At 60.8% G+C, this 115,343-nt stretch carries 89 protein-coding genes and 10 pseudogenes (2 of these 99 cut by a window edge); 50 read left to right on the forward strand and 49 right to left on the reverse strand.

The genetic code is table 11. The features are described from left to right. The 9 genes and pseudogenes from ACA067_RS15605 to ACA067_RS15645 form a co-directional block, all read left to right on the forward strand. Window positions 1-277 carry the 3' portion of a DUF2934 domain-containing protein gene (locus ACA067_RS15605; protein ID WP_497462586.1) on the forward strand. 77 nt of this gene lie to the left of the window's left edge, so the window shows 277 of its 354 coding nt (coding positions 78-354); its start codon lies beyond the left edge, outside the window; the stop codon is at window positions 275-277. A gap of 114 nt (window positions 278-391) precedes the next feature. Further along, a complete protein-coding gene (glgX, locus tag ACA067_RS15610; RefSeq protein ID WP_497462587.1) occupies window positions 392-2,554 on the forward strand; it encodes a glycogen debranching protein GlgX in 2,163 nt (720 codons plus the stop codon). 1 nt (window position 2,555) lies between these two features. Continuing rightward, window positions 2,556-3,545 carry an acyl-CoA dehydrogenase family protein gene (locus ACA067_RS15615; RefSeq protein ID WP_497462588.1) on the forward strand — a complete coding sequence of 330 codons (990 nt, stop codon included), beginning with the start codon at window positions 2,556-2,558 and terminating at the stop codon, window positions 3,543-3,545. After that, the gene (locus ACA067_RS15620; protein ID WP_497462589.1) at window positions 3,542-4,300 is read left to right on the forward strand and encodes a PIG-L deacetylase family protein; all 759 of its coding nucleotides are present in this window, start codon (window positions 3,542-3,544) and stop codon (window positions 4,298-4,300) included. The genes ACA067_RS15615 and ACA067_RS15620 overlap by 4 nt, the downstream gene beginning before the upstream one ends. After that, complete coding sequence (locus ACA067_RS15625; protein ID WP_497462590.1) at window positions 4,297-4,896, forward strand: SAM-dependent methyltransferase; 600 nt, start codon at window positions 4,297-4,299, stop codon at window positions 4,894-4,896. The genes ACA067_RS15620 and ACA067_RS15625 overlap by 4 nt, the downstream gene beginning before the upstream one ends. A 247-nt stretch (window positions 4,897-5,143) precedes the next feature. Next, window positions 5,144-5,902: a PIG-L deacetylase family protein gene (locus ACA067_RS15630; protein WP_497462591.1), complete on the forward strand. Its 759-nt coding sequence runs from the start codon at window positions 5,144-5,146 to the stop codon at window positions 5,900-5,902. Window positions 5,903-6,110: 208 nt separating this feature from the next. Next, a complete protein-coding gene (locus ACA067_RS15635) occupies window positions 6,111-6,911 on the forward strand; it encodes an endonuclease/exonuclease/phosphatase family protein (RefSeq protein ID WP_497462592.1) in 801 nt (266 codons plus the stop codon). 85 nt (window positions 6,912-6,996) lie between these two features. Beyond that, a pseudogene (locus ACA067_RS15640) lies at window positions 6,997-8,235 on the forward strand (autotransporter outer membrane beta-barrel domain-containing protein); the annotation flags it as partial. Between the two features lie 316 nt (window positions 8,236-8,551). Further along, on the forward strand, window positions 8,552-9,616 hold the full coding sequence (locus tag ACA067_RS15645) for an autotransporter domain-containing protein (protein ID WP_497462593.1): 1,065 nt from the start codon (window positions 8,552-8,554) through the stop codon (window positions 9,614-9,616). Window positions 9,617-9,750: 134 nt separating this feature from the next. Here ACA067_RS15645 and glgB read toward each other — a convergent pair whose 3' ends face one another. From glgB to ACA067_RS15660, 3 genes are all read right to left on the reverse strand, one after another. Then, on the reverse strand, window positions 9,751-11,982 hold the full coding sequence (gene glgB, locus ACA067_RS15650) for a 1,4-alpha-glucan branching protein GlgB (protein ID WP_497462594.1): 2,232 nt from the start codon (window positions 11,980-11,982) through the stop codon (window positions 9,751-9,753). Between the two features lie 2 nt (window positions 11,983-11,984). Then, entirely contained in the window at window positions 11,985-15,326 is a 3,342-nt protein-coding gene (gene treS, locus ACA067_RS15655) for a maltose alpha-D-glucosyltransferase (RefSeq protein ID WP_497462595.1), read from the reverse strand. Between the two features lie 158 nt (window positions 15,327-15,484). Further along, a complete protein-coding gene (locus tag ACA067_RS15660; protein WP_497462596.1) occupies window positions 15,485-17,479 on the reverse strand; it encodes an alpha-1,4-glucan--maltose-1-phosphate maltosyltransferase in 1,995 nt (664 codons plus the stop codon). Between the two features lie 217 nt (window positions 17,480-17,696). Here ACA067_RS15660 and ACA067_RS15665 point away from each other — a divergent pair, with 217 nt between their 5' ends. Further along, window positions 17,697-17,855: a hypothetical protein gene (locus ACA067_RS15665; protein ID WP_497462597.1), complete on the forward strand. Its 159-nt coding sequence runs from the start codon at window positions 17,697-17,699 to the stop codon at window positions 17,853-17,855. Between the two features lie 19 nt (window positions 17,856-17,874). Here the strand turns inward: ACA067_RS15665 and ACA067_RS15670 are convergent, their stop codons facing one another. Further along, window positions 17,875-18,378, reverse strand: coding sequence for an MgtC/SapB family protein (locus tag ACA067_RS15670; protein ID WP_497462598.1), 504 nt, complete (start codon window positions 18,376-18,378; stop codon window positions 17,875-17,877). 130 nt (window positions 18,379-18,508) lie between these two features. On the opposite strand from ACA067_RS15670, the gene ACA067_RS15675 reads away from it, so the two are divergent. The 3 genes from ACA067_RS15675 to mapR all read left to right on the forward strand — a co-directional run bounded on the left by ACA067_RS15675 (window position 18,509) and on the right by mapR (window position 21,953). Beyond that, window positions 18,509-18,742: a DUF3203 family protein gene (locus ACA067_RS15675; RefSeq protein ID WP_497462599.1), complete on the forward strand. Its 234-nt coding sequence runs from the start codon at window positions 18,509-18,511 to the stop codon at window positions 18,740-18,742. 195 nt (window positions 18,743-18,937) lie between these two features. Further along, window positions 18,938-20,383 carry a cytochrome c oxidase accessory protein CcoG gene (gene ccoG, locus ACA067_RS15680; RefSeq protein WP_497462600.1) on the forward strand — a complete coding sequence of 482 codons (1,446 nt, stop codon included), beginning with the start codon at window positions 18,938-18,940 and terminating at the stop codon, window positions 20,381-20,383. Window positions 20,384-20,543: 160 nt separating this feature from the next. Next, window positions 20,544-21,953: a GntR family transcriptional regulator MpaR gene (mapR, locus tag ACA067_RS15685; protein ID WP_497462601.1), complete on the forward strand. Its 1,410-nt coding sequence runs from the start codon at window positions 20,544-20,546 to the stop codon at window positions 21,951-21,953. Between the two features lie 153 nt (window positions 21,954-22,106). Here mapR and ACA067_RS15690 read toward each other — a convergent pair whose 3' ends face one another. The 7 genes from ACA067_RS15690 to tpx form a co-directional block, all read right to left on the reverse strand. After that, the gene (locus ACA067_RS15690; protein ID WP_128870762.1) at window positions 22,107-22,853 is read right to left on the reverse strand and encodes an SDR family oxidoreductase; all 747 of its coding nucleotides are present in this window, start codon (window positions 22,851-22,853) and stop codon (window positions 22,107-22,109) included. A 117-nt stretch (window positions 22,854-22,970) separates the two neighbouring features. Then, window positions 22,971-25,052, reverse strand: coding sequence for a putative bifunctional diguanylate cyclase/phosphodiesterase (locus tag ACA067_RS15695; RefSeq protein ID WP_497462602.1), 2,082 nt, complete (start codon window positions 25,050-25,052; stop codon window positions 22,971-22,973). Window positions 25,053-25,309: 257 nt separating this feature from the next. Next, a complete protein-coding gene (locus tag ACA067_RS15700) occupies window positions 25,310-26,791 on the reverse strand; it encodes an efflux transporter outer membrane subunit (RefSeq protein WP_497462603.1) in 1,482 nt (493 codons plus the stop codon). Further along, window positions 26,788-29,895: an efflux RND transporter permease subunit gene (locus tag ACA067_RS15705; protein WP_497462604.1), complete on the reverse strand. Its 3,108-nt coding sequence runs from the start codon at window positions 29,893-29,895 to the stop codon at window positions 26,788-26,790. Before ACA067_RS15705 ends, ACA067_RS15700 begins: the two co-directional genes overlap by 4 nt. Beyond that, entirely contained in the window at window positions 29,892-32,996 is a 3,105-nt protein-coding gene (locus ACA067_RS15710; RefSeq protein WP_497462605.1) for an MdtB/MuxB family multidrug efflux RND transporter permease subunit, read from the reverse strand. Before ACA067_RS15710 ends, ACA067_RS15705 begins: the two co-directional genes overlap by 4 nt. After that, a complete protein-coding gene (locus ACA067_RS15715; RefSeq protein ID WP_497462606.1) occupies window positions 32,993-34,309 on the reverse strand; it encodes an MdtA/MuxA family multidrug efflux RND transporter periplasmic adaptor subunit in 1,317 nt (438 codons plus the stop codon). Before ACA067_RS15715 ends, ACA067_RS15710 begins: the two co-directional genes overlap by 4 nt. Before the next feature lie 442 nt (window positions 34,310-34,751). Continuing rightward, window positions 34,752-35,252, reverse strand: coding sequence for a thiol peroxidase (tpx, locus tag ACA067_RS15720; RefSeq protein WP_497462607.1), 501 nt, complete (start codon window positions 35,250-35,252; stop codon window positions 34,752-34,754). Between the two features lie 403 nt (window positions 35,253-35,655). On the opposite strand from tpx, the gene ACA067_RS15725 reads away from it, so the two are divergent. The 3 genes from ACA067_RS15725 (at window position 35,656) to ACA067_RS15735 (ending at window position 37,460) form a co-directional block, all read left to right on the forward strand. Next, window positions 35,656-36,081, forward strand: a complete 426-nt coding sequence (locus ACA067_RS15725; protein WP_497462608.1) for a YciI family protein — start codon at window positions 35,656-35,658, stop codon at window positions 36,079-36,081. A gap of 358 nt (window positions 36,082-36,439) precedes the next feature. Beyond that, entirely contained in the window at window positions 36,440-37,231 is a 792-nt protein-coding gene (locus ACA067_RS15730) for a hypothetical protein (RefSeq protein WP_497462609.1), read from the forward strand. A gap of 10 nt (window positions 37,232-37,241) precedes the next feature. Next, window positions 37,242-37,460 carry a hypothetical protein gene (locus tag ACA067_RS15735; RefSeq protein WP_497462897.1) on the forward strand — a complete coding sequence of 73 codons (219 nt, stop codon included), beginning with the start codon at window positions 37,242-37,244 and terminating at the stop codon, window positions 37,458-37,460. A gap of 135 nt (window positions 37,461-37,595) precedes the next feature. Here ACA067_RS15735 and ACA067_RS15740 read toward each other — a convergent pair whose 3' ends face one another. After that, on the reverse strand, window positions 37,596-38,267 hold the full coding sequence (locus ACA067_RS15740) for a DUF3313 domain-containing protein (RefSeq protein WP_497462610.1): 672 nt from the start codon (window positions 38,265-38,267) through the stop codon (window positions 37,596-37,598). Window positions 38,268-38,479: 212 nt separating this feature from the next. Here ACA067_RS15740 and ACA067_RS15745 point away from each other — a divergent pair, with 212 nt between their 5' ends. Next, window positions 38,480-40,834 (forward strand): tetratricopeptide repeat protein, encoded by a 2,355-nt coding sequence (locus ACA067_RS15745; protein ID WP_497462611.1) that lies wholly within the window; start codon window positions 38,480-38,482, stop codon window positions 40,832-40,834. A gap of 136 nt (window positions 40,835-40,970) precedes the next feature. On the opposite strand, the pseudogene ACA067_RS15750 reads toward ACA067_RS15745, so the two are convergent. Together ACA067_RS15750 and nirA are read right to left on the reverse strand one after the other, a co-directional pair. After that, window positions 40,971-41,329 (reverse strand): annotated as a pseudogene (locus ACA067_RS15750) (DUF934 domain-containing protein). Then, window positions 41,326-42,417 (reverse strand): annotated as a pseudogene (gene nirA / locus ACA067_RS15755) (nitrite reductase NirA); the annotation flags it as partial. The pseudogenes ACA067_RS15750 and nirA, both read right to left, overlap by 4 nt. Between nirA and ACA067_RS15760 the strand changes: the two are divergent. The 3 genes and pseudogenes from ACA067_RS15760 to ACA067_RS15770 form a co-directional block, all read left to right on the forward strand. Next, a pseudogene (locus tag ACA067_RS15760) lies at window positions 42,418-42,978 on the forward strand (cbb3-type cytochrome c oxidase subunit I); the annotation flags it as partial. It lies immediately after the preceding pseudogene. A 23-nt stretch (window positions 42,979-43,001) separates the two neighbouring features. Further along, the gene (locus ACA067_RS15765) at window positions 43,002-43,250 is read left to right on the forward strand and encodes a hypothetical protein (protein ID WP_497462612.1); all 249 of its coding nucleotides are present in this window, start codon (window positions 43,002-43,004) and stop codon (window positions 43,248-43,250) included. An 8-nt stretch (window positions 43,251-43,258) separates the two neighbouring features. Beyond that, window positions 43,259-43,480, forward strand: coding sequence for a cbb3-type cytochrome c oxidase subunit 3 (locus tag ACA067_RS15770; RefSeq protein ID WP_497462613.1), 222 nt, complete (start codon window positions 43,259-43,261; stop codon window positions 43,478-43,480). 130 nt (window positions 43,481-43,610) lie between these two features. Here the strand turns inward: ACA067_RS15770 and ACA067_RS15775 are convergent, their stop codons facing one another. From ACA067_RS15775 to ACA067_RS15790, 4 genes are all read right to left on the reverse strand, one after another. Further along, window positions 43,611-44,105: a hypothetical protein gene (locus ACA067_RS15775; RefSeq protein WP_497462614.1), complete on the reverse strand. Its 495-nt coding sequence runs from the start codon at window positions 44,103-44,105 to the stop codon at window positions 43,611-43,613. A gap of 157 nt (window positions 44,106-44,262) precedes the next feature. Continuing rightward, window positions 44,263-44,784: a GNAT family N-acetyltransferase gene (locus tag ACA067_RS15780; protein ID WP_497462615.1), complete on the reverse strand. Its 522-nt coding sequence runs from the start codon at window positions 44,782-44,784 to the stop codon at window positions 44,263-44,265. A 173-nt stretch (window positions 44,785-44,957) separates the two neighbouring features. Next, window positions 44,958-45,938, reverse strand: a complete 981-nt coding sequence (locus ACA067_RS15785; RefSeq protein WP_497462616.1) for a LysR family transcriptional regulator — start codon at window positions 45,936-45,938, stop codon at window positions 44,958-44,960. A 76-nt stretch (window positions 45,939-46,014) separates the two neighbouring features. Beyond that, window positions 46,015-46,455 (reverse strand): carboxymuconolactone decarboxylase family protein, encoded by a 441-nt coding sequence (locus tag ACA067_RS15790; protein ID WP_497462617.1) that lies wholly within the window; start codon window positions 46,453-46,455, stop codon window positions 46,015-46,017. A gap of 205 nt (window positions 46,456-46,660) precedes the next feature. On the opposite strand from ACA067_RS15790, the gene pdxR reads away from it, so the two are divergent. From pdxR to ACA067_RS15810, 4 genes are all read left to right on the forward strand, one after another. Continuing rightward, on the forward strand, window positions 46,661-48,094 hold the full coding sequence (pdxR, locus tag ACA067_RS15795; protein WP_497462618.1) for a MocR-like pyridoxine biosynthesis transcription factor PdxR: 1,434 nt from the start codon (window positions 46,661-46,663) through the stop codon (window positions 48,092-48,094). Window positions 48,095-48,217: 123 nt separating this feature from the next. Further along, window positions 48,218-48,511: an antibiotic biosynthesis monooxygenase family protein gene (locus tag ACA067_RS15800; protein ID WP_497462619.1), complete on the forward strand. Its 294-nt coding sequence runs from the start codon at window positions 48,218-48,220 to the stop codon at window positions 48,509-48,511. A 191-nt stretch (window positions 48,512-48,702) separates the two neighbouring features. Further along, on the forward strand, window positions 48,703-49,122 hold the full coding sequence (locus tag ACA067_RS15805) for a cupin domain-containing protein (protein ID WP_497462620.1): 420 nt from the start codon (window positions 48,703-48,705) through the stop codon (window positions 49,120-49,122). A 227-nt stretch (window positions 49,123-49,349) separates the two neighbouring features. Continuing rightward, window positions 49,350-50,057, forward strand: coding sequence for an ATPase (locus tag ACA067_RS15810; RefSeq protein ID WP_497462621.1), 708 nt, complete (start codon window positions 49,350-49,352; stop codon window positions 50,055-50,057). Between the two features lie 205 nt (window positions 50,058-50,262). Here ACA067_RS15810 and ACA067_RS15815 read toward each other — a convergent pair whose 3' ends face one another. Continuing rightward, complete coding sequence (locus ACA067_RS15815) at window positions 50,263-55,164, reverse strand: NAD-glutamate dehydrogenase (RefSeq protein ID WP_497462622.1); 4,902 nt, start codon at window positions 55,162-55,164, stop codon at window positions 50,263-50,265. Between the two features lie 502 nt (window positions 55,165-55,666). Between ACA067_RS15815 and ACA067_RS15820 the strand changes: the two genes are divergently transcribed. From ACA067_RS15820 to ACA067_RS15865, 10 genes are all read left to right on the forward strand, one after another. After that, window positions 55,667-56,020 carry a hypothetical protein gene (locus ACA067_RS15820; RefSeq protein WP_497452135.1) on the forward strand — a complete coding sequence of 118 codons (354 nt, stop codon included), beginning with the start codon at window positions 55,667-55,669 and terminating at the stop codon, window positions 56,018-56,020. 286 nt (window positions 56,021-56,306) lie between these two features. Then, entirely contained in the window at window positions 56,307-57,266 is a 960-nt protein-coding gene (locus ACA067_RS15825; RefSeq protein ID WP_008150800.1) for an AAA family ATPase, read from the forward strand. 5 nt (window positions 57,267-57,271) lie between these two features. Next, on the forward strand, window positions 57,272-58,216 hold the full coding sequence (locus ACA067_RS15830; protein ID WP_497462623.1) for a DUF58 domain-containing protein: 945 nt from the start codon (window positions 57,272-57,274) through the stop codon (window positions 58,214-58,216). Next, entirely contained in the window at window positions 58,213-58,707 is a 495-nt protein-coding gene (locus ACA067_RS15835; protein WP_497462624.1) for a DUF4381 domain-containing protein, read from the forward strand. The genes ACA067_RS15830 and ACA067_RS15835 overlap by 4 nt, the downstream gene beginning before the upstream one ends. After that, window positions 58,700-59,779 carry a vWA domain-containing protein gene (locus ACA067_RS15840; protein WP_497462625.1) on the forward strand — a complete coding sequence of 360 codons (1,080 nt, stop codon included), beginning with the start codon at window positions 58,700-58,702 and terminating at the stop codon, window positions 59,777-59,779. The genes ACA067_RS15835 and ACA067_RS15840 overlap by 8 nt, the downstream gene beginning before the upstream one ends. Next, the gene (locus ACA067_RS15845) at window positions 59,776-61,515 is read left to right on the forward strand and encodes a vWA domain-containing protein (RefSeq protein ID WP_497462626.1); all 1,740 of its coding nucleotides are present in this window, start codon (window positions 59,776-59,778) and stop codon (window positions 61,513-61,515) included. Before ACA067_RS15840 ends, ACA067_RS15845 begins: the two co-directional genes overlap by 4 nt. Further along, entirely contained in the window at window positions 61,512-63,146 is a 1,635-nt protein-coding gene (locus ACA067_RS15850) for a BatD family protein (RefSeq protein ID WP_497462627.1), read from the forward strand. The genes ACA067_RS15845 and ACA067_RS15850 overlap by 4 nt, the downstream gene beginning before the upstream one ends. A 327-nt stretch (window positions 63,147-63,473) precedes the next feature. Next, window positions 63,474-64,718 (forward strand): exonuclease SbcCD subunit D C-terminal domain-containing protein, encoded by a 1,245-nt coding sequence (locus ACA067_RS15855; RefSeq protein WP_497462628.1) that lies wholly within the window; start codon window positions 63,474-63,476, stop codon window positions 64,716-64,718. Beyond that, window positions 64,715-68,356: an AAA family ATPase gene (locus ACA067_RS15860; protein WP_497462629.1), complete on the forward strand. Its 3,642-nt coding sequence runs from the start codon at window positions 64,715-64,717 to the stop codon at window positions 68,354-68,356. The genes ACA067_RS15855 and ACA067_RS15860 overlap by 4 nt, the downstream gene beginning before the upstream one ends. Beyond that, window positions 68,353-68,949 carry a glutathione S-transferase gene (locus tag ACA067_RS15865; RefSeq protein ID WP_497462630.1) on the forward strand — a complete coding sequence of 199 codons (597 nt, stop codon included), beginning with the start codon at window positions 68,353-68,355 and terminating at the stop codon, window positions 68,947-68,949. Before ACA067_RS15860 ends, ACA067_RS15865 begins: the two co-directional genes overlap by 4 nt. 119 nt (window positions 68,950-69,068) lie before the next feature. Here the strand turns inward: ACA067_RS15865 and ACA067_RS15870 are convergent, their stop codons facing one another. The 5 genes from ACA067_RS15870 to ACA067_RS15890 form a co-directional block, all read right to left on the reverse strand. Continuing rightward, on the reverse strand, window positions 69,069-69,326 hold the full coding sequence (locus tag ACA067_RS15870; RefSeq protein WP_497462631.1) for a hypothetical protein: 258 nt from the start codon (window positions 69,324-69,326) through the stop codon (window positions 69,069-69,071). Then, window positions 69,323-69,535, reverse strand: a complete 213-nt coding sequence (locus tag ACA067_RS15875; RefSeq protein ID WP_497462632.1) for a hypothetical protein — start codon at window positions 69,533-69,535, stop codon at window positions 69,323-69,325. Before ACA067_RS15875 ends, ACA067_RS15870 begins: the two co-directional genes overlap by 4 nt. Before the next feature lie 326 nt (window positions 69,536-69,861). Continuing rightward, window positions 69,862-70,041, reverse strand: coding sequence for a hypothetical protein (locus ACA067_RS15880; protein WP_154978246.1), 180 nt, complete (start codon window positions 70,039-70,041; stop codon window positions 69,862-69,864). A gap of 155 nt (window positions 70,042-70,196) precedes the next feature. Beyond that, a complete protein-coding gene (locus tag ACA067_RS15885; RefSeq protein WP_497462785.1) occupies window positions 70,197-71,366 on the reverse strand; it encodes a lactonase family protein in 1,170 nt (389 codons plus the stop codon). Next, a complete protein-coding gene (locus tag ACA067_RS15890) occupies window positions 71,359-71,655 on the reverse strand; it encodes a DUF5629 family protein (protein ID WP_497462633.1) in 297 nt (98 codons plus the stop codon). The genes ACA067_RS15885 and ACA067_RS15890 overlap by 8 nt, the downstream gene beginning before the upstream one ends. A 258-nt stretch (window positions 71,656-71,913) precedes the next feature. On the opposite strand from ACA067_RS15890, the gene ACA067_RS15895 reads away from it, so the two are divergent. Then, window positions 71,914-72,633: a FadR/GntR family transcriptional regulator gene (locus ACA067_RS15895; protein WP_497462634.1), complete on the forward strand. Its 720-nt coding sequence runs from the start codon at window positions 71,914-71,916 to the stop codon at window positions 72,631-72,633. Between the two features lie 219 nt (window positions 72,634-72,852). On the opposite strand, the gene ACA067_RS15900 is transcribed toward ACA067_RS15895, so the two are convergent. Beyond that, the gene (locus ACA067_RS15900) at window positions 72,853-73,833 is read right to left on the reverse strand and encodes a hypothetical protein (protein ID WP_497462635.1); all 981 of its coding nucleotides are present in this window, start codon (window positions 73,831-73,833) and stop codon (window positions 72,853-72,855) included. On the opposite strand from ACA067_RS15900, the gene ACA067_RS15905 reads away from it, so the two are divergent. Then, a complete protein-coding gene (locus tag ACA067_RS15905) occupies window positions 73,765-77,601 on the forward strand; it encodes a dermonecrotic toxin domain-containing protein (protein ID WP_497462636.1) in 3,837 nt (1,278 codons plus the stop codon). The two genes, ACA067_RS15900 and ACA067_RS15905, sit on opposite strands and share 69 nt — an antisense overlap. Before the next feature lie 122 nt (window positions 77,602-77,723). Here the strand turns inward: ACA067_RS15905 and ACA067_RS15910 are convergent, their stop codons facing one another. The 8 genes from ACA067_RS15910 to ACA067_RS15945 all read right to left on the reverse strand — a co-directional run bounded on the left by ACA067_RS15910 (window position 77,724) and on the right by ACA067_RS15945 (window position 88,126). After that, window positions 77,724-80,108, reverse strand: a complete 2,385-nt coding sequence (locus ACA067_RS15910) for an efflux RND transporter permease subunit (RefSeq protein WP_497462637.1) — start codon at window positions 80,106-80,108, stop codon at window positions 77,724-77,726. Window positions 80,109-80,136: 28 nt separating this feature from the next. Continuing rightward, entirely contained in the window at window positions 80,137-81,210 is a 1,074-nt protein-coding gene (locus ACA067_RS15915; protein WP_497462638.1) for a WD40/YVTN/BNR-like repeat-containing protein, read from the reverse strand. Window positions 81,211-81,608: 398 nt separating this feature from the next. After that, on the reverse strand, window positions 81,609-84,266 hold the full coding sequence (pepN, locus tag ACA067_RS15920; RefSeq protein ID WP_497462639.1) for an aminopeptidase N: 2,658 nt from the start codon (window positions 84,264-84,266) through the stop codon (window positions 81,609-81,611). 10 nt (window positions 84,267-84,276) lie between these two features. Continuing rightward, window positions 84,277-85,107 carry a DUF2797 domain-containing protein gene (locus ACA067_RS15925; RefSeq protein ID WP_497462640.1) on the reverse strand — a complete coding sequence of 277 codons (831 nt, stop codon included), beginning with the start codon at window positions 85,105-85,107 and terminating at the stop codon, window positions 84,277-84,279. Then, the gene (locus ACA067_RS15930) at window positions 85,104-85,364 is read right to left on the reverse strand and encodes a YeaC family protein (RefSeq protein ID WP_497462641.1); all 261 of its coding nucleotides are present in this window, start codon (window positions 85,362-85,364) and stop codon (window positions 85,104-85,106) included. Before ACA067_RS15930 ends, ACA067_RS15925 begins: the two co-directional genes overlap by 4 nt. A 34-nt stretch (window positions 85,365-85,398) precedes the next feature. Continuing rightward, complete coding sequence (locus tag ACA067_RS15935) at window positions 85,399-86,268, reverse strand: rhomboid family intramembrane serine protease (RefSeq protein WP_497462642.1); 870 nt, start codon at window positions 86,266-86,268, stop codon at window positions 85,399-85,401. Then, the gene (locus ACA067_RS15940) at window positions 86,265-87,236 is read right to left on the reverse strand and encodes a metallophosphoesterase (protein WP_497462643.1); all 972 of its coding nucleotides are present in this window, start codon (window positions 87,234-87,236) and stop codon (window positions 86,265-86,267) included. The genes ACA067_RS15935 and ACA067_RS15940 overlap by 4 nt, the downstream gene beginning before the upstream one ends. Further along, window positions 87,236-88,126, reverse strand: coding sequence for an NAD(+) kinase (locus ACA067_RS15945; RefSeq protein WP_010459816.1), 891 nt, complete (start codon window positions 88,124-88,126; stop codon window positions 87,236-87,238). The genes ACA067_RS15940 and ACA067_RS15945 overlap by 1 nt, the downstream gene beginning before the upstream one ends. Before the next feature lie 108 nt (window positions 88,127-88,234). On the opposite strand from ACA067_RS15945, the gene ACA067_RS15950 reads away from it, so the two are divergent. Continuing rightward, window positions 88,235-89,185, forward strand: a complete 951-nt coding sequence (locus ACA067_RS15950; protein WP_497462644.1) for a DUF1853 family protein — start codon at window positions 88,235-88,237, stop codon at window positions 89,183-89,185. Between the two features lie 129 nt (window positions 89,186-89,314). Here the strand turns inward: ACA067_RS15950 and ACA067_RS15955 are convergent. Continuing rightward, window positions 89,315-89,884: pseudogene (locus tag ACA067_RS15955) on the reverse strand (ArsB/NhaD family transporter); the annotation flags it as partial. Between the two features lie 287 nt (window positions 89,885-90,171). Continuing rightward, window positions 90,172-90,732, reverse strand: coding sequence for an NADPH-dependent FMN reductase (locus ACA067_RS15960; RefSeq protein ID WP_497462645.1), 561 nt, complete (start codon window positions 90,730-90,732; stop codon window positions 90,172-90,174). A gap of 174 nt (window positions 90,733-90,906) precedes the next feature. Between ACA067_RS15960 and ACA067_RS15965 the strand changes: the two genes are divergently transcribed. Then, complete coding sequence (locus tag ACA067_RS15965) at window positions 90,907-91,167, forward strand: hypothetical protein (RefSeq protein ID WP_497462646.1); 261 nt, start codon at window positions 90,907-90,909, stop codon at window positions 91,165-91,167. An 88-nt stretch (window positions 91,168-91,255) separates the two neighbouring features. Beyond that, the gene (locus ACA067_RS15970; RefSeq protein ID WP_497462647.1) at window positions 91,256-92,149 is read left to right on the forward strand and encodes a LysR family transcriptional regulator; all 894 of its coding nucleotides are present in this window, start codon (window positions 91,256-91,258) and stop codon (window positions 92,147-92,149) included. Here ACA067_RS15970 and ACA067_RS15975 read toward each other — a convergent pair. From ACA067_RS15975 to ACA067_RS15995, 5 genes are all read right to left on the reverse strand, one after another. Then, window positions 92,115-92,729, reverse strand: coding sequence for a GNAT family N-acetyltransferase (locus ACA067_RS15975; protein WP_497462648.1), 615 nt, complete (start codon window positions 92,727-92,729; stop codon window positions 92,115-92,117). The two genes, ACA067_RS15970 and ACA067_RS15975, sit on opposite strands and share 35 nt — an antisense overlap. A 14-nt stretch (window positions 92,730-92,743) precedes the next feature. Further along, window positions 92,744-94,999 (reverse strand): Orn/Lys/Arg family decarboxylase, encoded by a 2,256-nt coding sequence (locus tag ACA067_RS15980; RefSeq protein WP_497462649.1) that lies wholly within the window; start codon window positions 94,997-94,999, stop codon window positions 92,744-92,746. A gap of 212 nt (window positions 95,000-95,211) precedes the next feature. After that, window positions 95,212-95,970: a DNA polymerase III subunit epsilon gene (gene dnaQ / locus ACA067_RS15985; RefSeq protein WP_497462650.1), complete on the reverse strand. Its 759-nt coding sequence runs from the start codon at window positions 95,968-95,970 to the stop codon at window positions 95,212-95,214. A 231-nt stretch (window positions 95,971-96,201) separates the two neighbouring features. After that, window positions 96,202-96,654 carry a ribonuclease HI gene (gene rnhA, locus ACA067_RS15990; protein WP_493144845.1) on the reverse strand — a complete coding sequence of 151 codons (453 nt, stop codon included), beginning with the start codon at window positions 96,652-96,654 and terminating at the stop codon, window positions 96,202-96,204. 92 nt (window positions 96,655-96,746) lie between these two features. After that, window positions 96,747-97,505: a class I SAM-dependent methyltransferase gene (locus ACA067_RS15995; protein ID WP_497462651.1), complete on the reverse strand. Its 759-nt coding sequence runs from the start codon at window positions 97,503-97,505 to the stop codon at window positions 96,747-96,749. Window positions 97,506-97,571: 66 nt separating this feature from the next. Here ACA067_RS15995 and gloB point away from each other — a divergent pair, with 66 nt between their 5' ends. The 8 genes from gloB (at window position 97,572) to fabI (ending at window position 108,226) form a co-directional block, all read left to right on the forward strand. Next, entirely contained in the window at window positions 97,572-98,339 is a 768-nt protein-coding gene (gene gloB, locus ACA067_RS16000; RefSeq protein WP_497462652.1) for a hydroxyacylglutathione hydrolase, read from the forward strand. 99 nt (window positions 98,340-98,438) lie between these two features. Beyond that, window positions 98,439-99,869: a transglycosylase SLT domain-containing protein gene (locus ACA067_RS16005; protein ID WP_497462653.1), complete on the forward strand. Its 1,431-nt coding sequence runs from the start codon at window positions 98,439-98,441 to the stop codon at window positions 99,867-99,869. A gap of 177 nt (window positions 99,870-100,046) precedes the next feature. Further along, a complete protein-coding gene (locus ACA067_RS16010) occupies window positions 100,047-101,861 on the forward strand; it encodes an extracellular solute-binding protein (RefSeq protein ID WP_497462786.1) in 1,815 nt (604 codons plus the stop codon). After that, complete coding sequence (locus ACA067_RS16015) at window positions 101,858-103,699, forward strand: extracellular solute-binding protein (protein ID WP_497462654.1); 1,842 nt, start codon at window positions 101,858-101,860, stop codon at window positions 103,697-103,699. The genes ACA067_RS16010 and ACA067_RS16015 overlap by 4 nt, the downstream gene beginning before the upstream one ends. Before the next feature lie 3 nt (window positions 103,700-103,702). After that, window positions 103,703-104,776: a microcin C ABC transporter permease YejB gene (locus ACA067_RS16020; RefSeq protein ID WP_064677970.1), complete on the forward strand. Its 1,074-nt coding sequence runs from the start codon at window positions 103,703-103,705 to the stop codon at window positions 104,774-104,776. Between the two features lies 1 nt (window position 104,777). Then, window positions 104,778-105,797, forward strand: a complete 1,020-nt coding sequence (locus ACA067_RS16025; RefSeq protein ID WP_150749002.1) for an ABC transporter permease — start codon at window positions 104,778-104,780, stop codon at window positions 105,795-105,797. 1 nt (window position 105,798) lies between these two features. Next, the gene (locus tag ACA067_RS16030) at window positions 105,799-107,409 is read left to right on the forward strand and encodes an ABC transporter ATP-binding protein (RefSeq protein WP_497462655.1); all 1,611 of its coding nucleotides are present in this window, start codon (window positions 105,799-105,801) and stop codon (window positions 107,407-107,409) included. Between the two features lie 22 nt (window positions 107,410-107,431). Beyond that, window positions 107,432-108,226: an enoyl-ACP reductase FabI gene (fabI, locus tag ACA067_RS16035; RefSeq protein WP_008152082.1), complete on the forward strand. Its 795-nt coding sequence runs from the start codon at window positions 107,432-107,434 to the stop codon at window positions 108,224-108,226. 79 nt (window positions 108,227-108,305) lie between these two features. On the opposite strand, the pseudogene ACA067_RS16040 reads toward fabI, so the two are convergent. Next, window positions 108,306-108,767 (reverse strand): annotated as a pseudogene (locus ACA067_RS16040) (LysR family transcriptional regulator); the annotation flags it as partial. Window positions 108,768-108,878: 111 nt separating this feature from the next. On the opposite strand from ACA067_RS16040, the gene ACA067_RS16045 reads away from it, so the two are divergent. Then, window positions 108,879-109,304 (forward strand): VOC family protein, encoded by a 426-nt coding sequence (locus ACA067_RS16045; RefSeq protein ID WP_497462656.1) that lies wholly within the window; start codon window positions 108,879-108,881, stop codon window positions 109,302-109,304. A gap of 25 nt (window positions 109,305-109,329) precedes the next feature. On the opposite strand, the gene ACA067_RS16050 is transcribed toward ACA067_RS16045, so the two are convergent. The 7 genes and pseudogenes from ACA067_RS16050 to ACA067_RS16080 form a co-directional block, all read right to left on the reverse strand. Further along, window positions 109,330-109,911 (reverse strand): GGDEF domain-containing protein, encoded by a 582-nt coding sequence (locus ACA067_RS16050; RefSeq protein WP_497462657.1) that lies wholly within the window; start codon window positions 109,909-109,911, stop codon window positions 109,330-109,332. 74 nt (window positions 109,912-109,985) lie between these two features. Next, window positions 109,986-110,279, reverse strand: a pseudogene (locus tag ACA067_RS16055) (hypothetical protein); the annotation flags it as partial. Between the two features lie 30 nt (window positions 110,280-110,309). Beyond that, window positions 110,310-111,497: pseudogene (locus tag ACA067_RS16060) on the reverse strand (xanthine dehydrogenase family protein molybdopterin-binding subunit); the annotation flags it as partial. A 49-nt stretch (window positions 111,498-111,546) separates the two neighbouring features. Then, window positions 111,547-111,606, reverse strand: a pseudogene (locus ACA067_RS16065) (twin-arginine translocation signal domain-containing protein); the annotation flags it as partial. A 25-nt stretch (window positions 111,607-111,631) separates the two neighbouring features. Next, window positions 111,632-111,739 (reverse strand): annotated as a pseudogene (locus ACA067_RS16070) (2Fe-2S iron-sulfur cluster-binding protein); the annotation flags it as partial. Between the two features lie 309 nt (window positions 111,740-112,048). Beyond that, entirely contained in the window at window positions 112,049-113,203 is a 1,155-nt protein-coding gene (locus ACA067_RS16075) for an NnrS family protein (protein WP_497462658.1), read from the reverse strand. Then, window positions 113,203-113,451, reverse strand: a complete 249-nt coding sequence (locus ACA067_RS16080; RefSeq protein ID WP_497462659.1) for a transmembrane sensor/regulator PpyR — start codon at window positions 113,449-113,451, stop codon at window positions 113,203-113,205. The genes ACA067_RS16075 and ACA067_RS16080 overlap by 1 nt, the downstream gene beginning before the upstream one ends. Window positions 113,452-113,718: 267 nt before the next feature. Here ACA067_RS16080 and ACA067_RS16085 point away from each other — a divergent pair, with 267 nt between their 5' ends. Both ACA067_RS16085 and ACA067_RS16090 read left to right on the forward strand, forming a co-directional pair. After that, complete coding sequence (locus ACA067_RS16085) at window positions 113,719-114,222, forward strand: VOC family protein (protein ID WP_497462660.1); 504 nt, start codon at window positions 113,719-113,721, stop codon at window positions 114,220-114,222. Window positions 114,223-114,257: 35 nt separating this feature from the next. Continuing rightward, window positions 114,258-115,091, forward strand: coding sequence for an AraC family transcriptional regulator (locus tag ACA067_RS16090; RefSeq protein WP_497462661.1), 834 nt, complete (start codon window positions 114,258-114,260; stop codon window positions 115,089-115,091). Between the two features lie 81 nt (window positions 115,092-115,172). On the opposite strand, the gene ACA067_RS16095 is transcribed toward ACA067_RS16090, so the two are convergent. Continuing rightward, window positions 115,173-115,343 carry the 3' portion of a LysE family translocator gene (locus ACA067_RS16095; RefSeq protein ID WP_497462662.1) on the reverse strand. It continues 417 nt past the right edge of the window, so the window shows 171 of its 588 coding nt (coding positions 418-588); its start codon lies off the right edge, out of view; it ends in the stop codon at window positions 115,173-115,175.

Here is a 115,343-nt window from a genome sequence, read left to right on the forward strand (position 1 = left end):
AGCCCGTCACTGGGAGATGGCCCGCAAGCTGGCTGAAGCCGAAGCCCTGTCACCGAACAAGTCGTCAAAAGCGCCTGGCAGTAAAGCGGCCGCGACCAAGACAGCGACGAAAAAGCCCGACGGCAAGTTACTCAATGACAAGTCACTCGACGGCAAGGGCGCTGAGCCGAAAACCAAGGCCAAGGCCAAGCCGGCAGCTGCATCATCGGTGATCCCGCCCGGCGAAAAAGCCGCCGTGAAGAAGCCTCGCGCCGCGCGTAAACCACCCGCGGTCTAACGCTTCCCTACCTGTGCTGAATGAATGCGTGGCGAGCCCCCCTCGCCACCGAGGGCTCGCTCGCCCTCGAAAAACGCCAGAGCCAAGAATTGTCCCCCCTTTGCAGGAGCATGTATGAGCAGTCCAAAGAAATCCGCGCCAGAACCGCACGTCGAGACGCCATCGCGAATCCGTGAAGGTTTGCCCTTCCCGCTGGGCGCGACCTGGGATGGCCTGGGGGTCAATTTCGCCTTGTTTTCCGCCAACGCCACCAAGGTTGAGCTGTGCATCTTCGATGATGCCGGTGAAGTCGAGCTGGAACGCATCGAGTTGCCGGAATACACCGACGAGATCTACCACGGCTACCTGCCGGATGCGCATCCGGGGCTGATCTACGGCTACCGCGTCTACGGCGCGTACGATCCGGCCAACGGTCATCGCTTCAATCACAACAAATTGCTGATCGACCCCTATGCCAAACAACTGGTCGGCGAGTTGAAATGGTCCGAAGCCTTGTTCGGCTATACCATCGGCCATCCTGACGCCGACCTCAGCTTCGATGAACGCGACAGCGCGCCCTTCGTGCCCAAATGCAAAGTGATCGACCCGGCCCACACCTGGGGGCACGACCATCGTGTCAGCGTGCCGTGGGACAAGACGATCATTTATGAGACTCACGTACGCGGCATCAGCATGCGTCACCCCTCCGTCCCCGAGAGCCAGCGTGGCACCTTCGCCGGGTTGATGGTGGATGACGTGCTGGAACATATTCGCAAGCTCGGTGTGTCGACCGTGGAGTTGCTGCCGATCCATGCCTTCGTCAATGACCAGCACCTGCTGCACAAAGGCATGACCAATTACTGGGGCTACAACAGCATCGCGTTTTTCGCCCCCGACCCGCGTTACCTGGCCAGCGGCAAAATCGCCGAATTCAAGGAGATGGTCGCGCACCTGCACGAAGCCAATCTCGAAGTGATCCTCGACGTGGTGTACAACCACACCGCCGAGGGCAATGAACAGGGCCCGACCCTGTCCATGCGCGGCATCGACAACGCCTCGTATTACCGCTTGATGCCCGACGACAAGCGCTACTACATCAACGATTCCGGCACCGGCAACACCCTGGACCTGAGTCACCCCTGTGTGCTGCAGATGGTCACCGACTCCCTGCGCTACTGGGCCACGGAAATGCACGTGGACGGTTTCCGTTTCGACTTGGCGACCATCCTCGGCCGCTACCACGACGGGTTCGATGAGCGTCACAGTTTTCTCGTGGCCTGTCGTCAGGACCCGGTGCTGCGTCAGGTGAAAATGATTGCCGAGCCCTGGGATTGCGGCCCGGGCGGTTATCAGGTCGGGGGTTTCCCGCCGGGTTGGGTCGAGTGGAACGATAAGTTTCGCGACACCGTACGCGCGTTCTGGAAAGGCGACGACGGCCAACTGGCAGACTTTGCCAGCCGCATGACCGCCTCCGGCGAGATGTTCAACCAGCGAGGCCGGCGGCCATACGCCTCGTTGAACTTCATCACCGCCCATGACGGTTTCACGCTCAACGACCTGGTGTCGTACAACGACAAGCACAACGAAGCCAACGACGAGAACAATCAGGACGGCAGCGATAACAACCTGTCCTGGAACCACGGCGTCGAGGGCCCGACCGACGATCCCGAGATCAATGAACTGCGCCAGCGGCAGATGCGTAATTTTTTCGCCACGTTGTTGCTGTCCCAAGGCACACCGATGCTGGTGGCCGGCGACGAATTCGCCCGCACCCAGGAAGGCAACAACAACGCCTATTGCCAGGACAGCGACATCGGCTGGGTCAATTGGGACCTGAGCGAAGACGGCAAGGCCCTGCTCAAGTTCGTCAAACGCCTGATCAAGTTGCGCCTGGCCTACCCGATCCTGCGCCGCGGACGCTTCCTGGTGGGCAATTACAACGAGGACATCGGGGTCAAGGACGTCACCTGGCTCGCGCCGGATGGCAGCGAAATGACCATTGAACAGTGGGAAGAAGCCCATGGCCGCTGCCTGGGCATGCTGCTTGACGGCCGCGCTCAGGAAACCGGGATCCGCCGCAAAGGCGGGGACGCGACCCTGCTGCTGGTGGTCAACGCCCATCATGACGTGGTGAACTTCCTGCTACCGGAAGTGCCCGATGGCAGTTTCTGGACCTGCATGATCGACACCAATCAGCCGTCCATTCGCGGTCAGGAACGCTTCGAGTTTGGCCACGAGTACTCGGCCACCGGCCGTTCGTTGCTGCTGTTCGAATTGCAGCGTGAGGACGAAGAGTGAAATGGACCTCCAGGGATTTCTTCATGGCCAGTCACCGGACTACGCCGATACCCAGGCGTTAGGCCGGTGCCTGCGGGCCCTGGTGGAGACGGGTCTTGATCAGCTTCCGCTGCCCGGCGGTGGCCGGACCCTGGAGCGTTTTCAGGCGCTGGCCGAGGTCGGCGGGCATGACCTTGGGTTGTGCAAGTTGTACGAGGGCCATACCGATGCGCTGGCGATCATCCAGCAACTCGGTGGTTCGCCAACACCGGGCAGTACGTGGGGCATGTGGGCCGCCGAACCGCCCCACGCGCGGGTACACGTCAGCCCACACGGCCGATCGGTTGCATTGAACGGACGCAAGGCCTGGTGTTCGGGAGCTGCGGTGTTGAGCCACGGCTTGCTGACTGCCTGGGACGAGCAGGATCGACAGCAACTGGTGGCGGTGGCGCTGGATCAACCCGGTGTGACCATCACCGATCAAGGCTGGCAAGCCGTCGGCATGGGCGCGACCGGCAGCGTCGACGTGCTGTTCGACGGCGCTCAGGGGCAGGCCATCGGCAACCCCGGCGACTACCTGCAACGTCCCGGCTTTTGGCAAGGCGGGATCGGCATTGCCGCCTGTTGGTACGGCGCCGCCCGGAGCATTGCCGAACGTCTGCGCCGTCACTGCGCCCACCGCGAAGAACCCCATGCTCTCGCCCATCTCGGGGCCGTCGACAGCGCATTGCAGGCCGCTGCCGACGTGCTGCGCGCCAGTGCCCTGAGCATTGACGCCGCACCACTGGACGACGCCGAGCTGCTGGCCCGTCGCGTGCGGGCGGTGGTCGAACAGAGTGCCGAGCAGGTCATCCGGCATGTCGGCCACGCCCTGGGCGCCGGTCCCTATTGCAAGGATCGACAATTCGCCCGGCTGATCGCCGACCTGCCGGTGTTCCTGCGTCAAAGCCACGCCGAACGAGACCTTGCCGCACTGGGTCGACAGGTCATCAACAGAACATGGAGCTTATGAAAACCAATCCAATCGTCGGCCAGGGTACGCCCCTGCACCTGTGGCAAACGTCCAGCCACCTGGCGCAGTTACCGGTGATCGACATCCTGACGCTGGTACCGGAAGGTTCCCGGGCCGTCATCATCGCCCCCCATCCGGACGATGAAGTGCTGGGTTGCGGCGGCTTCCTGCAATTGCTCGCCGCCGCGAATCGGGCGCTGCTATTGATCTCGGTCACCGATGGCAGCGCCAGCCACCCCGGGTCCGAACGCTGGCCGGTGGAACGCCTGAGCGCGGTCCGCCCGCAGGAATCCGCTGAAGCCCTGCGCCGCCTCGGCCTGCCGCTGCACAGCCTGAAATGGTTGCGCGGCGGGTTTGCCGACAGTCAGGTGGCGGCATGTGAGGCCGAATTGAGTGACTTTATTGAGCGCCACCTGTGCGCCAACGACGTGGTATTCACCACGTGGTGTGAGGACGGTCATTGCGACCATGAAGCCGTGGGCCGCGCCAGCACTGAAGCGGCCCGGCGCGTCGGGGCAACCCTGCACGAACTGCCCGTCTGGACCTGGCATTGGGCAACCCCCGATGACAGTGGCGTGCCCTGGCATCGGGCGCGAAAAGTCTTGCTCAAGCCCCATCAGGTGGCACGCAAGCGTCATGCCGTGCACGCCTTCGCCAGCCAGTTGGAAGGCGACCCGCACATCGGCTTGCCGCCGGTCCTGGCCCCCTATGTATTGGATCGTTTGCTGCAACCCTTCGAAGTGGTGTTTGTATGAGCGTCGAGGATCGCTACTTCGACGGCTTGTTTGCGGGTAACGACGATCCCTGGGCGTTCCGTGATCGTTGGTACGAACAGCGCAAACGTGCCATCACCCTGGCCGCGCTGCCCCGGCCACACTATCGCGCCATCTTCGAGCCGGGTTGCGCCAATGGGGAACTGAGTGCCGACCTGGCCACCCGCTGCGACCGCCTGTTGTGTTGCGACACCGCAGCCGCCGCAGTGACCCTGGCCCGCACGCGTCTGAGCCTGTTCGAGCATGCCGAAGTCCGTCAGAGCCGCCTGCCGGGTGATTGGCCGAACGAACAGTTCGACCTGATCGTGCTCAGTGAAGTCGGCTACTACCTGGACGCCGCAGACCTCAAGCGCCTGATCGAACGCGCCGCACAATCGCTGACCGCCGACGGCCAACTCCTGGCCTGTCACTGGCGCCCGCCGATCGATGACTGCCCGCTCAACGCCCGAAAGGTCCACGACCTGCTCCACGACCATTTGCACTTGCCGCGCCTGGTCCTGCATCAGGAGGCCGATTTCCTGTTGGAACTGTGGAGCCGCGAACCCCGTTCGGTGGCGACCCTGGAGGGCTTGCGATGATGGGCGATATTTCCATTGTATGAAGATCGCTCCCGCGTAGGCGCTGCCGCAGGCTGCGATCTTTTGATCTTCAACACGAATTGCGCGGGGCCTGGCGCGAAAAACGATTCGCCACTGGGTCAGGAAGATAAAAACGTACCAGATAGAACATCGACGCGACGAATGGCATGACATGAGCAATACTCTGCTCGCGGCAATCCAGGGTTTGGAGCGCTGCACATTGCAATCAAACAAGGACGTAACTCCGATGAAACCTGTTTCCATCAATGAAAGCAGCCAGAGCGCGCAGATCTGGAACAGCGCCCCTCAGCTGGACACCATCCCCGTGATCAACACCGAAACCCTGGTCCCTCCCGGTGCGCGTGCCGTGGTAATCGCGCCGCATCCCGGTGATGAAGTCGTGACCTGCGGCGGCTTGCTGCAATTGCTCAGCACCTTGGGTCATCCCCTGCAATTGATTTCGATGAGCGACGGCAGCGCCAGCCATCCGGGGTCGCAGCAGTGGTCGGAGAAACGCTTGAGTGTGTTTCGCCCCCAGGAAAGCGTCGAAGCCTTGCGCCGGCTGGGCTTACCGATGCACAGCCTGAAGTGGATTCGCGGCGGTTTCACCGACAACGCCCTGGCCGAGCGGGAGCTTCAACTGACTCAATTCATTGCCCGTTACTTGCGCCCCGGCGACGTGGTGTTCAGCACCTGGGGCGAGGACGGCAATGATGACCATGAGGCGGTTGGCCGGGCCAGCGCCAAGGCTGCCGCCATGATGGGTGCGAGGTTTCATGAAGTACCGCTCCGGGCCTGGCACTGGCCGACCCGCGATCGCGCAATGATTCCCTGGCACCGCGCGCGCAAGATCCGGCTCGACACCTGGACCGTCGCGCGCAAAAGCCACGCCACTCACGCTTACGCCAGCCAGCTCGACGGTGAGCCGGCCATCGGCCTCGCCCCGCTGCTGCCCCGGGTGCTGCTGGAGCGGATTCGCTTGCCGTATGAAATCGTCTTTGTCTGAGCCAACCCCGAACCAACTGTGGGAGCGAGACCGGCTTGCCGGCGAAGGCGGTGGCACATTCAATATTGATGTGTCTGACAGACCGCTTTCGCGAGCAGGCTCGCTCCCACAGTTGATCGGCGGCGGACCCACTTTCCTGGAACACTACTGAACTGCCCGCTCCCGCATCAGTCGCATACATAAGCAGCCCGAAATCAGAGGAGTGAACGTGAGCAGTGATTCCAAGCCGCAGGCCATCGAATCCACGCCGCTGGACACACCACCGGTGATTCATCGGCTGAGAGTTCTCACCGTCAACACCCACAAAGGTTTCACGGCGTTAAACCGACGCTTCGTTCTACCGGAACTGCGCGAAGCGGTGCGCAGCACCTCGGCGGACCTGGTATTCTTGCAGGAAGTCGTTGGCGAACACGGGCGTCATTCCTCTCGTTTCAACAACTGGCCGCAAACCTCGCAATACGAGTTCCTGGCCGACAGCATGTGGAGTGACTTCGCCTACGGTCGCAATGCGGTCTACCCCGACGGTCACCACGGCAATGCCCTGCTGTCGAAATACCCGATCCGCGAATACCGCAACCTCGACGTCTCGATCACTGGCCCCGAACGCCGCGGCCTGCTGCATTGTGTGCTGGATGTTCCGGGACACGTCGAGGTCCACGCGATTTGCGTGCACCTGAGCCTGCTGGAAAGTCATCGCCAGTTGCAGCTTCAGCTATTATGCCAGCTGCTCGAATCCCTGCCTGATGAGGCGCCCGTCATCATCGCCGGCGACTTCAACGATTGGCAGCTCCAGGGCAATGCCGCCCTGGCGCGCCGCGTCTACCTGCATGAAGCCTTCGAACGCCATCATGGCCGGCCCGCAAAAACGTACCCGGCGCGGTTTCCGCTGCTGCGCCTGGACCGGATTTACCTGCGCAACGCCAGCAGTCATGACCCGCGGATATTGGGTACCAGGCCGTGGACACACCTGTCGGATCACTTGCCGTTGGCGGTGGAAGTACACCTCTGAAGACCCGCGCTTATCTTGGGCTACCTGTCATTTGTGACAGTAGTCGCGTTGTAAATCTATTGCTACGGTGGCGGCGCCATCGCGCCATCTCGGTGAAAGCACCCTCGCCCTTACTCCCGCCATCGATGGTGGCAACGGCAACGACCTGCTGACCTTCGATGGGACCACCGCGGCGGGCAGTGATCGTTACCGCAACTGGGAAACGGTCCGCCTGAACAATGGCTCGCGTTTCGACCTGGATGGCACTCTTCGGCTGGGGGACAGCGTCAGCGGTACCGGAGAGTTCACTATCGACGGCAGCAGCACATTGACTTCGGCCCAGGGCAGCATCACGCCTTTCACCGCTGGCCAGTGTGCCACCTTGAACAACGCCGGGGTGATCGACTTGAGCAGCGGCAATGCCCGCACCAGCGACACCTTGACGGTCCAGGGCAATTACGCGGGCAACGGTGGTCAGTTATTTTTACAAAGTGCGCTGGGTGACGACAATTCCGCGAGCGACAAACTGGTGGTCAGCGACGGGACATTGACGGGCAATACCCTGATTTCTGTCACTAATCTTGGCGGCGCAGGAGCCCTGACCCGCCAGAATGGCATCCAGTTAGTGCAGGCCCAGGGCACGGCCATCAGCAACAGCGACGCCTTCGCACTCAAGGGCGCGGTTTCGGCCGGTGCTTTTGACTACCGCCTGTTCAAAGGGGGCGTTACCGCCGGGAGTGAAAACAGTTGGTTCCTGCGTTCGGCCGTTGTCGCGCCAGCGGTGACGACCATTCCCAACCCTGATCCGGGCTTGCCGCCCATCACGGTTCCGGTGGTTGCCACACCGGTAGCGGCTCTCGCGTCGGTCGGTGGCCCCGAGCTGCCAGCGTTGCCAGCCGCTGTGCCAGGTGCCGCTCCGATTGCCCTTTACCGTCCGGAAGTCCCAACCTGGTCCGTGCTGCCGCCGGCTGCCGCGCAATTGACCCTGGCGGCTTAAGGCACTTTTCATGATCGCCAGGGCGATCAGCGCCTGCTCACTGAAACCGGTGCCTTGGGCGCTGGCTGGGGCCGGGTCTATGGCAAAAACTTCGACCAGACCTGGGCCGGCACTGTGACACCGCGGCTCGACGGGTCTCTCAACGGCTTTCAGGTCGGCAATGACCTGTTCGGTTCACAATTGGCGGGCGGGCAAACCTGGCGCATGGGTTTATTCGTTGGCCACAACCGCCTGAAGGGCGATGTCGACGGCTTCAACCAGGGCTTCGAGGGCAAGCGCGCCGGCAAGGTAGAACTGGAGGGTGACAGCCTCGGCCTGTACGGGACGCTGACCGATCCAGATGGCGGGTAGCGTTTCGCGAAGGTTACAGTTCGCGCTTTTTTGACGATTTGACGAACAAACAAGAGGTTAGAGAAACGCCATTATTCAGTCACTTATAGCCCCTAAAAATAGCAGTACCGCTTATCGGCCAATTTCTTGACGCAACGTCAACGGTCTTCTTAGCTACACGTTACTACCCCCGGAACCATACCAGGGGCAAGCCTCCAGGCACCCGCGATAACGGGCGGCCAGAGGTTTGCCCAACCCATTCGGTCGCCCCTCATTCGGGGTAGGAGAGAGACGCCAAAGCGAGATAAGGCACGCTATTGCAAGGAAGGCCCCCATGAAAAAGTCACTCAGCCCACAAGAGATCAAATTCACGTTGTGCGCGGTCTCGAGTTCTCTCCTGCTGTGCTCGGCCATGGAGATCCACGCCTCGCCTGAAGATGAAAAAACCGCCTGGTATGACCAGGAGGTTCATAGGCTGACCTTGCCCGCCCTCGCTGCAACCGATGCTGGCCGCATCAATGCCAATCCTGACCTGCGCAGTTCACACCTCACGGTTGAAGACGCCGCGCCGTTGGCCTGGGATCAGCTTTACGGGAAGGCATCGCGGCAGGCACAAACCGACTATCTGGCCCAGGGCTATTCCATCCCGGACGCCAACACCCTCAAAGGCCCGGCGATCCTCACCTTGCAAAATGGCAGTGGCCATACCCAGCGGGTCGGACTGATCGGCGGCACGAGTCAGTTCCGAGGCAATGGCAACGGCTTGCTGACCAGTCGCGCCCTGGCCGATTCCCACACCGAGACCCTCAACCTGCAAGGCGAGAGCCTCGGCGCCTACTGGAGCCTGACCGGCCCCCAAGGCTGGCACGTGGACTTGAGCGCCAGCGGCGGCCGGGTCAACGGTTACAGCCGTGACGGCCAGGGCAACCGGCAAGCGGCCGAAGGCAGCGCGGTGACGCTGTCGGTGGAAGGTGGTTTCCCGATCGGCCTGAGCGAAAACTGGGTGGTTGAACCCCAGGCGCAGTTGATCAATCAACGGATCACCCTGGACACCCCAAACCGGGACTCAAGAGACCCGTCGTCCAGCGACCTGACGTCGTGGAGCGGTCGGGTCGGTGCAAAGTTGAAAGGTAGCTACGACATCAATGGCCTGCCTATCGAACCTTACGTGCGGACCAACTTGTGGCACACGGTGTACGCCGGCAATACGCTGACCCTCGATCAAGTCGACAAGATCAGCAGCAGCCGCTATTCATCGTCCGTCGAAGTGGGGTTGGGTCTGGTGGCCAGAGTGACGCCCGGCGTGAGTTTGTACATCAGCGCCGATTACAGCAGTGATGTGGATGACAATGATTTGAATGGGTTGATTGGGAGTATGGGGGTGCGGATGCGGTGGTGAGTGTTTGATTTCAAGGAATAGGTTGTTTCGTCTGACGCCTTCGCGAGCAAGCCCGCTCCCACATTGGTTTTGTGTACTACATCAATCCAGTGTGGGAGCGAGCCTGCTCGCGAAGGGCGCGACGCGGTGTTAGATCAACCTTCCGGGCGCAACATCAGCACCGCCAACGGTGGCAGATTCAACACCAGCGACAGCGCCTGCCCATGGCTCGGCTCATCCTCGGTAAACGCCCCGCCGCTATTCCCGTAGTTCGACCCGGCATAAGTCGCCGAATCGCTGTTGATCACCTCGGTCCAGCGCCCGGCAAACGGCACACCAATACGATAAGCCTCACGCGGCACCGGCGTGAAGTTTGCCACCACCAGCACCGGCCGCCCGTCCTTGCTCCAGCGCAGGAAGGCATAGACGCTGTTGACCGCGTCATCACCGATCAACCACTGGAAACCCTGCGGCGCGTCGTCCTGCTCGTGCAGTGCCGGCTCTTCGCGGTACAGCCGGTTGAGATCGCCGACCAGTTTCTGCACGCCCTTGTGTTCCGAATACTGCAGCAGGTACCAATCGAGTTGCTGGTCGTGGTTCCACTCGCGCCACTGGCCGAACTCGCAGCCCATGAACAGCAGCTTCTTGCCCGGATGGCCCCACATGAAACTCAGGTACGCCCGCAAGTTGGCGAATTTCTGCCAGCGATCGCCTGGCATCTTGTCGATCAGCGAATGCTTGCCGTGCACCACTTCATCGTGGGAGATCGGCAGGATGAAGCGCTCGGACCACGCATACACCAGGCCGAAACTCAGTTCGTTGTGGTGATGGGCGCGGTACACCGGGTCCTGCTGGATGTAATGCAGCGAATCGTGCATCCAGCCCATGTTCCACTTGTAGTCAAAGCCCAGGCCGCCCTGTTGAGTGGTCTGGCTGACACCTGGCCACGCGGTGGACTCTTCGGCAATTACCAGCGCGCCGGGGGCTTCGAGGTCCACGACATCATTGAGATGACGCAGGAAGTCGATGGCTTCAAGGTTCTCCCGGCCGCCATGCCGGTTGGGTACCCACTCGCCGGCCTTGCGCGAGTAGTCGCGATACAACATCGAGGCCACCGCATCGACGCGCAGGCCATCGACATGGAAATGCTTGAGCCAGTGCAGCGCCGACGCCAACATGTAGCCGTGCACTTCGGTGCGGCCCAGGTTGTAGATCAGTGTGTCCCAATCCTGGTGAAAACCTTCCTGTGGATTGCCGTACTCGTATAGCGCGGTGCCGTCGAACTGCGCCATGCCGTGGGTATCGGTAGGAAAATGAGCCGGCACCCAATCGAGGATCACGCCGATTTCAGCCTGGTGACAGGCGTTGACGAAAGCCGCGAAATCATCCGGCGATCCGTAGCGGGCACTCGGGGCGAATTGCGACAGCAGTTGATACCCCCATGAACCGCCGAACGGATGTTCCATGATCGGCATCAATTCGATGTGGGTAAAGCCCAATTCCTTGACATACGGAATCAACCGTTCGGCCATTTCATGCCAGGTGTACTGGCGGGCCACTTCGCCCAGATCATCCAGCTCGCACTGCCAGGACCCGGCATGCAGTTCGTAGATCGACAGCGGCGCGCTCGGCCGATGACGGTCGCCGCGCGACAGCATCCAGTCCTGATCCTGCCAGTCGACGTTCAGCGGTGAAGCGACTTTCGACGCGGTGTCCGGCGGCAGCGAGGTGGCCAGGGCCATCGGGTCGGCCTTGAGTGGCAGAATGCCGTGGCTGCCGAGGATTTCGTATTTGTAGGCCTCTCCCGCTTGCATGCGCGGGATGAAGACTTCCCAGACGCCAGTGGGATGGCGCAGACGCATGGGATGGCGGCGACCGTCCCAGTTGTTGAAGTCACCGACCACCGACACCCGTCTGGCGTTCGGTGCCCACACGGCGAAGCGCACGCCGTCGACACCGTCTACTGTCTTCAGTTGCGCACCGAGGCAAGCACTGAGATCGCGATGGTTGCCCTCGGCGAACAGGTACAAGTCCATCTCGCCGAGCAACGGTCCAAAGCTGTAAGGGTCTTCTGACAGTTGTTCGCCACCGGCCCAGCGGGTGCGCAGCAGATAAGGCTGGCTCCTGTCGAAGTGCCCGACGAACAGCCCCGGTGTCTGGGTCGGCTCAAGGTTGCCGAGTTCCTCCCCGGAGTCCTTGGCCACTACCTGTACGCTTAAGGCGTCCGGCAGATAGGCCCGAATGAATTGCCCGCCGGCGCCATCGCCGTGGGGGCCGAGAATTGCAAAAGGGTCATGATGCTCGGCACGTACCAGAGCATCGATATCCCGTGCCTTGGGCAGCAGCGCTTCTTTAGCGTGACCCTGATCCCTGTTCGAGAAACTCATGACTACTCTCCATCAAAATCGGAAAAGGGTTTAAGCCCACTCAATAGCCCATACAAACCGTGCAGCGGCACGGGCAACCATGTGGGGCGATTTTCAGCCTCATACGCCACCTCATAAGCCGCCTTCTCCAGACCGAACAACGCCAACGCGGCGTCCTCGCCTTCCGGATCTTGCCACGCATGAGCAAGACTAGCTGCCGCCAGCCGATAAGCGTCGATAAATGCTTGTCGTGCTTCATTTAAATAGCGTTCGGCGACGCGCTGGCGAGCAGCCTGGGCCAGGTCGGTGTTGTCGACGTTGTGCACGTTGATCGCCATCGCCGCAGCGTAGTCGAAAGAACGCAACACTCCACTCACATCTTTATAAGGACTGTGTTTGCCCCGTCGTTCGTGCAGCGGCCGCGCCGGCTCGCCTTCGAAGTCGATCAGGTAGGCGTCCCCCTTGATCACCAGCACTTGCCCGAGGTGCAAGTCGCCATGGACGCGGATCCGCAGGCCACCGGCGGCCTTTTTGCCCAATTCCTGGACGTGGCTGAGGACGGCATTTTTGTTGTCCAGTAAACGGCTGACCAGGGTTTTGTCCGCTGAGTTCAGTTCGCCTTGATGTTGCTTGAGCAACTTGAAGGCGTTTTCCAGTTGCGCCGCCACATCCTTGGCCGAGGCCAGTGCCTCCTTCTGCGTGGTGGCTTGCGGCGCGAAGTCCGGGTTGTCGGTCGGTGCCGCCAGCACCTGGTGCATTTCCCCCAGACGCTGGCCGAGCATGCCGGCGAAGTCCCTCAGCTCGCCGAGGGCGTTGTAGTGCTGTTCCTGCTCGGACATGGCGTCGGCCAGTTCATCGCGTAACGCCCGTTCCAGGTTGTTCTGCGTCCATTCCCAGGCATCCCCCTGATTGCTCAGGTAACCCTGGGCAATCATCAACAGATTGTCCTCGCCCGCCGCATCACGGCGAATCACCGAGCCCAGCAGCGGCGAAATATTGGCGAAGCCGGCTTCGGTCAGGTACGCGCTCATTTCCAGTTCCGGGTGCACACCCGAGGCGACTTTACGGATCAGCTTGAGCACCATGCTGCTGCCGATCACCACCGAACTGTTGGACTGCTCGGCGGACAGGTAACGCACTTCCGGCTCAGCCATGAGCCCCAGCTTGTCCAGTTCGTCGGTGGCTTCGAAACGGATCTCGCCACCATCCGAAGGCAACAGGGTGTTGTTTTGCATGCCCTGCAACACCGCGCGGATGAAGTTTTCCAGGGCGAACGCATCGGTGATCAAACCAACCTGAGGCCCGCGTCGCACCCGAGACAGCGCCAGTTGCTGCGGCAGTGCGGGGCCGACCTGATCATCGGCAATGAAGCCGAACGGCAATTGGTAACGGCTGGTCTGGCCGCCGCTGGTGACTTCGATTTCACTCAGCAACACCGGATGCTGCGCATCACCGAAGCGCACGCCGTAGGCCAGGTGGACCTTGTCTATGGCCGCGTCCTTACCCGCGAACCAGCGGCGGTTTTGCAACCAGCTTGGCAAGATGCCCTGCTCCAGCGTGCCACGTGACGGCGCTTCGAGCAGTTCTTCCAAGCGTTTCTTCAGTACCAGCGTCGTGAAGTCCGGAAGGCTTTGCGCCGGTTCTACGTGCCAGCTAGGCATTTGATTCTCCGTTGCGAGTCCGAACCAGTAAAAACCGTAAGGCGCCAGGGTCAACAGGAAATTCAGTTGGCCAATCGGCGGGAAGGCGTTACCGCCAAGCATCTCCACCGGCACCATGCCGGCGTAGGCGGACAGGTCCAGTTCCGCCGCTTGCGCACTGCGCGAGACGTTGGCGACACACAGGATGATTTCGTACTTGCCATCCGGCCCGGTGAATTCACGGGTGTACGCCAGTATCCGGCGGTTGCTCGGCGAGAGCATTTTCAGGGTGCCGCGACCGAAGGCCTTGGACTGCTTGCGCACGGCGAGCATGCGCCGCGTCCAGTTCAACAGCGAATGCGGGTCGCCGGCCTGGGTTTCGACGTTGACCGACAGGTAGCCGTATTGCGGGTCCATGATCGGTGGCAGCACCAGGCTGGCCGGGTCGGCGCGGGAGAAGCCGCCGTTACGGTCGATCGACCACTGCATCGGCGTGCGCACACCGTCGCGGTCGCCGAGGTAAATGTTGTCGCCCATGCCGATTTCATCGCCGTAATACAGGGTCGGCGTGCCGGGCATCGACAGCAGCAGGCTGTTCAACAGCTCGACGCGGCGGCGGTCGCGCTCCATCAACGGCGCCAGGCGGCGGCGAATGCCCAGGTTGATCCGCGCCCGACGGTCGGCCGCGTAGTAATTCCACAGGTAGTCGCGCTCCCTGTCGGTGACCATTTCCAGCGTCAGCTCATCATGGTTGCGCAGGAATATCGCCCACTGGCAGTTGGCCGGAATTTCCGGGGTCTGGCGCAGGATGTCGGTGATCGGGAACCTGTCTTCCTGGGCCAGCGCCATGTACATGCGCGGCATCAACGGGAAGTGGAACGCCATGTGGCACTCATCGCCATTGAGGCCTTTGGCGTCGGTGTCACCGAAATACAGCTGGGTATCTTCCGGCCATTGGTTGGCCTCGGCCAGCAGCATGCGGTCCGGGTAGTTGGCGTCGATTTCGGCACGGATCTGCTTGAGGACGTCATGGGTCTCGGGCAGGTTCTCGTTGTTGGTGCCGTCTCGTTCGATCAGGTATGGAATTGCATCCAGACGCAAACCGTCGATACCCATGTCGAGCCAGTAACGCATGACCGACAGCACGGCCTTCATGACTTGCGGATTGTCGAAGTTCAGATCCGGCTGGTGCGAATAGAAGCGGTGCCAGAAGTACTGGCCGGCCACCGGATCCCAGGTCCAGTTGGATTTCTCTGTGTCGAGGAAAATGATGCGGGTGCCGTCGTATTTGTGATCGTCATCGGACCAGACGTAGAAATCCCGCGCCGCCGAACCTTTTTTGGCCTTGCGTGCGCGCTGGAACCACGCGTGTTGATCCGAGGTGTGGTTGATGACCAGCTCGGTAATCACCCGCAGGCCTCGTTTGTGGGCCTCGAAAATGAACCGCTTGGCATCGGCCATGGTGCCGTAATCGGAATGCACGCCACGGTATTCGGCGATGTCGTAGCCATCGTCGCGCCGTGGCGAGGGGTAGAAGGGCAACAGCCAGACGGTATTGACGCCGAGGTCGGCAATATAATCAAGTTTGGCGATAAGACCGGGAAAGTCGCCGATCCCGTCATTGTTGGAGTCGAAAAACGATTTGACATGAACCTGGTAGATCACTGCATCCTTGTACCAGAGCGGATCCTTGATAAAGGTGGCTGCCTTGGGTTTCTTCGCCATTTGAAACTCCTGTTGAAAACCAGAGACGCCCCGGACCAGATCGTTCCCATGCTCTGCGTGGGAATGCCTACACGGACGCTCCGCGTTCGGCTCTGGATGGAACGCGGAGCGTCCCGGGCTGCGTTCCCACGCGGAGCGTGGGAACGATCGATCATGTGTTAAACGGTGAATCGCCAGATCCCGAACGGCTGATGCGCCGGATCGATTCGCATGAACTGGTACTTGCCGTGCCAGGTCCAGCGATGGCCACTCATCAGATCTTCACCCTGGCTGCTGGCGTCGTCGGGTAACCCCATCTCCCACAGCGGTAATTCGAAATTCGCTTCCTGGACGTTGTGCGGATCCAGGCTGACCGCCACCAGAATGAAATTGCTGCCATCGGCACTGCGTTTGCCGAAATACAGAATGTTGTCATTCCAGGCGTTATAGACCTTCAGCCCCAGGTGCGTCTGCAGGGCCGGGTTCTGCCGGCGAATCCGGTTGAGCTGGGCAATCTCGGCAATGATATTGCCCGGCGCGGTGAAGTCCCGTGGGCGGATTTCATACTTCTCGGAGTTGAGGTATTCCTCCTTGCCCGGCACGGGTGCCGCTTCACAGAGCTCGAACCCTGAATACATGCCCCACAGACCGGAGCCCATGGTCGCCAGTGCCGCGCGGATCAGAAAACCGGCACGCCCGCTTTCATGCAGGAATGCCGGGTTGATGTCCGGCGTATTGACGAAGAAGTTCGGCCGGTAACACTCGCGCCACGGCGACTCGTTGAGTTCGGTGAAATAGGTCGCCAGCTCGGTCTTGGTGTTACGCCAGGTGAAGTAGGTGTAGCTCTGGGTGTAACCGACCTTGCCCAGTCGCGCCATCATCGCCGGGGTGGTAAAGGCTTCGGCCAGGAAGATCACTTCCGGGTGCAACGCCCGCACATCGGCGATCAGCCATTGCCAGAACGGCAGCGGTTTGGTGTGAGGGTTGTCGACGCGAAAGAGCTTCACGCCCTCCTCGACCCAACCGATCACGACGTCGCGCAATTCAACCCAGAGACTGGGAATCGCCTCGGTGGCATAGAAGTCGACGTTGACAATGTCCTGGTATTTCTTCGGCGGGTTTTCGGCATATTTGATCGTGCCGTCCGGCCGCCAGTTGAACCAGCCCGGGTGCTGTTGGAGCCACGGATGGTCCTGAGAACACTGGATAGCGAAATCGAGGGCGATTTCCAACCCATGCTCGGCCGCTGCCGCCACCAGCCGGCGGAAGTCTTCGCGGGTACCCAGTTCCGAGTGAATCGCCTCATGCCCGCCCTCTTCGCTGCCGATGGCATAAGGACTGCCGGGATCGTTCGGCCCGGCGGTCAGGGAGTTGTTGGGGCCTTTGCGGTAACTGCGGCCGATCGGGTGGATCGGCGGGAAGTACAGCACGTCGAAGCCCATGTCCTGGATCATCGGCAGCCGCGAATGCACATCGTTGAAGGTGCCGTGGCGGGCCGGGTCATCGGTGATCGAGCGGGGGAACAATTCATACCAGCTGGCGAACTGCGCCAGTTCTCGCTCGACGTCCAGCGGATACTCGGGACTGAGGCTCAAATACGCGCGGTGATCGGCCCTGGCCATCAACTCGGCACTACGCTGGTGCATGAACAGCGCGACCTGCTCGGTTTCGAGCAGCCCGGACAGTTCATGGTGCAGCGCCGCCAGGTCTTCGCTCAGCTGGCCTTCCGCGCGCTCGGCCGCTTGCTGGACCTGGTTGCGGCCTTCCTGCAATTCCAGGCTGATGGGAACGCCCGCCAGATACTTTTTCTCCAGCTCATAGCGGAAGCTGGCGAATTGATCGATCCAGGCTTCGATACAAAATACATAACGGCCCTGCTCCACCACATGGAACTCGCCCTGCCAGCCATTATTGCCCAGGCTGGCCATGACCTCGCTTTGCCAGGTCTCATCGCCATCGGCACACCAGCGCACCCGTACGGCCAGTTGATCGTGGCCATCGGCAAACACCTTGCTGGTCACCACCACGTCCTGCCCCGCCACGGCCTTGACGGCAAACTGCCCGCCATCGAGGGTCGGCATGGTGTTTTCGATCGCGATGCGCGGCAGCAGTAACGCCTGCGACAGCGGCATATGCGGGTTGTAGTTGAGCTCTGTCGGTTTTTCAGCAGTCATCGAGCATCTCTCCTTTACGCCCCATGGACGCTCTTGTGCTTGGTCGCCATTCGCGCAAGGCCGTCGGCCCCGGAATGAACTCACTTAGGTTCCGAGCGACGGGCGCGGGTAAAAGTTCACGGGGATTTGCCAGGTCTTCGGGGGAATCAATTCCTCTGCGCGGTGGTCAATCCACTTAAGCACGTCTTACGCCATGTGCCATAAGGAGGCTTCAACGATGAGTATTCCCATCCCGGCTGAAACACCCGATCCGAACATAGATAGCCCGACGATACCGCCGACCGAGCCGGAACCGGTGCCTGAACAAGAGCCGCCAGGAACCACACCGCCGCCGCGGGAAGATCCGCCGGAGACGATGCCGCCGGTGATCGTGTAGGAGCTGCCGAAGGCAGCTCCTACAGGTGATTGTGATCCTTCTCGAAGATCTTCACGATCTTGGGCATCACCCCCAGGATCAGCAATGCCAGCAACGTACTGAGCACCGCCGTCGCCTCGCGCCCCATCCCGGCTGAAACACCGATGGCCGCGGTCATCCACAAGCCGGCGGCGGTGGTCAGGCCTTTGACGTGGCCTTCATCGCCCTCCTGGTTCTTCAGGATGGTCCCGGCCCCGAGAAAGCCGATCCCGGCGATCACGCCCTGTACCACCCGGCTCATGGCGTCGGCCTGGGAACCGGACATCTGCGGCACCAGCACAAACAGCGCCGCCCCCAACGCCACCAGCATGTGGGTGCGCACACCGGCGGCCTTGCCTTTTTGTTCGCGTTCGAAACCGAGAATCCCGCCCAACAGCGCGGCCATCAGCAGGCGCACGGTGATGCGTGTCAGCTGGGATGCATCGCCGATGTCGGCGAACTCCGCTTGCAGGGTCACCCAAACCTCATGCAACCAGGCGTTCATGGCGCAGTCCTATGATTCAGAGAAAGTCGTTTGGACGATGCGCCGTGCCGACCATTAATCGGTTGCACAGAACGATGTCCGCCAATTACGTCCTAACAGCTTAGAACCCGCCGAAAAAAGGACACCTCATATGTCGGTACGCATCGAACACCAGACCTGCTTCTTCACGACCGAGAACGGCGAAGAAATTCGTCTGTGTCCCGACGTCATCATCCTTACTGACTCTGAGAAGGCGATGTCAGCGGTGGACCTCGACGGTCAGCGCATCTACATCACCGAAGCAGAAGCCGATGCATTGACCGTAGCAGGTGCCGTGGACGGTCGCAGGCATCTGAAGGCCACCGACAGTGATTCGGTGATTTGACGGATTCGCATCAACAACCCCTCCCTGCGCCGGATGCAGGCGTCGGTATCCCGCTGTGCCAGATGCTTCAAGTTGTCGCAGGCAGCGGGTTACGGCCCATCTGATCCGCTTTTTATTGCAATAGCTGAGTCTGTTATGCAAACAGATCGCCGCGCATAGTGCTCACGCCTGATGGAGGCTGATGAGCGACAGACCATGAGCGATAGAATCCCCGTCCGATCCCTGGAAAGCGCACCCCTGGTACACAGCTACGAGGTACAAAGCCACGAGCCTTCGCGTCCAAAGATGAAGGTCAAGTCCAGCGACAACCTGATCCACACCCGCAGCTTCACCGGCCTGTTCCGCACGTTGCGCATGAGCGGCGCAGGTTTTTTATTCCTGCTGTTCTTCGCCACCGCGTGGTTGAACTGGGGCGGTCGCCAGGCGGTGCTCTGGGACCTGTCCGAAAGCAAATTTCACATCTTCGGCGCGACCTTCTGGCCGCAGGATTTCATCCTGCTCTCGGCACTGCTGATCATTGCCGCGTTCGGGCTGTTTGCGATTACCGTGTTCGCCGGCAGAGTCTGGTGCGGCTACACCTGCCCCCAGAGCTCCTGGACCTGGATCTTCATGTGGTGCGAGAAGATCACCGAGGGCGAACGCAACCAGCGGATCAAGCTGCAAGCCGCGCCCTGGGGCCTGAACAAACTGATCCGGCGCTCGACCAAGCACACCTTGTGGCTGGCCATCAGCCTGCTGACCGGCCTGACCTTTGTCGGCTACTTCACGCCGATCCGGCCGCTGGCCGAAGAGTTGTTGACCTTGCAAATGGGCGGCGTCAGCCTGTTCTGGGTGTTGTTTTTCACCGGCGCCACCTACATCAACGCCGGTTGGCTGCGTGAAGCGGTGTGCATGCACATGTGCCCGTATGCGCGGTTCCAGAGCGTGATGTTCGACAAAGACACCCTGACCATTTCCTACGACGTCGCCCGTGGTGAAGACCGTGGCCCGCGCAAACGTGAGGTGGCACCGGCAGAAGTCGGACTCGGCGATTGCATCGACTGCCAGCTTTGCGTGCAGGTCTGCCCCACCGGCATCGACATCCGCGACGGTTTGCAGATGGAGTGTATCGGCTGCGCGGCGTGCATCGACGCCTGCGATTCGATCATGGACAAGATGGGCTATCCCCGTGGGCTGATCAGCTATACCTCGGAGCATGAGTTGCAGGGTGGCAAGACCCGGCTGCTGCGGCCACGGCTGATCGGTTATACCGCCGTGCTGCTGATAATGATCGGCGCCCTCGCCCTGGCGCTGGTTGAGCGGCCAATGGTCTCGCTGGACGTGAGCAAGGACCGGGGCCTGTTTCGGGAGAACAGTCAGGGGCAGATCGAGAACATCTATAGCCTGAAGGTCATCAACAAGACCCAGCAACGTCAGGACTACCGCTTGACCCTGGTCGATGGCGACGGTTTCCAGCTTCAGGGCAAGACCGAACTGAGCCTGGCGCCAGGCGAGATAGTCGATGTGCCGGTGTCGGTGGCGATGACCAGCGAACGGCCCAGCAGCGGGTCGCAGAGCATCAGCTTCAAGATTGTCGACCATGATGAGCCCGATATTTATAGCGTGGCCAAGAGCCGGTTTGTTGCGCCGATGAACAGATGAGCCTTTAAAATGCAGAGCAAAAGATCGCAGCCTGCGGCAGCTCCTACGGGTGCACGCCGATTCAATGTAGGAGCTGCCGCAGGCTCGGGCCGCGTTCGGACGATCTTGGCAATTTCAGCTGCGCTCATTTCTCAATGAATGACACCTCTCCAGGCACCCGATGAAACGCTACGAAAAATTCGCCGACGACATCGCTGAACTGATCCGCTCCGGCGTCCTCGGCCCCGGGCAGCGTGTGCCTTCGGTGCGCTACGCCAGCCAGACCTACGGTGTCAGCCCGTCCACGGTGTTCCAGGCCTATTACCTGCTCGAACGCCGCGGGCTGATCCGCGCCCGGCCGCGATCCGGCTACTTCGTCAACGCCCATGCACCGAGCCCGTTTTCCGAGCCGGTGATCAGCAGCCAGGTCAACGAATCCACCGAAGTCGACGTCAGCGAACTGGTGTTCTCGGTCCTCGACTCGATCAAGGACCCCAACACCGTGCCCTTCGGCTCGGCCTTTCCCAGCCCTGCGCTGTTTCCGCTTCAGCGCCTGTCGCGCTCCCTGGCCAGTGCCGCCCGGGACATGGACCCGCGCATGGTGGTCACCGACATGTCGCCGGGCAACCCGCAGCTGCGGCGACAAATCGCCCTGCGCTACATGGTCGGTGGCCTGATGCTGCCCATGGAAGAACTGCTGATCACCAACGGCGCGCTGGAAGCCCTGAACCTGTGCCTACAGGCCGTCACCGAGCCTGGCGACCTGGTGGCCATCGAAGCGCCGGCGTTCTACGCCTGCCTGCAAGTGCTGGAACGCTTGAAGCTCAAAGCCGTGGAAATTCCCGTGCACCCACGCGACGGCATCGACCTTGGCGTGCTCGCGCAAACCCTGGAGCGCCACCCGATCAAGGCTTGCTGGTGCATGACCAGTTTCCAGAACCCCATGGGCGCGACCATGCCTGAAGCCAAAAAACGCGAACTGGTGGAGCTGCTGCGCAGTCATCAAGTGCCGCTGATCGAAGACGACGTCTACGCCGAGCTCTATTACGGTCAACAGGCGCCGAAACCGGCCAAAGCCTTCGACACAGAGGGACTGGTGATGCACTGCGGTTCATTCGCCAAGAGCCTGGCCCCCGGCTACCGCATTGGCTGGGTCGCTGCCGGGCGCTACGCGCAAAAGATCGAACGACTGAAACTCATGACCTCGCTCTGCGCCTCGATGCCAGCCCAGGCGGCCATTGCCGATTACCTGCAACATGGCGGTTACGACCGGCATTTGCGCAAACTGCGTTACGCGCTGGAAGAACAGCAGAGCGCGATGCTGGCGGCCATCGCTCGATATTTCCCCACGCAGACTCGAGTCAGCCAACCGGCGGGTGGGTACTTTTTGTGGCTGGAATTGCCGGCGCAGATGGATTCGTTGAAGTTGTTTCAGATGGCGCTGGCGCAGGGCATCAGCATTGCGCCGGGGCCGATCTTTTCGCCGGCCCAGCGCTTCAGGAATTGTATCCGGTTGAATTATGGCAGCCCATGGGATGAGGCTGCGGAGAAGGCGATGGAGACATTGGGGCGGATTGTCAGGTCCTTTTAAAAGCAAAAGATCGCAGCAACCCGTGTAGGAGCGTTGATCGTTCCCACGCTCTGCGTGGGAATGCAGCCCGGGACGCTCCGCGTCCCTTTCGAGAGCTGGAACGCGGAGCGCCCCTAGAGGCGTTCCCACGCAGAGCGTGGGAACGAGCAGCGGTCAACGGCCGCCGCCCAGATCCACAAAAGTCCCCGTGGCATACGACGCCTTGTCCGACAGCAACCACACAATCGCCTCCGCCACTTCATCCGGCCGACCACCGCGCGCCATCGGAATCGCCGATTCCAGCTTGCTGACCCGATCCGGATCGCCGCTCAGCGCATGAAAGTCGGTGTAGATAAATCCCGGCCGCACGGCGTTGACACGAATACCCTCGCCCGCCACTTCCTTGGACAGGCCGATGGTGAAGCTGTCGAGCGCACCTTTCGACGCCGCGTAGTCCACGTACTCGTTGGGTGATCCCAGGCGCGAGGCGACCGAGGACACGTTGACGATGCTGCCGCCCTGCCCGCCGTGTCTGGGCGACATGCGCAGGAGCGCATGCTTGGCGCAGAGGATCGGCGCCAGGACGTTGGTCTTGAGGGTTTTGAGGATGCGAAACTCGGACATTTCCTCGACCCGGGACTTGTGCCCGACAGTGCCAGCGTTGTTGACCAGGGCCGTGACCCTCCCCAGTTCGCTGTCCACCCTTTGAAACAGGGCGATCACTTCGTCTTCGATGCTGACGTCGGCGCGTACTGCGATGGCTTGCGCGCCGAGAGCGCGGACTTGCTCGAGCACCGTCTGGGCTGCTTCTTCGTCGGCCTGATAGTTGATGCAGATCCGATAGCCCTGTTCGGCGGCCAACAAGGCAGTGGCGGCGCCGATGCCGCGGCTGCCGCCAGTGATGACGATGACTTTATCCATGCTGGCTTTCCCCCGTTTCAAGCGTTAGCAGTCGGAGCAAAGAATAACCGTCATTCCCGGTTTTTGCATGGAGTCTGTGGTGTCTTTGCCAACGCCATCGAACGATAACGCGGTGCGTCACCCCGCCGCCAATTGCTCCCCACGAAGAATATCTGCCATGAAGCGCGCCGCCGGCAGCGGTTGGCCGAGCAGATACCCTTGCAACGAGTCGCAGCCGAGTTTCGTCAGGAAATCCTGTTGCACCCCGGTTTCGACGCCTTCGGCGACGATCCGCAGACCCAATGCCTGGCCAAGGGCGACAATGGCTGAAACGATGGCGGCGTCGTCGCTGTCGTGTTCCAGATCGCGGACAAACCCCCGGTCGATCTTCAGCTCATTGGCCGGCAGGCGCTTGAGGTACATCAAGCTCGAATAGCCGGTGCCAAAGTCATCGATGGACAGGTCGACGCCCATTTCCGACAACGCCTGAAGCACCGTCATGCTCACATCCGCATCGTTCATGGCGGTGGTCTCGGTGATTTCCAGGGTCAGGCTGTTGGCCGGCAAATGGTGCGTGGCCAGGGCTTTGGCCACACTCTGCACCAGCCCGACGTGGCAGAACTGCAAGGCCGACAGATTCACCGCGATGCGCCAGTCGGTGTAACCGAGCAGATACCACTCGCGCATCTGCCGGCAAGCTTCGTGGAGCACCCAGTCGCCAATCGGAATGATCAGCCCGGTTTTCTCCGCCAGGTCGATGAACTTGTCCGGCAGCAGCATGCCCTGGGTCGGGTGCTCCCAGCGCAGCAGCGCTTCGGCGCCGACCGGATGGCCATTGACAGCGTCGAACTTGGGCTGGTAATGGAGACTGAACTGCTGCTGCTCCAGTGCGTTGCGCAAGTCTTGCAGCAGTTGCAGCTGTTTGCGGGCGTTGCTGTTCATCGATACATCGAAAAAACTGTAGCCGTTTTTCCCGGTGCCCTTGGCGTGATACATCGCCGCGTCGGCGTTCATCAGCAACTCTTCAGCGCTGTAGCCGTTACCCGGATACACCGCGATACCGACACTGGCGGAGATTTGCAGGTCATGTTCGGCCACCTGGAATGGGCGCGCAATCAATCCTACCTGGCGGGCCGCCAGGTTCAAGGCGTCGTTCTCCTCGCCCAGTTGCACCAGCAGCACGAACTCATCGCCACCGATCCGTGCCAGGGTGTCCTGACTGCGCAAATCCTCGCGCAGCCGCAGGCCGACCGCTCGCAGCAACTGATCGCCCATGTGATGACCGAAGGCATCGTTGACCGGTTTGAACCCGTCCAGATCGATGAACATCAACGCAAAACAACCGCCCTGCTCCTGCACTTTCGACATCGCCTGATCGATACGGTCAGCCAGCAACACCCGATTCGGCAGGCCGGTCAGGGTGTCATGCAGGGCCAGTTGGGTCAGTTCGCGATTGGCTTCGGTCAGCGAGTGGGCAAGGCTGGCGGTGCGCGTCTCCATGCGTGCATCGAGCACCGACGTCAGCAAGGCAATGGTCAAAATGGCCAGGGTGGTGATCAGCACCAGGTTGTCCAGGCCCTTGCCGTTCAAGCCGTCGATGGCCGCGCCACAGAAACTGCCGTCGGCGAAGCGCGCCGCGGCCATGGCGGTGTAGTGCATGCCGACGATGGCGATACCCATGATGACCGCCGCACCGCCACGGATCAGGATCACATGAGGGCTGCGCTGGCGCAGGCGGAAAGCGATCCATAACGCGGCGCCCGACGCGCCGACCGCAATAAGCAGCGAGGCGCCGAACAGTGTCGGGTCGTAATCGATCCCCGGTTGCATACGCATGGCGGCCATGCCGGTGTAATGCATGGCACTGATTCCGGCGCCCATGACCAGCGCACCGAACGCCAGTTGCCAGGCGGGCAACTGCGGCTGACTGACCAGCCACAAGGCAAAGCCGCAGGACAGGATCCCGATCAGCAGTGACAGCATGGTCAGGGTGACATCGTAACCGAGGTCGATCGGCAGTTTGAACGCGAGCATGCCGATGAAATGCATCGACCACACCCCTGTGCCCATGGCAAAGGCGCCGCCCGCGGTCCATAAATGCACGGCGCGACCTTTGGCCGTGGCGATGCGTTCGGTGAGGTCGAGCGCGGTATAGGAAGCGAGAATCGCTACACAGAGCGAGATGATAACCAGCGTGGGGGAATAGCTACCGATGAGCATGGGGCTTCTCGCGACCGCCCCGTCGTACTGCTTCCATTCTCGAGGGGCAAATCGGGCGATTGTACTCAATGCGCAATAGAACGCACTGACAAAATGAGCAAAAGGCCATCAAACCGATGAAACGTTTGTTTGAAGTCAAGACAAGGTTGCACACGGTTCCTGTAGGAGCTGCCGCAGGCTGCGATCTTTTGATCTTCCAACAGACGACGCGTTGCCGGGAAGGACGTCAAAAAAATCAAAGCAGCCTGCGATTGCGCCTATGGGTTGTCGCTCACTTGCAGCGCGCCATCCCATCCTCCACCCAGAGCAGCGATCAGCTGAACGCTGGCAATTAACCGATTCTGCAACAAATTCAACACGTTGCGCTCGTTATTTAATGCCGTTGCTTGCACCACCACCACGTCTAGATAAGCGATCACCCCGGCCTTGTACTGATTCTGGATCAGACGCAGCGATTCACGCGCCGCGTCCAGTGCTTCCTGGCGTACGCCCGCTTCGTTTTCCAGGACCTTGAGTTGTACCAGGTAGTTCTCCACTTCGCGGAAGCCGTCGAGCACGGTCTGGCGGTAATTGGCCACGGTTTCGTCGTAGGCGGCTTCACTGCGGTCGACTTCCGCCGAGCGCTGGCCGCCATCGAACAAGGTCATCGCCAGTTGCGGCCCGACCGACCAGAAACGGTTGGGCACGCTGAACCAGTCATTGGAAGTGCTGCTGCTATAGCCGCCGTTCAGGCTTAGCGTCAGGTCAGGATAGTAGGCAGCCTTGGCCACGCCGATGTTGGCATTGGCGGCCATCACCGAGCGTTCGGCGGCGGCGATGTCCGGGCGGCGTTCCAGCAATTGCGACGGCAGGCTCAGGGGTATTTGAGGCAATGGCGGGATGTTTTTTGTTTCGGCCAGACCGAACTCGGCCGGCGGCTGGCCGATCAGCACGGCGATGGCGTTCTCGAATTGAGCGCGCTGCCAGATCAGATCGATCAACTCGGCCTCGGTAGTTTTGAGTTGAGTGGTGGCCTGAGCCACCGCGTCCTTGCCGGACACCCCGGCGCGATACTGGTTTTGAGTCATTGTCAGCGAGCGTCGATAGGCTTCGACTGTCGCTTCAAGCAGGCGTTTCTGCTCATCGATCACCCGCAATTGAAGGTAATTTTGCACGAGTTCCGATTGCTGGCTCAGGCGCATCGCCGCCAGATCGGCAAAACTCGCCTCCGCATTGGCCGTGTCGGCTTCAAGGCCCCGGCGCAGTTTGCCCCAGACATCGGCTTCCCAACTGACCCCGGCCTGGGCGGTATAGGTGTCGCGAATGCCGCTGGAAGAACTGGTCAGGCTCGAGCTGCTGCTACCGGTGCCCTGGCTGGAGCGGTTCTTCCCGACAGTCAGGTCCACGGTGGGGAAAAACGCCCCACGGGCACTGCGTACCAGGGCCTGAGCCTGACGGTATTGGGCCTCGGACTGCGCGACTGTCTGGTTGGCGCTGTTGAGTTGCTCGATCAAGCCATTGAGCTGCCGATCGCCATACAGCTCCCACCAGGCGCCGCGGGCCAGGGAATCGCTCGGATTGGCCTGGCGCCAACCAGCCGCTTCCTTGTACTGCACCGGCGCAGCGGCTGACGGGCGCTGGTAATCCGGGCCGATGGTGCAGGCACTGAGCAGCGCCACGCACAGCGACAGGCTGAGTAAACGCGAACCTCGGGCCGTGACCACGGGTGCAGCCAGGTTGAACAGCGAACGGTCAGTCATAGCGGAGTTTCCAGAGCAGCATCGGTACGCACACCACGCCAGTGATTGAAGCGATGGCGCAGTTTGTCGAGATAGAGGTAAACCACCGGGGTGGTATAGAGGGTCAGCACCTGGCTGAAGATCAATCCGCCGATGATGGTCAGGCCCAGCGGCTGACGCATTTCCGCCCCTTCGGCGCGGCTCAGCAGCAACGGCAACGCGCCGAGGATGGCGGCCAGCGTGGTCATCAGAATCGGCCGCAACCGTTGCAGGCAGGCACTGCGGATCGATTCCAGCGGTTCCAGGCCCTGATGCCGTTCGAGCTGCAAGGCCAGGTCGATCATCAGAATGGCGTTTTTCTTCACCACGCCAATCAGCAAAAACAGGCCGAGCAACGAGATCAGGCTGAACTCACCGCCCAGCGCGTAGATGGACAGCAGTGCGCCCACCCCGGCCGACGGCAAGGTCGAGAGAATGGTCAGCGGATGGATGTAGCTTTCATACAGCACGCCCAGCACCAGGTACACCGCCACCAGCGCCCCGAGAATCATCCACGGCTGGCTCTTCTGGGTGGCGGCAAACGCATCGGCGGTGCCGGACATTTTCGCGATCACGCCTTCGGGCAAGCCGACCTTGGCAATCGCCCGCTCGATGGCGGCCGTGCCCTGCTCCACCGTCACGCCTTCGGCCATGTCGAAGGAAATGCTCTCTGAGGCGAACTGGCCTTCGTGGCTGACCCGATCGTCTTCCAGGCTGTTTTCATAATGAGCGATGGTCGACAACGGAATCCGCGCACCGTCGGCGGTGATCACCTGGACCTGATTGAGGGTGATCGGATCCTGGGCGTATTTCGGGTTGACCTCCATCACGACCTGATACTGGTTGAGGCTGTCGTAAATCGTCGAAATCTGCCGCTGGCTGTAAGCGTTGTTGAGCACCGAGGTGACCATGTCCATGTCGACGCCCAGGCGTTTGGCCTGATCGCGATCGACAATCAGCGTGACTTGCTGGGCGCCACGGCCTTCACGGGCGTCAATCGCCGTCAGCTCCGGCAACGCCTTGAGCGCGGCCACGACTTTGGGGTACCACTCGCGCAACGCGCCCAGATCGCCGCTTTGCAGGATGTATGAATACTGCGACGTGGTCTGTTCACGACCACCGCCGAACTGCAGGTCCTGGTCGGCCATCAGCATCAGTTGCGCGCCGGCGACCTTGGGCATTTCCTTGCGCAGGCGTTCAATGACTTTCTGCGCGGACAGGTTGCGTTCCTTGATCGGTTTCAGGCGCACCAGCATGAAGGCGTTGTTGGTGCCGTTGGTGCCGCCGATGAAGCCGGCGACGCTTTCCACCGCTGGATCCTTGAGCACTGCACGCCGGAAGATTTCCATTTTCGGCTGCATCACGCTGAACGACAGCCCATCGTCACCGCGCACGAAACCGATCAGCTGGCCGGTATCTTGCTGAGGCATAAATGTTTTTGGAACAACGACATACAGTGCAATGTTAACGCCAACTGTCACGAATAGACTGAGTAAAGTAAGAAGACGGTGACGCAACACCCAGTCCAGGCTGGTGGCATATTTGCCGACCATCCACGCATTGGCCCGCTGGCTCCAGCGCTGCAGACGGTTTTCCTGGCCCGGTGTGTGCGGCTTGAGCCAGCGGGCGCAGAGCATCGGCGTCAGCGTCAACGAGACCACCAGCGACACCACGATGGACGCCGCCAGGGTGATGGAAAACTCGCGGAACAGGCTTTCGACAATTCCGCCCATGAACAGGATCGACAGAAACACCGCCACCAGCGAGACGTTCATCGACAGCAAGGTGAAACCGACTTCCTGGGCGCCAAGATACGCCGCCTTCATCGGCGGCACACCTTCGTCGATGTGCCGGGATATGTTCTCCAGTACCACGATGGCGTCGTCCACCACCAGCCCGGTGGCCAGGATCAGCGCCATCAGCGACAGGTTATTCAGGGAGAATCCGTAGAGGTACATCACCGCGAACGTACCGACCAGCGACACCGGTACGGCCAGGGTCGGGATCAACGAAGCGCGGAAGTTACCCAGAAACAGGAACACCACCAGGATCACCAGGGCCACGGCGATCAGCAGGGTCATCTCCGCTTCGTGCAGGGTCGCCTTGATCACCGGCGAACGGTCCATTGCCAGGTTGAGCTTGACGCTGGCCGGCAGCACCGCCTGCAACGCCGGCAACTGGGCCTTGATCTCGTTGACCGTCTCGATGATGTTGGCGCCAGCCTGGCGGTTGATCACCAGCAATACCGCCGCGTCGTCGTTGAAGAAACCGCTGTTGTAGCGGTCCTCGACGCCGTCGCTGACTTTGGCCACGTCCTTCAGGCGCAGGGCAGCGCCATCCGCGTAGTGGATGATCAGCGACTCGTAATCCTTGGCTTTTTCCAGTTGATCGTTGGCCTGCACCTGCCACAAGCGCTGACCGTCTTCTACCGAACCCTTGGGCCGGCGCACGTTGGCATTGGCGATGGTGTTGCGCACGTCGTCCAGGGCCACGCCGTACTGGTTCAGCGCCTGGGGCTCGAGTTCGATACGCACCGCCGGCAAGGAGCTGCCGCCGATCTGCACTTCGCCGACGCCCTGTACCTGGGACAGGCTCTGGGACAGGATGGTCGAGGCCAAGTCGTAGAGCTGGCCTTTCTCCAGCACGTCCGAGGTCAACGACAACACCATGATCGGCGCCTGGGACGGGTTGACCTTCTTATAGGTCGGCATGCTGCGCATCCCGCTCGGCAGCAGGTTGCGCGAGGCGTTGATCGCCGCCTGCACTTCCCGCGCCGCGCCGTTGATATCGCGGTCCAGGTCAAATTGCAGGATCACCCGGGTCGAGCCCTGGCTGGAACGGCTGCTCATGGTGTTCACACCCGCAATCGCACCAAAGGAGCGCTCCAGCGGCGTGGCCACGGTCGAGGCCATCACCTCCGGGCTCGCGCCGGGCAGGCTGGCCTGGACCACGATTACCGGGAAGTCCATTTGCGGCAGCGGCGACACGGGCAACAGGCCGAAGCTCACGCCGCCCAGCAGCATGATCGCCAGGCTCAGCAACATGGTCGCGACCGGGCGCTTGATGAAAGGTCCGGAGAGGTTCATGGCTGCTCAACCACTTCCACGGACTCGGACTTGCGCCCCCAGCGACGACCAAGTCGGTCGAAATACAGGTAAATCACCGGGGTGGTGAATAGCGTCAAGACCTGACTCACCAGCAAACCGCCGACCATCACCAGACCCAACGGCTGGCGCAACTCCGCGCCGGAACCGGTGGCCAGCATCAACGGCACCGCGCCGAACAAGGCGGCCAGGGTGGTCATCAGGATCGGCCGAAAGCGCAACAGCGCCGCCTGATAGATGGCCGTCTCCGGGTCCAGGCCCTGATTGCGTTCGGCGTCGAGGGCGAAGTCGATCATCATGATCGCGTTCTTTTTCACGATACCGATCAGCAGGATGATGCCGATGATTGCGATCATCCCCAGGTCGTTGCCGCTCAACAGCAGCGCCAGCAAGGCGCCGACCGCCGCCGAGGGCAAGGTCGAGAGGATGGTGATCGGGTGGATATAGCTCTCGTACAGCACGCCGAGCACGATGTACATGGTAACCACTGCCGCCAGGATCAGCAGCAAGGTGCTCGACAGCGAGGCCTGGAATGCCTCGGCCGCGCCCTGGAACTGGGTCTGCACGCCGATCGGCATGCCGATGTCCTGCTGCACCTGTTCGATGATCTCCACCGCATGCCCCAGCGCCACGCCGGGGGCCAGGTTGAACGACATCATCACCGCCGGGAACTGGCCGATGTGGGTGATCGCCAGTTGCGCCTGACGCTCTTCGGTGTGCGCCAGGCTTGACAGGCGCACTTGCCCGCCATCGGTGGTCTTGACGTGAATCTGGTTCAGCGCGTCCGGGCCGATCTTCTCACCGGCCTGTGATTGCAGGACCACGCGGTACTGGCTGGCCTGGGTGTAAATGGTGGAAATCTGCCGCTGGCCAAAGGCGTCGTACAGTGCGTCGGTGATGTTCGACACGGATACCCCGACCCGCGACGCCGCGTCACGATCGATCACCAGGTAGACCTGCAAGCCTTTGTCCTGCAAGTCGCTGGCGACGTCGGTCAGCTCCGGCCGTTGGGACAACGCATCCACCAGGCGGCCACTCCACAGGCTGAGCAACTCCGAGTCTGGCGATGACATGCTGAATTGGTACTGGGTGCGGCTGACCCGGTCTTCGATGGTCAAATCCTGCACCGGCTGCATGAACAGGCGAATGCCGGTCAGCTTGTCCAGCTCAGGTTGCAAACGGCCAATCACTTCGGTCGCGCTCAGGTCACGGTTGCCGTGGGACTTGAGGTTGATCAGCAGCCGGCCGCTGTTGAGCGTCGAGTTATCGCCGTCGACACCGATGTAGGACGACAGGCTCTCCACCGCCGGATCGGCGAGAATCACCTTGGCCAGTGCCTGTTGCCGCTCGCTCATGGCAGCAAAGGAAATCGACTGCGGCGCCTCCGAAATACCCTGGATCACCCCGGTGTCCTGCACCGGGAAGAAACCCTTGGGCACCACCATGTACAGGAACACAGTCAGCGCCAGGGTGCCGATGGCCACCAGCAACGTCAGTGGTTGATGCTTGAGAACCCACTTTAACTTGCGCCCGTAAGCCGCGATCATCCAATCAATTGTCGCGCCACTGGCCCGGTAGAAACGGCCCTGTTCTTCCTCCTTGGGTTCACGCTTGAGCAGCCGCGCGCACATCATCGGCGTCAGGGTCAGGGACACCACCAGCGAAATGAGGATGGCCACGGCCAGGGTGATCGCAAATTCGCGGAACAGGCGCCCCACCACGTCTGCCATGAACAACAGCGGAATGAGCACCGCGATCAGCGACAGGGTCAGGGACACCAGGGTGAAACCGATCTGCTTGGCGCCCTTGAGCGCCGCATTCAGCGGGCTGTCGCCCTCCTCGATGTAGCGGGAAATGTTCTCCAGCATCACGATCGCATCGTCCACCACGAAACCGGTGGCAATGGTCAGGGCCATCAGGGTCAGGTTGTTGACCGAGAAACCGGCGAGGTACATCACGCCGAAGGTACCGATCAGCGACAGCGGCACGGCCACCGACGGAATGATCGTGGCGCTGGCGCGGCGCAGGAACAGAAAGGTCACCATCACCACCAGGGCGATGGCGATCAGCAATTCGTGCTGCACGTCGGTGACGGAGGCGCGGATGGTCTGGGTGCGGTCGGTGAGCACTACCACGTCGAGACCGGCCGGCAAGTTGTCGGTAATGCTTGGCAGCAAGGCCTTGATCCGGTCGACCACTTCGATGACGTTGGCACCGGGCTGGCGCTGGATGTTCAGCAACACGGCCTGGTTTTCGTTGGCCCACGCCGCCAGGCGTTCGTTCTCGGCGCCGTCGACGATCTCTGCCACATCCTTGAGCCGCAACGGCGCGCCATTGGCGTAAGCCAGGATCAGGTTGGCGTAATCCTTGGGCGAGGTCAGCTGGTCGTTGGCATCGAGCATCGAGACCCGGGTCGGGCCGTCGAAGTTGCCCTTGGGCTGGTTGACGTTGGAGGCGCCGATCAGGGTCCGCACGTCGGACAGGTTCAGGCCGTTGGCCGCCAGGGCCTCGGGGTTGACCTTGATCCGCACCGCCTGACGCTGGCCACCGGCAATGCTGACCATGCCGACGCCGCTGATCTGGGCGATTTTCTGCGCCATGCGGGTATCGACCAGATCATTGAGCTTGGGCAGCAGCATGGTCTTGGAGGTAATGGCCAGGGTCAGCACCGGGGTGTCCGCCGGGTTGACCTTGTTGTACACCGGCGGCGCCGGCAGATCCGTGGGCAGCAGATTGGTCGCGGCGTTGATCGCCGCCTGCACTTGCTGCTCGGCGACGTCCATGTTGATGTCGAGGCTGAAACGCAGGGTCAGCACCGATGCGCCGCCGGAACTGGTCGAGGCCATCTGGGTCAGGCCGGGCATCTGCCCGAACTGACGCTCCAGTGGCGCGGTCACGGCGCTGGTCATGACATCCGGGCTGGCGCCGGGGTAAAGCGTCATGACCCGGATGGTCGGGTAATCGACCTGAGGCAAGGCCGACACCGGCAGCAGCCGATAGGCGATCACACCGGCCAGAATAATGGCCAGCATGCTCAGGGTCGTGGCGACCGGGCGAAGGATGAACAGCCGCGAGATGTTCATGCGCCGCCCTTTTTCGCCTTGTCGGTGCCGGTCGCGTCAGGCGCGGTGGCGGCCGACTTGCCTTGCAGATGTTCGGTGGGGGTGGTCGGTACATCCTTGCTGTCGTTGACCACTTCCACTTCGCTGCCTTCCTTCAGGCGGTCGGTGCCTTCCAGCACCACCCGATCACCGGCGGCCAGGCCCTCGGTGATGACGGTGTTGTCACCGTCACTGGCGCCGACTTTCAGCTGACGGATCGTGACCTTCTTGTCGCCGTCCATCGCGTAAACGAAGGTGCCGTTGGTGCCGAACTGAATGGCCGCCGAGGGCACGAGCACTACATCCTTGAGCGTGTCGGCCAGCAGGTGGACGTTGACGAATTGATTGGGGAATAGCGCCTGATCCCGGTTCTCGTAGCGGGCCTTGAATTTCAAGGTGCCGGTGGTGACGTCGATCTGGTTGTCCAGGCTCTGCAACACACCGGTGGCTTGCAGTTTGGTGTCGCCACGGTCCCAGGCTTCGGCAGGTAGTTTGGCGCCGGTGCGATAGCGAGCCAGCACAACGTCGAGGCTGTTTTCCGGCAAGGTGAAGGCCACGCTGATCGGTTGGGTCTGGGTGATGATGGCCAGCGCCGTGGTGTCATTGGCGGCGACGAGATTGCCCACGTCCAGCTGACGCAGGCCCACGCGGCCGGTGATCGGTGCGCGGATCCTGGTGAATTCGAGATTGAGCTTGGCGTCGTTGACCGCCGCCTGGTTGGTCTTGACCGTGCCCTGATACTGACCCACCAGCGCTTCGGCGGTGTCCAGTGTCTGCTTGGCGATACTGTCCTCGCGGTACAGGCCGCGGTAGCGTTCGACATCGACTTGGGCGTTCTTCAACTGCGCCTGATTCTGCAGCAAGGTGCCTTCGGCCTGCAGCAAGGCGTTCTGGTAGGGACGCGGGTCGATCTCGGCCAGCAGATCGCCGGCCTTGACCATCTGCCCTTCTTCGAACGCAATCTTGATCAGTTCGCCACCGACCCGGCTGCGCACATTGATGGTGTTCTGCGCCGTCACGGTGCCCAACGCCTTGTAGTACAGCGGGAAGTCGCCCTTCACCGCCGACGCCACCCGCACCGGTACCGGGCCGGCCGCGCCACCGAAGCCCGGTCGCATTCCCCCGGATCGACCGGTGTGCCCGGCCACGGCTTTTTGCCCTGCGCCTTCTTTTGGCGCAGCCCCGTCGGGCCAGAATTTCCAGCACAGGACGGCGATGACCAACAGCACGAGCAGGCCGAACAGCCAGCGACGGGGACTACGGGAAGCAGAGGATTGCATTGAATGATCAACCATTGGGCGCGTGGGCTTTTTCTACGGGAGGCTGAACGATAAGCACTGGAGGGTTTTTAGCAAAGCGCCTTTACCGGCAATTTACCTTCGGCTTACGTAACAGGAGGTTTGTCTAAGACACTGAACCACAAATGAAAACGGCCTGGACAGAGGGGGCGTTCTCACTGAATTTCCCCGCCGCGCCGGGTCTGCTGTTGTGCAGGGCAAGGCGCGAGAAGCGTGGTTTGGTCATTCCAAATAAGCTTCGAGCAACGCAGCCCTGCACAACAGCAGGCCCGGCCCTTCGGGTTGTGCCTTAAAGCGGGCCAGGCTGCGTTGCAGGCCTTGGAAAGGGAACAACCATTCCCAGCGGCCTGCGCCTTGCCTGGCCCGCTTTAAGGCGACAACGCGGCGGGGAAATTCAGTGAGAACGCCCCCTAGGCCGTTAACAATTGTAAACGTTTGCTTATTTCAAAACGGCAAGTGCCGCGTCGTAGTTCGGTTCCTGAGCGATTTCCTTGACCAGTTCGCTGTGCAGGACGTTGTCGTTTTCGTCCAGCACCACGACGGCACGGGCAGTCAGGCCTTTGAGCGGACCATCGGCAATCGCCACACCGTAGTTCTCGATGAACTCGGCACCGCGCAGGGTCGACAGGTTCTGCACGTTGTCCAGGCCTTCAGCACCGCAGAAACGGGCCTGGGCGAACGGCAGGTCAGCCGAGATGCACAGCACCACGGTGTTGGCCAGTTCGCTGGCCTGGGCGTTGAACTTGCGAACCGAAGTCGCGCAGGTCGGGGTGTCGACGCTCGGGAAGATGTTCAGCACTTTGCGCTTGCCGGCGAAGCTCGCCAGGGTCACGTCGGACAGATTGCCGGCCACCAGGGAAAAGGCTGGCGCCTTGGAGCCGGCTTGTGGCAGTTGGCCGTTGACTTGAACCGGGTTGCCTTTAAGAGTGACTTGAGCCATGAACGGAGTCCTTCTGATGGTTGATGTGGAGATTTTTGACGAGGCCGAAGTTAACCACGAAATGGTCTGACGACCTATGCTCAGATACAAATTGTCATTTAGTACCCTGCAAAACTGGATACAAAAACGCGCGCTTCAGCTGCTCCCACCGCAAATCCCTGTGCTGCCACGTGAACGCATTACCCTGTAGGAGCTGTCGAGCTGCCGCAGGCTGCGATCTTTTGATCTTGATCTTTTCGAGATCGCTGACAAGCAAGATCAAAAGATCGCAGCCTGCGGCAGCTCCTACAGGGGCCCGGGGCGTCAGGAAAACTTGCAGTGATCTTTAGTTCGCACCGTTGTCGATTCAGGACAGGGTCATTCGACTAACAGTGAGTCACTCAAATCCAGCGGAGACAAGACCATGCGATTCATGATTTTTGTGAAAGCCAGTCCGGATTCCGAAGCCGGTATCCTGCCCAGCGAAGAACTGATGACCGCGATGGGCAATTTCAACGAGGAACTGGCCAAGGCCGGCATCCTCATCGATTGCGACGGCCTGCAGCCCAGCAGCAAAGGCGCCCGTGTGCGTTTTTCGGGTGACCAGCGCACGGTGATCGACGGCCCGTTCACTGAAACCAAAGAGCTGATCGCCGGCTATTGGTTGTGGCAAGTGAAATCGAAGCAGGAAGCGATCGACTGGGTCAAGCGCTGCCCCAACCCGATGCCAGGCACCGACGCCGAGATCGAAATTCGCCAGGTATACGAGGCCGAGGATTTCGGGGACGAATTCACATCGAAACTGCGGGAGCAGGAAGAACGCCTGCGTGAGCAGATGAAGAAGAGCTGAGTATTGCAGCAATGCCGGAAATTCAGCAGATGCTCATGCCGGGTACTCTCGATTCACCTGATCACCTGATCACCTCTGAACCAATGTGGCGAGGGGGCTTGCCCCCGTTGGGTGGCGAAGTCGCCACATTTTCTATTGATGCGGACCATCAGAAAAAACCGCGCCGGCCGATTTTGCGACTGCTGCGCAGCCGAACGGAGCAAGCCCCAAGGGTTTAAAACCCCCCTTCAACTGGATAACCCCTGTTTAACTGCTAACGTCAAAGACATGTCCTACAGGCCTGACAGGAAAGAGATTACGCAGTAACGGCCGCCAAGTTCCGAGTAGTCCGCTGAGCCACCAGGGAATCGGGGGAATCATGTCGAAACATCCAGGAGCGAGCGCGCTGTTGTTGGCGGCTTCACTGGCGTCAGCCTTTTGTGCACACGCCGACACCGCCGACACCGCCAATAAAAGCAACAACCCGCTGAACCTCGCGCAGGGTATGAACCTGCAAGACTATTACACCCCAAAATACTACGATTCCAATATCCATACCAACGACCTGCAGGTGCGCGGAACGTTGCCGATTGCGCCCAACGATTTCATTGGGGTCCCGCAATTGCTGCGCGCCAGCGCGCCGATCAGCACACGCCCCGATCCCAGTGGCGGCTACAGCACGGGTGAAGGTGATCTGAACCTGGTCGATATTTTCCTGCTCAAGACCGATGGTCTGCAGCTGGGGATCGGCCCGCAGATTACCGCACCCATCGCCGACCAGGACGAACTCGGCACCGGTAAATGGCAAGCTGGCCTCGCCGCCATCGCGATTGATTCATCGCCCCGAGGTTTGCTCGGTGCGCAGGTGCAATACCAGCGCTCGTTTGCCGGCGACAGCGATCGCGACCATGTTGAATCGGCCACCCTGCAACCATTCATCATTCACAACCTGGACAAAGGCTGGTACCTGCGTTCCACCGCTACCTGGACGTTTGACCTGAAGCACGACACCCATTTCATCCCTGTCGGGTTCGGCGCCGGCAAGGTGTGGAAGTCCGCCAGCAATATTCTTAACGTGTTCGTCGAACCGCAGTGGACCGTGGAGCGCAAAGGCGTTGGCCTGCCTCAATTCACGCTGTTCGCCGGGCTCAATGTCACCTTCGGCCAATGAGGACTTTGATATGAACGTTGCAATTCGCGCAGCGGGCTTCAGCCTGATGACCATGTTCGTCAGTTGTGGCGTCGGTGCCCGGGACCTGGATACGCCGATCGGAAAAGAGTTTTATCGGGCGAGTCTGCACGTCTGTGACGGTGACCGGAATGCCTGGGTCAGGGATATCCGCGAGGTGATGCGTGGGGATGGGGGGAATCCGTATTTTCGGTGGTTTGTCGGGGAGTGATGTGGCGCCTGCAAGACCGCTTTCGCGAGCAGGCTCGCTCCCACATTTGATCTTTGGCGTACACACAATGTGTGTCCGAAACAGATCAAGTGTGGGAGCTAGCCTGCTCGCGAAGAGGCCCTCAGCCTCAATAAATCATTTGGACTTGAGCTTCAAATACGACTGATGCATATCCGAAGCCCAACCATCGATCACGCCTTTCACATCATCGGCCTTCATCACCTGAGACTCGTTTTCCAGTGGTTTGCCGGTGCCTTTGCGCACCACCTGGGCCAGGACCTTGTTGTTGCCGCCGTCAAGGAACACCGCTTCCGTGGCCAGGTCGGTTTCCTGATCACGAATGCCGCTGGCCGTACTCACCGCTGCGGCCACCAGGGCAATCGGGATCACTTCATAAGGCTTCAGGCCTTGGGTCTTGCTGCTCACGGCCGTGATCGCTGCACGCACTACGAGCACACCAGGGCCTGGCCCCGCCGACAGAGGCAGCGATTTACTCACTTCACGCTTGAGCGCCTGATCGTAGTAGCTGGTGATACCGTTCAGAGTGCCCTGAGGGATCTTCGCGGTCGGTTGGGGCTTGGGATAGAGTTGGGTCGGTTCAATGTAAACGCTGGTGTACTGGTTAATGTCGAGCTTGGGATCGACCCAGCGCATCACCGTAGCACCCGAAGGTGACTGGGCTTCCTTGAGCTGACTGTAATCCTTGAGAAACCCCGAATACTGGTCCGGCTCAACGACTTTACTGGAGCAGCCCACCATTGCGATCGAGGCAACGCACAGAGTGCTCATCATTAACGCAAGCTTCATGCTGTAACTCCTGTAAGCAGGTCGACAACGGGACGAACAAGGGTGTTACAGGTATAGCCAATACAGCGCTGTTTGCTTTGGAAATCACAATATTCATCTATCAACGCGATCGAACCACAGCCGTCATTTGACAGACGCCGGCCATCCGGCAAAGCTGCATCCAGTTGGAACGCAAGCCTGACGGCAAACGCCCCTGGACTATGGACGTCGCAATGCCGAAACATAAAAATAAAGCGCCTGCACCGAACCCGGACTCAACACCGACCCTGATCGCCCGTTATCTGTTTCCCGTCACCATCGGCGTATTGCTATTGGCCGTTGCGGGCATCGGCTGGTTTTTGTTCAGCAGCAAACCGGTCCCCGTGACTTATGCCCCGGCCAGCACCCCCATCGCAGCGCCGGTCAAGCCACAACCGGTGGCCGTGGTGCCGGCGCTGATGGTCGATGAACTACAGTGCCAGGGCTGCCACAGTGAACAGGTCAAGGCCTGGCAAGGCTCCCATCATCAACTGGCGATGCAGCAAGCCAATGCCGGGACCCTGCTGGGTGACTTCAATAACGTCACTTTCAAGGCAGAAAAAGAAACCACCCGCTTCTCGCGTAACAACGACGAATTCTGGGTCAATACCCCCGGTATCGATGGCAAGAATGCCGACTTCAAGGTGGCTTACACCTTCGGCATCGCGCCGTTGCAGCAATACCTGATCGAGGTCGGCGAAGGTCGTCTGCAAGCCCTCGGCGTCGCCTGGGATACCGAGAAACAGCGCTGGTTTCACCTGTATCCGGGCCAGGGCGTTAATTTCAAGAATCCGCTGCACTGGAGCAAACCGAGCCAGAACGCCAATTTCATGTGTGTCGAGTGCCACACCACCGGTTTCAAGCGCAATTTCAACGCAGCAAAAAACACCTTCGACAGTCACTGGAACAGCCTCGGTGTCGGCTGTCAGGCCTGTCACGGTCCAGCCTCCGATCACCTGGAATGGACCGCTAAAAAAGGCGACCTGATCCACGCCGGGTTTGCCGTCGATCTCAAGGACAAGGACGCCACCGTCGAGATCGAAACCTGTGCCCGCTGCCACGCACGCCGCGCCCCCTTGGGCGATGGCTTCACCGTCGGCAAGCGTTTAATGGACGATTACCTGCCGAGCACGCTGACCCGCGAATTGTATGCCCTGGATGGCAAGATCAAGGACGAAGTGTTTGAACACGGCTCCTTCGCCCAGAGCAAAATGTTCGACAAGGGCGTGCGCTGCAGCAATTGCCACAACCCCCATAGCACCGAACTCAAGGCACCGGGCAACGGCGTATGCCTGCAATGCCACAACAGCGCCGGCAAGACCGCATTCGAAGGGGTCGACGGCAAGGGTTTGCAAGCGAAGAACTACGATTCCATCGAACACACCCGCCACGCCCTGGGTCAACCAGGTTCGCAGTGCGTGGATTGCCACATGCCCGGCAAGTTCTACATGGGCAATGACTGGCGGCATGACCACAGTTTCAGCATTCCCAATCCCCTGCGGGCGAAAAAGCTTGGCACCCCCGACGCTTGCCTGACCTGTCACCAAGGCAAGGCCGGCGACAGGGTCGCCGAACAGTTCAAACTCTGGAACAGTGACAACAGTGCCCAGGCTCCACGTTACGACGAAAGCCTGTGGCTGATCCGCAACGGTCAGCCCGGTGCGGCAGACGCCTTGTACGGACAACTGCAACGCAGCAACCTGCTGGCGATTCAGCGGGCGACCTTGCTGGCTGAACTGGCGCTTTATCCCAGTGAACAAGCCTTGAAGCTGGCCACCAGAGACTTGAGCAACCCGGCCCCGCAAGTGCGGGAAAGTGCGGTACGGGCGATCAGCGCGTTCCTGCCGCCAGCGGAGCGTGCATCCCTGTTGGCGCCCTTGCTGAGCGATCCGGTGAAGGCTGTGCGCCTCGTCGCGGCCCGGGATTTGCTCAGCGTGGCCCGCACGGGTTTGGGCAGCGCCCAGGCCAACTGGAATGCGGCCATCGCCGAGTACGAAGACGTGCAAAAAAGCCTGGCCGAACGCGCCGAAGCCAACCTCAACCTGGCCATGCTCTATCAGGCCAGCGGTCGCGGCGGCGAAGTAGAAGCGCTGCTGCGCACAGCCCTCAAGCGCGATCCGGACTTCTACCCGGCGCTGGTGACCCTGGTGCAATGGCTGGAAGCCGGCGGGCGCAATCAGGAAGCCCAGGCGCTGCTGGAACAGAGCCTGCAAGAGCATCCGGACGCCGCCCTGCTGCAACATGCCCGGGGCTTGGCGCTGATTCGTGGCGGCCAGACGGACCAGGCCATGCCGGCCCTGCGTAAAGCCGCTCGACTGGAGCCACAGAACGCCCAATACGGCTATGTCCTCGCGGTGGCGTTGCACGACAGCGGCAAGGTCGATGACGCCTGCCAGGAGCTGGAAAGATTGTTGAAAGAGCAGCCGGCGAATCGCAATGCGCGGCTGTCGCTGATCCAGTACTACCTGGAGAACGGGCAGGAGCCCAAGGCTCAGGTGTTATTGCAAGGCTGGAAGAAGATGAACATGGGGGATCCGGCGTTGAAGTGATTTTCGGTACAAAGGAAAATCAAAAGATCGCAGCCTGCGGCAGCTCCTACATTGACCGCGTACACCCATAATGACGCGGATGTACGCAACCCTTGTAGGAGCTGACGCAGGCTGCGATCTTTTGATCTTGATGCGCTTACCGCCGTCGAAACAACGGCCGCGGCTCAATCACCGAACGGCCATACAACACACTCATCCCGGCCAACCCCTTGAGCGCATCCTCGGCGGACTTGTCCTCACGAACGGCAAAGCTGTCAAAACCACACTGACGCATATGGCTGAGCTGATCGCGGAGTTGAACCACGGCTTGAGGCTTTCCACTTCATCGTCCGGGCCCAACCACACGCCATGCTGCTGCGGTTCCTCGAACCAACGGGCCAACGGCAGAATCACCGGGCCCGTCGGCAAGTCCCCATCGAGCGCCCTCACCAGCGTCCACGGATCGTCAGCCTCAATCCGCGCCACGCCCTCCTGCAGTCGCAGCAGATTGTTCATGCCGATATCTCCAGCAGCTTCGGATAAACCGCTTCCTTGAACGGCTCCAGGCCGATGCGCTGCAAGGTGTCGACAAACAGCTCTTCACTCTCGCGGTAGCGCACGAAGGTGGCGACAATCCGCTCGATCACGTCCGGCACTTCGGCGGAGCTGAAGGACGGGCCGATGACTTTGCCCAGCGCGCTGTGCTTGCCCTGGGCGCCACCGAGGGTGATCTGGTACCACTCGCTGCCGTTCTTATCGACCCCGAGAATGCCGATATTGCCGATGTGGTGGTGGCCGCAGGCGTTCATGCAGCCGGAGATGTTGAGGCTGATGTCACCCAGGTCATGCAGATAGTCCAGGTCTTCGAAACGTCCCTGAATCGCTTGGGCGATGGGGATCGACTTGGCATTGGCCAGTGCGCAGAAATCACCGCCGGGGCATGCGATGATGTCGGTCAGCAAACCGATATTGGCGCTGCCAAGGCCCTGTTCGCAGGCCCGGCGCCAGAGGGCGAACAACTCGGTTTTCGGCACATCAGGCAAGACGATGTTCTGCTCATGGGCAATGCGGATTTCGCCAAAACCGAACTGCTCGGACCACGCCGCCACCGCGTCCATCTGTTCGCCGGTGACATCACCCGGCGGTGAAGCGCTGCCCGGTTTGGTCGATAGCACCACGCTGGCGTAGCCCGGCACCTTGTGCGGCTGGACATTGCGCGCTACCCAACGGGCAAACACCGGGTTCTCGGCCAGGCGCGTGCCGAATTCCAGGTTGGTGTCGGACAGCGAGCGGTAATCCGGGGCCACGAAGGCGCTGGCTACACGCTCGTATTCAACGTCGGTCAATTGCGCCGGGCCGTCCCTGAGGTACTGCCACTCCTCCTCCACTTCCCTGGCAAAGGCTTCGATGCCCAGGGCCTTGACCAGATTCTTGATCCGCGCCTTGTACTTGTTGTCGCGCCGGCCGTGGCGGTTATAGACCCGCAGCACCGCTTCGACATACGACAGCAAGTGCTGCCACGGCAAGCCTTCGCGAATCTGCAAACCGAGGATCGGCGTACGCCCCAACCCGCCGCCGACGATCACCCGCAGCAGCATTTGACCGTCGTGGGGATGGCGATGGGGGTGTGGATCGCCTCGCAACTGGTGTGGCCCGAGATGAACCTCGACCTGCCATGGACCACCTTCGGCCGCTTGCGCCCGCTGCACACCAGTCTGGTGATTTTCGGCTTTGCCGGTAGCGCGCAATTCGCCGCGAGTTACTACGCCGTGCAACGCACCTGCCAGGTACGACTGTATTCGGACAAACTTGCCGCCTTCACCTTCTGGGGCTGGCAATCGGTGATCGTGGTGATGCTGGTCACCCTGCCGCTGGGCTACACCACGACCAAGGAATACGCCGAGATCGAATTCTCCGGCGCGGTGTGGATGACGGTGGTCTGGGTGGCTTACGCCATCGTGTTCTTCACCACCGTGGTACAGCGCAAAACCAGCCACATCTACGTCGGCAACTGGTTTTTTGGTGCATTCATCGTGGTAATTGCGATGCTGCACGTGGTCAATCACCTGGCGATTCCGGCGGATTGGTTCAAGTCTTACCCGGTGTATTCCGGGGCCACCGACGCCATGGTGCAGTGGTGGTACGGCCACAACGCGGTGGGTTTCTCTGGCTGGCGACTATCGGCACCGTGCTGTACATCGCCTCGATGTGGGTCAACGGCATTACCCAGGGGTTGATGTGGCGCGCGATCAATGACGACGGCACGCTGACCTACTCCTTCGTCGAAGCTCTGCAGGCCAGTCATCCAGGGTTTGTGGTGCGCTTTGCCGGAGGGGTGTTTTTCCTCAGTGGGATGTTGCTGATGGCGTACAACACCTGGCGCACGGTGCGGGTGTCGGACATGGCGATGGCCGAGCGTGAAGCGCAGGTAGCCTGAGGTTTCAGATGATCGAGGTTTGGCTGAATACAGTGGGGGTGGTGGTGTTTTGGCTGGCGGTTGAATACTGCCTGAAGCATCAGACGGTGGAGAGCCTGGAGGATGCGAGCCTGATTCCGTTTGCCGATGATCCGGAGGTGGCACGGCGGGTGGAGTTGGCGACGGGGAAGACTGTAAAAGCAGTTGCGCCTGAAGCGGGGAAACCTGGGTGGGGAAACATGGATATCTGATGCACCACTAATCCATTGTGGGAGCGGGCTTGCCCGCGATAGCGGAATATCAGTCAACGAATGTGTTGAATGTCAAGCCGCCATCGCGGGCAAGCCCGCTCCCACAGGATTATGGGTCAGCCTTAGAGATTCACCCGCGCTCGCGCGGGATCAGGCTCTGCAACTGCTGCGCCAGGAAGTTCGCATCGAAGGCAAAGGTGTCCGGATCTTTCAGGCCATTGGTCTTGCGCCATTGCCAGCTGTTCGACGGCGGCAGGCACACCAGCGAAATGCTGCCATACCGCGCGGCGGTCAAGCCCATCACCGCCAGGGAAATCTGGCCACCGGCCCCCATCACATCCGGCACGAACTCCACCGGTTTGCCGGCAATCACGATGCTCAGCTTTTCAGTCTTGAAGGTCGAGGTCTCGAGCGGAACGCTCGGCCCCGATGCAACATAGGCCTCGCGGCTCACTTCCAGCAGGTTCGGCGCCTTGACCGGTTCCAGCCACTGCTGAATCTGATCGAACAGCTCACTAATGCGCGTCGCCCACACGGCCGATTGCGACTCAAACAGTTGTTTCTTGTGCGCTTCGCTTTCTGCGTAGTGGCGAAGCATCTCACCCAGTTGCTGTACGTCGTCCATTGCGGTGTTCCTTTGGTTGAAGCAGTGCTGCGGACTTTGAGCATGGCAGATGCGCGCTGGCGGCGTACGACTAAAAGCGTGAGCGGTACTGGCTGGGGGGGGTGGCGAGCCCCTGCCCGACACCACCGAACTGCATGCGCAGGCGGCGGTGGCGTTCTCAGCCGGTCTTGGGCGGGCGACGCAGGCGCGCCATGCTCAACGTATCCACCCATACGCCGTCACGCACGGCGTAGTCGCGAAACAGGCCTTCGGTTTCGAAGCCAAACTTGCGATACAAGCCGATGGCCGCTTCGTTGTCGGTGTAGACCGAAAGCTCGACCCGGTGCAGGTTCATCCAGTTGTCGGCGATATCCAGCGTCGCCGCCAGCAGTTTCGAGCCGACGCCTTTGCCCTGCCAGGCTACCGCGACGGCCATGCCGAAATTGCCGGCATGGCTGCGACGGATCCGCGAAAACTGCTCCAGGCCGATGTTGCCGATGACCGTTCCCTGATGCAGCGCCACCAGTTGCAAATGGCGTTCGTTGCCCGGATCCAGGCGTTGGCGCCAGACCTCGGTGGACTGAAACGGCATTTGCAGCACCTGACGGGTGATGGCCGGGTCGTTGTAGAGCGCGGTGATGCCGTCGATGTGGGATTCGTTGAAGCGTTCGAGAGAAATGACAGAGTCACTGGCGCTCATGGGTGATTCATCCTTGATACAGACATGGCCGTCTACTCTATAACGCATTCTTCCGGAATGGCGAGAACCTTGTGGGAGCGGGCTTGCTCGCGAAGGCGGCGTAACAGCCGACATCAATATTGAATGTAGTGGCCTCTTCGCGAGCAAGCCCGCTCCCACAATTTCAAGCGCGTTCAGCTCTCGAACCACTCCCGCCGCTCTTCGAAGGTGTTGTGGATCAACTCGACGATCATCTGCACCCCCGCCTCATCCCGGGAATCGGCATTGACCGCCATCCACACCTGGCGCTGCATCGGTTGGCTGAACACCCCCGGCAACGCTACCAAGCCGCGGTCGAACCGGCTCATATAGTGCGGCAGCAGACCAATGCACGCGCTGCATCGGATCATTTCCAGCATCAGTTCATGGGACTGCAACTGCACCACCCCCGCCAGACGCTGATCCACCACGTCGTTCCATGGTCGGAAACTCTCGACCTGACGATCGTGCTGCCATTGCACCAGCATGAAGTCGGCCAGATCATCGACGCTTTCCGGGCGAGCCGCGACCCGCGAATAGCGCTTGGCAATGTGCGGCAGGTAATCGAGCCGCGCCAGTCTCCGGGGTTCGCTGGTGGCAAAACTCGGGCCAGGCAGTGGCGAGTCGGTGCCGGCCAGCCAGACCACCACGTCGGCACTGATGGCTTGCAGGGACAGTTCGCTGTCCAGGGAGATGATGTCCAGGCGCACCCTGGCGTTGCGTCGCAACAGCGAGACCAGGTCACGGCCGAGAATGTCGTGCAGGATGGTTTCGCTGACGGCCAGGCGAATCAACGGCTGTTCGATCACCGGCAAGTCGCGTTCATGGGCCAACGCGATCAACTGCGCCCGCAGCTGCAAACCCTCACGGCTGAGGGCAAGTCCATTGTCGCTTTGGCTTAACAGCGAACACTGCAGTTGCGTTTCAAGCTGCGCCAATTGTTGGCGCAGCCGGGTCGCCTTGATGTTGAGGCTACGGGCCGCCTGCATGAAACAGCCGCAACGGGCGATGACCCGGAACGCCTGCACGAGCTCTGGATCGAGGCCCGCCGCCAGCGTGCGCCAGGACGCGGTATTCGCTACAGGCGCGCGATACCGGGCGACTCCTTGACGGCCTGAGGTTTCCATATAGGGCATCGTTGACTCCTGTCGATCCGCTTGTCAGAAGCCTCTCATCCTGGGCATCTTTCATGAATCTGGTGTGACAATTGCCTCATTCGCTGGGGGTTTGGCGAAAGCTCACCGCCAGGCGGTTCCAGCTGTTGATGGTGGTCACAGCGATGGTCAGGTCGACCATTTCGCTTTCGCTGAACTGCTCCCGGGCCTGGGCGTAGACGTCGTCGGGCACATGGCTTTCAGAGAGCAAGGTCACCGCTTCGGTCCACGCCAGCGCCGCGCGCTCCCGAGCGTTGAAAAAACCGCTGTCGCGCCAGACCACGATCGAGTACAACCGGCGATCGGTCTCGCCCAGGCGTCGGGCATCCACCGAGTGCATGTCGGTGCAGAAGGCGCAGCCATTGAGCTGCGAGGCGCGGATCTTGATCAGGTGCAGCAAGGCCGGCTCGATGCTGAGGTTGCTGGTCAAGGCCTCCATGGCAATCATGGCTTTCATCGCCTTGGGCGAAGCGCTGTAGTAATCCAGGCGGGCGTTCATGGCGTGTCTCGAGTATCGATAGGTACATTTCAAGTTAGGCGTTGATGCGCAGACGTTACAGAGCCAATTCAACGAAATACCCGTGGACCACCCAGGCAGCAGACCAATCGTAGGTTTTTCGCCCACGCAACTACTGCGTATCCGCTCACACGGGTAATCTGGCGCGACGCACACGCGCCTCAATCGCCCCAGGAGCCTCGCCGGTATGGAACTTCATGTTGTCATCAACGGCCGCAAGGACCTGGCAGGCCAGTTGTACCGGCAGCTGCGCAGCGCCATCGAATCCGGCCGCCTGGCAGCCGGGACGCAGCTTCCACCCAGTCGATTGCTGGCGGAACAGTTGGGCATTTCGCGCAAGACCATTTCCGACACCTACGCCCAGTTGACCTACGAAAACTTCCTCACCGGGGTGATCGGCAAAGGCACCTACGTCAATGCCCGGGCGGCGAAAATCACTCGTAAACAGAGCCATTCGGAACTGGCCGGTTTTGATGTCATCGAGACCTGGCGCAACCTGCCGGTGTTTCTGCGCCATCCGCCCCTGGAAGGCTCGTTGCGCTACGACTTCATCGGTGGCGCCACCAGCAAGGGTCAGTTTCCCCAGGACGACTGGCGGCGCTGCACCTCGCACGCCTTGCGCCAGATCGCCGGTTCCAAGGGCTTCTACAGCCTGCCCGAAGGCCTGCCGGCGTTGCGCAATGCGATTGCACGGCACATCGCGTTTTCGCGCGGGGTCAATTGCCAGGACGAAGATGTGGTGGTGTGCAATGGTGCCCAACAGGCGCTGGACCTGATTTCCCGGGTGTTGACCCGCCCCGGCAGCCTGGTGGCCATGGAAGACCCCGGGTACCCGCCGGCGCGCTTGCTGTTCGGCACCCACGGCGCCACCGTGGTTGGGGTGCCAGTGGATGCCGAAGGCATACAGGTCGACAAAATTCCCGATGGCACCCGGCTGATCTACGTCACCCCGTCCCACCAGTTCCCCCTGGGCATGCCCATGAGCCAGGAGCGTCGCGTGGCGCTGCTGGAACGGGCCTACGCCCTGGGCGCGATCATCATCGAAGACGATTACGACAGCGAATTTCGCTACGAAGGCCGTCCCGCCGACTCCTTGCAAAGCATGGATGAGCGCGGGATCGTCGCTTATGTCGGCACCTTTTCCAAAACCCTGTTGCCGGAGTTGCGATTGGGTTATGCGATTCTGCCGCCGGCCATTCTTGAAGCGGTGATTCGCGCCAAGCAACTCACCGATCTGCACACCTCCACCCTGCCCCAATGGGCACTGGCCAAGTTCATCGCCGAAGGCTGCCTGCTCAAGCACATTCGGCGCTGTCATACGATCTACGCCGGGCGCCGTGAACGAATCCTCGCGCGCATGGCCGGCGACCTTGCGCCGTGGCTTGAGGCCGTGCCGACCACGGCCGGGTTCCACATGGTGGTTATGTGCAAAGTGCCGATCGATATTCCATTAGTGATCGAACTGGCGAAAAAGGTCGAAGTCGGCCTTTACGCCATCGACAGCTTTTTCTACCAGCAAGCGCCACGGGCCGGGTTTTTCCTGGGTTTTGGCGCCATCGAAACCCTGGACATCGACATCGCCCTGGACCGTTTTCGGGACATTTTGCAGCAGGTCGCCTGACGGATTGGTCTGGGTTTTTATCCGGCGATTGGCTATTGGTGGTCCGAGGGGCCAGGCCTATCCTGAATGGGCGTGATCTCTCAGTGAGCAGGATTCGTCCGGCCTGATTCAGGAGTGTGAGCAATGTCCAACGAAGTGATCAATACCGTGAAGGTGCAGACTGCGGCAGGCCGCTCGGAAGAACTCGGCAGGCAACTGCAAAAGATCGTCGAAACCCTGCGCGAACTACCGGGTTGCGACTCCTATATGGTCGACCGCTGCCCCGAGGACGACACCCGCTGGACAGTCAGCGCCCGCTGGCAATCGGAAGCCGCCATGCAGATGCATTTCAACAACCCTGAAGTACAAGGCTTTATCGGCCTGATCGACAGCCGACTGGCCAACGCTGTCGACTTCAACAGTTTCCCTATCGTTTAGCCAGTTAGATCGCAGTCTCCGACCACTCCTCCAGGGCAATGGGTACCCCCGGCAGGAGCTGCCGAAGGCTGCGATCTTTTGATTTTGATGTTGCAAATTGGCCCCCTTACCTTCCCGAAAATTGGCTGTTTGATGGCCCCGGCCGACGCATTACTGTGGTCCCTGACGACTAACCACCGCAGGTGATAACCATGAAAGCTTTGCGTTTCTGTGCTGCCTCTCTCGCCGCCCTGGCGCTGACCGTATCAGCCTCGGCATTCGCCCATGAATCCACAGACCCGTCGGAAAAAGTGACGGTATTGCAGGACCAGATGCTGAAAAATGTGCCTGGCAAAAAGGCGTTGATGATCGAAGTCGACTACAAACCCGGCCAGGCGTCCATCGCCCACAAGCACGAGGGCACAGCCATGGCCTACGTTCTTTCGGGAACGATCACTTCTCAAGTGAAGGGTGAAAAAGCGGTTACCTACAAGGCCGGCGAGTACTGGTACGAGGCTGCGGGATCGGAACATCTGGTTTCGAAAAACGCAAGCCCTACCGAGCCTGCCAAGTTATTAGTGTTCATGGTGTTGTCGCCGGACGAAAAAGTACTGATCCCATTGAAAAACTGATAGCTGTTACGGCAACTATAAATAAACACGCGCGAATGGCGATTTCGCGCCTGTTTATTTCCTGTAGCAATTAACCCCACACGTTTAAACCAAACAAGACTATTGGCCACCTTAAAGTTCGGTTATTGGCTATTTCATTCAGCAAGGACAGGTTTAGTCTGGAATCACCGCCGCCCCGCTCCGGCCATTCACACTTCCAACTCACGTTGTTTCACTGGAGAAACACCATGAAACTTGCGTTTGTCAGTACCTTGACGATGACGGTCCTGTTAACGGGCTGTTCGATTCCCACTGCACCCAAGGCCGTTTCTTCCCTGGATGGTATCTTTAGCGAGCCGGTCGGCCGTAGCAGTGCCACGAGCGTTGCCAGCGGCAGCAACGTTTCATTGGGCATCGTCTACAGCCGTAACACCCAGTCCAATCGCGCCTACCTCCAGCACTATCAGGCCAACGCCGGCACCGGTTTCGGCCAGAGCCTGCTGGTGCAGTCGATTCACGATGCCTATGTAGCCACCTCAAAGCCGGACCTGACCGTGGACTGGGTCAAGGCCTCCTTGCAACGCCAGTTCGGTACGGTGACGGTGTATCCGGACATGCAAAGCCTCAGGGCGGCGAAACCGGATGTCGTCGCCGTTGTCGATACCCGCAGTCAGTTGATGACATCGCGCAGCTCCGACATTGAGGCGGATGTCCGTGCAATGTTCTATGACTCGAACTTCAATTACATCGGCACTGCACAAGGGTATGACGCTAAAGCGCTGAGTCCGTTATGGGCGGACTATAAACGCAGTGAAGAGATTGTTGCGGATATTAACGAACAACAGAATGTGCAAGTTCGGGCGCTGCAGAAGTTTGACCAGTCGCTCAGTAATTTATTGACCAGACCGACAGATAAAGTGTCGATGATCGATAATAAAACAAGCGGGAAGTTGTAGTGAAACAAATGGCCCCTTCGCCGGCAAGCCGGCTCCTGCACAGGTTTGCGTCGATCACATAATCGGCGAACGACATAAACCGTGTAGGAGCTGGCTTGTCGGATCGCCGCACCGCAGCGAAGAGGCCCGCCCAGGCCCCCCAAATCCTTCAGACATAAAAAAGCCCCGTCTCTTTCAAGACGGGGCTTTTTCATTCAGCGCCTGATCAGGCCGCCGGCTCCAGCACAGTGCTGGCAGGTGCAGCGACGGGAACCACCGCTTGCCCGCTCAACGCCAGGTCCAGCAGTTCGCGGTTGGCCACCGCGTACATGGCGTAATCCGTGCCGCTGGCGGCACGCAGTTCCACCAGCATGGCGCGCCAGCGCTCGATCATGCCCTCGTGCTGCTCCATCCACAGTTCCAGGCGTGTTTCCACGTCGTGGGAGCCATCGCCCTGTTGCAGGACCGAGATGGTGATCGCACGTTGCTGCCAGTCGACGTCATCACGGAACGCTTCACGGGCCAGGGCCTGCCAGTTGTTTTCAACCGGCAGGGCGCTGATCTGTTGCAGGTACCAGGTGATGTCCAGCGCGCTGCCCACGGCGAAGTACGCCTTGGCGACGTCGGCGGCGTTCTGGCCCGTCACGTCGGACGCTTCGATGATCGGCAGCAAGGTGTACAGGTGAGTGGTGCCTGCAACCATCCGCGCCAGCAACTCAGGTACGCCAGCGGCGACGTAAGCCTGGTAGCGCGACTGCCAGCCTTCGCGGGTCGGGCCTTCCAGCAGTTCGTCGAGCTTGAGGCCCAGCGCCGCCAGATGCGGACCGAAGTGCGCGACGTCACGGGCAGCGTTCTGCTCGTTGCGACGGCTGCGCAGGAACCAGCGCGTAGCGCGACGCCCCAGGCGCATCAGCTCATCCATCAGCTCCAGTTGCACGTCAGCGGAAACCTGATAGTCCAGGGCTTCTATTTGGCGGAACCAGTGCGGGAGATGGAAGATATCCCGAACTATTACATAGGCACCCGCAACATTCGCCGGGCTCATGCCGGTCGACTCCTTGAGTCGCTGCACGAAGGTGATGCCCATGTGGTTCACCAGATCGTTGGCGATCTGGGTGCTGACGATTTCGCGCTTCAGACGGTGACGGCGCATGGCCGCGGAGAACTTGCTCACCAGGCTTGGCGGGAAAGCGGTTTCCATGTCGCGGGTCAGGTAGTCGTCGTCCGGTACCAGGGAATTGAGCAGCGCTTCCTTGAGGTCGATCTTGCTGTAGGAGATCAACACCGACAGCTCGGCACGGGTCAGGCCGTGGCCTTCGGCGATGCGCTCGTTGATTGCCTCTTCAGCCGGCAGGAACTCAATGGCGCGATCCAGCTTGCCGCGGTTTTCCAGATCGTTCATCAGGCGCTTGTATTCGGCAATCCGCACGTAGGCACGACGGGCCGCCAGGGACAGGGCCTGAGTCTGCTTGTAGTTGTTGCCGAGCACCAGGTTGCCGACTTCGTCGGTCATGCTGCCGAGCAACTGGTTACGTTGCTTCTCGGTCATGTCACCGGCGTGCACGACTTCGTTGAGCAGGATCTTGATGTTCACTTCGTGGTCGGAGCAGTCCACGCCACCGGCGTTGTCGATGAAGTCGGTGTTGGAACCGCCGCCATTGAGACCGAATTCGACGCGACCCAGTTGGGTCATGCCCAGGTTACCGCCCTCGCCCACCACTTTGCAGCGCAGTTCGTTGCCGTTCACGCGCAGTGCATCGTTGGCCTTGTCGCCGACATCGGCGTGGCTTTCGCTGCTGGCTTTGACGTAGGTACCGATGCCGCCGTTCCACAACAGGTCTACCGGTGCCTTGAGCAAGGCATTGAGCAGTTCGGTCGGGGTCAGCTTGTCGGCCTGAATGTCGAAGCGTTCTTTCATCTGCGGGGAAATCGCGATGCTTTTCGCGCTACGGGAGAAGATCCCGCCGCCTTCGGACATGATGCTGGTGTCGTAATCCGACCAGGCCGAACGCGGCAGGTCGAACAGGCGCTGACGCTCGGCAAAACTGTTGGCAGGCTCCGGATTCGGGTCGATGAAGATGTGCAGGTGGTTGAACGCGGCGACCAGTTGCAGCTTGTCGGACATCAATAAGCCGTTACCGAACACGTCACCGGCCATGTCGCCGACGCCGACCACGGTGATGCTGTCTTCCTGGACATTGATGCCGCGCTCGCGGAAGTGGCGTTGTACGCCGACCCACGCGCCCTTGGCGGTGATGCCCATTTTTTTGTGGTCGTAACCGGCCGAACCACCGGACGCAAACGCGTCACCCAGCCAGAAACCGTAGTCGATGGCGATGCCGTTGGCGATGTCGGAGAAGGTTGCAGTGCCCTTGTCCGCGGCCACAACCAGGTACGGGTCATCGTCGTCATGACGCACGACGTTGACCGGCGGCACCAGCGCGCCGTCTTTCAGGTTGTCGGTGATGTCCAACAGGCCCGAAATGAAGATGCGGTAGCAGGCAATGCCCTCGGCCGCGATCTCGTCACGGCTGCCGCCCAATGGTAGGCGCCGCGGCAGGAAGCCGCCCTTCGCACCCACCGGTACGATGACCGAGTTCTTCACTTGCTGGGCTTTTACCAGGCCCAGCACTTCGGTACGGAAGTCTTCTTCACGGTCGGACCAGCGCAGGCCACCGCGAGCCACATTGCCGAAGCGCAGGTGCACGCCTTCGACGCGTGGCGAGTAAACGAAGATTTCGAACTTCGGTACTGGCTTCGGCAACTCCGGAATCTGGTGCGGGTTGAACTTGAAGCTGAAGTACGACTTGTTCTGACCCCGGGCATCGGTCTGGTAGAAGTTGGTCCGCAGGGTGGCCTTGATCAGGTCCAGGTAGCGCCGCAGGATGCGGTCTTCGTTCAGCACCTGGACGTCGTCCAGAGCGCTCAGAATGGCGTGTTCCAGGCGTAGCTGCTTGTCTTCCAGGTCGTCGCTGGTGAGCTTGCGCGCCAGGTAGAAACGGGTCTTGAACAACCGGGTCAACTCGCGAGCGATGTCGGTGTGGTTGGTCAGGGTGCTGGCGATGTAGCCCAGGTCGAAGCCCAGACGGATCTGCTTCATGTAGCGGGCGTAGGCCCGCAGCAGCGCCACGTCGCGCCACGGCAGACCGGCGGTCAGTACCAGGCGGTTGAAGGCATCGTTCTCGGCATCGCCACGCACGATGTGGACGAATGCGTCCTGCAGGGTGTCGTTGAGCTGCTGGATGTCGAGTTCCAGGCCTTCGGCGGCGGTGAACGCGAAGTCGTGAATCCAGAACTCGCGGCCACTGTTGTGACGCAGGCGATACGGGAACTCACCCAGCACGCGCAGGCCGAGGTTTTCCAGGATCGGCAACACGTCCGACAGCGCCAGCGGCGTATCGGCGTGATACAGCTTGCAGTGCAGCATGCGCTGCCCGGACACCTGGGCCAGCGGCTGGTAGAAGCTCATCACCAGCGGATTTTTTTCGCTCAGGCTCAGCAGGTGCTGCATGTCGACCACCGCCGAGTGGGCGGCAAAACGCTCGCGGTAGCCGGCGGGGAAGCCTTTCGGGAAGTCGGCCAGCACGTTGGTGCCGCTGGCCTCACCGAAACTTTCAATCGTCAGGCTGGCGTAGTCGTCCTGCCAGCTGCGGCAGGCTTGCACCACTTCTTTTTCCAGCCGGACCGGGTCGATGTCCAGACGGTTTTTCGGATCGACGCGCAGAATCAGCTGCACACGGGCCAGCACCGATTCGGAGAAGAAGGTCCAGAACTCGCAATCCGAGGCTTTCAGGCGATCCATCAGCACTTGCTGGATCTTCTGCCGCACTTCGGTGGAGTAGATGTCACGCGGCACGTAGGCCAGGCAGTAGCAGAAACGGCCGTACGGGTCCTTGCGCAGGAATACGCGGATCTTGTTGCGTTCCTGGATCTGCACGATCGACATCACGGTGCTGAACAGCTCGTCCACCGGGGTCTGGAACAGATCGTCGCGCGGCAGCACTTCAACCACCTGCGCCAGTTCCTTGCCCAGGTGAGCCTTGGCCTGGAAGCCGGAGCGGCGTTCGATTTCCTCGACCTTGCGGCGGATGTACGGAATGACCCGCACGCTCTCGCCATACACCGACGAGGTGTACAGGCCCATGAAACGGCATTCCTTGATGACCTTGCCGTCGGCATCGATTTCACGGATCGACACGTAGTCCGGATAAGCCGGACGGTGCACGCGGCTTGGGTGCGCGGCCTTGGCGAACGACAGCAGGGTCGGTTCGCGCAGGTAGTTCACGGCGTAGTCTTCGATGCGCAGGTCATCGTAGGTCAGGCCGGTGCGCAGCAGCTTGGTCAGGCCGAGGAAGGAATCCTGGTCGTAGACGATGTGGCCGCCATCGGCTTCATCGCGGACGACGAATTCTTCATAGCCCAGGAAAGTGAAGTGGTTGCCCACCAGCCATTCCAGGAAGCTTTTGATCTCGGCTTTTTCTTCAGGGTCGACCGCGAACCGGCTGTTGTCCAGGCCGGTGAGGATTTCCTGGACCTTGGCTTTCATCGGTTCGAAATCAGCGACCGCGACGCGGACTTCGCCGAGAACCTGCTCCAGCTCTTTGCTCAGGACATTCAGTTCGGCCGTGTTGGCACAGCGGTCGATTTCCAGGTACATCAGGGATTCTTGCAGGATCCCTTCGCCCTGGGTGCCCTTGGGCAGGACTTCCAGCAACTCGCCCTTGCTGCCGCGACGCACGCTCAGCACAGTGGTTTGCAAGGTATGGATGCTGTAGCCGCGGCGGTTCAGCTCGGTACGCACCGAGTCGACCAGGAACGGCAGGTCGTGGTGCAGCACTTCGACCGCGGTGTGGGTCGACTGCCAGCCGTGGCGTTCGTAATCAGGGTTATAGACGCGCACTTGCGGATGCGCGTGATCGAAGCGCTCAAGCAGGCGCCACGCGGAAAGGGTGCAGCCGGCGAGGTCGGACAACCGACGCTGGGTCAGCTCGTCCAGGGAAATGATGCCGAAGAATTGTTCAGCGAACAGCGCCACTTGTGGCAGTGCCTGTTCACTGATGTGCTGCGCCAGTGCCGCTTGCAGTTGGTGCTGGAAGTCGGCTTTGCTGGCTGCGGTGAAGAACGCCATCTGTGGTACTCCGCTTGGGCTTGTTATTGATGGAAGCGTCGCGTGCAAAACCCCTTTCGGGGCGATCCGTCACCCTGTTCCTGATTCTCGGGCAGAGGAAACAGGGGGACAGGTGGGTGAAGCTGGACGAGACACTCAGGTCACATTCACCTTCCATGAATGGGCATCTGCAAAAACGACTCTGCGATCAATTGCACAATGTCTTTACAGGTATCCATTCGATGCGCAGCTTAACCAGTGCGGCAAGGCCCGTGCTTGCGGCGCTGCGACATATTCGGTCATCGGTACGCAGTGCGTGGCCGATGCCTCGAACAACACTAGCAGGCGCACGGAAAACCGGACGCTATATGCCCGGATTTACGGCGCTTGCGTACTAAAAATGACCAGCAACACTCCAGATGACCACGACACAGACTCTGACACTCAGCCAAGCAGAAATTCCCGTGGGCTGGCAGAATTGGTTTTTTTGCGTTCACAACGCTCGCCGAGCCAGGATTATCCCATGCAAATGACCACCCCCCTCTTGATCGTCAACCCGTGCGACGACGAGGAAGACAACATGGCGATGCTGTGCTGTCACAGCGAACAGGGCGATATGTTCCTGATGACCCGCTACCCGGATGAAGACGAACTGGAAATCACTCTGGACGGCGAGCCTTCGACCCTGGATGGGGTGAAAGTCACCTTGAGCCCTACCCGCCTGCTGATCGAAATCGCGGCGGCGGATGCCGATGCGCTGAATGGGGATGATTCGCTGGAGATCATCCACAGCACTGAGGCGGGGGATCTGGCGGAAGTGGAAGAAACCTTGCAGAACATTCTCAAGGGGACCGGGACCTATATCAGCGAGCTCTGATTTCAGGCGCCTGTGCCGGCCTCATCGCGAGCAAGCTCGCTCCCACATGTGACCGCGTTCTTTCAGATGTATGGGGTCCACTGTGGGAGCGAGCTTGCTCGCGATGAGGCCCGAAAGAACACCTCCAGCCATGGAACCTCACAAATCTCCAACATTTTCCCCAACCATTTCCCACCCTTTAAGCAAAATGCCGTTAGTCGCCACCCCCCGCGATGCTTTAAAGTAACGCCCCCAGCCCTGGCGTTAGCAGAACGTCTGCGGTCACCCTTTCCAGGAACAGTCATCGATGGAACATCGTGAAGCGCTGCTCGCGCTGCGAACCTTTCTTTCAACGCAGATTCTCGGCCAGGAAAAACTCATCGAGCGCTTGCTCATCGCCTTGCTTGCCGACGGCCACATGCTGGTCGAGGGCGCACCGGGCCTGGCCAAGACCAAGGCCATCAAAGAACTCGCCGAAGGCATCGAAGCCCAGTTCCACCGCATCCAGTTCACCCCCGACCTGTTGCCGGCCGACATCACCGGCACGGAAATCTATCGCCCGGAGACCGGCAGTTTCGTGTTCCAGCAAGGCCCGATCTTTCACAACCTGGTGCTGGCGGACGAAATCAACCGTGCACCGGCCAAGGTCCAGTCGGCGCTGCTCGAAGCCATGGGCGAGCGTCAGGTCAGTGTCGGGCGCAGCACCTATGAGTTGTCGCCGTTGTTCCTGGTGATGGCCACGCAAAACCCGATCGAGCAGGAAGGCACCTACCCGTTGCCCGAAGCGCAGCTGGACCGTTTCCTGATGCACGTGAAAATCGGGTTTCCGGACGCTGCTGTCGAACGCCGCATCCTGCAACAAGCCCGTGGCGAAGCCTTGAACGGCGAAACCAAGCCCGAGCGCCGTGTCAGCCAACAGGCGATCTTCGCCGCACGCAAGGAGATTCTCGGCCTGTACATGGCCGATGCCGTGGAGGAATACCTGGTGCAGCTGGTCATGGCCACGCGCACCCCAGCCAAGTTCGACCCGGAGATGGCCGAATGGATCGCCTATGGCGCCAGTCCTCGCGGTTCGATTGCCCTGGACCGTTGCGCCCGGGCCCACGCCTGGCTGGCCGGTCGTGACTTCGTCAGCCCTGAAGACATTCAAGCCGTGCTGTTCGACGTACTGCGTCACCGCATCATTCTTTCCTTTGAAGCCGAAGCCGCCGGGATCGACCAGGACCGGGTGGTCCAGCGGATTCTCGACGTCGTAGCTGTCGCTTGACCCCGATGAACGCCATCCTGCCATCCGAACCGGGTGTCCGTGTCAGCCTCGCCGAGCTGATCGAAATGCGCCATCGAGTGCGTGAAGTGCACCTGTTCTCCACGCCAAGCCAGCGTAGCCCGCTGATCGGCCTGCACCATTCGAAACTGCGTGGCCGTGGCGTGGATTTCGACCAGGTGCGGGTCTATCAGGCCGGCGACGACGTGCGCAGCATCGATTGGCGCGTCACCGCCCGTACTCAGGAACCTCACACCAAGCTGTTCCACGAAGAACGCGAGCGCCCGATTTTCATCATGGTCGAGCAAAGCTGTCGGTTGTTTTTCGGTTCGGGACTGATGTTCAAATCGGTACTCGCCGCCCAGGCCGCGAGTCTGATTGGCTGGGCGGCGCTGGGCCATAACGACCGGGTCGGCGGCCTGGTGTTCGGCGACAAAGAGCATTACGAGATCAAGCCACGGCGCAGCAAGCAGAGCCTGTTGCAGTTGCTCAACCGCCTGGTGCGGGTCAATCAGTCGTTGCACACCGAAACCGAGCCGGACCGCGACGCTTTCAACATTGCCCTGCGCCGTGCCCGGGAAGTCCTGCGTCCTGGCAGCCTGGTGATCGTAATCTGCGACGAACGCGCCCTGACCGAGGGCGCCGAGCAGCAGCTGAGTCTGTTGTCGCGCCACTGCGACCTGTTGTTGCTGCCGGTGTCCGATCCGCTTGACCATGCCCTGCCCGCCGCCGGGCTGTTGCGCTTCGCGGAACGGGGGGCGCAACTGGAACTCGACACCCTCAATTTCGACCTGCGCCAGACTTACCGCGCCCAGGCCGAGGCACGCGTCGCTCGCTGGGAACTGCTGGCGCAGAAACTGCGGGTGCTGCTGATGCCGTTAAGCACGCAGAGCGAGATGGTCGAACAACTGCGCGAATACCTGAACCCGGAACGTCCGGGGAAAAGCCGATGAGCAGCCTCGAGCAACTGCAACCGCTGATTTCGCCGCCACCGATCGAATTCTGGCCACCGGCGCCGGGCTGGTGGTTATTGCTGCTATTACTGCCTGTGTTCGGTTTCGGCATGTGGCAGTTGCGACGCTTGCTTCCCGACAACCGCCCAGTCGTGCGCGCCGAACAACCGCTGGACCCGGTACGCATCGCAGCGCTGGCCGAGCTCGCACTGATGCCCAAGCCTTACGACGGCGCACCGGCCGGTGCCTGGCTGCAGCAACTCAACGGTTTGCTCAAGCGCCTGTGCCGCAACCACTATCCGTACAGCCAGAGCCACACCCTCAACGGGCGCAAATGGCTGGCCTTTCTCGACAACCGCTGCCCGGCCGCGGGACTGACCCGCTGGATGGTGCTGGTCGAAGGCGCCTACAAACCTGAATGCAAACTCGACGACAAGGCCATCGCCGGCCTGACTCAAGCGGTCGATACCTGGATTCGCAAGCATGTTTGAATTCGCCTGGCCGTGGATGTTCGCCCTGCTGCCGCTGCCCTGGCTGTTGCGCGTGGTGCTGCCGGTGGCGGACAGTGGCGAGCCGGCGCTCAAAGTCAGCTTCCTCAGCGACCTCGAAGGCCTGGCCCGGCGCCGCGCCCGAGCCAACCTGCCGGCCTGGCGCCAACAAGCGCCGTTCATTCTGCTGTGGTTGTTGTTGCTGATCGCCGCGGCCCGCCCGCAATGGCTCGGAGAGCCGCTGCCGATTGCCGCCAGCGGCCGCGATCTGCTGGTCGCGGTGGACGTGTCCGGCTCCATGGACTTTCCCGACATGCGCTGGCAGGACGATGAGGTCAGCCGCCTGACATTGGTCCAGCATTTACTCGGCGACTTCCTCGAAGGTCGCGAAGGCGACCGGGTCGGCCTGATCCTGTTCGGCAGCCAGGCTTACCTGCAGGCTCCGCTGACTTTTGACCGGCGCACCGTGCGGGTCTGGCTCGACGAAGCGCGAATCGGTATCGCCGGCAAGAACACCGCGATCGGCGATGCCATTGGCCTGGCCCTGAAGCGGCTGCGCATGCGCCCGGCGCAAAGTCGCGTGCTGATTCTGGTCACCGACGGCGCCAATAATGGCGGCGAAATCGACCCGCTGACGGCGGCGCGGCTGGCGGCCATCGAAGGAGTGAAAATCTACCCCATTGGCATCGGTGCCAATCCGGAGGACAGTGGCACCCTCGGTTTTCTCGGGATCAACCCGAGCCTGGACCTCGACGAGCCGTCCTTGAAAGCCATCGCCGAAGCCACAGGCGGCCAGTACTTCCGCGCCCGCGATGGCAAGGAGCTGCAGGCGATCAAGGACATTCTCGACACACTCGAACCGGTGACGCAACAACCCACCCAGGCGCGTCCGGCCCAGGCCTTGTACCACTGGCCTCTGGCAATGGCGCTGCTGCTGAGCATGCTGTTCGTCGTCCGCGAGCTCTGGCCGGACAACCCCTTGCAGCGCCTGTTTACCAAGGATCTGTTCTTGCAATCGCAACTGCCCGACTGGCGCCGGCGGCTCAACCGCCTGCGCCTGCGGAGGCGCCGATGAGTGCGCTCTGGCCCTTCTGGTTCCGCCCTTGGTGGCTGCTGCTGTTGCCGCTGCTCGGCTGGCTGCTGTGGCAACTCTGGCACCGACAGAAACGCGCGGGGCGCTGGCAGATGATTCTGCCGCCGGCCTTTCATGCGGCATTGCTCAGTGGTGGCAGCGGTCGCGACAGCAAACTGCCATGGGTCGCCCTGGGCGTGGCGTGGCTGCTGACCATTCTGGCGTTGCTGGGACCGGGTTGGGAACGTGTCGAGCAAGCCAGTCAGAAGCCGGCCGATCCGCTGGTGGTGATCCTGGAACTGACCCCGGAAATGCTCGCCACCGACGTGACGCCGAACCGCCTGGAACAGGCGCGGCGCAAGCTGTTCGACTTGCTGCAAAGCCGCAGCGATGCCCAGACCGCCATCGTCGTCTACGCCGGCAGCGCCCACACCTTGGTGCCGCTGTCGGATGACCTGTCCACCAGCCGCAATCTGCTGGAAGCGCTCAAGCCCTCGCTGATGCCCCAGGCCGGCCATCGCGCCGATCTGGCGGTGGTCAAGGCCCTTGCCCTGCTGAATCAGGGGGCGCTGGGCGAGGGTCGGATCCTGCTCATCGGTTCGACCCTGACCGAAGAGGAGCGTCAAGGGATCCGTCAGGCGCTGGATGGTAAATCGACGCAGTTCCTGATGCTCGGCATCGGCACCGCCGAAGGGGCGCCGATCACGCAAGAGGACGGCAGTTTTCTCAAGGACGATCAGGGCGCGATCCTGGTGCCGCATCTGGACGAACCCAGTCTGCAAGCCTTTGCCAGTGCAGTGGACGGACGCTATCGCCACGCGCGCCTGGACGATGCCGATCTGCGTGCGCTAGGCCTGTTCGACGGCCCGCGCACACTGATCAATGACGGCCAGACCGTGCGCCTCGACACCTGGGCCGATCAGGGTTACTGGCTATTATTGCCGCTGTTGCTGCTGGCAGCCTGCGCCGGTCGCCGCGGCTGGCTGTTCTGCCTGCCGCTGCTGATGCTGCTGCCGCAAACCAGCTACGCCTTCGACTTCGAAGACCTGTGGCTGCGGCCGGATCAGCAGGGTATGCACTTGCTCAACCAGAAGCGCCCGGCCGAGGCCGCACAGCATTTCGCCGACCCGCAATGGCAGGGCGTGGCGCTGTATGAGGCCGGCGACTACAGTGGCGCCGCTCAGCGGTTCGCCGCAGGCAACGACGCCCACGCCCACTACAATCGTGGCAACGCCCTGGCCAGGAGCGGTGAGCTGGAAGCAGCGCTGGACGCTTACGAACAGGCGCTCGAACGTCAGCCGGATTTACGCCCGGCGCTGACCAACAAAGCGTTGGTGGAAAATCTGATCAAGCAGAAAAACACCCCGCCGCCGGTGAAGCCGGAGCAAAAACCTGGCGACGAACACCAGGCCAGCCAGCAAGAACCACCGCCCGGCGCGGCCACTCAACCGTCGGGCAGCGGCGAACCGCAAACCGACGCCCAACAGGCTACGGCAGCTGCCGGGCAGCCGCCGGCAACGCCGCCGAAAGCGGGGACCAACGAGGTCCCCGGCAGTGAGCTGGGGGATGAACAACACACCAGGCCGCCCTTGCGCCCGGCCACTGCCAGCATCGATGGCGAACAGCGCCAGGCGTTGGAGCAATGGCTACGCAAGATCCCGGATAATCCCGGCGAATTGCTCAGGCGCAAATTCTGGTACGAACAGCAACAACATCAGGATCAGGGAAAAACTCGATGACCCGCTTCACCCTCTCCAGGCTCGCCCTGCTACCCGCGCTGTTGCTCTGCACCGTCAGCGCCCAGGCCGCGGAGCTGGTCGCCAGTGTGGATCGCAGTCGCCTGAACTCCGGCGAGACGGTCGAACTGACCCTGGAAACCACTGACGTGACGCAGTTCGGCAAGCCTGACCTGACGCCGCTGGAGCCACTGTTCGAAGTCCGCGGCACCCGTCAGGTCAACCAGTTGAATACGCTTAACGGCGACAACGGTGCCACCACCCGGTGGATCATCACCCTGCTGCCCCGGCAGACCGGCAGCGTGGAGATCCCGTTGCTGCAACTGGGTGAGGTGCAGAGCCAGCCTATCACCCTGCAAGTGGTCCAGAGCGAAACCCAGGACATCCGCCACCAACTGACCCCGGTGTTCATCGACGCCAGCCTCGATCAAAACAGTGTGTACGTACAGGCCCAGGCGATCCTCACCCTGCGGATCTACCATTCGGTGTCGCTGTACGATGACAGCAGCCTGCCGCCCCTGCAGATCGCCGATGTGCGCATCGAGCAACTGGGCGAGTCGCGCACCTATGAGAAAGACATCAATGGCCTGCGCCACGGCGTGATCGAAATGCGCTACGCGATCTACCCGCAACAGAGCGGTGAATTGATCATTCCGGCGCAGATCTTCAATGCCGCCCTGGTGGACGCCACCTCCCAGGTACCGAAATCCGGCAAACTGATGCGCGTCAGCTCCTCCGAGATCATGCTCACGGTCAAGGCCAAACCGAGCGTTTACCCGGCGGATGTGCCCTGGCTGCCGGCTCGAAGCCTGAGCCTGAGCGAAAGCTGGAACCCGCAACCGGATCACGCGCAGGTGGGCGATTCCCTGACGCGCCGCTTGACCGTGAAGGCCGAGGGCCTGGCCAGTTCGCAATTGCCGCCGTTGCCCGCCACCGATGTCAACGGCTTGCGGCGCTACCCGGATCAACCGATGCTGGGCAACCAGAACAGCGAACGCGGCCTGATCGGCAGTCGCGAAGAGCGCGAAGCCCTGGTGCCGACCCGTAGCGGCGCCATCGAGTTGCCCGCGGTGGAAGTGACCTGGTGGAACACCTTCGAGGATCACCTGGAACACAGCAGCCTGCCGGCCCAGACCCTGCAAGTGGCGAACAATCCGAGCCTGACGGTCGACACCCCGGCCGGCACACCGCCCATCATTTCCGCTGTCGACAGCCAAACACTCTGGCGCTGGAAGCTCAGCACCCTGATCCTCGCCTGCAGCACTGTGCTGGGCTTCGGCCTGTGGTGGCGCGCCCGCTGGCAACCGGCGATCCTGCGTGTCGCGCAGACCGGCCCGAGCCCACGCACCGTGCTCGACGACCTCAAGCGTGCCTGTCAGGCCAATGACACCCACGCCACGCGCCAGGCCCTCGACGCCTGGGCCCGGCAACAACCGGAAACCCTGGCCGACATGGCCGCCCGCTTCGTACCGCTGTCCGACGCCCTCGACGGACTGAACGGCGCGCTCTATAGCGAAACCGGCCAGCATTGGCAGGGTGAGGAACTGTGGCGGGCGATCAAGGCGATCCCGATTGCCGATCGGGTGCATGACCCGGTGGGCGACAGCGGGTTGCCACCGCTCTATCCGAAATAAGATCAAAAGATCGCAGCCTGCGGTATCTCCTACAGGTAATTGGGGGTACCCAAATCCGGGGGCTGGCAAAAATCCATTGTGGGAGCGACGGTGCGACGATTCGACCTGCTCGCGAAGGCGATTTGACATCCGGCATCGATGTCGACTGACACGCAGCCTTCGTTGCGGTGCGGCGATCCGACAAGCCAGCTCCTACAGGGTGTACGCCATTCCAATGTAGGAGCTGCCGAAGGCTGCGATCTTTTTGCTGTTTGCCAGTAAACTCTCTCCCCTTTCGCCGCCATCATTTTCCTCGCGGCCATTACCTTATTTCCTACGGAGTTCGCCTTGCGTCTGTTTCACACCTCCGACTGGCACCTCGGGCAGAATCTGCACGGCCAGGACCGCGATTTCGAGCACGGTTGTTTCCTCGACTGGCTGCTGCGCCAGCTCAAGCTGGATCAGCCCGATGTACTGCTGATCGCCGGCGATATCTTCGACACGGTCAACCCGCCGGTCAAAGCCCAGGAACGCCTCTACGACTTCATCGTCAGCGCCCATGAGCAGCAGCCGAAGCTGACCATCGTTATGATCGCCGGCAACCACGATTCCGGCTCGCGCATTGAACTCCCCGCGCCGTTGATGCGCCGTTTGCGCACGCATGCCCTCGGTCGGGTGCTGTGGCTGGACGATGGTCAACTTGACGCCGAGCGGCTGCTGCTGCCGTTACCCAACGCCAAGGGCAAAACCGTCGCCTGGTGCCTGGCGCTGCCGTTCCTGCGCCCCGCCGAAGTCACCGGCGCGCATCTGGGTGACAACTACCTGCGCGGTATCGGGCAGGTTCACGAATGGCTGATCGAAGCCGCCAATGCCAAGCGCAAACCGGGCCAGGCACTGATCGCCATCAGTCACGCGCACATGGCCGGCGGCTCGGTGTCGGAAGACTCCGAGCGCAGCCTGATCATCGGCAATGCCGAAGCCCTGCCCGCCAGCCTGTTCGGGCCAAGCATCAGCTACGTCGCCCTCGGGCATTTGCACAAGCCGCAGAAGGTCAACGCGCAAGAGCGCATCCGCTACAGCGGTTCGCCGATCCCGCTGTCGTTTTCCGAGATCGGTTATCAGCATCAGATTCTCGACGTCATACTCGACGGCGAAACCCTGGTCAGCGTCGAACCGAAGCTGATTCCCCGCGCGGTGAATCTGCAGCGCATCGGGCCGGCGCCGTTGGCCGACATCTTGCTGCAACTGGCCGACCTGCCGGACATCGACCTGCTGGCCGACATTCAGCGCCAGCCTTGGCTGGAAGTCCGGGTGTGCCTGGATGAGCCGCAACCCGATCTGCGCCATCAAGTCGAAAGCGCGCTGCAAGGCAAAGCCGTGCGCCTGGTGCGCATCGCTGCGGAATACGCCGGCAACGGCAGCCGCGATGGCGTCGATGACGGCACGACGCTGGTCGAACTGGACCAGCTCACGCCACAGGAATTGTTCAGCCGCGCGTGGCAGGACAGCTATGGCAGCGAGGTCGATGAGCAAACGCTGAAGGATTTTGCAGAGTTGTTGCAGGACGTGCAGATGGAGAGCGAACAACCATGAAGATCCTCGCGATCCGCCTGAAGAACCTTGCCTCGCTGGCCGGTCCGTTTGAGATCGACTTCACCGCTGAACCGCTGGCCAGCGCCGGTCTGTTCGCGATTACCGGCCCCACCGGCGCGGGTAAAAGTACCCTGCTCGATGCCTTGTGCCTGGCGTTGTTCGGCGCTGTGCCGCGCTTGAGCAATGCGCAGACGTCGGCCAAGGCACCGGACGCCGATGGCGAAATCGGCACCGGGGACCCGCGCACCTTGCTGCGTCGCGGCACCGGTGAAGGTTATGCCGAAGTGGATTTCGTCGGCATTGACGGCCGCCGTTACCGTGCACGCTGGGAAGCCAACCGCGCTAGGGAAAAGGCCGGCGGCAAACTGCAAGCCAGTCGCCAAAGCTTGCGCGACATCGATCAGGATCAGCTGCTGGCCAGCCAGAAAGTCGAATTCAAAATCCAGCTTGAATCGGTGCTGGGCCTGAATTTCGAGCAGTTCACCCGCGCGGTGCTGCTCGCCCAGAGCGAGTTCAGTGCCTTCCTCAAGGCGAACGACAACGAACGCAGCGAGCTCCTGGAAAAACTCACCGACACCGCGCTCTACACCCGTCTGGGTCGCCGCGCCTTCGACAAAACCAAGGAAGCCCGCGAAACCCACAAGCTGCTGCAGGACCAGGCCACCGGGGTCACGCCACTGTCGCCGCAAGCCCGGGCGGAGCTGGATGAGCGTTTCAACCAGGCGCAACAGCAACTCAAGACGCAACAGGCACAACTCAAACAGCTTGAGCTGCAACACACCTGGCTCAAGGACCTGCGCCAGTTGCAGGACGCGCAACACAGTGCCACCGAACAACTGACCAGCGCCCGACAGCATTGGCACAGTCTGGCTGGCGAACGTCTGACATTGACCCGGCTGGAGCAGCTGGCGCCGCAACGGCATCAATTCGCGCGCAAGGCCGAACTCAGCGCCCAGCTCACGCCGCTGGCCGCGCACATTCAACAGTCCACGCGCCAGCAAGCCGAGCTGAGCGAACGTCAGGCGCAACTCGAACTCAGCCTGGCGGCTGCGCGGACCGCACTGATCGAAGCCCAACGCCAGCACAGCGCCTGCGCGCCGCTGCTGCGTCAGGCTTTTGAAGAGCAAAGCACCCTCGCCCGCCTGGACAAGGAAGCCGCTCAGAGTGCAGACCTCAAGCAACAGGCAGAACTCGCCTGCACGCAAGGGCAGCTAAGGATCCAGGGCTTGCTTGAGCAACAACAGCAGGTGGCCGCACGTCTGCAGCGAATCGCCGGGGAGCTTGAACAAAGCATCCATCTGGCACCGCTGAGCGACGCCTGGAACGCCTATCGCGACCGTCTGCAGCAGCTGATGCTCGTGGGTAATCGCCTGAACAAGGGCCAGGCCGAACTGGCCGCCCTGGAACAGAGCGCCACCCGCGCCACCGAGGAGTTGGCGGCGCAAAAGCAGCACCTGGAAGTGCTGTACAAAGAAGCGGGTGCCGAGCCGGAAGCCGTGGCGGAACAGATCCAGCTGCTGGGCAACCTGCTGCAGGACAACCGCAAGCAATTGCGGGCATTTGAAGAGCTGACACGACTGTGGGCCGGTCAGCAGGAACTCGACAAGCGTGCCGCCGAGCTGCAACAGCGCCAGACAACCGCGCAGCAAGAACGCGATCGCCTGACCCAGGACGGCGTGAACACCAAAAATCAATTGACGGTCGCCGAACAGACCCTGACCGTCACCCGCGAACTGCTGGAACGCCAGCGTCTGGCCCGCAGTGCCAGCGTCGAAGAATTGCGCGAGCAGCTGCAGGACGATCAGCCTTGCCCGGTGTGCGGCAGTCCTGATCATCCTTACCACCAGCCTGAAGCCTTGTTGCAAAGTCTCGGTCGGCACGATGAAAGCGAACAGGCCAACGCCCAGAAAGCGGTCGACCTGCTCAAGGAAAAACTCACCGACCTGCGCGCTGAAGTCGGCGGCCTGATCGCTCAGCAAAGGGAATTTCTACAACAGCAGGAGCAACTCAGCGCGCAGCTGCAGAGCCTGACGCCAAGCCTCGAAGCGCATCCGCTCTCAACGCAGTTGCTGGGTCAGGACAGGCTCAAACGCGATGCCTGGCTCGCCCAGCAAAACAGTCAGCTGAACCAGAGCATCAGCCAGGACGAACAGCGCCAATCCGCCCTGCTCACCCTGCAACAGGATGCCGCGCGCCTGCAACAGCAGTTGCGCAGCGCCGAAACGGCGAGCCAGCAGGCGACCCAGCACCTGAGTCATCAGCAACAGGCGTTGAGCAGTGATCGCCAGCGTATGGACGAAGAGCTGACGGCGTTCAGCGCCCTGCTCCCGGCCGAAACGCTGGACGCCTTGCGCAACGAACCCGCTGCGACCTTCATGCAGCTCGACCAACAGATCGCCCAGCGCCTGGAACAACTCGATCAGCAGCGCGACGAACTCAGCGAACAGCAACTACGCCAACAGACGCTGGAAAAAGAGCAAGATCGCCAGCTGACCCGCGTCCAGCAACTGGAAACCGCGCAGCAGCAATTCACGGTCATCAAAGAGCAGCAACAGGCTTGCCAGCAGAAACTGGCGCAATTGCTCGACCAACATACGAGCGCCGAGCAGTGGCAGCAGCAACTCGACCAGGCCGTGGAACAGGCACGCACTGGCGAAGCAACGGCCAGTCAGGAACTGCAAAGCGTGCGCACGGGACTGGTGCAACTGGCCGCCGAGCTCAAGGCACAGCAGGACCGCCTGCTCGCACTGGAAACCGAAGATCGGGATTTGAGCGGCAAAATCGCCGACTGGCGCGCCTTGCACCCGGAACTGGATGATGGCGGCCTGGAAAACCTGCTGAGCGTCGACGACCAGCAGGTCAGCGAACTGCGCCAGCAATTACAACACAGCGAAAAAGCCGTCGAGCAGGCCAACGTCCTGCTGCAGGAGCGCGATCAGCGGCTGCTCGATCATCAGGCGCAGCACAATGGCAATCTCGACGCCGAGCAACTGGCCACGGCGCTTGCCGAACTGCAAAGCCTGTCGGCCGCCAGCGAACACCAATGCGCCGAACTGCGCGCCGAACAGACCGAGGATCAACGCCGGCAGAACGCCAATCAGGCTCTGGCGCAGCAGATTGCCGACGCCTACACCGAATATCAGCGCTGGGCCCGCTTGAATGCACTGATCGGCTCGGCCACCGGTGACACCTTCCGCAAGATCGCCCAGGCCTACAACCTCGACCTGCTGGTGCATCATGCCAACGTCCAATTGCGGCAGCTGGTGCGGCGCTATCGCCTGAAACGCGGCGGCAGCATGTTGGGCTTGCTGGTGATGGACACCGAGATGGGCGATGAACTGCGTTCGGTGCATTCGTTGTCCGGCGGCGAAACGTTCCTGGTATCGCTGGCTCTGGCATTGGGCTTGGCATCGATGGCCTCGAGCACGCTGAAAATCGAATCGCTGTTCATCGACGAAGGCTTCGGCAGTCTCGATCCGGAATCCCTGCAACTGGCCATGGACGCCCTCGACGGCTTGCAGGCCCAGGGGCGCAAGGTCGCGGTGATTTCCCACGTCCAGGAAATGCATGAGCGCATTCCGGTGCAGATTCAGGTCCGCCGCCAGGGCAACGGCCTGAGCACCCTGGAGGTGAAATGAATACCCTGTATTCGTTCCGCCGCTGCCCCTACGCCATGCGGGCGCGCATGGCCCTGCGCTATTGCGGGGTTGCCGTGGACATTGTCGAGGTCAGCCTGAAGGCCAAACCCGCCGAGATGCTCGCATTGTCGAGCAAAGGCACGGTGCCGGTACTGAGCGTCGACGGTCAGGTGATCGATGAAAGCCTGTCGATCATGCACTGGGCCCTGGCGCAGAACGATCCGCAGGACTGGTTGCTCAAGGATGACCCCGTCGGGCAGCAACGTATCGCCGAGCTGATTGAAGCGAACGATCAGGTGTTCAAGCTGCACCTCAATCGTTACAAATACGCCGAGCGTTATCCCGAGCAGCCGATGGCGTTTTATCGCGCTGAGGGTGAAGTCTTTCTACGCAAGCTCGACGGGCTGCTGGAGGGGCGCGATTATTTGCTGGCAGCGCATCCAAGCCTGGCGGATATAGCACTGATGCCGTTCGTGCGGCAATTCGCCCATGTCGATCGCGAGTGGTTCGCAAAGACGCCCTATCGGCGCTTGCAGGCCTGGTTGCAGCGGTTTCTGGAGTCTGATCTTTTTACATCGATAATGAAAAAGTAACTGGATGATCGCAATCCCCGTAGGAGCTGCCGAAGGCTGCGATCTTTTGATCTTCGGCGCCAGCGAAAATGTGAAGATCAAAAGATCGCAGCCTGCGGCAGCTCCTACATGTGACGGTTTCAGGCCAATACCGAGCACATCTCAATCACCGAGCAATCCACGTGAAATGGTCCGAAAAACTCGCTCTGGCGCTTGATCGGCGGATTGCCGGCCAGCAGTCCCAGGGCCTTCGCGGTCTCGATGTTGCGTGCAAGATTGTGATTGGCTTCGATGGCCCGCGCCAACGACCCCGCCGAGGCATGTCCGATCCCCAGCAGGGATGATCCGTTGGTCATGAACGCCAGGAAGGCGATGACCCAAAGTCTGTACCCTTTCATGCTCCGGCGATCCCCGCGATCAGCGCCTGATCGACCGTCGCGTTTTGCGCACGGTGTTCAAACTGGATGCCGGGATGAGCGACTTGAATCGGCGCTTCAATGGTTTGACGCGACTGCGGTGAAAGGCTGAACACCAGGACCATGGCCAGGTAAAGACCGATCGCCACATAGGCGCCGCGTTTGGCAGAAGTGAGGATTGTGCTGGCCATGATGTTCTCCGCTGGCATGTTTCGATGCCCACAGAATCGATCAAAAAAGTCATCACAACCACTCAGGGTTATCCATAGTGAACATCAGCTTCGTTGATCATTAAGCCCGTCTATCTCAGTTTTTGATAAAACCTATCAGCCGCTCGCGAGCGGCCTTCGGCTCGTCTTGAGCGAGCTGGGCAGGCGAAAGAATGGCGGGATAGAAAAACAGAAGATGATGCTGTCGTAACGCGTTATGCAGGAGCGACATCACTTCTCGGCCTTTCGACCAGGCGGTCAATCAGCAAGTGACTTCGCTCCTGCATAAAGTGTGCAGGGCTGAACTTTCAGTGTTGGCTTTTGTGATCCAGGGCGGCGTAGAAATTGGCGCTCTGCTGCAGGTATTTCTGGGTGTAGCTCTGGGCGTGGGATTTTTTGTCGCTGATTTCAACGTTGGCGCTGGCTGGCAGCGCCACGGTGGCTGAGATAGCGGATGCGGCGATCACAGAGAAGAGATTGAAGTTCATGGCGGTAGTCCTCGAAGTCAGTTGGCTTGCTTGCCCGGTGGGGCCGTGGAGCAAACTTAACCTTCGCGGTTGGCGCCTTGAAATCTTTTGTAGCAGTAGCAGATATCAGCGTCATTAATAGAAGGATGCAGGCCCCATCAACCGGGGCCTGCGGCCTATTGACGCACCAGGAACTTGAGGTCGCTCGGGGCATCCATCGGCAGTTTCTGTACGGTTTTACCCAGCAGGCCGGTCCTGGCATCGCGCTCGACGACGACAATCTGGTTGCTCTTTTGGTTGGCGATCAACAGGAACTTGCCACTCGGATCGAGGCTGAACTCGCGCGGATGATCGCCTTCCACGGAGCGGCGCTGCAGCTCCTCGAGGTGGCCGGTCGCAGGGTCGATGGCGAACACCAGCAACTGATTGGCAGTGCCACGGTTGCTGACGTAGAGGAACTTGCCATCGGCCGAGGCATGCAGCGCCGCCGCGGCCTTGTCCGACACTGGCTGGCCCGCCGCCAGGTCGATCATTTGCGTCTGTTCCAGCTGACCGTCCCGGTAATCGAACACCGCAACCTGCGCGCTCATTTCCATGGTCAACCACGCGTGTTTGCCATCGGCGCTGAACAGCAGGTGCCGGGGCCCGCTGCCGGGTGGCAACTGGACCGAGGCCGGTTTGGCCGCGGTCAACGGCAGGTCCGGATTGGCCTTGGGGTCGAAGCGGTAGACAAAAATCCGGTCCGCCCCCAGGTCATTGGAAAACACGTAGCGGCCGTCTGGCGATGAGAGGGTCGAATGCACATGGGCCGACATCTGCCGCTCGGGATTGACCCGGCTGGAGGGATGACTGCTCATTTGCACCACGGGCTGGAGCTTGCCGTCAGCACCCACCGGCACCACCGCCAGGCTGCCGCCCGGATCTTCGGCCACCGAATAATTGCTGACAAACAGGTGACTGGCTTCAAGGCCGAGGCTCGAATGCGTTGGCTCATTGCCCAGGCTCTGCACATGATTGATCAGGCTCAGCTCATGGGTCTTGGGATCGATCGCATAACTGCTGACGCGCCCTACCGGATCAGCCTGCCCCGGACCGTTTTCGTTGACCACGAACAAGCGGCGTTGATCCCTGGACAGGGTCAGCCAGGACGGATTTTCGCTGTTGACCACTTGCAAGGGTTTGGCGTCGATCTGCCCGGTTGAACTGTCGAACTTCAGGCGATAAATCCCTTGGCTCTGGCCGGCGGTGTAAGAACCGACCAGCAACTGATAATCATCAGCCGTCGCCGTCTGAACGCCCATCGCGCCAACGCTGCCGGCGATCAACAGCGGCCAGAGATTACGCATTCTCATTCGTTTCGTCCTCGTCGTCATCACCACCGAAAGCATCCATCAGTACCAGCCGATGCTCGCCGGAATCACCGGTGATGAGCCAGCTTTGCAGGGTTGGATCGAAGGTCGCCGCATTGATCTGGGCCATGCTGAACGCCCAGCGCTTTGCCGCTCGGCCGTCCATGCATTCGATGTGCAGGTTGTCGTCTTCATCGAGGGAGAAATCGAAGGCGTGCAGCCCGTCGATTTCCAGCAAGTTGCAGTGTTCGAGGGCTTCGAGCAAGGTGTCGGTTACGGCAGTCATGGCAGTCGATCTTTGAATGGGAAAGACGCAATGATAGCTCAATGTGGGCTCGGCTCAGTGTCGGACACAAAACCCCCACACAACACCGCCCCCCTGTAGGAGCTGGCTTGCCAGCGAAGGCGATGTTTCAGTCGACATCTTCATTGACTGACCCACCGCTTTCGCTGGCAAGCCAGCTCCTACAGGGATTGGCGACCGTCCTCACCACGCCTGTTATCATGCACGGCACCTACATCGCTCAGGATCGCGCCGTTCCCCATGGATTACCGCAAACCCTCCGACCACAAAAGCATGCACTCGCGCATCGTCCAGGAACTGGGCATGCAGATCGTCTCGGGACGCTTCAAACCGGACGACAAACTGCCCGCCGAAGCCCTGTTGTGCGAAGAGTACGCCGTCAGCCGGCCGGTGCTGCGTGAAGCCACGCGTGTGCTGGTTGCCAAGGGCCTGGTGTATTCCCGTCCGCGGGTTGGCACCGTGGTCAAGCAGCGCAAGGAATGGCACATGCTCGATCCGGACGTGCTGCACTGGCTGATGCAAAGCAGCCCGCAGAATGAATTCTTCGATCTGCTGACCAGTGTGCGCAGCATCATCGAACCCGCTGCGGCAGCCCTCGCCGCCCAGTTCGCCACCGACGCGGACATCGCCTCCATCGGTGAAGCCTATCAACGCATGGAAGCCGCGCCGACACCGGAAGCCTTGCTGCAACCGGACCTGGATTTCCACAGCCGGATTGCCGACGCGACCCACAACGACTTGCTGGCGAACTTGTGCAACATGCTATCGGTGGCCATTGCCGAGGCGCTCAAACATTCCAACCAACGACCGAATCTGCATGAACTGGCGCTGCCGCGACACAAGGCGATCCTGACCGCCATCGAAAATCGCGATGCTCTGGGCGCCCGGCATGCAACCCTGGTGCAACTCGACGATGCGCGCAGTGCCCTGAGCGTGGTATTGGGTCAACCTTTGTCATAGTGGCGGTATCCCCATACCGCACTCGCGACCACGAAATGCGATTTCCTGTGCTGGACCGATCATCGGTCCGCAATCCCCGGAGCCAAGAAGGCACCGGCTTTAAACAGGAAAAAGGATTTCGACATGCCCGACCCGAACACCCCCACGCTACCTGCGCCCTTGAGCCAATTGCCCGCCAAGGCAATCCATGAACGTTTCGCCACCCGCCCGGCGTTGTTTTCAGTGGTCTTCAATGCCCTGCAAAGCCGAATCCTGGAGCGCTATCCAACGCTGAAATTTGACCTGCTCAAGGTCCAGCTGGCCAGCCCCGGCCCGTCTGGAGACTGGACATTCCAGCTGTTGATGAACGTCGCTATCGCTCATGTATTGAACCCGCAACTGCTGGACCTGAGCCCCCGACGCGAATTGTCGTTGTACCTGACCCAGAATCCGCCCACGCCGCTGGACACCCCGGCAGCGCCGCACATTGACATGCAAGTCATCGCCGAAATCATCGATGAGCTGCCCTCGACGCTGCCCATCTATTTCCAGCAGGCTCTGGCTGACTACTGGAGTGAGCTCGACAGCCAGGGCAGCAGTCGCTGGCAATGGCTCGGCGAATTGCTCAAGGGTCAGATGACCGCTGCCGCAGCGTCGCACCCGGACCTGAGCGAAACTCAACGGGACATGCTGTCGCTCGTCGCCGACTGGCCGGAACGGCTCAAGCGTCTGTCCCGTTCCGTGCCCACCACCTATGTCTACTTCATCGAAAGCACCTTGACCAAGGCCGAAAAAGAACAGCGTCTGCTGACGCCGGACCTGCTGCTGGTGCGCGACAAACAGGTAGTGCTGTACAGCGTGGCCGGGGCTATCGAAGTATTTGACTCCATCGAGGCCTTCGGCGAAGCCTGGGGGGCCAGGATGCAGCGCCGGTTCCAGTTCGACAGCATTACCTGGCGGCGCAACGAACCCGACGGCGATGTATTCGAACAGCAGGCCGGGCTGATCCTCAATCAACAGCTCGAAGACCTGGCGTCGTTGTCGTTTCAGGGCCAGGGCGAAACAGCGCTTGAGCGACGCCTGGAACAACTCACGGACCCCGCCCTGCTTTTTTGCAATGTCGCCCAGGCCGCTCCCGTTCGGCTCCAACAGGTGAGTGACCAGCTGCCCGACTGGCTCAGGCAAGCCGATGCCGGCGACCGTTTCGCCTACCACCGTCATCTGCAAGACATGGCGCAGGTGGTCAAGCAAAACCAGGGACGCTCATTCAATGAAGGCATTGAAAACATCCACAGCTTCAGCCGCAATGCTTTGCGCAAGCAGATGCAAACCGATCATGCAGATCAGGATCCCGACGACGTGGTGTTGGACTTTGCCGTGGCGGCCGGTTATCCCGGCGGCGCCGGCATTATCGAGCATGTGCGGATGTCGTTGACCGAGCTGGCCCTGAAAAATCTCGCCGGCAAACCCAAGGGCACGCTGAAGCTTTCCCCCAAAAGCGCCAAGACACTCCCGCAGTGGCTTGACGAAGCTTATCTGCTGGGCAGCGAGGGCTTGATCCAGCGCGTCGATATCGGCGCCACCTACCCGCAAAAAATCAAGGAGCTGTTGCTGTCCGACACGGCCGATGCCCGGCGCCGGGAAACGCTGTTTACCCGCGAACTCAAGGTCCGGCTGCCGATGCAGGCGCTGGAATACAAGATCAGACTCCAGCATGGGGTTTGCGCCAGGGGCTACCGTTATGTGAAAGCCTTGATGGGTGATACGCCCACGGACAGACTCGTCGACGATCAGGAGATCGTCCTGCGGCCACTGGCCTTGTGCCGAAAACCCGGTGCCGCGCCCGATGAAGTCAACAATATGTTTATCATCGAACCCCGCGACACACAGGTCGGCCCGCACCTGCTGTATCGACCGCTGTACGACGACTCCCTGCGGGAATACCCGACACGCCAGGCCCTGCTGGACGCCCTTGCCGCCCCCGGCGAGTTGCAGAACAGCGTGCTGACCTGGCTGGCAGACAAGGCGCGCCCCATCTACGACCACGGCGGCATCAAGGAACCGCACATCCTTCACTTCCTCAGTGGCGACGAATTCACCTCGTATGAAAAACCGGCACCCGCGACCCTGGCTGTCGACGAGGGGGCCGAAGAATGGCTGCAATCACAAGTCGACGGCAAGCTGCTCCAGCATTTGTTCGGCAGCACCGCGCGGGCGTTGGTCGACCTGGCCGATCGCGAGTCGGTGTCCAACGGCGAAAGCCGCTGGGCCATTGTCATGGAAGGTGCGTGGCTGCTGTTCAATACGCTGCTGTTGCCGCTGGTCCGCGGGCCGGCCATGTTGGCAGGCTGGCTCCTGGTATTGGTCAGCAGCCTGGAGCAGGACTTGACCGGGCTCGATAGCGATGACCCGACCGTCCGGGAGTTGGCGTTGATCGATCTGTTGCTGAATACTGCGATGGTGTTGCTGCACACGGCCACGCCCTCCAACAGAAGCCGGCAGCCATTGGTGGAACCGGCCCCGGAAGACAGCGCGTTGCACCTGGCCTCCTGGCACCGCGCTGCGGGTCAGCCCCACCCGCAAGACACGCCGGTGGTACGTCATGGGCCAGTAGCGTTGCCCGGGGAACCACCGGCCACAGGGCACACGACCCTGGACTTCAGCCGTTCCATCGCCAGCCCCAAGGCAAGCGCGAAATTGCTCAACGCCTTGCTCGCCGTCAATGTGCCATGGCCCGAAACGCTACCGGCTCCGGTGGCCAGCGGTGCCTTCAAGGGACTGTACCATATCGGCGACCTCTGGCATGCCAGCGTCGGTGGGCTGCTGTTCCAGGTCAGCGTTGAGCCCGGCTTCGGCGAAGTCTACCTGGTCGATCCAAAGCACCCGGACCATCCCGGCTTCAAGCTGGCCAGCGACGGCCAGGGGCACTGGCGACTGGATCGCAGGGCCCGACTCGAGGGCGGAATGCCCAGGAAACGGGTCGATAACTGGCGGGAGGGGCAGCAAAGCTTCCTGCGTGAGCTCAATGCCCAAGCGTACGCTCTGAAGGACCAATTTAACCAGCTGATCCCGGCTGTTCAGGAATCCAGGGAAAACCTGGAAATCGCTCGCGAGAACCTTGTTAAACAGAAAAAAACCTTAAGACAGCTTTGGGTATTACTCGGCAATGCGATTGAGGCACTGCGAGCCAGGGTCACTGAGCGCCATGAACAGGAGCAGCGTGAAACGGCGCGATTAAAGATGGAGTTGGATAGCGCATTCGATAAACACCTGCAATCCGTCAAGGCGATTTCCCCTGCGTTGCGCAAGGCGATAGACAAGCAAGCCGAGCTGGTGGCCGCCGATAGAACCAACGTGCTCTATAGAAATGATCACCACCGACTAGCCCTGCTTGAATACAATAATTGGACCTTGGCGTATGAATACCTGATCAAATCTCGCCTTGACATGGCTGAATCCGAGACCGGTGAGAACATCGATGAGCTGAGCATCCGAGTCAATGAGCAATTGCGCCGGGGCATTACGACTGCGTATGAGTCGTTCATCAACCATAAGGAAGCCTTGCTTGAGCTGGAAAAAACCCAGATCGAGATCGCCAAGGAAATAGAAACACTTCTCGCTCAAGCCGACCCAGCCCAGCGTCAGGTGCTGTTGAGCATATCGCCTGAAGATCAATACATCTCCTCGGTTACCCTGAAAATGTCCGAGTTGCTAACGCTTCTCGAATTGGTGCTGGATCGCGGCGGCTCCTCCCGTGATCCGGCAGAGTTTCCCTTTGCCCAACAGCTCATCGACACTCAATTGGCCCAAACCATTTTTACGCATGCGGAGATGCGCTCCACTTCAGGCTACTCGTCGGCCGAACAGACTGCCGTCCTCAAGGATATTCTGGAGCACTACGAGCGCATGGAGAATGCCGTCAATTCATTAACTGACATGAATTCCGGTTTCGTGCGTGACGAATATCGATCTCCTTTTCTGGAGCACCTGGGTGAGGCCCGTACCAGCCTCGAAACACAACTGGCCGACTTGATCCTCGTTGACCAAGGGTTCGCCCCGGCGCCGGCACCAAACAGACCCGGCAGGGTAAAACCCGCCAACAAAAAAGTAATCAGGACCCGCAACAAGGGGAGCCTGGTGGGCGACTTGCGCCCACCCGAACCTGGGGATCCGGGCAGTTTAGTCGACATCAAAGACCCCATCACCGGTGAGACCGTCGCCACTTACCTTGAACACGCCAACGAAGGGTTTTGGCAAGAGGTGGTGACTGCGCGCCCGCCTGAGCCGGCTCCCCCACCTGCGGTTCGCTCATTGAAGAGCATCAAAACGGAAGCGGAAACGGTAATAGGCGAACGCGCGGATATTGAACTCAGTATTCGCTTTCAACAAAGAAAACTTCAAGATCCCAGCCGACGCGAAGGCGTCGATCCGCGAGATTGGGATGTCATGCTGACCCAGCATGCGGAAAAACTCGAAGCCCTGGCCGAAGAAATAAAAGGCAACCACGCCACGGATACAAACGCCGCCAAATTGGAGAGCACTTACCGTGACGAGGCGAAGGCTGTGAAACAATTGGCCTACGAGGTTTGCAGCGAGGGATACAAGCTACAGCGCCCCCAAGACTCCAATGTCGAATATCTGTGGGATCACGGCTTTGTCGATATCAACCTGGTCCGCAGTCGCATCCTTTTGAAAGCGGGTGACTACCTCACCGAGTATGCAGTGCGTGACAAAAACAAAATAAAAGAAGGGAAAAAGGGCGAGGAAAATGTCTTGTGGTATGCGCATTTCCATTATCTGGCCGCCGATTCACCAAAATCACCACCTGCATTCGCTCATTTAAAGACAAAAGAGGAGCGCAAATTTACCCGTAAAGAACTGGTCGAACGGGCCCGCAAGGACAACCGCGCGCTGGTCAATCTGGAAAAAGCGGAAATCGCATTGCCCTTGGCTGAAAAGCTTTTCCTGAAACTGGAGCTATTGCCGTAAGCGAACTGAAAAAAAGCAGCCCGGGCTTAATGCCGGTCACTGTAGGAGCGAGCTTGCTCCTACAGTGACGCGGATTGATAAAAAAAACGCAGCCTAGGCTGCGTTTTTTTCAAACCGTTGAATCAGTGGGCAAACAACGAATTGCCCTTCTGCCCCGCCAGTTTCTCCGGCTTGATCAGGAACCGCGCCAGCGCTGGCAGCAGCCACAGTGCGCCGAACATGTTCCACAGCAGCATGAAGGTCAGCATCAATCCCATGTCAGCCTGGAACTTGATCGCCGAGAAAATCCAGGTGCACACGCCGATCGCCAGGCACAAACCGGTGAACAGCACGGCTTTACCGGTGGATTTCAGCGTCTGGTAGTACGCCTCTTGCAACGGCAGGCCGGCACGCAGGAAGCTTTCCAGGCGGCTGTAGATGTAGATCCCGTAGTCCACGCCAATCCCCACTCCCAACGCCACCACCGGCAGGGTCGCGACTTTCACGCCGATGCCCATGAACGCCATCAGCGCATTACCGAGTACCGAGGTCAGGACCAGTGGCAACACGATGCACAGGGTCGCCGCCCAGGAACGGAAAGTGATCATGCACATGGTCGCGACGCAGATGTAGACGAGGATCAGGATGGTCAGCTCGGATTCCTTGATCACCTCGTTAGTGGCCGCCTCGATCCCGGCGTTACCCGCAGCAAGGATGAATTCCAGGCCTTCCTTGTTGTTCTCCTTGGCGAACGCCTGCACCGCATGCACCGCGCGATCCAGTGTGGCGGCCTTGTGGTCGTTGAGAAACACCAGCACCGGCGCCAGGGAGCAACTGTTGTTGTACAGGCCGTCAGCGCGGGCGATGGAGTTGTTCAGCACGTCCGGGTTGCGCGACAGGGTTTCCCATTTCAGGTTGCCCTCGTTCATGCCCTTGATCATCTGTTTGGACACGGTCACCAGCGAGATCGCCGACTGCACGCCCTCGGTGTTCTGCATCTTCCACATCAGCTCGTCGATCGGCGCCATGGCTTCGTAGCGCGAGCAGCCTTCGGACTTGGTCTTGACCATCACCACCAATACGTCGGAGCTGGTGGAGTAGTTGCTGATGATGAAGTTGTTATCCTGGTTGTAGCGCGAGTCTGGACGCAGTTCCGGCGCGCCCTGGTCGAGGTCACCGATTTTCAGGTTCTGGCTGTACCAGAGGCCGCCACCGAATGCGATCAGTGCCAGGGCAATGGAGACCGGGGCGACTTTCGGGCTGGCAAAGTTCGACAGCAGGCGCCAGAACGGGTGTTCGCGATGCGCGTCTTTCTTGCTGCGTTCGACCGCGCGTTTGCTGATGCCGACGTAGGAAATCGCCACAGGCAACAGGATCAGGTTGGTGAAGACGATCACTGCCACGCCGATGGACGCGCCGATCGCCAGTTCACGGATCACGCCGATATCGATGATCAGCAGCGTGATGAAACCCACCGCATCGGCGAGGATCGCGATCATCCCCGGCAGAAACAGCTGGCGGAAGGTGCGCCGCGCGGCCGTCAAAGCGTTGTCCGCCTCGCTGGACTGCAAAGCGATGCCGTTGATCTTCTGCACGCCGTGGGAAATACCGATGGCGAAGATCAGGAACGGCACCAGCATCGAATACGGGTCCAGCCCGAAGCCGAAGAAGTGCATCAGGCCGAGCTGCCAGACCACTGCCACCAGCGTCGTACTCAACACCGCCACGGTGCTGCGCATGCAGTTGGTGAACCAGTAGAGCAGGATCAGGGTGATGACGAAGGCCACGCCGAAGAACATCACCACCATGACCAGGCCATCGATCAGGTCGCCGACTTTCTTGGCAAAACCGACGATGTGGATCTGCACATTGGGGTTCTGGGCTTCGAACTTGTCGCGGATCTTTTCTTCCAGCTCGTGGGAGAACTTGCGGTAATCCAGTGCCAGCAGCGTGCCCTGGTCCTGCGGGTCCGGGTAGGACTCCAGCAGCGGGATGTCAACGATGCTCGACTTGAAGTCGTTGGCCACCAGGCGCCCGACCTGCCCGGACTTGAGCACATTGTTGCGCAGCAGGTCGAGGCTTTGCTGGGAACCGTTGTAGCTCTGGGGAATCACTTCACCACCGGCGAAACCCTCCTCCGTCACTTCGGTCCAGCGCACGCTCGGACTCCACAGCGACTTGAGGCCGGAACGGTCGACGCCGGAGATGTAGAACACCTCGTCGTTGATCTGGCGCAGGGTCTCCATGTACTCCTTGGAGAAGATGTCGCCATCGGTGGCTTCAACCGAGATCCGCACGGTGTTGCCCAGGTTCGCCAGATCGTTGCGGTGCTCCATCATCTTTTGAATGAACGGATGCTCGAGCGGGATCATTTTTTCGAAACTGGTGGACGGCCGGATCAGCGTCGCCTGCCAGAACAGGAACACACTGACCAGCAGGCAGATGAAGATCACTGCCGGGCGGTTGTTGAAAATCAGGCGTTCGAGAAACGTCGCCTTGTCATGATGATGAGTGCTCAAGGATGTCATAGACCCGCCTTCTTATTATGTGCCCGGCTCATTTGGACGACCCGTTCTTTCCATTCTCTGCGCCGGCGCCGGTTGGCGAGGTGACGCGAACGCCGCCCTGTCCTGCCAGAATCAGATTGCCGTTGCCCGCCGCGGTGACTGCCGAAACGGAAATGCGATCCGGGCGATTGAACACGCTGAAGGTTTCGCCGTTGTCGTTGCTGCGGATCACCGAACCGCCATTGCCGACGATCACGATGGAACCGTCATCAAGCAATGTGGCGCCGGACAGGCCGAACTCGAGCGCGCCGCGAGCAGCCTTCAACTCGACCTGTTCCCAGGTGCCGCCGAAATCCGTGGAGCGATACAGATTGCCCCGCAGCCCGTAAGCCAGCAGGGTGTTGGCTTGAGCGGTGCCGATCACACCGAACAACGAGCCTTCATACGGGCCTTCAAGTTTCTCCCAGGTCTCGCCCCCATCGGCAGAGCGGAACATGCTGCCCTGCTCGCCAACGATGAACAGCCCGGCATCCTTGACCGCGGCGATGGCGTTGAGGTGGAACTGGTCTTCGTTGTCCAGGCGGTCGCTGACGTCTTCCCAGTGCTTGCCACCGTCGGTGGTTGCCATCAAGGCACCGTAGGCGCCCACGGCAAAGCCGCTGTCGACGTCCTGGAACCAGACGTCCAGCAGCGGCGATTCGCGGTTGAGGTCTTCAAACTGCTTGGTCCAGCTGACACCGCCGTCCTCGCTGGCGAGGATCTGCGCGTCATGGCCAACGGCCCAGCCGTGCTTGTCGTCGACGAAAAATACCGAGGTCAGCAATTGCCGGGTCGGCACCTTGGCCTGGGTCCAGGTCGCGCCCTGGTCATCGGAGTACAGGATGTGCCCGCGATCCCCGACCGCCACCAGTCGTGAGCCTGCGTGCACGACGTCGAGCATCAGGCTTTTGCTGGCCTTGGCGGATTCAACGGAATACACCCCATCGGACGCCGGCGCCGCAGCGGCCAGCACGGGTGCCGACAGCACGGCACAGCTCAACAGCGAGAGCGCTGTAGCCAGCAACGCGAATTTGCGCAGTGCCGGCGGGCGGCAGATACCCACACCCATGACAGGCTCACTCATAGACCTTCCCCCATTATTATTGTTAGGTCGTTCAACCTTTCTGGGCGCCGTAAGGGGTGCATCGGGATTGCCTGTTCTGGAGCATAGTCCTGAAACCCGCAATCCAGAGCCCCTTCGGAAGCTGGCTTTATCCTATCGGGGTTTGGAAAGGTCTGACAATCGACGCCACGTTATGTTTTGTTAACCTGGGGGGTATGGGGGGAGGATGAATGATGGGGTATCAGGTGGGGTGATTGGGGTTTGGCTCGGTTTTGGGGCATGACATCGATCACCTGTAGGAGCTGGCTTGCCAGCGAAGGCGTCCGTTCAGTGATAGATATATCGACTGACCCACCGCTTTCGCTGGCAAGCCAGCTCCTACAGGTGTCCGGTGAACACCTGCGGGAGATGAGTCAGAATCAGGCCAGGCTCTTGCTGACCACTTCAAACACATCGCTGGACAGTTGGCCCGAAGCACGAATCCGCTCCAGCTCACCTTTCATCAACGCCTGACGCGCAGCGTCGTATTTGCGCCAGCGCGTCAGCGGTGCCAATTGCCGGGAGGCGATCTGCGGGTTGAACCCGTCCAGCTCGATCACCAGATCCGTCAGGAACCGATACCCGGAACCGTCCGCCGCATGGAAGTTGATCAGGTTCTGCCCGGCAAACGCGCCGACCAGTGCCCGTACCTTGTTCGGGTTCTTGATGTTGAACGCAGGATGCTGCATCAACTGGCGAACCCGCTCCAGACCGCCCGGCAAGGTGCTGCCGGCCTGAACGCTGAACCACTGATCCATGACCAGCGGATTGTCCTTGAAGTGCTCGGCAAAACTCGCCAGGGCCGTCGCCTTCTGCTCCTCGAACGGCGAATTCACCAGCACCGCCAGCGCCGTCAGGCGCTCGGTCATGTTGTCGCTGGTCTCGAACTGCTCGAGCGTCGCCGCCAACACTTGCGGCTTGCCGCTGAGCATCAGGTACGACAGCGCGATGTTCTGCAACGCGCGACGCGCGAAGTGCTCGGCCTCGGCCACATAGGGGGTCTGCTTCGAGAGATCGCGATTAGCCTGATAACGCAACCACAGCGCCTCGAACAAACCTTCCGCCAATTGTTGACGGGCAAACTCGCGGGCGATGTGGATGGCATCGACGTCGGCCACTTCGCTGATCTCGGTCAGATACGCCTCGCCCGGCAGCGAGAGCATTTCGGCGACCATCGCCTGATCCAGCGTCTCGTCCGACAGCACCGTACGCAGGGCAGATATCAAACGCTGGTCGAGCACCAGCTTCTCGCCCTTCTGATGATCGGCAATCAGCTCCTGCAAGACCTGAACCGACAATTGCTGACCGGCATCCCAGCGATTGAAGCCGTCGCTGTCATGCTGCATCAAAAACATAAGTTGGTCGCGGTCGTACGGGAAGCTCAGCTTCACCGGGGCCGAGAAGCCACGCAGCAACGAAGGCAGTGGTTTTTCAGCGATGTCGATGAAGGTGAAGGTCTGCTCGGCTTCGGTCACCGAAATAACCCGCGAAGTGCCTTGAGCGGTGGCTTCACCAGAAAGACGCAAGGCAATCTCACCGCCCTTGCTGTCCAGCAGGCCCAATTCGACTGGAATCACGAACGGCAGCTTTTCCACCTTGTCCGGGGTTGCCGGGCAGCTCTGGCGGAAGGTCAGGCTGTAGGTTTTCGCCGCCGCGTCGTAAGACTCACTCACCGCCAGACGCGGTGTGCCGGCCTGGCTGTACCAGCGCTTGAACTGGGTCAGGTCGACACCGTTGGCGTCTTCCATGGCCTTGATGAAGTCATCGCAGGTCACGGCCTGGCCATCGTGGCGTTCAAAGTACAGGTCGCTGCCTTTACGGAAACCTGCGGCGCCAAGCAAGGTGTGGATCATGCCGACCACTTCCGAGCCCTTTTCGTACACGGTCAGGGTGTAGAAGTTGGAGATCTCGATGAAGCTGTCCGGGCGCACGGCGTGAGCCATGGGACCGGCGTCTTCGGCGAACTGGTGGGTGCGCAGGTAGGCCACGTCCTGGATACGCTTGACCGTGGCCGAGTTCATGTCGGCGGAGAAGCCCGAGTCGCGGAACACGGTGAAGCCTTCCTTGAGCGACAGCTGAAACCAGTCGCGGCAGGTCACGCGGTTGCCCGACCAGTTGTGGAAATACTCGTGGGCAACGATCGCCTCGACCCGCTGGTGCGCGGCGTCGGTGGCGGTTTCGGCCTTCGCCAGCACGGCGCTGGAGTTGAAGATATTGAGGCCCTTGTTCTCCATGGCGCCCATGTTGAAGTCGTTCACGGCGACGATCATGAAGATGTCCAGGTCGTACTCGCGACCATAGACCTCTTCGTCCCAGCGCATGGACTTCTTCAGGCTGTTCATGGCGTGCTGGCACTTGTCGATGTTTTCCGGCTCGACGTAAATGCGCAGCGCTACGGAACGCTCGGTCATGGTGGTGAAGGTGTCTTCGACGCACCAAAGGTCACCGGCCACCAGCGCGAACAGGTAGGCAGGTTTCTTGAACGGATCTTCCCAGGTCGCCCAGTGCCGGCCGTCTTCGCCCGGACCGCTGGCAATCGGGTTGCCGTTGGACAGCAGCACCGGATAGCTGTGCTGCTCGGCGACCACCGTGGTGGTGAACGTGCTCATCACATCCGGGCGATCGAGGTAATAGGTAATCTTGCGAAAGCCTTCGGCCTCGCACTGGGTGCAGAACATGGTGCCGGACTTGTACAGGCCTTCCAGCGCGGTGTTGGTTTCCGGGTGGATCCTGACGCTGGTATCGACCGTGAAGGTGGTGCTGGTTGGCTGCAGGGTCAGGTGATTTTCAGTCAGCTGGTAGTCCGCGACGCTCAGCTCATGATCGGCCAGCGTCACCGACAGCAGCTCGAGTTGCTGGCCATCCAGCACCAACGGCGGCAGGCCCGGGCCACGCTCGGGATTGCGGCGCATCACCAGTTGCGCATGGACCAGGCTGTGGTCCTCGAACAACTCGAAGGTCAGGTGCGTCTCGTCGATCAGGTACTCGGGGGCCTGATAGTCCTTCAGGTAGATCATCTTCGGTTGTTCGGTGCGCATGCTGGAGTCCTTACTGATGCACGGCGAGCTGATAGGCCGTGTACTTGCGAATATTGATCACGCCGGTGTCGAAAATCAGGTACTGGCCCTTGATTCCCAGCAGCGTGCCTTCGGCAATCGGGTTCTTGTCCAGGTTGAAGCTGACAATCTTCGCCGGGTATTGCTCGATCGGATAGCGGATTTCGAGCGGTTCGACATCGGCAATGGTCTGGATTGCCTGCAGGCCGAATCGTTCCTGCAAACCTTGCAAACCGTCGGCACAGCTTTCAAACAGCTGATCGCGAACCTGGGCCAGGTCCACCGAAGTCGCGTCGCCCTTGAGTAAAGCACGCCAGTTGGTCTTGTCCGCCACCTGGCTGCGGAACAGGTCCTCGACGAAGCCCGACTGCTGACGGGTCGAGACACGCATGATGGGCAGTGCCTGACTGGCGCCCTGATCGATCCAGCGGGTCGGCAGCTGGGTGGCACGGGTAATGCCGACCTTCACCCCCGACGAGTTGGACAGGTACACGATGTGATCGGTCATGCAGAACTTTTCGCCCCACTCAGGCTCCCGACACGTGCCGGCGTCGTAGTGGCAACGCTCCGGGCTCATGATGCACAGGTCGCACTGCGCCAGTTTGGTCATGCACGGGTAGCAGTAACCCTGGCTGAAACTGGTTTTGGTCTTGCGTCCGCAATGGGAGCAAAAGATCGCCCCCAGGTATTCCAGGCGCACCGTGGTGCCGATCAAGGGATTGACCGGTACCTCGAGGTCGTCCAGACGAAACGCGTATTGCACGTTCGGCCCGTCCAGGCGCGCCGACATTTTGCTGATTGCACCGCGGCCGATCTCGATCAATGGACAGCATCCGACTTGAACAGGATATTGGGTACGGTGATCGACTTGGAGCTGCATTCCTGCGGGCCCATGTAACCGGTGCGCTCTTCTTCCGGCAGGTTCTGGATCTCCCAGGCGATCATCGCTTGCAGCGACAGTTCCCGCTGTTCGGCGGTGAGTTTGCCACCGTCGGACCATTTGCCGATTTCCACCGCCAGTTTCAGGCTCTGGTAGATATCGGGGGTGATGTTGTTGATCATTTCGTTGAAAGAGGACATCAAGGTCTCCGTGCTCTTCAAGACACAAATAAATTTAGACGGCCAGTTTACGGCGGTTGTACAAACCACCCAACAGACCGGTGAAGCATCCGATGAGTAACCCGCTGACGTGGGCCGCGTTGGCGATTTCACCGAAGCCGATCATCGAGACCAGCCCGGACAGGCAGAGCAGCAGCCACACCAGCATCATCACCAGCACCCCACGGGGCAGGCGATAAGCCGGGTTTGGCGACAACAGCTGGAAGATCCAGCAATGCCCCAGCAGGCCGTACAGCACCCCGGACAACCCGCCAAACAGGGTCGGGCCGCTGAAAATGAACTGGGTATAGTTGGACACCAGGCTGAACAGCAAGGTCAGGCCGAGCAGGTTGATACTGCCCTGGCGCGACTCGATGCGCCGCCCCAGCTCCCAGTACCACATGCCGTTCATGGCCAGGTGCAGGATGCCGAAATGAATCAGCATCGGCGTCACCAGGCGCCACCACTGCCCCGCCGCCAAGCTGTCGGCCAACGGCACGAAATGGAGGTAGTCGCCGACGATGCGGAAATCGAGAAAGGTCAGCCAGCGCATCGTGTCGAAGTTTTCGCCCAGCAGCGTCACCGCGCCGACGAGCAGGCTCAGCAACAGCACCAGTGCAGTCGCCTTGGCGTAGCGCAGTTGCTCGACAAAACCGGGGCGGCGGGTGGTCGGCGCCACAGGGATGTCGAGCTGTTGATCGGGATCGCCCGCCGGAAAACGTTCATATAGCGAACGCACGTCTTCACTGATGTTCGCCGGTACCCACAGTACCTGCTCGCCCGCCTCTTCACTGACCCGATGCGGCACCTGCATGCGTTGCAGCAACTTGACGAAGCCACTCAGATCCACCGTCAGGGGCAGGCGTAAAACGGCAACCCCACTCATTGCAGCACCTCCGGCCGTTCAACATCGACCCAGACGAATTTATGCGGATCGAGACGGGTTTCCTGATCCAGGCGATAGGCAACCAGTTTGCCGTACAGCACCGCGCTGTAGTCCAGGCACGCCAGGTTCGAACGGATCGGTGCCGGTTTGCCGCTGCGCCAGTAATGGCCGACGAACAGCAGGGGTTCATCGACGCCATAGCGCAGCAAGGTGTTTTTCTCTGTGGACGACAAGGGCGTTTGCGCCACGGGCTCTGGCAATGCATCAGGCTGGAACACAATGTCTCCGTAGGTTTGCGGATCGTCTTCCCAGAACTTGGTGCGGAAGAACGAACGTGTCAGGCCATCGCCGCTGGTCATGGTCAGCCCATGGGGCAAACGCATGTCGGTGCCGCGCAGCAGGCGATCGAATACAGTGCAGGCGAAGCTGCCGGGCACCGCCGAGGCCTGGAGGAAATGCTCATCGACGCAACCGTTGGGAAATAGCGCCCGCAGCGGTTCGATCAGGCCGGCATCCCAGCAGGCATGCACCACCCGGAATCGTCCGGCATCGACGTACAAGGGCAACTCATAGAACCATTGCAGGAAGTCGTGCCAGTCCGCCGGGTGGTTTTCGAACTGGGTCAGGGTTTCGTTGAGCAAACGGGCATGACGCGGGGTGTGTTCACGGACGAATTGCTTGCCGCTGCCCGGTAGCGCCGGAGTGCTCCAGCCAAGAGCGTTGAATTCATGGTTGCCCATGATGCACAGCGCCTGGCCGGCCTCGACCATGTCGTGAACAATGTGCAGCGCCTCGCGAATCCGCGGGCCGCGGTCGATGATGTCGCCGACGAACACCACCATCCGCGACGGATGCCGCCAGACGCCGCCTTGTTTTTGATAACCGAGTCGGTCGAGCAAGTGCTCCAGGGTCAGAGCGCAACCGTGCACGTCACCGATCAGGTCGTAGCTTCGCGCGGGATCGAACATCAGTCGCCTCCACCACCCAACCGGCTGCCCCAGCCGAGTTTGGTCCGGCACACCTCATAGTAGTTGTGGTCGAGCGGATGAATCAGACGCAACTTCTGCGCTTTCTTGCTGATGGTAATGGTGTCGCCGGGCGCGCAAGTGAAGTGGTTCTGCCCGTCGCAGGAGACTTGCGGGTAGATCTGCATATCCTTGGACACGACGATTTTCAGCTCACTGTTGCCATCGACCACAATTGGCCGGCCCGACAAGGTATGGGGGTACATCGGCACAATCACAATAGCGTCGAGCTTGGGGTGCATGATCGGTCCGCCCGCCGACAGCGCATAGGCCGTCGAGCCGGTGGGCGTGGCGACGATCAGGCCGTCGGCCTTCTGGCTGCAGACGAACTGGCCGTCGATGTACAGCTCGAACTCGATCATCCGCGTCGATTTGCCAGGGTGCAGCACCACGTCGTTCAGCGCATCGCCCTGGCCAATGGCCTCGGCGTGACGCCGGACTTCGGCCTGCAGCAGGAAGCGGTTTTCCACCAGGTAGTGGCCGTCGAGCACTTCGGCGACTTTCACTTCCAGTTCATCGGGGCGAATATCGGTCAGGAAACCCAGGCTGCCGCGGTTGATGCCCAGCACCGGGATATTGTGTCGGGCCAACGCACGAGCAGCGCCCAACAGGCTGCCGTCACCGCCGACCACAATCACCATGTCACAGACTTCGCCGAGCATCTTGCGTGACGAGGTTTGCAGGCCATGACCGGGCAAGACTTCGGCAATGGTGTCTTCGAGGATCACGTGCAGGTGACGATCGAGCAGAAACCGTTTCAGTCGGCGGACGGTATCCAGCACCTGCGAACTGCCCAGGCGACCGATGATGCCGATATTACGAAATTGCTCCATGGGGTTCCTGCGAGTCCGGCGAAAAACACGATTATGGGCGAAAGCGCGGGATAGACAAAATCCTTTCAGCCACAACGGTGTACTCACGATTGAGGCTATGCTCGCAAGATGATCCTATTTCCCGATTTGTTGCAGTTACCCCATCAGTTGCGCCACCCCGAAGTGCGCGACCTGGCCTGGGTCATCCTCGCGCCGCCGATGCTCGATGTCACCCCGTGGCCGCAGCGCCACCCGCTGGCCGGCAGTGACTGGGTGCAGGCGCCGCAACGGCTGGAGCTGTGGCTGCGGCAACTCGATCGCGACAGTTATGACCTGCTGCACTGGCTGGCACAGGCCAGGACCCGGCGCCTGGGTTTGTATTACGAACGTCTGTGGCAGTACGCGGTGCGCCACGCACCGGGCATCGAACTGATTGCCGCCAACATGCCGATCCGCCGCGAGGGTCACACCCTGGGAGAACTGGACATGTTGCTGCGCGATCGCGACGGCGTGCACCACCTGGAACTGGCGATCAAACTCTACCTCGGCCCGCAGAACGGCAACGGACACGACACGGCGCAGTGGCTCGGCCCGGGCTGCCACGATCGGCTGGACCGCAAACTCGCCCACCTCAGCCAGCACCAATTGCCGATTTCCGCCCGCCCGGAGAGCCGCGAAGTGTTGGCGGCGCTGGACATTCAGCAGTTCAGTGCGCATTTGTGGCTGGGCGGCTATTTGCTGTATCCGTGGCCGGGGCAGTCCGCACCACCAGACGGCGCACATCCACAGCATTTGCGGGGCAGCTGGTTGCATCAAAAAGACTGGGCGGACTTTGTCGTGCAGCGTCCGTTCGGCCGCTGGCAACCCCTGCCCCGCCACGCCTGGCTGGCGCCGGCGCATTATCCGGTGGAGCAGACCTGGAGCACTGAGCAGCTGGATGCGTGGCTCAGCGATCTGGAACCGCAGGCCCCGGCACAGTTGCTGGTGCGGCTGGCAGAGAATGGCGATGGGGATTGGGAGGAAGCGGAGCGATTGTTCCTGGTGGCGGACCTTTGGCCGAATGTGCCGGGTAGTGGTTAAGTTTTGTGGTGCTTGGGCTGGCCTCATCGCGAGCAAGCTCGCTCCCACAGGTTTTTATGCCGTTCGCCAGTTTTTCATTCGGCATAAATCCCGTGGGAGCGAGCTTGCTCGCGATGAGGCCGACGCGATCTAGATGGACAGCCGCACTGCCAACGCCGCCAACGTCGCCAACAACACCGGCACCGTCAACACAATTCCGACTTTGAAATAATACCCCCAGCCAATCCGGATGTTCTTGCGCTGCAGCACATGCAGCCACAACAACGTCGCCAGACTGCCGATCGGCGTGATTTTCGGCCCCAGATCACTGCCGATAACGTTGGCATAGATCATCGCCTCCTTCACCACGCCCGTTGCCTGGCTGGCCTCAATTGACAGCAACCCGATCAGCACTGTCGGCAAATTATTCATCATCGACGACAGCAGCGCCGTCAGCAGCCCGGTGCCCATGGCCGCGCCCCAGACGCCGTAATGGGCAAAGCCGTCCTGCCAGCCGGCCAGATACCCGGTGAGCCCGGCATTGCGCAGGCCGTAGACCACCAGGTACATGCCCAGTGAGAAGATAACGATCTGCCATGGCGCTTCTTTGATCACCTTGCGCATGGAAATCTTGTGACCACGGGCAGCGATGGCCAACAGCAACGCTGCGCACACCGCCGAGATAGCACTGATCGGAATACCCAGCGGCTCCAGGGCAAAAGCAGGAAAATCAACGACGCAATGAGCATGCACAGCAGCCTTCAAGGACAGGTCGGAACGAAAATCGGGATCAGCAGCAGCGTTCAGGTCAGCGGCGGAACAAACCGCCGCATGGCTGTAGGAAATGGAAAGGATGATCTGTAGCCGATTGGCCAGCACAGGGTAATCCATGTGGGAGCGAGCCTGCTCGCGAAAGCAATCTGTCAGTCACTGTGAGGGTGAATGGACCAGCGCCTTCGTCGGAACGCCGCCCGGAGCAGGCTCGCTCCCACAGGGTCCATTTGGCGTCACAATTTCTTGTGCTGTTCTACCCATTTTCCGTAGGCATTGATGAATTTCTGCAGGAACGGCTTGACCGTCTCGGACAGCTTACCCGTCTCGTCGAACGCCGAACCGGCACCGCTCAAGTAGGCTTCCGGCTGCTGCATGCAGGGTACATCGAGGAACACCATGGACTGGCGCAGGTGATGGTTGGCACCAAATCCGCCCACCGCACCCGGTGAAACGCTGATCACCGCCCCCGGCTTGCCGCCCCAGGCGCTCTGGCCGTAGGGGCGCGAACCGACGTCGATCGCATTCTTCAATGGCGCCGGCACCGAACGGTTGTATTCGGGGGTCACGAACAGCAATGCGTCGGATGAGCTCACTTGTTGTCGGAAAGTGCTGTAGGCTGCCGGCGGTGAAGCGCCATCGATATCTTCGTTGTAGAGCGGCAGGTCGCCGATTTCGATGATGTTCAGCTTGAGATTCGCCGGCGCCAGATCGGCCAGGGCCAGCGCGACCTTGCGATTGAGCGATTCCTTTCTCAAGCTGCCGACCAGTACGGCGATCGTGTAGACATTGCTCATGGAAAATTCTCGACTATCCGATAGAAAGAGCTACTAGTTATAGATGACGATTCAAGCAGTGGGCGACTAAAACATTGCCCCTGACTATTTTTTTCCAGCAGGAAAACTTACCTCACCCAACCAAGGTCTACAGACCCGCACATTGCGTGATTTATCTCCAGAGGTTCTAAGCAGATGGCAGCAGTACTCGTCGGTCAGTTCCATGCAAGAGACGCGGAAGGCCGCGTTTATCTAGTGCATGAGTTCCAGGACTCCACCCCGTCGGCAGACGGTCTTACCGGCTCGGTGCCTGTCACCACCTATAAGCTGGCCATTGGCGATCGAATGAAAAAACTCGATGACAACCGGTTTCAGCTGATTCAATCGGACGTCACTATCACGCGCGAACCTGACACTTATGTCGGCCAGCTGCCGGAAACCACCGTTGCCTCATAACCTGCCGTTATGAGCGGAAGTCATATGCGCGCACTTGAGTTAGGATTCAGTCACTGACTCCCTCACCTGCCGAACATGGACTTCACGCATGCGTTTACGTCATATCGAAGTGATCCAGGCGCTCTTGCAGACCGGTCACCTGGGTACCGCCGCCGAATGGCTGCAGTTGCCGGTGGCCGAGGTTGAACGCATTCTGCGCGATGCCGAGGAGCAGTTGGGTTTCATGCTGTTTTCCAGCGTGCGTGGACGCCTGCAGGCCACGCGCGAGGCGCGGGCGCTGCAGGTTGAAATCGCCCACGTCTATGACGCACTCGAGCCGGTCCAGCGCCTGGCCAGCAGCCTCAAGCACTATCAAGCCCCGCCCCTGCGAATCATCTGCACCCCGCCCCTGGCACAACAACTGTTGCCGCAGAGCATTGCAACTTTGCGCAAGCGCCTGCCCGACGCGCCTTGCAGCCTGCTGAGCCAGCCCACCCGCGAGATCGTCAGAAGCCTGTTGCTACGCGAAAGCGATCTGGGCCTGAGCCTGCACGATCCCGATCACGCCGACATCCATTGCCAGGTGATCGCCCAGGGCAAACTTCAACTGCTCGCCCCCCATGGCTGGTTGCAACCGAAACAGAAGTACATCTCGCTGCAAGACCTGGCGGGGCAATCGATGGTGGGGCTGGAAGGTCATGATCCGTTGAGCCCGGCGCTCGACCACAAACTACACGCGCTGCGCCCTGCCCCAGTGTTCCACACCCGGGTCCAGACTCATCAGATGATGCGCAGCATGGTCGAGGCCGGCGAAGGCCTGGCGATTGTCGACCCGTTTACCGCTCTCGGGGCCAGGTCGACCGGGCTCGACGCTTGCCCGCTGGCGCCCGCGGTGCCGATCAGCCTCTATGCCCTGACTCTGAAAAACGGCGAACCCTCGCTGGCCGTTCAGGCATTACTGGACATCGTCACGGAACAAGCCGCGGCGATGCTGACGAGCTAAACGGATTTTCCAGCGGGTTATCGAACAATCGATACCAGAACAGCGCCACTTCGGCGGTGTTCGGATCAATACCGCGATAGCGCAGATGATCGATCCCGCCCACCACGAAGCCGCAGCGCTCATAGAGCCGACAGGCACCCAGGTTATTGTTCTGGGTTTCGAGCATGATGCCCGGCAGTTTTTTCTTGCGACTCCAGAACTGCGCCACATCCAGCAGTGCCTTGGCCACGCCATGTCGGCGGGCAGGCGCGTGCACCGCCAACTCATCGATATGGGCAAAGCCGTTCCAATTGGTGCTCACCACCAGGTGTCCCACCGGCTCGTCATCGAGATAAGCCATGAAAATCTCGCTGTCGGTCGCCTCGCGGAAACTGCTGAATTCCTCGGGATCGATGCCGTAACACTTGCGGTAAGGCGTGATAGGCGTCACCAGCCAGCGCTCCACCGGCTTGCCGATTTCAGCGGCGCCATAGGCCGCGACTTCAAAACTGAAATCACTGCCCCAGATATAAGCGGCAAAACCATCGTCGGCAACGCGCACCGACAGCCCTGGGTACTGCGGATTCATGACCGGTTGCATACTGGGAAAGGTCCTCATTCCTTGATGCAATCGACGGTGTAATGCCGTCCATTGCCCTCGTCTTCGTGTTGCAAGCCGTGCACATCAACGACAAACCCCGGGAAGCTGCTGTCGAACGTACGGGCAAACGCCAGGTAATCGATAATCGAGCGCGTCGACCCGGTAAAACGTTCGCCGGGCATGATCAACGGAATCCCCGGCGGGTACGGCACCAGCATCACAGCGGCGATCCGCCCATCCAGGTCATCGATCGACACCGCTTCAACGTCGCCACGCACCAACTGATCATAGGCGTCGGATGGCTTCATGGCGATTTCCGGCAGCACGGTGTACATGCGCTTGAGGTGTTTGGCCGTGGCGTTGCTGCGGTAGCAGGCGTGCAATTGATCGCACAGATCGCGCAGCCCCATGCCCTGATAGCGCGCGACATTCGCTTGCGCCACGCACGGCAGGCAGCTGGCGAGACTGACATTGGCATCGTAGCTGCGCTTGAATTCCAGCAACTCGGTCAGCAGCGTGCTCCATTTGCCCTTGGTGATGCCCATGGAAAACAGCACCAGGAAGGAATACAGCCCGGTCTTTTCGACGACCAGGCCACGTTCCCAGAGGAATTTGCTGACCACCGCCGCCGGAATTCCGCGCTCGCTGAGGGCTCCGCCTGCGGTCAGGCCCGGCATCACCAGGGTGACCTTGATCGGATCGAGCAATACGTAGTCGTCAGTCACGCCGCCAAAACCGTGCCAGTCGGCCTCGGGTTTCAGCAACCAGTCTGCGGTGACGACACGGTCGATGCCTTCCACCGAAGGCGGCTGCCAAATCGAAAACCACCAGTCATCAGCGGCAATGTGCTGCCGCAGATTGGCCAGGGCCCGCCGAAAACTCAGGGCCTCGTCGAACATTTCCTGCAACAGCGAACGTCCTGCCGGCCCCTCCATCATGGCCGATGCCACGTCCAGGGACGCGATGATGCTGTACTGCGGCGAGGTGGAGATGTGCATCATGAACGCTTCATTGAAGCGATCCCGGTCCAGCTGCCGCGCGCCGCCGTCCTGGACGTGAATCATCGAGGCCTGGCTGAACGCTGCCAACAGCTTGTGGGTGGAATGGGTGGTGAACACCAGCGGACTGTCTTCACTGCGGGAAGTGCCCATGCCATAGCGCCCGGCGAAAAACTCATGAAATGCCGCATAGGCGTACCAGGCCTCGTCGAAGTGCAAGACCTCGACGCTGTTGCCCAGGTTCTGTTTGATCAGTTCGGCGTTGTAACAAAGGCCGTCGTAGGTGGAGTTGGTGATCACCGCGAGCTTGACCCTGGGCGCCCGGCCCTTGGTCAGCGGGCTGGCGTCGATCTTGGCCTGGATTGATTCGCGGCTGAATTCGCTCAAGGGTATCGGGCCGATGATCCCCAGCTCATTGCGCTCCGGGCACAGGTACAACGGAATGGCCCCGGTCATGATGATCGAATGCAGCACCGACTTGTGACAATTGCGATCCACCAGCACCAGGTCATCCCGGGCGACCATCGAATGCCAGACGATCTTATTGGCGGTCGAGGTGCCATTGATGACGAAGAAGGTGTGATCGGCGCCGAAGTTGCGGGCGGCACGGGCCTCCGCTTCTGCCAGGGGGCCGGTGTGATCGAGCAGCGAACCCAATTCCGGCACCGACACCGACAAATCCGAACGCAGGGTGTTTTCGCCGAAGAACTGGTGGAACGCCTGTCCGACCGGACTCTTGTGATACGCCACGCCACCGCCGTGACCGGGCGTGTGCCAGGAATAATTGGAGTCGGCGGTGTGTTGCACCAGGGCTTTGAAGAACGGTGGCAGCAGGCCATCGAGGTATTTGCGCGCGGCGCGAGCCACCTGACGGGCGAGGAACGGCACGGTGTCTTCGAACAGGTACAGAATGCCGCGCAGTTGATTGAGTTCAGCCATGGCATCGGCCGGGGCGTTCTCCAGGGTCACCTGTTCACCCAGGGCGAAAATCGGCAGGTCCGGCGCACGCACTCGCGCCAGGCCGATCAGCTCGGCCATGTTGTGCAGCAGATGCGAGTCGGTGCTGGCGTCCTCAGCGGCGATCAACATGCACGAGAGACCGTGATGAGTCGAGGCGACGAGACGCCCTTCGGTATAATCCACGGCGCCGAGAATGCTGAAGCCTTCCTGCTCCAGCTCCCGGGCAATACCCCGCACACGGTCACCGGCGACGGTGTCGGCCTTGATGTCGCGGTGGACGATCAGGACCGGGAATTTCAAATCTTTATACATGAGGCTCAGTGTCCTGAGGCGGCGGGCCGTGGCCTGCCAATACCGTCAGGGTAGAGGGTTGGAGCGGATGTGGCGAGTGCGGCGCCCTGAAATGGGTCATTGGGCGCATTCCAGCGGTGCGGTATTGAAGATCAAAAGATCGCAGCCTCGTTTCACTCGACAGCTCCTACAAGTGAAAACGAGGCTGCGATCTTTTCGGGCCTACGCCACCCCTACGCCTGAGCCTTGGCCTCCGCCAGTTGCTGCCACAACGACGGCGCACCAGCGGACTTGGCGATGGCTTCGAGGCGCGCAATGTGCTGGGCCAGGTCGTCTTCACTGGCGCGAATGACGCGCGTCGGTTGACGGTCGGCCGGCAAACGGCGGATTTCAGTGGCCGAGTTGTCCGCGCCTTCACCGGAACCGTTGCCATCGGAAGCATTACCGGCCAGGGACAGGCTGGTCTGGCCGCCGGTCATGGTCAGGTAGACGTCGGCAAGGATCTCGGAGTCGAGCAAGGCGCCGTGCAGTTCACGGCCGGAGTTATCGACGTCGTAGCGTTTGCACAAGGCATCGAGGCTGTTGCGCTGCCCGGGGTGACGCTCCCGGGCCATCATCAGGGTATCGAGGATCGAGCAGTGTTGCGTGATGTCCGCGCGATCGTGCTGGCCCATCAGGGCAAATTCGTTGTTGATGAAGCCAACGTCGAACGCCGCGTTATGGATGATCAGCTGCGCGCCCTTGATGAACTCAAAGAACTCGTCGGCCACTTCGGTGAAACGCGGCTTGCCCACCAGGAATTCGTTGGTGATGCCGTGGACGCCGATGGCGCCTTCATCACTCTCGCGATCCGGTTGCAGGTAAACGTGGAAATGTCGGCCCGTCAGGCGCCGACCAATCAACTCGACACAACCGATTTCGATAATCCGGTGGCCATCGGTCACCGGCATGCCGGTGGTTTCGGTATCGAGTACAACGGATCTGGTGGCCATCAGTGCTCAGCTCTCAACGGGTCGTTCTTACAAAAGCGGCGATGTTAACACGCTCGCGGGATCGGGCGCGCCACGCCAAGTGATGCAAACGCCGTGGATTTTCAGCAAAATCGCGTCATCGTTCATCGCGAGCAAGCTCGCTCCCACAGGGGATTTGCGCCCGATAGAGATCCAATGTGGGAGCGAGCTTGCTCGCGATGGCCGCGACGCGGTGTATTGGCAGAAACTGAATCAGGCCTGCTTGTACCCACGCACTTCATCCACCCCTCGGTTGGCCAGCTGGTCGGCCCGTTCGTTGCCATGGTGGCCGATATGCCCGCGTACCCATTTCCAGGTGACTTTGTGCCGGTTGACCTGCTCATCCAGCAGTTTCCACAGATCGGCGTTTTTTACCGGTTCCTTCGCCGCGGTCTTCCAGCCGCGCTTTTTCCAGTTGTCCATCCACTCGTTGATGCCTTTCATCACGTACTGGGAGTCGGTGACCAGCAGTACGTCGCAGGAACGCTTGAGTTCTTCCAGGCCGCGGATCGCGCCCATCAGTTCCATGCGGTTGTTGGTGGTGTTGGCTTCGCCGCCCCAGAGTTCTTTTTCAACGCCCTTGCACACCAGCAATGCGCCCCAGCCGCCAGGGCCAGGATTGCCTTTGCAGGCGCCGTCGGTGAAGAGTTCTACGCTATCGCTCATGCCAATCTATCCAGAAAATGCGGTTGGCCCGCCGATCCATGACCGACGATGCCCGAGGCCGGGACAAACCCGACCGGGAATATGAATGTGTATTACGGCTCGACGCGGCGACGGTTGACCTTGGCCATCGGCAACGGAATCAGCTTGCCCATCGGTTCGCGCCGCTCCTGACGCAGCGGCCGCAGGCCTACCACGATCTTGCGCGCGACCAGGAGATAGAAGCCGCCACCCGACAGTTGCCAGTCACCGGCCTTGCGCTCCCAACCGGCCAGGCGGGCCTGCCAGGCGGGGGACGCCAGCGGCGGACGATAGCATCCGAAGCGGCGTTTCTCCAGCGCAAAGCCCAGCAGGTTCAGCCAGTCACCGACCCTGAACGGGGAAATGCAGCGCGCCTTGCGCAAGCCATCGTGAGCGAATACATGGCGCAAGCCCCAGGTGCTCCAGGGGTTGATCCCGACGATCAGCAGATGACCGCCGGGGCGCACGCTGCTGGCGGCTTCGCGCAGCAGACCGTGAGGCGACAGGCAGAAATCCAGCCCGTGTTGCAGCACCACCACATCGGCGGCATGCTCGCTCAATGGCCAAGCCTGCTCTTCGCAGACGATCTCGACCCCCGGCAACGGCGCGCCGAGCCGCACATTGCGCTGCACCTGCGGCGCCGACGGCGGTGTCTGGGCCGACGGACCGTAATGCACCAGGTAGCCGCCGAAGAAGCGCCCCAGCTCGTCTTCGAGCATGAGGCGCTCTTCGTCCAGCAGAAATTGCCCGATCGGGCCGGACAGCCATTCACGGGCCGCGCTGATCAACGTCAGCCACTCAGGATCGGCCTGAGCGAACGCTTTATCGGTCATTGCATTTCTCCAAAGCGCCAGGAAGTTCTAAGATGCGCCATTGTTTTCCGCTTGGCGAATCCGACGATGATACAGATCAGTGCCCTGCCCGCCTTCACCGACAACTACATCTGGTTGTTACAAGACCACCACACCCGGCGCTGTGCGGTCGTCGATCCGGGGGATGCCGGGCCGGTCCAGGCCTGGCTCGCGGCGCATCCGGAATGGGTACTGAGCGATATTCTGATCACTCACCATCATCATGACCATGTCGGCGGCGTCGAACAGCTCAAAAAAGCGACAGACGCGACCGTCTATGGCCCGGCCAGTGAAAACATCCCGGCCCGGGACGTCGCCCTCAAGGACGGCGACCGCTTCAGCGTGCTGGGCTGTGACTTCGAGGTCATCGCAATCCCTGGCCATACGCTGGGGCACATCGCCCTTTATCACCAGGGCCTGCTGTTTAGCGGTGACACCCTGTTCGCCGCAGGATGCGGGCGCCTGTTCGAAGGTACGCCTGAGCAAATGCACAGTTCGCTGACACGCCTCGCGGCCCTTCCCGACGATACGCGAGTCTACTGCGGTCATGAATACACCCTGAGCAATCTGCGCTTCGCCATCGCGGTCGAACCGGGCAACCCGGATATCGCCGAACGGCTGGCCACCGTCACCGGGCAACGGGAAGCCGGGATCATCACCCTGCCGTCGACATTGGCCCTGGAAAAGCTCACCAATCCGTTTTTACGTACCGGAGAAACATCCGTTAAAGAAAAAGTGGACGAACGGAACGGAACTCATGACCGGGCTCCGAGTACGGTCTTTGCTGCTCTTCGCGCTTGGAAAGATAAGTTCTAAGCCGCCTTGCCGATGGTACAAAAATTCTGAATGGTTGACCTAGGGGGGTACGCTTTCTAGAATCCTCCGACATTTTTGCCCGGAACTTACTTCCAGCCAATGTCGTCATCCATTCGCAAAGCCATCAATACAGACGCATTGACCCGCCTGGCTCAAGCCATCGCGGTGGCTGTGTCCGCCACCCTGGCGGGCTGTTCCAGCCATGTGCCGCAGACCGACGCGACACACACGCCGAATCTCGCCGCTCGAGCCAAGCCAAAGCCAGTGCTGCTCAGCGTAAAACCAACCCCGCAAATACCCCAGGATGTCTGGGAGCGCATGCGCCAGGGCTTCCAGCTGCAGGACACCGTCGGCGTCAACCCGCGTATCGAGCAACAGCGCCTGTGGTTCGCCAGCAACCCCTCCTTCCTGGAAAACGCCGGCGAACGCGGCAGCCTGTACATCCATTACATCGTCGAACGCCTCGAAGAACGCAACATGCCGCTGGAGCTGGCGCTGCTGCCAGTGATTGAAAGCGCCTACAACCCGATGGCCTATTCCCGGGCCAACGCGGTGGGTCTGTGGCAATTCATCCCTTCCACCGGCCGCTACTTCAACCTGCGTCAGACCCGCTTCTACGATGGCCGGCGCGATATCACCGCCTCGACCACGGCGGCGATGGACTACCTGACCCGCCTGCATGACATGTTCAACGGTGACTGGTTGCTGGCCCTGGCGGCCTACAACGCCGGCGAAGGCACCGTCAGCCGGGCGATCGAGCGCAACGAAAAGCTGGGCCTGCCGACCGATTACTGGAACCTGCCACTGCCGGCCGAAACCCAGGCCTACGTGCCGAAGCTGCTGGCGCTGTCGCAGGTGGTACTGGCACCGGACGCCTACGGCGTGAACCTCAACCCGATCGCCAACGAACCCTACTTCCAGGTCGTCGAAATCAACCAGCGCATGGACCTGTCCAAGGTTGCCGCGGTGGCCAACATCGACGAAGACGAACTGTTCCAGCTCAACCCCGCGTTCAAACAACGCACCACCATCGATGGCCCCCAGCATCTGCTGGTGCCGACGTCCAAGGCGCAGCTGCTGACCACCAACCTGTCGACCATGCGGCCTGACGAGTTGATCAGCAAAAAACCCCTCAAGCCGGTGTTCGAGGGTGCCGACAGCCCCGCCGTGGCCGGCGTCAAGCGTTCCTACCGGGTCAAGCGCGGCGACAACCTGGGCACCATCGCCAAGGCCAACAAGGTCGACGTCAAGGACCTGCAGCGCTGGAACAAACTGACCGGCAAGAATCTCAAGGCCGGTCAGACCCTGGTCATGCAGGACACCACCAAGCGCAGCGCCGGGCGCGTCAACACCGTGGTGGCGGCCACCAGCAAGAAGCAGCAGACCCGGTACAAGGTCAAGCAAGGCGATTCGCTGTACATGGTGGCCAAGCGTTTCAATGTTGAAATGCAGCACCTCAAGCGCTGGAACCCTCGGATCGGCCAGGCGCTGAAGCCGGGACAGATGTTGACGGTGGCTTCGCCTCGTTAAAACCAGCCCCTGCATAGGGGCTTTTTTTTGCCTGTTGTTTCAAGGATGGCCTTTATCCCCAGCAATTAACCGCGCATTAAATCCCCGTCTTTTTCCTGCCCAGACAAGCTGTTACTGTACGGCCCACAAAGCCCAAGCCGCCTGGATCGGATCTCTGACTTGAAGCGTCCCCTCCTCCTGTTCCTGATCAGCCTGGCCTTGAGCTCCACCGCAAGCGCGACGATCAGCGAAAGCCATGGTTATGCGCAGTTCGGCACGCTCAAGTACCCGGCCAGATTTACCCACTTCGACTGGGTCAACCCGCAAGCGCCCAAGGGCGGTACCTTGCGGGTGATGGCGTTTGGCACCTTCGATACGCTCAACCCCTACACCTTCAAAGGTTCAAGCCCGGTTTCGACCCCCAATTTCCTGCAGTACGGCATCAACGAGCTCAACGAACCCTTGATGGTCGGCACCGGCCAGTACGCACCGTCCGGCGACGAGCCGACGTCCAGTTATGGCCTGATCGCCCAATCGGTGGAGTACAACGAGGACCGCAGCTGGGTGGTGTTCAACCTGCGCCCGGAAGCGCGGTTCCATGATGGCTCGCCGATTACCGCCTACGACGTGGCGTTTTCCTACCGCCTGCTGCTCAAGGAAGGCCACCCGCAATACCGCACCAATCTTCAGGAAGTGTCGCGGGTCGACATCCTCAACCCGCATCGGATCCGCTTCGTCTTCAAGCGCGCCGGCAATCCCTTGCTAATCCTGCGCCTGGGCGAGTTGCCGGTGCTGGCGCAGCACTACTGGAAGGGTCGCGACTTCAAGGCCACCACCTTCGAACCGCCCCTGGGCAGCGGACCCTATCGCATTACTTCGGTAACGCCCGGGCGGCAGATCGTGTTCGAACGGGTCAAGGATTACTGGGGCAAGGACCTGCCGGTCAATCGCGGCAAGTACAACGTCGACCGCATGGAAGTCGAGTTCTACCGTGACAGCGACGTCGCGTTCGAAGCCTTCAAGGCCGGCGAGTTCGACATCTATATCGAACACCAGGCGAAGAACTGGGAAAACGGCTACAACTTCCCGGCGGTGCGCCGCGGCGACGTGATCAAGGCGCAGATCCCGCACCAGATCCCGACCCAGACCCAGGGCCTGTTCATGAACAGCCGGCGCCCGACCTTCTCCGAGGCCAGGGTCCGTGAAGCCTTGGGGCTGATGTTCGACTTCGAGTGGACCAACCGCACGCTGTTCGGCGGCGCCTACCAGCGCGCCCTGAGCTACTACCCCAACAGCGAGTTCTCGGCCACGGGCCTGCCAGTCGGCCATGAGTGGCTGATGCTCAAGCCGTATCGCGAGCAGTTACCCGCCAGGCTGCTCACCGAGCCGTTCAGCCTGCCGCAGACCCAGGGCCGCGGCATTCCCCGGGACACCCTGCGCAAGGCCCTCGGCCTGCTGGCCGAGGCCGGCTGGAAGCTCAATGGCCAACGACTGCAGAACGCCGCCGGGCAACCGATGCGCCTGGAGATCCTGCTGGTCAATCCCAATCTGGAACGCATCCTTCAACCTTACATCGAAAACCTGGTCAGTATCGGCATCGACGCCCGGCTGCGCACGGTCGATCGCGCCCAGTACAAACAACGCCTCGATCAGTTCGATTTCGACATGATCCTGTTGACCCTGAACCAGACCCTCAGCCCCGGCCTGGAGCAATGGCAGTACTTCCATTCCAGCCAGGTCGGGGTCAAGGGCAGCAAAAACTACGCGGGCATCGCCAATCCGGTGGTCGACCACCTGCTCGAACACTTGCTCGCCGCCCAGACCCGCGACGAACAGGTCGCCGCCGGCAAGGCGCTGGACCGGGTGTTGCTGTGGCAGCACTACATCATTCCCAACTGGTACCTCAATTATCACCGCCTGGCCTACCGCAACCGGTTCGCCTTTGTCACCACGCCGCCCTACACCCTGGGTTTGAGCGCGTGGTGGCTGAAATCTTCGGAGAAGGATCGATGAAACCCGTCCGTGCCCTGCTATTGCACGCCAGCGGCCTGTTGTTCGCCGGGCTGGCCTGCGCCGCCCCGCAACATGCCCTGACCTTGTACAACGAGCCGCCGAAATACCCGGCCGACTTCCAGCATTTCGATTACGTGAACCCCGATGCGCCCAAGGGCGGGATATTCCGCCAGGCCGGGTTCGGCGGCTTCGACAGCCTCAACCCGTTCATCGGCAAGGGTGTACCGGCCGACGACATCGGCATGATCTACGACACCCTGGCGAAGCAGGGCCTGGACGAACCGTTCACCGAGTACGGGCTGGTCGCCGGCAAGATCGAGAAAGCCTCGGACAACAGCTGGGTGCGCTTTTACCTGCGCCCCGAAGCGCACTTCCACGACGGCCATCCGATCCGTGCCGAAGACGTGGTGTTCAGCTTCGAGACCCTGACCAGGGACGGCGCTCCGCTTTACCGCGGTTACTACAGCGACGTCGCCGAAGTGGTCGCCGAAGACCCGCTCAAGGTGCTGTTCAAATTCAAGCACAACAACAACCGCGAACTGCCGCTGATCCTCGGCCAGTTGCCGGTACTGCCCAAGCATTGGTGGGCCAGCCGCGACTTCAACAAGGGCAACCTGGAACTGCCGCTGGGCAGCGGTCCGTACAAGGTCAGCGAAGTGAAGGCCGGGCGCTCGGTGCGCTATGAGCGGGTCAAGGATTACTGGGGCAAGGACCTGCCGGTCAATCGCGGGTTCTACAACTTCGACGTCATGACCACCGACTATTACCGCGACAACACCGTGGCCCTCGAAGCACTCAAGGCCGGTCAGTTCGATTACTGGCTGGAGATGGCCGCGAAGAACTGGGCCAACGCCTACAACATCCCGGCCGTCACCGAGGGCAGGTTGATCAAGGAACAAATCCCCAACGGCAACCCCACCGGCATGCAAGGCTTTGTGTTCAATCTGCGGCGCCCGGTGTTCCAGGACCTGCGCGTGCGCCAGGCCCTGACCCTGTTGCTGGACTTCGAATGGACCAACAAGCAACTGTTCAACGGCGCCTACGCGCGCACCCGCAGTTATTTCGAAAACTCGGAAATGGCCGCCAGCGGCCTGCCGGACGCCGATCAGCTGGCGATTCTCGACCCGTTCCGCGGCAAGATCCCCGAGCAAGTGTTCAGCGAGTCGTTCCAGAACCCGGTCACCGACGGCAGCGGCATGATCCGCGCCCAGCAACGCAAGGCTTATCAACTGTTGCAAGAGGCCGGCTGGCGCATCGTCGACGACAAGATGGCCGACGCCACCGGCAAACCGGTGACCATCGAATTCCTGCTGGCCCAGACCGAATTCGAGCGGGTGCTGCTGCCGTTCAAGCGCAACCTCAGCGATCTGGGCATCGACCTGATGATCCGCCGGGTCGACGTCTCGCAGTACATCAACCGGGTGCGCTCGCGGGACTTCGACATGATCGTCGGCAGCTTCCCGCAGTCCAACTCACCGGGCAACGAACAGCGCGAGTTCTGGATGGCCGCCGCCGCCGACAAACCCGGCAGCCGCAACTCCATGGGCCTGAAAGACCCGGTGGTGGACCAGCTGGTCGAGCAGCTGATCAACGCCGACTCGCGGCAAAGCCTGGTGGCCCATGCCCGCGCACTGGACCGGGTGCTGCAATGGGGCTACTACGTGATCCCCAACTGGCACATCAAGACCTGGCGCGTGGCCTACTGGAATCACATCGGCCACCCGGCCATCTCACCCAAGTACGATGTCGGCATCACCACCTGGTGGATCAAGCCCGACGCCAAACCTGCGTTAGAAATCGAAACCAAACTGCAAGCCGACCCTGCGGGCACGGAGTAACAGATGCTGGCGTATATTTTTCGGCGACTGCTGCTGATCATCCCCACCTTGCTCGGCATTTTGCTGATCAACTTCGTGATCATCCAGGCCGCCCCCGGCGGGCCGGTGGAACAGATGATCGCCAAGCTCGAAGGCTTCGAAGGCGCCACCAGCCGCATCGCCGGCGGTGGTGCCGAAGTCTCGGTGGCCGGTTCGGCCTATCGTGGGGCGCAAGGCCTGGACCCGGCGCTGGTCAAGGAAATCGAGCACATGTACGGCTTCGATAAATCGGCGCCGGAACGCTTGTGGATCATGATCAAGAACTACGCCACCCTGGATTTCGGCGACAGCTTCTTCCGCGACGCCAAGGTCATCGACCTCATCAAGGAGAAGATGCCGGTATCGATCTCCCTCGGGTTGTGGAGCACGCTGATCATGTACCTGGTGTCGATCCCCCTGGGAATCGCCAAGGCCACGCGCCACGGCAGCCACTTCGACGTCTGGACCAGCTCATTGATCATCGTCGGCTACGCGATCCCGGCGTTCCTGTTCGCCATCCTGCTGATCGTGCTGTTCGCCGGTGGCAGCTACCTTGACTGGTTCCCGTTGCGCGGGCTGACCTCGAACAATTTCGACGAGTTGAGCATGGGCGGCAAGATCCTCGACTACTTCTGGCACCTGGCCTTACCGGTGACCGCACTGGTGATCGGCAACTTCGCGACCATGACCCTGCTGACCAAGAACAGCTTCCTCGACGAAATCAACAAACAGTACGTCGTCACCGCCAAGGCCAAGGGCCTGACCAACCACCGCGTGCTCTACGGCCACGTGTTCCGCAATGCCATGCTGCTGGTGATCGCCGGGTTTCCGTCGGCGTTCATTGGTATCTTCTTCACCGGTTCCTTGCTGGTGGAAGTGATCTTCTCCCTCGACGGCCTCGGGCTGATGAGTTTTGAAGCGGCGATCAACCGCGACTACCCGGTGGTCTTCGGCACACTGTTCATCTTCACCCTGCTGGGGCTGGTGGTGAAGCTGATCGGCGACCTCACCTACACCTTCGTCGATCCGCGCATCGACTTCGAAAGCCGGGAGCATTGAGATGAACCTGTCCCCTCTCAATCGCCGACGTTTCGAACTGTTCAAGGCCAACAAGCGTGGCTGGTGGTCGCTGTGGCTGTTTCTGCTGCTGTTCGGCCTGAGCCTCGGCGCCGAGCTGATCGCCAACGACAAACCGCTGGTGGTGCACTACGACGACGGCTGGTACTTCCCGGCGCTCAAACGCTACCCGGAAACCGCGTTCGGCGGCGAATTCCCGCTGGAAGCCAACTACAAGAGCCCGTACATCCGCGAACTGCTCAAGGCCAAGGACGCCTGGGTGCTGTGGGCGCCGATCCCCTACAGCTACCAGAGCATCAACTACGACCTGAAAGTCCCGGCTCCCGCGCCGCCCTCGACCGACAACCTGCTGGGCACCGACGACCAGGGCCGCGATGTATTGGCCCGGGTGATTTACGGCTTCCGGATCTCGGTGCTGTTCGCCCTGACCCTGACCATTCTCAGCTCGATCATCGGCGTCATCGCCGGGGCCTTGCAGGGCTTCTACGGCGGCTGGGTCGACCTGGCCGGGCAGCGTTTCCTCGAGATCTGGTCCGGGTTGCCGGTGCTGTACCTGCTGATCATCCTCGCCAGTTTCGTCCAGCCGAACTTCTGGTGGCTGCTGGGGATCATGCTGCTGTTCTCGTGGATGAGCCTGGTGGACGTGGTGCGCGCCGAATTCCTGCGCGGGCGCAACCTTGAATACGTGCGTGCGGCCCGGGCGCTGGGGATGCAGAATGGTGCGATCATGTTCCGCCACATCTTGCCCAATGCCATGGTCTCGACCATGACCTTCATGCCGTTCATCCTGACCGGCGCCATCGGCACCCTGACCGCCCTCGACTTCCTGGGCTTCGGTTTGCCGCCGGGTGCGCCGTCCCTGGGCGAACTGGTGGCCCAGGGCAAATCCAACCTGCAGGCGCCGTGGCTGGGCATGAGCGCGTTTGCGGTGCTGGCGTTGATGTTGAGTTTGCTGGTGTTTATCGGCGAGTCCGCTCGCGATGCCTTCGACCCGAGGAAGTGAAATGAATCAGGACAATCTGATCGAAGTGCGCGACCTGGCCGTCGAATTTGTCGTCGGCGAGCGTGTTCAGCGGGTGGTCGAAGGCGTCAGCTTCGACATCAAGCGCGGCGAAACCCTGGCCCTGGTCGGCGAAAGCGGCTCAGGCAAATCGGTGACAGCACACTCGATCCTGCGCCTGCTGCCCTACCCGCTCGCCCGGCATCCGTCCGGTACCATCGAGTATTCCGGGCGAAACCTGCTGGATCTGAAAGAAAAAACCATCCGCCACATCCGTGGCAACCGGATCGCGATGATCTTCCAGGAGCCGATGACCTCGCTCAATCCGCTGCACTCGATCGAGAAGCAGATCAACGAGGTGCTGGGCATCCACAAGGGCCTGATCGGCAAAGTAGCGACCAAACGCACCCTGGAATTGCTGGAGATGGTCGGCATCCCGGAGCCTGAGAAGCGCCTCAAGGCCCTGCCCCATGAATTGTCCGGCGGCCAGCGCCAACGGGTGATGATCGCCATGGCCCTGGCCAACGAGCCGGAACTGCTGATCGCCGACGAACCGACCACCGCGCTGGACGTGACGGTTCAACTGAAAATCCTCGAATTGCTCAAGGAACTGCAGGCCCGACTGGGCATGGCGCTGCTGTTGATCAGCCACGATTTGAACCTTGTGCGAAGAATTGCGCATCGCGTATGTGTCATGCAGCGCGGTTGCATCGTCGAACAGGCATCGTGTGAAGAGTTGTTCCGCGCGCCGCAGCATCCGTACACTCGGGAACTGCTGGCAGCGGAGCCCGGCGGGACGCCGGCGAGCAATGTCATCGGCCCGCCTTTGCTGCAAGTCGAGGACCTGAAAGTCTGGTTCCCGATCAAGAAAGGCTTGCTGAAAAAGACCGTGGATCACATCAAGGCGGTCGACGGGATCAATTTCAGCCTGCCTCAAGGCCAGACCTTGGGGATTGTGGGAGAAAGCGGTTCCGGCAAGTCGACACTGGGTTTGGCGATTTTGCGGCTGATCGGCAGCAAAGGCACCATCCGTTTTGAAGGCAAGCAGCTAGACTGCCTGACGCAGCAACAGGTTCGACCGCTGCGTCGGGAGATGCAGGTAGTGTTCCAGGACCCGTTCGGCAGCCTGAGCCCACGGATGTGCGTGAGCCAGATCGTCGGCGAAGGCCTGCGCATCCACAAGATGGGCACCGAGGCGGAACAGGAACTGGCGATTATTGCGGCACTCAAGGAGGTAGGCCTGGACCCGGAAACCCGGAACCGCTACCCCCACGAATTTTCCGGTGGGCAACGGCAGAGAATCGCCATTGCCCGGGCATTAGTGCTGAAACCGGCGTTGATTCTGCTGGACGAGCCGACCTCGGCCCTCGACCGGACAGTGCAACGCCAAGTGGTGGAGCTTTTGCGTTCACTGCAAACCAAGTACAACCTGACGTATCTGTTTATCAGCCATGACCTGGCTGTCGTCAAAGCGCTGAGCCACCAGCTGATGGTGGTCAAGCAGGGCCAAGTGGTCGAACAGGGAGACGCGCAAAGTATTTTTGCCGCCCCCCAACATCCGTATACACAGCAGTTGCTGGAAGCCGCTTTCCTGGCCCCAGCCACTGCGCAATAACCTGAAAAGAGAGGAGCAACACATGGGTTTTCTCGCCGGTAAGCGCGTACTGATCGTCGGTGTCGCCAGCAAGCTGTCCATCGCATCCGGCATCGCTGCCGCCATGCATCGCGAGGGCGCTGAGCTTGCCTTCACTTATCAGAACGACAAACTCAAGGGTCGTGTCGAAGAGTTCGCACAAAGCTGGGGTTCCAACCCTGACCTGTGCTTCCCGTGCGACGTGGCCAGCGATGAAGAAATCGCCAAGGTTTTCGTTGAGCTGGGCAAGAAGTGGGACGGCCTGGACTGCATCGTGCACTCCGTCGGCTTCGCCCCGGGCGACCAACTGGACGGCGACTTCACCGAAGCCACCACCCGTGAAGGTTTCCGCATCGCTCACGACATCAGCGCCTACAGCTTCGTGGCCCTGGCCAAGGCCGGCCGCGAAATGATGAAAGGCCGCAACGGCAGCCTGCTGACCCTGTCGTACCTGGGCGCCGAGCGCACCATGCCCAACTACAACGTGATGGGCATGGCCAAGGCTTCCCTGGAAGCTGGCGTACGTTACCTGGCCGGCTCCCTGGGCCCGGACGGCACCCGCGTCAACTGCGTATCGGCTGGCCCGATCCGCACCCTCGCCGCTTCCGGCATCAAGAACTTCCGCAAGATGCTGGCCGCCAACGAAGCGCAAACCCCGCTGCGTCGCAACGTCACCATCGACGAAGTCGGCAACGCCGGCGCCTTCCTGTGCTCGGACCTGGCGTCGGGCATCAGCGGCGAAATCATGTACGTAGACGGTGGTTTCAACACCACGGCCATGGGTAGCCTCGAAGAGTAATCTTCGGTCAGCCAACTAAAAAACCCGCCTTTTCAGGCGGGTTTTTTGTGCCTGCGATTTGAGGGCTCACCGCGATCCCTTGTAGGAGCTGGCTTGCCAGCGAAGGCGGTCGTGCACTCGCCAGATCCACTTCGCCCGTGTCGACCTGACTCAACAGGTTCAATGACACGCCGGGTACCAGTTTTGGCTCCAGCAGCGGCGCCTGTCGGCGCAATCGCAGCAACGCCTGGGGCAACAACCCGGTCTGGGCCGTGGCCACCGCGCCGATTTTCAACTCGCCGCGATACTCGCTGACGTCATCACTGACCGCCATGCGGCTGAAGGTTTCCAGCATTTCCCTGGCCATGGGCAACGCCCGCTGCCCCGCCGCATTGAGCAGCGCCTGGCGTCCGGTCCGATCAAATAACCGAATGCCAAGAGCCTGTTCCAGATTGCGAATCTGTGCGCTGACCGCCGATTGCGTCAGGCCGATATGCATCCCCGCCGCAGCGAAGGTGCCGTAGCGCGTCACGGCAATGAAGGCTTTCAGTTCCCGCAGCATGGCGTTCTCAATTGATCGAAATAATTTGAGCTCGATGCAAAAATTATCGTCTTTCAATCAAAAAGCACAGGGCTAAACTCAGTCTGAATCCAGATAACCGAGGCACACTTGATGCAACTTTCCCCTTTTCACTTGGCCATCCCGGTCTACGATCTGCCCGCCACGCGGAATTTCTACGGCACTGTGTTCGGTCTGGAAGAAGGTAGATCCAGCGAGCATTGGGTTGATTTCAATTTTTTCGGCCATCAATTGGTCATTCATCTGGCGCCGAAAAACGCCTCTCAAGAAGCCGCCCACACCAATGCCGTCGACGGCCACGACGTACCCGTCCCGCATTTCGGTGTGGTGTTGGGGATGGCGCAATGGGAAGCGCTGGCCGAGCGTTTGAAAGCCCTGGGTACGCGCTTCGTGATCGAACCGGGTATTCGCTTTCAGGGATTGGCGGGCGAGCAAGCGACGATGTTTCTGTTCGACCCCTGCGGCAATGCGCTTGAGTTCAAGGCGTTCAAGGATATTGGGCAGTTGTTTGCCAAGTGAAGAGAATGGGCGCCTGTAAGGACGCCTACCGGTGCAACGCCCTTGCGGCCTCAGCCAGCAGCTCCTCGACGCCATGGTGAAGAGCGGCGTCGAACTCGATCTGCCCAATACTGAAACGAATGTCATAACCGCGACGCACCGTGGCATTGCGCTCGTCGAGCATTTCTTCGAGACGCGCCTTGATCGGAGCGATGTCCACCCAGCCCGTGCCGGTCAACAACGCGACAAATTCATCATCACCGAGTCGACCAATCACGTCGTTTTCGCGAAACGCAATGCGCAGCACATCCGCGAAGGTCTTCAGGGCATTGTCGCCCTCGGCACGGCCATACAGATAATTGATGTGTTTGAATTCATCGAGATCGAAAAACAGCAGGGTCGCTGGCCGTCCCAACTGCTGGCAGGCGTCCAGTCCCAGTTGGGCAAGCGCCGTGAAACCGTGACGATTGGAGAGCAGCGTCAGCTCATCCATGCTCGCCATCTGCAAGCCCATAAGCTCTTGCTCGGCCTTGCGGGCCAGCTCACGCAGCAATTCGCGCTCTTGCAGTGGCGTGCGCAAGGGGTCTGCGCAAGCACTGTGTTTGACCGGTTTGCCTGGGATCAGCATTACTCACTCCATTGGCGGGTATATTTCTTAGAGTCGTCCATACCCGGTTTGACTCCCAGTTAACGGACCGCCGGTCAACTGCCCTCGATCGGACAGGGCCCTCCCGCGTCCGCCCAGAGCTTGAACCGGGTGACAAAAATGTCGTGCGGCACCGGCACCGGCGCGCGTCCCACACCCGGATTCCAGCCCCAGAGCACCAGTTTGTCCTCACTGACATGCTTGATCAGCGCCGCGAAATCACGATCGCCATTGCTGGAGCGGTCCTTGATCATGGCGCACAACTTGTCCGCCGGCAGGCCGATCCAGGCCATTTTGTGGGCCGCCGGCGGCAGGCTCCAGTGCGGTGCCCCCGGCGGCGTATTAGCACCACCGCACCAAGCAGCAGATGTCGTTTCATCTCACACCCCCGACAGCTGCAGCGGCAGTTCCCGCAGGCGCTGCCCCGTCAGGGCGAACACCGCGTTGGCCACCGCCGGCGCCGTGGGCGGTACGCCGACCTCACCGATACCGCCGGGCTTCTCGCTGCTGGGCACGATATGCACTTCGACCAGCGGCATTTCATTGAGCCGCAGCACCTGATAGTCGTGATAATTGGACTGCTCTACCTGCCCGTCCTTGAAGGTCAGTTTGCTGTGCAAGGTAAATCCGAGGCCGAACGTGATGGCCGACTCCATTTGCGCGGCGATGCTCATCGGGTTGACCGCAATGCCGCAATCCACCGCACACACCACCCGGTGTACGCGGATCGCCAGGTTGTCCTGGGACACCTCGGCGACCTGGGCAACGTAACTGCCGAAAGACTCATGCACCGCGACACCCAAGGCGTGACCGTCCGGTAGCGGCGCTTTCCAGCCGGCTTTCTCGACCGCCAGGTTCAGCACGCCGAGATGCCGTGGATGATCCTTGAGCAGGGTGCGGCGATAGTCGACCGGATCCTTGCCGGCCGCCTCGGCCAGTTCGTCGATCAACGACTCCATCACGTACGCGGTGTGGGTGTGCCCTACCGAACGTAGCCACAGCACAGTGATGCCGGTTTTCGGTGAATGCAGATCCACCTGATGATTGGCGAGGCATGCGAGGTAGGGGCTGCCGGACACGCCTTCGACCGAGGTCTTGTCGATGCCGTCCTTGACCATTTTGGCCTCCAGCAGGGTACCGGCCATGATCGATTGCCCGACCAGCACATGCTTCCACGCAAGGGGCATGCCGCCGGCATCCAGCCCGATGCGCACCTGATGCAGGAACGCCGAACGGTAATAACCGCCGCGGATGTCGTCCTCGCGCGACCATACGGTTTTCACCGGCCCACCCGCTGCCTTGGCGACTTCCACGGCTTCAGCGACAAAATCCGAGGTCGGGTTGGCCCTGCGACCGAAACCGCCCCCCAGAAACTCGGTATGAATCTCCACCTGCTCGGGTTTGAGCCCGGTGATTTTTCCGGCGATCATTTGATCCAGGGTCTGAAACTGGGTGCCGGTCCAGATCTCGCATTTGTCCTGGGTGATGCTCACCGTGCAATTGAGCGTCATTGCCGATCCGCAGAAACGCGTTGGGGGCGAATACATTGCCCTGATTCTCGGCGCCGATGGCAAAGCGATGGGCACCGGGAATGACAAACGCCACCACCAGACCGCCGCCCAGCAACGCGCTGCCCTTGAGAAAACCGCGGCGCGACAATGGATTGATGCTGTTCATGGCTCAGGCTCCCGTCGACATGGCATCAACCGATTTCTGCGGCGCGCTTGACCGCGGCACGGATTCTTGGATAGGTGCCGCAGCGGCAAATGTTGCCCGAAAGCGCCTGATCGATGTCGCTGTCCTGATCCTTGCCATTGATGTTAAGGGTCAGCATGGCGAATTTCCTCAGACTCACGGTGACGCCGTTATTGGTCTGCAGGAGCGAAGCTTGCTCGCAAAGAACGATAACGCGGTGTGCCAGAACTGACGCCTTCACGGGCGAGCCTTGCTCCTGCGGGATCGGCGTTATCCTTACAGCTAAGCGCAAATTGCCCCGCCGGCCATGTTCATCGACCACCGGTCACACAAAGGCCGCCTCGATGGGCGGCCTTGGAATGAGTCCCACAAAACCAGGTATCAATAGTCGGTGGACACCGACAGCTCACGCCAGGTCTGCAACTCATCGGCGAGGTTTGAGCAGGAAGCCGGTATAACGCGTCAGGAACAGCCCGAAGGCGATACACCAGAGCAGCGCCGACAGGCCGAGCCCGATCCCGGAATACGGCACCAGCAACACTCGGCAGGCACCGGCAATCACCAGCAAGGCAAAACCCAGAACGATCGCTTTCGAGGGCTGCAACACGCGCCCGGTATGACCGAGGCTGACCCGCGCAATCATCGCCAGAATCAGCCCGCCGATACCACCCACCGCCAGCGAATGCGTCGCCAGGCTCTGTTGTGGTATCAGGCCGGCATGCCACAGCGCCATGGCCAATGCCGCCACCATGAGCCATGCGTAAGCCAGGTACAGCGACCAAAGCAGCGGAACACGCCAGATGCCCCGATCATGCCAGCGCCACAGGCGATGCAGGTGCAACCCGCCGATCAGCAGAAACAACGCCGCCAGCCACAGCCTCGGGACGTGATTCAAACCGCCGGCAAACGACACGGCCGCGAGTATTGCGCAGAACAGCAATACCCGAGTTGGCAAGGGATGCGCCGAAGGTGCAGCAGAACGGTTCAAGCCACGCTGAATGAAAAACGGGATCACTCGCCCGCCAATCACGCTCATCAGCGCACCCACCAACCACACGGCCGCCAGTACGCCACGCCGTTGCAGGTCGACGTCATCGAGCGAAATCCCCCGCAGCGTCATGACCTGACATCCGGCCAGCAGCGCAATCACCAGCAGGATCGGATAGTTGTCGCGTTTGCCGGCAGCCACCAGATCTCGCCCCAGCACCCACGCCAGCAACGGCAGAAACGGGATTTGCAAGACCAGCAACACGCTGGGAGAAATCGGCATCAGCCAGGCCAGCCGCGCCAACAGCCATATCAGCAGCAGACCGATCAGGGGCCAGCCGTGCAAGCCGGGGCGACCGGTCCAGTTCGGCACCGCGGTCAGCAGAAAACCGGCGATGATCGCCGTGGCAAAACCAAACGGCATCTCATGCCGGTGCCAGGTCAGCATTCCGCCAACGGGCTGCGCACCTGGCAATCGGCCGTACAACCATAGCGCCCAGATCGCCACCGCTATTGCCGCAAACGCGGCGCCGACGAGAAAGAACGGTCGAAAGCCAAGACTGAAAACAGGCGCAGCGGCGAGTCTGCGCATCAGGCGACCACCCCTGCCCCGTGTTCGCCCAGCCGATGTTGAGCCAACAGGCGCATCACATAGCCGATTTTGAGCAAGGTCGGTCCGATGATGGTCATCGCATGCATCGTCACCAGCGCCACGATCGGCAAATGACCGCCATAGAGGTAGGCGCCGTAGATACCGATCAAAAGCAGCGCCAGGCCTGCGCCGAGCACACGGCTCGACAGGTGCAGAACGTTATGGGGATAGTTGAAGAAATCGAACATGTTTCCGTACTCCCGAAGCAGTTCAGTTGTACGTTGGAGGTATCAAGTCTCGTGCCAGTTCTTTAGTCCTTATAAATCAATAATCTCGCGGCAAAAGAGTCATATCGACCACATACCAGGCTAGTCGTTATGACTCACGAGATGGTCATATCGACTTCATTTCTTCCGGTTTACCTGACGCACTTGTCGATCTACGGTACAGCCAGGCGACCAGAGGCTGACTACGCTGAAAGTCCCAGCCTGAGCAATCCGTAGAGGAGCACTGTCATGCATCGTGTTCAAAAACTCACGCCCTGCCTGTGGTTTGACGATCAGGCCGAAGAGGCCGCCAAGTTTTATTGCGCGATCTTCGATCATTCGAAAATCAGCGCCATTACCCACTACGGCAAGGCCGGTCAAGAGATCCATGGTCGGCCCGAAGGCTCGGTGATGACGGTCAGTTTCGAACTCGACGGGCAGAGCTTTACCGGGCTCAACGGTGGTCCGGCATTCAAGTTCAACGAGGCGATTTCGTTCCAGGTCAATTGCCACACCCAGGAAGAAGTCGATCACTTCTGGGGGCGCCTGTCGACGGGTGGCCCCACTGAGGCCCAGCAATGCGGCTGGCTCAAGGACAAATTCGGCGTGTCGTGGCAGATCGTACCGGTGGCCCTGATGGACATGATGAAAGACCCCGACACGACGAAATCACAACGGGCCATGTCGGCGATGTTGCAGATGAAAAAACTCGACATCGCTGCGTTGCAGCGCGCCTTTGACGGCGAGAGCTAATACACTGCGAAACTGATCCGCCGCGGACGTTGACAATGAAACACACCGTTGCCAAAGACACGGACAAGGCGCCGCGCTTCTGGCGTGATGACGCCCTGCCCTTCATCGAAGCCCGCTCCATCGCCGATGGGCGCGAGGTCTGTTACACCCAGCACTCCCATGAGCACTTTTCCATCGGGGCAATCACCGCCGGGTGCAGTACCTATCTCCACGAGCAATCGGCATTTCAGGTCAGTGCCGGCACCGTCGTGCTGATGAATCCCGGCGATGTCCATGCCTGCAATCCCATTGATAATCAGCCCTGGTCGTACTTGATGCTGTACGTCGATACGCCGTGGCTCACCGATCTGCAGCACCAGCTCGGGTTCAGCCACGACCTCGCGTTTCGACGGTTTTCCGTCACCCATGACCGCGACGCGGAGCTGGTTGCCGGCCTGACGGGTTTGTATGAAGTGTTGGTTGACGATCAGCAAGACGTGCTGCGTAAACACAGCGCGGCGGTGGAGTTTTTCACCGAGGTGCAGCTACGGCTCAACCCTGTCGATCCACCGCTGCGCGAGCCCAACTTCAAACTGGAGCGGGCGGCTGACTACATCCGCGACAATTGCACGAAAATGCTCAAGCTCGAAGACATTTGCGCGGCGGTTCAGCTGTCGCCGTCTTATCTGATCCGTGCATTCAAGCAGTATTACGGCATGACGCCCCATGCGTTCCTGGTCAATCGGCGCATCCAGTTCGCCCGGGATCGACTGCGCAGCGGCCATCTGATCGCCGATGTCGCGCTGGAAGCGGGGTTTGCCGATCAGGCGCATTTTCAGCGGGCGTTCAAACAACACCTGGCGGCAACACCGGGGCAGTATCGCGGCTGAAATCAGCACACATTTCCTGCGGCTAACAAGCCACTGTGACTCGCACAACTCCCGTCGCCACAAAAGCCGGTCAGGGCGCCACTAAGGCAACACCAGGTAAATGGCACTCACCGCCAGCAACAACGCCATGATCCGGTTGAACAAGCGCATGCCTGCCGGGTTGTTCAGATAGCCGCGCAAAAAAGTCCCGGCATAGGCCCAACAGCCGACGGACAGGTAGCAGATCACCAGGTACACCGCGGCAAACTGCCA

The sequence above is a fragment of the Pseudomonas sp. LBUM1674 genome, assembly GCF_059695635.1.

Coding starts and splice junctions, on each gene's coding strand:
- glgB (WP_497462594.1), bottom strand. CDS start 11,982: ATGAGTTTCTCGAACAGGGATCAGGGTCACGCTAAAGAAGCGCTGCTG.
- ACA067_RS15630 (WP_497462591.1), top strand. CDS start 5,144: ATGAAACCTGTTTCCATCAATGAAAGCAGCCAGAGCGCGCAGATCTGG.
- ACA067_RS15960 (WP_497462645.1), bottom strand. CDS start 90,732: ATGAGCAATGTCTACACGATCGCCGTACTGGTCGGCAGCTTGAGAAAG.
- ACA067_RS15980 (WP_497462649.1), bottom strand. CDS start 94,999: ATGTATAAAGATTTGAAATTCCCGGTCCTGATCGTCCACCGCGACATC.
- pdxR (WP_497462618.1), top strand. CDS start 46,661: ATGGAACTTCATGTTGTCATCAACGGCCGCAAGGACCTGGCAGGCCAG.
- ACA067_RS15840 (WP_497462625.1), top strand. CDS start 58,700: ATGTTTGAATTCGCCTGGCCGTGGATGTTCGCCCTGCTGCCGCTGCCC.
- ACA067_RS15675 (WP_497462599.1), top strand. CDS start 18,509: ATGTCGGTACGCATCGAACACCAGACCTGCTTCTTCACGACCGAGAAC.
- pepN (WP_497462639.1), bottom strand. CDS start 84,266: ATGCGCACCGAACAACCGAAGATGATCTACCTGAAGGACTATCAGGCC.
- ACA067_RS15970 (WP_497462647.1), top strand. CDS start 91,256: ATGCGTTTACGTCATATCGAAGTGATCCAGGCGCTCTTGCAGACCGGT.
- ACA067_RS15775 (WP_497462614.1), bottom strand. CDS start 44,105: ATGGACGACGTACAGCAACTGGGTGAGATGCTTCGCCACTACGCAGAA.
- dnaQ (WP_497462650.1), bottom strand. CDS start 95,970: ATGGCCACCAGATCCGTTGTACTCGATACCGAAACCACCGGCATGCCG.
- ACA067_RS16075 (WP_497462658.1), bottom strand. CDS start 113,203: ATGCGCAGACTCGCCGCTGCGCCTGTTTTCAGTCTTGGCTTTCGACCG.
- ACA067_RS15950 (WP_497462644.1), top strand. CDS start 88,235: ATGATCCTATTTCCCGATTTGTTGCAGTTACCCCATCAGTTGCGCCAC.
- ACA067_RS15800 (WP_497462619.1), top strand. CDS start 48,218: ATGTCCAACGAAGTGATCAATACCGTGAAGGTGCAGACTGCGGCAGGC.
- ACA067_RS15770 (WP_497462613.1), top strand. CDS start 43,259: ATGATCGAGGTTTGGCTGAATACAGTGGGGGTGGTGGTGTTTTGGCTG.
- treS (WP_497462595.1), bottom strand. CDS start 15,326: ATGGCGAAGAAACCCAAGGCAGCCACCTTTATCAAGGATCCGCTCTGG.
- ACA067_RS15740 (WP_497462610.1), bottom strand. CDS start 38,267: ATGAAGCTTGCGTTAATGATGAGCACTCTGTGCGTTGCCTCGATCGCA.
- ACA067_RS15625 (WP_497462590.1), top strand. CDS start 4,297: ATGAGCGTCGAGGATCGCTACTTCGACGGCTTGTTTGCGGGTAACGAC.
- ACA067_RS15825 (WP_008150800.1), top strand. CDS start 56,307: ATGGAACATCGTGAAGCGCTGCTCGCGCTGCGAACCTTTCTTTCAACG.
- ACA067_RS15695 (WP_497462602.1), bottom strand. CDS start 25,052: ATGCTCATCGGTAGCTATTCCCCCACGCTGGTTATCATCTCGCTCTGT.
- ACA067_RS15860 (WP_497462629.1), top strand. CDS start 64,715: ATGAAGATCCTCGCGATCCGCCTGAAGAACCTTGCCTCGCTGGCCGGT.
- ACA067_RS15975 (WP_497462648.1), bottom strand. CDS start 92,729: ATGCAACCGGTCATGAATCCGCAGTACCCAGGGCTGTCGGTGCGCGTT.
- ACA067_RS15705 (WP_497462604.1), bottom strand. CDS start 29,895: ATGAACCTCTCCGGACCTTTCATCAAGCGCCCGGTCGCGACCATGTTG.
- ACA067_RS15805 (WP_497462620.1), top strand. CDS start 48,703: ATGAAAGCTTTGCGTTTCTGTGCTGCCTCTCTCGCCGCCCTGGCGCTG.
- ACA067_RS15780 (WP_497462615.1), bottom strand. CDS start 44,784: ATGAGCGCCAGTGACTCTGTCATTTCTCTCGAACGCTTCAACGAATCC.
- fabI (WP_008152082.1), top strand. CDS start 107,432: ATGGGTTTTCTCGCCGGTAAGCGCGTACTGATCGTCGGTGTCGCCAGC.
- ACA067_RS15615 (WP_497462588.1), top strand. CDS start 2,556: ATGGACCTCCAGGGATTTCTTCATGGCCAGTCACCGGACTACGCCGAT.
- ACA067_RS15930 (WP_497462641.1), bottom strand. CDS start 85,364: ATGTCCTCTTTCAACGAAATGATCAACAACATCACCCCCGATATCTAC.
- ACA067_RS15885 (WP_497462785.1), bottom strand. CDS start 71,366: ATGCGTAATCTCTGGCCGCTGTTGATCGCCGGCAGCGTTGGCGCGATG.
- ACA067_RS15965 (WP_497462646.1), top strand. CDS start 90,907: ATGGCAGCAGTACTCGTCGGTCAGTTCCATGCAAGAGACGCGGAAGGC.
- rnhA (WP_493144845.1), bottom strand. CDS start 96,654: ATGAGCGATAGCGTAGAACTCTTCACCGACGGCGCCTGCAAAGGCAAT.
- ACA067_RS15900 (WP_497462635.1), bottom strand. CDS start 73,833: ATGACGGTGGTAGGCGAAACGGTCGCCGGCATCGGCTTGCCTGAGCCA.
- ACA067_RS16005 (WP_497462653.1), top strand. CDS start 98,439: ATGTCGTCATCCATTCGCAAAGCCATCAATACAGACGCATTGACCCGC.
- ACA067_RS16025 (WP_150749002.1), top strand. CDS start 104,778: ATGAACCTGTCCCCTCTCAATCGCCGACGTTTCGAACTGTTCAAGGCC.
- tpx (WP_497462607.1), bottom strand. CDS start 35,252: ATGGCTCAAGTCACTCTTAAAGGCAACCCGGTTCAAGTCAACGGCCAA.
- ACA067_RS15915 (WP_497462638.1), bottom strand. CDS start 81,210: ATGAGTGAGCCTGTCATGGGTGTGGGTATCTGCCGCCCGCCGGCACTG.
- ACA067_RS15845 (WP_497462626.1), top strand. CDS start 59,776: ATGAGTGCGCTCTGGCCCTTCTGGTTCCGCCCTTGGTGGCTGCTGCTG.
- glgX (WP_497462587.1), top strand. CDS start 392: ATGAGCAGTCCAAAGAAATCCGCGCCAGAACCGCACGTCGAGACGCCA.
- ACA067_RS15865 (WP_497462630.1), top strand. CDS start 68,353: ATGAATACCCTGTATTCGTTCCGCCGCTGCCCCTACGCCATGCGGGCG.
- ACA067_RS15995 (WP_497462651.1), bottom strand. CDS start 97,505: ATGACCGATAAAGCGTTCGCTCAGGCCGATCCTGAGTGGCTGACGTTG.
- ACA067_RS16050 (WP_497462657.1), bottom strand. CDS start 109,911: ATGCTGATCCCAGGCAAACCGGTCAAACACAGTGCTTGCGCAGACCCC.
- ACA067_RS16030 (WP_497462655.1), top strand. CDS start 105,799: ATGAATCAGGACAATCTGATCGAAGTGCGCGACCTGGCCGTCGAATTT.
- mapR (WP_497462601.1), top strand. CDS start 20,544: ATGAAACGCTACGAAAAATTCGCCGACGACATCGCTGAACTGATCCGC.
- ACA067_RS15715 (WP_497462606.1), bottom strand. CDS start 34,309: ATGGTTGATCATTCAATGCAATCCTCTGCTTCCCGTAGTCCCCGTCGC.
- ACA067_RS15935 (WP_497462642.1), bottom strand. CDS start 86,268: ATGAGTGGGGTTGCCGTTTTACGCCTGCCCCTGACGGTGGATCTGAGT.
- ACA067_RS15875 (WP_497462632.1), bottom strand. CDS start 69,535: ATGGCCAGCACAATCCTCACTTCTGCCAAACGCGGCGCCTATGTGGCG.
- ACA067_RS15700 (WP_497462603.1), bottom strand. CDS start 26,791: ATGACTGACCGTTCGCTGTTCAACCTGGCTGCACCCGTGGTCACGGCC.
- ACA067_RS15815 (WP_497462622.1), bottom strand. CDS start 55,164: ATGGCGTTCTTCACCGCAGCCAGCAAAGCCGACTTCCAGCACCAACTG.
- ACA067_RS16045 (WP_497462656.1), top strand. CDS start 108,879: ATGCAACTTTCCCCTTTTCACTTGGCCATCCCGGTCTACGATCTGCCC.
- ACA067_RS15665 (WP_497462597.1), top strand. CDS start 17,697: ATGAGTATTCCCATCCCGGCTGAAACACCCGATCCGAACATAGATAGC.
- ACA067_RS16020 (WP_064677970.1), top strand. CDS start 103,703: ATGCTGGCGTATATTTTTCGGCGACTGCTGCTGATCATCCCCACCTTG.
- ccoG (WP_497462600.1), top strand. CDS start 18,938: ATGAGCGATAGAATCCCCGTCCGATCCCTGGAAAGCGCACCCCTGGTA.
- ACA067_RS15730 (WP_497462609.1), top strand. CDS start 36,440: ATGTCGAAACATCCAGGAGCGAGCGCGCTGTTGTTGGCGGCTTCACTG.
- ACA067_RS15745 (WP_497462611.1), top strand. CDS start 38,480: ATGCCGAAACATAAAAATAAAGCGCCTGCACCGAACCCGGACTCAACA.
- ACA067_RS16090 (WP_497462661.1), top strand. CDS start 114,258: ATGAAACACACCGTTGCCAAAGACACGGACAAGGCGCCGCGCTTCTGG.
- ACA067_RS15725 (WP_497462608.1), top strand. CDS start 35,656: ATGCGATTCATGATTTTTGTGAAAGCCAGTCCGGATTCCGAAGCCGGT.
- ACA067_RS15940 (WP_497462643.1), bottom strand. CDS start 87,236: ATGTTCGATCCCGCGCGAAGCTACGACCTGATCGGTGACGTGCACGGT.
- ACA067_RS15810 (WP_497462621.1), top strand. CDS start 49,350: ATGAAACTTGCGTTTGTCAGTACCTTGACGATGACGGTCCTGTTAACG.
- ACA067_RS16080 (WP_497462659.1), bottom strand. CDS start 113,451: ATGTTCGATTTCTTCAACTATCCCCATAACGTTCTGCACCTGTCGAGC.
- ACA067_RS15835 (WP_497462624.1), top strand. CDS start 58,213: ATGAGCAGCCTCGAGCAACTGCAACCGCTGATTTCGCCGCCACCGATC.
- ACA067_RS15820 (WP_497452135.1), top strand. CDS start 55,667: ATGCAAATGACCACCCCCCTCTTGATCGTCAACCCGTGCGACGACGAG.
- ACA067_RS15870 (WP_497462631.1), bottom strand. CDS start 69,326: ATGAAAGGGTACAGACTTTGGGTCATCGCCTTCCTGGCGTTCATGACC.
- ACA067_RS15690 (WP_128870762.1), bottom strand. CDS start 22,853: ATGGATAAAGTCATCGTCATCACTGGCGGCAGCCGCGGCATCGGCGCC.
- ACA067_RS15785 (WP_497462616.1), bottom strand. CDS start 45,938: ATGCCCTATATGGAAACCTCAGGCCGTCAAGGAGTCGCCCGGTATCGC.
- ACA067_RS15735 (WP_497462897.1), top strand. CDS start 37,242: ATGAACGTTGCAATTCGCGCAGCGGGCTTCAGCCTGATGACCATGTTC.
- ACA067_RS15945 (WP_010459816.1), bottom strand. CDS start 88,126: ATGGAGCAATTTCGTAATATCGGCATCATCGGTCGCCTGGGCAGTTCG.
- ACA067_RS15670 (WP_497462598.1), bottom strand. CDS start 18,378: ATGAACGCCTGGTTGCATGAGGTTTGGGTGACCCTGCAAGCGGAGTTC.
- gloB (WP_497462652.1), top strand. CDS start 97,572: ATGATACAGATCAGTGCCCTGCCCGCCTTCACCGACAACTACATCTGG.
- ACA067_RS16015 (WP_497462654.1), top strand. CDS start 101,858: ATGAAACCCGTCCGTGCCCTGCTATTGCACGCCAGCGGCCTGTTGTTC.
- ACA067_RS15850 (WP_497462627.1), top strand. CDS start 61,512: ATGACCCGCTTCACCCTCTCCAGGCTCGCCCTGCTACCCGCGCTGTTG.
- ACA067_RS15645 (WP_497462593.1), top strand. CDS start 8,552: ATGAAAAAGTCACTCAGCCCACAAGAGATCAAATTCACGTTGTGCGCG.
- ACA067_RS15880 (WP_154978246.1), bottom strand. CDS start 70,041: ATGAACTTCAATCTCTTCTCTGTGATCGCCGCATCCGCTATCTCAGCC.
- ACA067_RS15660 (WP_497462596.1), bottom strand. CDS start 17,479: ATGACTGCTGAAAAACCGACAGAGCTCAACTACAACCCGCATATGCCG.
- ACA067_RS15895 (WP_497462634.1), top strand. CDS start 71,914: ATGGATTACCGCAAACCCTCCGACCACAAAAGCATGCACTCGCGCATC.
- ACA067_RS15890 (WP_497462633.1), bottom strand. CDS start 71,655: ATGACTGCCGTAACCGACACCTTGCTCGAAGCCCTCGAACACTGCAAC.
- ACA067_RS15790 (WP_497462617.1), bottom strand. CDS start 46,455: ATGAACGCCCGCCTGGATTACTACAGCGCTTCGCCCAAGGCGATGAAA.
- ACA067_RS15910 (WP_497462637.1), bottom strand. CDS start 80,108: ATGACATCCTTGAGCACTCATCATCATGACAAGGCGACGTTTCTCGAA.
- ACA067_RS15620 (WP_497462589.1), top strand. CDS start 3,542: ATGAAAACCAATCCAATCGTCGGCCAGGGTACGCCCCTGCACCTGTGG.
- ACA067_RS15710 (WP_497462605.1), bottom strand. CDS start 32,996: ATGAACATCTCGCGGCTGTTCATCCTTCGCCCGGTCGCCACGACCCTG.
- ACA067_RS15830 (WP_497462623.1), top strand. CDS start 57,272: ATGAACGCCATCCTGCCATCCGAACCGGGTGTCCGTGTCAGCCTCGCC.
- ACA067_RS16085 (WP_497462660.1), top strand. CDS start 113,719: ATGCATCGTGTTCAAAAACTCACGCCCTGCCTGTGGTTTGACGATCAG.